At 48.2% G+C, this 115,343-nt stretch carries 95 protein-coding genes, 1 pseudogene and 1 riboswitch (2 of these 97 only partly in view); of the genes and pseudogenes, 65 read left to right on the forward strand and 31 right to left on the reverse strand.

Going from position 1 to position 115,343, the window contains the following annotated elements; translation table 11 throughout:
• Positions 1-458, forward strand: partial view of an ABC transporter permease gene (locus tag MKZ12_RS02495; protein WP_339258560.1) — the 3' portion only. Its footprint begins 277 nt before the window's first position; 458 of the gene's 735 nt are visible here — the last part of the coding sequence; its start codon lies off the left edge, out of view; it ends in the stop codon at positions 456-458.
• A gap of 95 nt (positions 459-553) precedes the next feature.
• Here MKZ12_RS02495 and MKZ12_RS02500 read toward each other — a convergent pair whose 3' ends face one another.
• Positions 554-1,114 carry a DapH/DapD/GlmU-related protein gene (locus MKZ12_RS02500; protein ID WP_339258562.1) on the reverse strand — a complete coding sequence of 187 codons (561 nt, stop codon included), beginning with the start codon at positions 1,112-1,114 and terminating at the stop codon, positions 554-556.
• Positions 1,115-1,454: 340 nt separating this feature from the next.
• Here MKZ12_RS02500 and MKZ12_RS02505 point away from each other — a divergent pair, with 340 nt between their 5' ends.
• Positions 1,455-4,163, forward strand: coding sequence for a PAS domain S-box protein (locus tag MKZ12_RS02505; RefSeq protein WP_339258564.1), 2,709 nt, complete (start codon positions 1,455-1,457; stop codon positions 4,161-4,163).
• A gap of 155 nt (positions 4,164-4,318) precedes the next feature.
• Here the strand turns inward: MKZ12_RS02505 and MKZ12_RS02510 are convergent, their stop codons facing one another.
• Positions 4,319-5,272 carry an L-lactate dehydrogenase gene (locus MKZ12_RS02510; RefSeq protein ID WP_339258566.1) on the reverse strand — a complete coding sequence of 318 codons (954 nt, stop codon included), beginning with the start codon at positions 5,270-5,272 and terminating at the stop codon, positions 4,319-4,321.
• Between the two features lie 542 nt (positions 5,273-5,814).
• On the opposite strand from MKZ12_RS02510, the gene MKZ12_RS02515 reads away from it, so the two are divergent.
• The 3 genes from MKZ12_RS02515 to MKZ12_RS02525 all read left to right on the forward strand — a co-directional run bounded on the left by MKZ12_RS02515 (position 5,815) and on the right by MKZ12_RS02525 (position 7,870).
• The gene (locus MKZ12_RS02515; RefSeq protein WP_339258568.1) at positions 5,815-6,501 is read left to right on the forward strand and encodes a hypothetical protein; all 687 of its coding nucleotides are present in this window, start codon (positions 5,815-5,817) and stop codon (positions 6,499-6,501) included.
• A gap of 137 nt (positions 6,502-6,638) precedes the next feature.
• A complete protein-coding gene (locus MKZ12_RS02520; protein WP_339258570.1) occupies positions 6,639-7,460 on the forward strand; it encodes a protein kinase in 822 nt (273 codons plus the stop codon).
• Between the two features lie 161 nt (positions 7,461-7,621).
• Positions 7,622-7,870, forward strand: coding sequence for a hypothetical protein (locus MKZ12_RS02525; RefSeq protein ID WP_339258572.1), 249 nt, complete (start codon positions 7,622-7,624; stop codon positions 7,868-7,870).
• Positions 7,871-8,187: 317 nt separating this feature from the next.
• Here the strand turns inward: MKZ12_RS02525 and MKZ12_RS02530 are convergent, their stop codons facing one another.
• Positions 8,188-8,397, reverse strand: coding sequence for a hypothetical protein (locus tag MKZ12_RS02530; protein ID WP_017690946.1), 210 nt, complete (start codon positions 8,395-8,397; stop codon positions 8,188-8,190).
• 206 nt (positions 8,398-8,603) lie between these two features.
• Between MKZ12_RS02530 and map the strand changes: the two genes are divergently transcribed.
• Together map and MKZ12_RS02540 are read left to right on the forward strand one after the other, a co-directional pair.
• A complete protein-coding gene (gene map / locus MKZ12_RS02535; RefSeq protein ID WP_339239281.1) occupies positions 8,604-9,350 on the forward strand; it encodes a type I methionyl aminopeptidase in 747 nt (248 codons plus the stop codon).
• A 174-nt stretch (positions 9,351-9,524) separates the two neighbouring features.
• Positions 9,525-10,538 (forward strand): NADP-dependent oxidoreductase, encoded by a 1,014-nt coding sequence (locus MKZ12_RS02540; RefSeq protein ID WP_339239282.1) that lies wholly within the window; start codon positions 9,525-9,527, stop codon positions 10,536-10,538.
• A 120-nt stretch (positions 10,539-10,658) separates the two neighbouring features.
• On the opposite strand, the gene MKZ12_RS02545 is transcribed toward MKZ12_RS02540, so the two are convergent.
• On the reverse strand, positions 10,659-11,144 hold the full coding sequence (locus MKZ12_RS02545) for a cytochrome c biogenesis protein CcdC (protein WP_338590424.1): 486 nt from the start codon (positions 11,142-11,144) through the stop codon (positions 10,659-10,661).
• A gap of 217 nt (positions 11,145-11,361) precedes the next feature.
• Here MKZ12_RS02545 and MKZ12_RS02550 point away from each other — a divergent pair, with 217 nt between their 5' ends.
• Genes MKZ12_RS02550 through MKZ12_RS02560 form a run of 3 tightly spaced genes read left to right on the forward strand, consistent with a single transcriptional unit; the run spans position 11,362 to position 15,123 of the window.
• Complete coding sequence (locus tag MKZ12_RS02550; protein WP_339258574.1) at positions 11,362-12,516, forward strand: HEAT repeat domain-containing protein; 1,155 nt, start codon at positions 11,362-11,364, stop codon at positions 12,514-12,516.
• The gene (locus MKZ12_RS02555) at positions 12,497-13,939 is read left to right on the forward strand and encodes a glycosyltransferase (protein ID WP_339258576.1); all 1,443 of its coding nucleotides are present in this window, start codon (positions 12,497-12,499) and stop codon (positions 13,937-13,939) included. The genes MKZ12_RS02550 and MKZ12_RS02555 overlap by 20 nt, the downstream gene beginning before the upstream one ends.
• 53 nt (positions 13,940-13,992) lie before the next feature.
• Complete coding sequence (locus MKZ12_RS02560) at positions 13,993-15,123, forward strand: hypothetical protein (RefSeq protein WP_339258578.1); 1,131 nt, start codon at positions 13,993-13,995, stop codon at positions 15,121-15,123.
• A gap of 816 nt (positions 15,124-15,939) precedes the next feature.
• On the opposite strand, the gene MKZ12_RS02565 is transcribed toward MKZ12_RS02560, so the two are convergent.
• The 3 genes and pseudogenes from MKZ12_RS02565 to MKZ12_RS02575 all read right to left on the reverse strand — a co-directional run bounded on the left by MKZ12_RS02565 (position 15,940) and on the right by MKZ12_RS02575 (position 17,240).
• Positions 15,940-16,332: a TetR-like C-terminal domain-containing protein gene (locus MKZ12_RS02565; RefSeq protein WP_339242889.1), complete on the reverse strand. Its 393-nt coding sequence runs from the start codon at positions 16,330-16,332 to the stop codon at positions 15,940-15,942.
• A 51-nt stretch (positions 16,333-16,383) separates the two neighbouring features.
• Positions 16,384-16,512 (reverse strand): annotated as a pseudogene (locus tag MKZ12_RS02570) (TetR family transcriptional regulator); the annotation flags it as partial.
• Positions 16,509-17,240 carry an MBL fold metallo-hydrolase gene (locus tag MKZ12_RS02575; RefSeq protein WP_339239287.1) on the reverse strand — a complete coding sequence of 244 codons (732 nt, stop codon included), beginning with the start codon at positions 17,238-17,240 and terminating at the stop codon, positions 16,509-16,511. The pseudogene MKZ12_RS02570 and the gene MKZ12_RS02575, both read right to left, overlap by 4 nt.
• 431 nt (positions 17,241-17,671) lie before the next feature.
• On the opposite strand from MKZ12_RS02575, the gene MKZ12_RS02580 reads away from it, so the two are divergent.
• The gene (locus MKZ12_RS02580; RefSeq protein ID WP_339258579.1) at positions 17,672-18,136 is read left to right on the forward strand and encodes an Rrf2 family transcriptional regulator; all 465 of its coding nucleotides are present in this window, start codon (positions 17,672-17,674) and stop codon (positions 18,134-18,136) included.
• 278 nt (positions 18,137-18,414) lie between these two features.
• Positions 18,415-19,041 carry a nitroreductase family protein gene (locus MKZ12_RS02585; RefSeq protein WP_339258580.1) on the forward strand — a complete coding sequence of 209 codons (627 nt, stop codon included), beginning with the start codon at positions 18,415-18,417 and terminating at the stop codon, positions 19,039-19,041.
• A 200-nt stretch (positions 19,042-19,241) separates the two neighbouring features.
• Here the strand turns inward: MKZ12_RS02585 and MKZ12_RS02590 are convergent, their stop codons facing one another.
• Both MKZ12_RS02590 and MKZ12_RS02595 read right to left on the reverse strand, forming a co-directional pair.
• Entirely contained in the window at positions 19,242-19,925 is a 684-nt protein-coding gene (locus MKZ12_RS02590; RefSeq protein WP_339258582.1) for an S-layer homology domain-containing protein, read from the reverse strand.
• Between the two features lie 158 nt (positions 19,926-20,083).
• Entirely contained in the window at positions 20,084-20,944 is an 861-nt protein-coding gene (locus MKZ12_RS02595) for an AraC family transcriptional regulator (RefSeq protein ID WP_339239291.1), read from the reverse strand.
• 235 nt (positions 20,945-21,179) lie between these two features.
• Here MKZ12_RS02595 and MKZ12_RS02600 point away from each other — a divergent pair, with 235 nt between their 5' ends.
• The 6 genes from MKZ12_RS02600 to MKZ12_RS02625 all read left to right on the forward strand — a co-directional run bounded on the left by MKZ12_RS02600 (position 21,180) and on the right by MKZ12_RS02625 (position 28,097).
• Positions 21,180-22,235 (forward strand): lactonase family protein, encoded by a 1,056-nt coding sequence (locus MKZ12_RS02600; protein WP_339239293.1) that lies wholly within the window; start codon positions 21,180-21,182, stop codon positions 22,233-22,235.
• Positions 22,236-22,421: 186 nt separating this feature from the next.
• Entirely contained in the window at positions 22,422-24,299 is a 1,878-nt protein-coding gene (locus tag MKZ12_RS02605; protein ID WP_339258584.1) for a rhamnogalacturonan lyase, read from the forward strand.
• A 433-nt stretch (positions 24,300-24,732) separates the two neighbouring features.
• Complete coding sequence (locus MKZ12_RS02610) at positions 24,733-25,812, forward strand: sulfate ABC transporter substrate-binding protein (protein WP_339258586.1); 1,080 nt, start codon at positions 24,733-24,735, stop codon at positions 25,810-25,812.
• An 87-nt stretch (positions 25,813-25,899) separates the two neighbouring features.
• Positions 25,900-26,736: a sulfate ABC transporter permease subunit CysT gene (cysT, locus tag MKZ12_RS02615; protein ID WP_339258588.1), complete on the forward strand. Its 837-nt coding sequence runs from the start codon at positions 25,900-25,902 to the stop codon at positions 26,734-26,736.
• A gap of 67 nt (positions 26,737-26,803) precedes the next feature.
• Entirely contained in the window at positions 26,804-27,679 is an 876-nt protein-coding gene (gene cysW / locus MKZ12_RS02620; protein ID WP_339239297.1) for a sulfate ABC transporter permease subunit CysW, read from the forward strand.
• Positions 27,680-27,857: 178 nt separating this feature from the next.
• Positions 27,858-28,097, forward strand: coding sequence for a YezD family protein (locus tag MKZ12_RS02625; protein ID WP_339258590.1), 240 nt, complete (start codon positions 27,858-27,860; stop codon positions 28,095-28,097).
• A 75-nt stretch (positions 28,098-28,172) separates the two neighbouring features.
• On the opposite strand, the gene MKZ12_RS02630 is transcribed toward MKZ12_RS02625, so the two are convergent.
• Both MKZ12_RS02630 and MKZ12_RS02635 read right to left on the reverse strand, forming a co-directional pair.
• Complete coding sequence (locus MKZ12_RS02630) at positions 28,173-29,708, reverse strand: extracellular solute-binding protein (RefSeq protein ID WP_339258591.1); 1,536 nt, start codon at positions 29,706-29,708, stop codon at positions 28,173-28,175.
• 325 nt (positions 29,709-30,033) lie between these two features.
• Complete coding sequence (locus MKZ12_RS02635; RefSeq protein WP_339258593.1) at positions 30,034-32,346, reverse strand: AraC family transcriptional regulator; 2,313 nt, start codon at positions 32,344-32,346, stop codon at positions 30,034-30,036.
• A gap of 363 nt (positions 32,347-32,709) precedes the next feature.
• Between MKZ12_RS02635 and MKZ12_RS02640 the strand changes: the two genes are divergently transcribed.
• Positions 32,710-35,421: an S-layer homology domain-containing protein gene (locus MKZ12_RS02640; protein WP_339258594.1), complete on the forward strand. Its 2,712-nt coding sequence runs from the start codon at positions 32,710-32,712 to the stop codon at positions 35,419-35,421.
• A 621-nt stretch (positions 35,422-36,042) separates the two neighbouring features.
• Here MKZ12_RS02640 and MKZ12_RS02645 read toward each other — a convergent pair.
• Positions 36,043-36,930, reverse strand: coding sequence for a hypothetical protein (locus tag MKZ12_RS02645; RefSeq protein WP_339258595.1), 888 nt, complete (start codon positions 36,928-36,930; stop codon positions 36,043-36,045).
• Between the two features lie 111 nt (positions 36,931-37,041).
• Between MKZ12_RS02645 and MKZ12_RS02650 the strand changes: the two genes are divergently transcribed.
• The 10 genes from MKZ12_RS02650 to MKZ12_RS02695 all read left to right on the forward strand — a co-directional run bounded on the left by MKZ12_RS02650 (position 37,042) and on the right by MKZ12_RS02695 (position 49,186).
• The gene (locus tag MKZ12_RS02650; RefSeq protein ID WP_339239304.1) at positions 37,042-37,455 is read left to right on the forward strand and encodes a GNAT family N-acetyltransferase; all 414 of its coding nucleotides are present in this window, start codon (positions 37,042-37,044) and stop codon (positions 37,453-37,455) included.
• A 155-nt stretch (positions 37,456-37,610) separates the two neighbouring features.
• Positions 37,611-37,988, forward strand: coding sequence for a hypothetical protein (locus MKZ12_RS02655; RefSeq protein ID WP_339239305.1), 378 nt, complete (start codon positions 37,611-37,613; stop codon positions 37,986-37,988).
• Positions 37,978-39,249 carry an MFS transporter gene (locus MKZ12_RS02660; RefSeq protein ID WP_339261290.1) on the forward strand — a complete coding sequence of 424 codons (1,272 nt, stop codon included), beginning with the start codon at positions 37,978-37,980 and terminating at the stop codon, positions 39,247-39,249. Before MKZ12_RS02655 ends, MKZ12_RS02660 begins: the two co-directional genes overlap by 11 nt.
• A gap of 185 nt (positions 39,250-39,434) precedes the next feature.
• Positions 39,435-39,572: a hypothetical protein gene (locus tag MKZ12_RS02665; protein WP_161799395.1), complete on the forward strand. Its 138-nt coding sequence runs from the start codon at positions 39,435-39,437 to the stop codon at positions 39,570-39,572.
• Between the two features lie 118 nt (positions 39,573-39,690).
• Positions 39,691-42,435: a lanthionine synthetase LanC family protein gene (locus MKZ12_RS02670; RefSeq protein WP_339258597.1), complete on the forward strand. Its 2,745-nt coding sequence runs from the start codon at positions 39,691-39,693 to the stop codon at positions 42,433-42,435.
• A complete protein-coding gene (locus MKZ12_RS02675; RefSeq protein WP_339258599.1) occupies positions 42,413-43,213 on the forward strand; it encodes a hypothetical protein in 801 nt (266 codons plus the stop codon). The genes MKZ12_RS02670 and MKZ12_RS02675 overlap by 23 nt, the downstream gene beginning before the upstream one ends.
• On the forward strand, positions 43,210-44,676 hold the full coding sequence (locus tag MKZ12_RS02680) for a hypothetical protein (protein WP_339258601.1): 1,467 nt from the start codon (positions 43,210-43,212) through the stop codon (positions 44,674-44,676). The genes MKZ12_RS02675 and MKZ12_RS02680 overlap by 4 nt, the downstream gene beginning before the upstream one ends.
• Positions 44,658-46,415, forward strand: a complete 1,758-nt coding sequence (locus MKZ12_RS02685; RefSeq protein ID WP_339258603.1) for a prolyl oligopeptidase family serine peptidase — start codon at positions 44,658-44,660, stop codon at positions 46,413-46,415. The genes MKZ12_RS02680 and MKZ12_RS02685 overlap by 19 nt, the downstream gene beginning before the upstream one ends.
• A gap of 262 nt (positions 46,416-46,677) precedes the next feature.
• Positions 46,678-47,310: an NAD(P)H-binding protein gene (locus tag MKZ12_RS02690; protein ID WP_339258604.1), complete on the forward strand. Its 633-nt coding sequence runs from the start codon at positions 46,678-46,680 to the stop codon at positions 47,308-47,310.
• A gap of 196 nt (positions 47,311-47,506) precedes the next feature.
• Positions 47,507-49,186: an NAD(P)H-hydrate dehydratase gene (locus MKZ12_RS02695; protein ID WP_339258606.1), complete on the forward strand. Its 1,680-nt coding sequence runs from the start codon at positions 47,507-47,509 to the stop codon at positions 49,184-49,186.
• Between the two features lie 1,136 nt (positions 49,187-50,322).
• Here the strand turns inward: MKZ12_RS02695 and MKZ12_RS02700 are convergent.
• The 6 genes from MKZ12_RS02700 to MKZ12_RS02725 form a co-directional block, all read right to left on the reverse strand.
• The gene (locus MKZ12_RS02700) at positions 50,323-51,975 is read right to left on the reverse strand and encodes a methyl-accepting chemotaxis protein (RefSeq protein WP_339258608.1); all 1,653 of its coding nucleotides are present in this window, start codon (positions 51,973-51,975) and stop codon (positions 50,323-50,325) included.
• A gap of 27 nt (positions 51,976-52,002) precedes the next feature.
• On the reverse strand, positions 52,003-52,851 hold the full coding sequence (locus MKZ12_RS02705) for a BMP family ABC transporter substrate-binding protein (RefSeq protein WP_339258610.1): 849 nt from the start codon (positions 52,849-52,851) through the stop codon (positions 52,003-52,005).
• A complete protein-coding gene (locus MKZ12_RS02710; RefSeq protein ID WP_339258611.1) occupies positions 52,790-53,014 on the reverse strand; it encodes a hypothetical protein in 225 nt (74 codons plus the stop codon). The genes MKZ12_RS02705 and MKZ12_RS02710 overlap by 62 nt, the downstream gene beginning before the upstream one ends.
• A gap of 331 nt (positions 53,015-53,345) precedes the next feature.
• Positions 53,346-54,956, reverse strand: a complete 1,611-nt coding sequence (locus MKZ12_RS02715) for a gamma-glutamyltransferase family protein (RefSeq protein WP_339258613.1) — start codon at positions 54,954-54,956, stop codon at positions 53,346-53,348.
• 43 nt (positions 54,957-54,999) lie between these two features.
• A complete protein-coding gene (locus MKZ12_RS02720; RefSeq protein ID WP_339258615.1) occupies positions 55,000-55,176 on the reverse strand; it encodes a hypothetical protein in 177 nt (58 codons plus the stop codon).
• 11 nt (positions 55,177-55,187) lie between these two features.
• Positions 55,188-56,087, reverse strand: a complete 900-nt coding sequence (locus tag MKZ12_RS02725; protein ID WP_339239316.1) for an SDR family oxidoreductase — start codon at positions 56,085-56,087, stop codon at positions 55,188-55,190.
• 155 nt (positions 56,088-56,242) lie between these two features.
• Here MKZ12_RS02725 and fosB point away from each other — a divergent pair, with 155 nt between their 5' ends.
• The gene (fosB, locus tag MKZ12_RS02730) at positions 56,243-56,662 is read left to right on the forward strand and encodes a metallothiol transferase FosB (RefSeq protein ID WP_124117873.1); all 420 of its coding nucleotides are present in this window, start codon (positions 56,243-56,245) and stop codon (positions 56,660-56,662) included.
• Positions 56,663-56,803: 141 nt separating this feature from the next.
• Complete coding sequence (locus MKZ12_RS02735) at positions 56,804-58,615, forward strand: S9 family peptidase (protein ID WP_339258617.1); 1,812 nt, start codon at positions 56,804-56,806, stop codon at positions 58,613-58,615.
• A 162-nt stretch (positions 58,616-58,777) separates the two neighbouring features.
• On the opposite strand, the gene MKZ12_RS02740 is transcribed toward MKZ12_RS02735, so the two are convergent.
• From MKZ12_RS02740 to MKZ12_RS02755, 4 genes are all read right to left on the reverse strand, one after another.
• On the reverse strand, positions 58,778-59,812 hold the full coding sequence (locus MKZ12_RS02740) for an aminoglycoside phosphotransferase family protein (protein ID WP_339258619.1): 1,035 nt from the start codon (positions 59,810-59,812) through the stop codon (positions 58,778-58,780).
• Between the two features lie 21 nt (positions 59,813-59,833).
• Entirely contained in the window at positions 59,834-60,808 is a 975-nt protein-coding gene (locus tag MKZ12_RS02745; RefSeq protein WP_339258621.1) for an SMI1/KNR4 family protein, read from the reverse strand.
• 165 nt (positions 60,809-60,973) lie between these two features.
• Positions 60,974-62,005, reverse strand: a complete 1,032-nt coding sequence (locus tag MKZ12_RS02750) for a ribonucleotide-diphosphate reductase subunit beta (protein ID WP_105601435.1) — start codon at positions 62,003-62,005, stop codon at positions 60,974-60,976.
• Between the two features lie 337 nt (positions 62,006-62,342).
• Positions 62,343-64,676, reverse strand: coding sequence for a ribonucleoside-diphosphate reductase subunit alpha (locus MKZ12_RS02755; RefSeq protein WP_339258623.1), 2,334 nt, complete (start codon positions 64,674-64,676; stop codon positions 62,343-62,345).
• 773 nt (positions 64,677-65,449) lie between these two features.
• Here MKZ12_RS02755 and MKZ12_RS02760 point away from each other — a divergent pair.
• The 7 genes from MKZ12_RS02760 (at position 65,450) to MKZ12_RS02790 (ending at position 71,361) form a co-directional block, all read left to right on the forward strand.
• Positions 65,450-65,776 carry an MTH1187 family thiamine-binding protein gene (locus MKZ12_RS02760; protein WP_017690882.1) on the forward strand — a complete coding sequence of 109 codons (327 nt, stop codon included), beginning with the start codon at positions 65,450-65,452 and terminating at the stop codon, positions 65,774-65,776.
• A gap of 430 nt (positions 65,777-66,206) precedes the next feature.
• Entirely contained in the window at positions 66,207-66,311 is a 105-nt protein-coding gene (locus MKZ12_RS02765; protein ID WP_017690880.1) for a hypothetical protein, read from the forward strand.
• Between the two features lie 43 nt (positions 66,312-66,354).
• Positions 66,355-66,462: a hypothetical protein gene (locus MKZ12_RS02770; RefSeq protein ID WP_017690879.1), complete on the forward strand. Its 108-nt coding sequence runs from the start codon at positions 66,355-66,357 to the stop codon at positions 66,460-66,462.
• Between the two features lie 265 nt (positions 66,463-66,727).
• Positions 66,728-67,039, forward strand: coding sequence for a hypothetical protein (locus MKZ12_RS02775; protein WP_017690878.1), 312 nt, complete (start codon positions 66,728-66,730; stop codon positions 67,037-67,039).
• Positions 67,040-68,022: 983 nt separating this feature from the next.
• The gene (locus tag MKZ12_RS02780) at positions 68,023-68,619 is read left to right on the forward strand and encodes a sigma-70 family RNA polymerase sigma factor (protein WP_339239322.1); all 597 of its coding nucleotides are present in this window, start codon (positions 68,023-68,025) and stop codon (positions 68,617-68,619) included.
• A 188-nt stretch (positions 68,620-68,807) separates the two neighbouring features.
• Positions 68,808-69,599 carry an anti-sigma factor gene (locus MKZ12_RS02785; protein WP_339261292.1) on the forward strand — a complete coding sequence of 264 codons (792 nt, stop codon included), beginning with the start codon at positions 68,808-68,810 and terminating at the stop codon, positions 69,597-69,599.
• A 250-nt stretch (positions 69,600-69,849) separates the two neighbouring features.
• The gene (locus MKZ12_RS02790; RefSeq protein ID WP_339239323.1) at positions 69,850-71,361 is read left to right on the forward strand and encodes an HD domain-containing phosphohydrolase; all 1,512 of its coding nucleotides are present in this window, start codon (positions 69,850-69,852) and stop codon (positions 71,359-71,361) included.
• A 4-nt stretch (positions 71,362-71,365) separates the two neighbouring features.
• Here MKZ12_RS02790 and MKZ12_RS02795 read toward each other — a convergent pair whose 3' ends face one another.
• Positions 71,366-72,019: a phosphatase PAP2 family protein gene (locus MKZ12_RS02795; RefSeq protein ID WP_339258625.1), complete on the reverse strand. Its 654-nt coding sequence runs from the start codon at positions 72,017-72,019 to the stop codon at positions 71,366-71,368.
• Between the two features lie 264 nt (positions 72,020-72,283).
• On the opposite strand from MKZ12_RS02795, the gene MKZ12_RS02800 reads away from it, so the two are divergent.
• The 4 genes from MKZ12_RS02800 (at position 72,284) to MKZ12_RS02815 (ending at position 76,326) form a co-directional block, all read left to right on the forward strand.
• Positions 72,284-73,699: an ATP-binding protein gene (locus MKZ12_RS02800; protein WP_339258626.1), complete on the forward strand. Its 1,416-nt coding sequence runs from the start codon at positions 72,284-72,286 to the stop codon at positions 73,697-73,699.
• A 208-nt stretch (positions 73,700-73,907) separates the two neighbouring features.
• The gene (locus tag MKZ12_RS02805; protein WP_339239326.1) at positions 73,908-75,065 is read left to right on the forward strand and encodes an MFS transporter; all 1,158 of its coding nucleotides are present in this window, start codon (positions 73,908-73,910) and stop codon (positions 75,063-75,065) included.
• An 82-nt stretch (positions 75,066-75,147) separates the two neighbouring features.
• The gene (locus tag MKZ12_RS02810) at positions 75,148-75,813 is read left to right on the forward strand and encodes an oxidoreductase (RefSeq protein ID WP_339261293.1); all 666 of its coding nucleotides are present in this window, start codon (positions 75,148-75,150) and stop codon (positions 75,811-75,813) included.
• Positions 75,814-75,951: 138 nt separating this feature from the next.
• Positions 75,952-76,326 (forward strand): RidA family protein, encoded by a 375-nt coding sequence (locus MKZ12_RS02815; protein ID WP_017690870.1) that lies wholly within the window; start codon positions 75,952-75,954, stop codon positions 76,324-76,326.
• A 107-nt stretch (positions 76,327-76,433) separates the two neighbouring features.
• Here MKZ12_RS02815 and MKZ12_RS02820 read toward each other — a convergent pair whose 3' ends face one another.
• Positions 76,434-77,192: a tryptophan-rich sensory protein gene (locus tag MKZ12_RS02820; protein WP_339239327.1), complete on the reverse strand. Its 759-nt coding sequence runs from the start codon at positions 77,190-77,192 to the stop codon at positions 76,434-76,436.
• A gap of 226 nt (positions 77,193-77,418) precedes the next feature.
• Here MKZ12_RS02820 and MKZ12_RS02825 point away from each other — a divergent pair, with 226 nt between their 5' ends.
• The gene (locus tag MKZ12_RS02825; RefSeq protein WP_339239328.1) at positions 77,419-78,384 is read left to right on the forward strand and encodes an arsenic resistance protein; all 966 of its coding nucleotides are present in this window, start codon (positions 77,419-77,421) and stop codon (positions 78,382-78,384) included.
• Between the two features lie 128 nt (positions 78,385-78,512).
• Here the strand turns inward: MKZ12_RS02825 and MKZ12_RS02830 are convergent, their stop codons facing one another.
• The gene (locus tag MKZ12_RS02830; RefSeq protein ID WP_339258628.1) at positions 78,513-80,141 is read right to left on the reverse strand and encodes a response regulator; all 1,629 of its coding nucleotides are present in this window, start codon (positions 80,139-80,141) and stop codon (positions 78,513-78,515) included.
• A gap of 5 nt (positions 80,142-80,146) precedes the next feature.
• On the reverse strand, positions 80,147-81,976 hold the full coding sequence (locus tag MKZ12_RS02835; protein WP_339258630.1) for a sensor histidine kinase: 1,830 nt from the start codon (positions 81,974-81,976) through the stop codon (positions 80,147-80,149).
• 144 nt (positions 81,977-82,120) lie between these two features.
• On the opposite strand from MKZ12_RS02835, the gene MKZ12_RS02840 reads away from it, so the two are divergent.
• From MKZ12_RS02840 to MKZ12_RS02910, 15 genes are all read left to right on the forward strand, one after another.
• Positions 82,121-83,002 carry a sugar ABC transporter permease gene (locus tag MKZ12_RS02840; protein ID WP_036607341.1) on the forward strand — a complete coding sequence of 294 codons (882 nt, stop codon included), beginning with the start codon at positions 82,121-82,123 and terminating at the stop codon, positions 83,000-83,002.
• Positions 83,002-83,838: a carbohydrate ABC transporter permease gene (locus MKZ12_RS02845; RefSeq protein WP_253429649.1), complete on the forward strand. Its 837-nt coding sequence runs from the start codon at positions 83,002-83,004 to the stop codon at positions 83,836-83,838. The genes MKZ12_RS02840 and MKZ12_RS02845 overlap by 1 nt, the downstream gene beginning before the upstream one ends.
• 1,187 nt (positions 83,839-85,025) lie before the next feature.
• Positions 85,026-86,324: an ABC transporter substrate-binding protein gene (locus tag MKZ12_RS02850; protein WP_339239333.1), complete on the forward strand. Its 1,299-nt coding sequence runs from the start codon at positions 85,026-85,028 to the stop codon at positions 86,322-86,324.
• Positions 86,325-86,640: 316 nt separating this feature from the next.
• Complete coding sequence (locus MKZ12_RS02855) at positions 86,641-87,864, forward strand: ATP-grasp domain-containing protein (RefSeq protein WP_339258632.1); 1,224 nt, start codon at positions 86,641-86,643, stop codon at positions 87,862-87,864.
• Positions 87,865-87,887: 23 nt separating this feature from the next.
• The gene (locus MKZ12_RS02860) at positions 87,888-88,940 is read left to right on the forward strand and encodes a YqcI/YcgG family protein (RefSeq protein ID WP_339239337.1); all 1,053 of its coding nucleotides are present in this window, start codon (positions 87,888-87,890) and stop codon (positions 88,938-88,940) included.
• Positions 88,937-90,205 (forward strand): ATP-grasp domain-containing protein, encoded by a 1,269-nt coding sequence (locus MKZ12_RS02865; RefSeq protein WP_339258634.1) that lies wholly within the window; start codon positions 88,937-88,939, stop codon positions 90,203-90,205. Before MKZ12_RS02860 ends, MKZ12_RS02865 begins: the two co-directional genes overlap by 4 nt.
• Positions 90,202-91,434 carry an MFS transporter gene (locus tag MKZ12_RS02870; RefSeq protein WP_339258636.1) on the forward strand — a complete coding sequence of 411 codons (1,233 nt, stop codon included), beginning with the start codon at positions 90,202-90,204 and terminating at the stop codon, positions 91,432-91,434. Before MKZ12_RS02865 ends, MKZ12_RS02870 begins: the two co-directional genes overlap by 4 nt.
• 335 nt (positions 91,435-91,769) lie before the next feature.
• On the forward strand, positions 91,770-92,336 hold the full coding sequence (locus MKZ12_RS02875; RefSeq protein WP_339258638.1) for a TetR/AcrR family transcriptional regulator: 567 nt from the start codon (positions 91,770-91,772) through the stop codon (positions 92,334-92,336).
• Positions 92,337-92,396: 60 nt separating this feature from the next.
• Positions 92,397-94,388: an alpha/beta fold hydrolase gene (locus MKZ12_RS02880; RefSeq protein WP_339258640.1), complete on the forward strand. Its 1,992-nt coding sequence runs from the start codon at positions 92,397-92,399 to the stop codon at positions 94,386-94,388.
• A gap of 95 nt (positions 94,389-94,483) precedes the next feature.
• Positions 94,484-95,431 carry an aminopeptidase gene (locus MKZ12_RS02885; protein ID WP_339258642.1) on the forward strand — a complete coding sequence of 316 codons (948 nt, stop codon included), beginning with the start codon at positions 94,484-94,486 and terminating at the stop codon, positions 95,429-95,431.
• A 613-nt stretch (positions 95,432-96,044) separates the two neighbouring features.
• Complete coding sequence (locus MKZ12_RS02890) at positions 96,045-96,467, forward strand: chemotaxis protein CheW (RefSeq protein WP_339239346.1); 423 nt, start codon at positions 96,045-96,047, stop codon at positions 96,465-96,467.
• 202 nt (positions 96,468-96,669) lie between these two features.
• A complete protein-coding gene (locus tag MKZ12_RS02895) occupies positions 96,670-99,873 on the forward strand; it encodes a DEAD/DEAH box helicase (RefSeq protein WP_339258644.1) in 3,204 nt (1,067 codons plus the stop codon).
• 46 nt (positions 99,874-99,919) lie between these two features.
• Positions 99,920-100,732 carry a hypothetical protein gene (locus MKZ12_RS02900; protein ID WP_339258646.1) on the forward strand — a complete coding sequence of 271 codons (813 nt, stop codon included), beginning with the start codon at positions 99,920-99,922 and terminating at the stop codon, positions 100,730-100,732.
• A gap of 283 nt (positions 100,733-101,015) precedes the next feature.
• Positions 101,016-101,990: a M15 family metallopeptidase gene (locus tag MKZ12_RS02905; RefSeq protein WP_339258647.1), complete on the forward strand. Its 975-nt coding sequence runs from the start codon at positions 101,016-101,018 to the stop codon at positions 101,988-101,990.
• Positions 101,991-102,255: 265 nt separating this feature from the next.
• Positions 102,256-102,657, forward strand: coding sequence for a RidA family protein (locus MKZ12_RS02910; protein ID WP_339239350.1), 402 nt, complete (start codon positions 102,256-102,258; stop codon positions 102,655-102,657).
• A 589-nt stretch (positions 102,658-103,246) separates the two neighbouring features.
• On the opposite strand, the gene MKZ12_RS02915 is transcribed toward MKZ12_RS02910, so the two are convergent.
• Positions 103,247-104,317, reverse strand: coding sequence for a copper amine oxidase N-terminal domain-containing protein (locus tag MKZ12_RS02915; RefSeq protein WP_339258649.1), 1,071 nt, complete (start codon positions 104,315-104,317; stop codon positions 103,247-103,249).
• Positions 104,318-104,566: 249 nt separating this feature from the next.
• Here MKZ12_RS02915 and MKZ12_RS02920 point away from each other — a divergent pair, with 249 nt between their 5' ends.
• Together MKZ12_RS02920 and MKZ12_RS02925 are read left to right on the forward strand one after the other, a co-directional pair.
• Entirely contained in the window at positions 104,567-105,043 is a 477-nt protein-coding gene (locus MKZ12_RS02920) for a GNAT family N-acetyltransferase (protein ID WP_339258650.1), read from the forward strand.
• A gap of 47 nt (positions 105,044-105,090) precedes the next feature.
• On the forward strand, positions 105,091-106,161 hold the full coding sequence (locus MKZ12_RS02925) for a Gfo/Idh/MocA family oxidoreductase (protein WP_339261295.1): 1,071 nt from the start codon (positions 105,091-105,093) through the stop codon (positions 106,159-106,161).
• 89 nt (positions 106,162-106,250) lie between these two features.
• Here the strand turns inward: MKZ12_RS02925 and MKZ12_RS02930 are convergent, their stop codons facing one another.
• Both MKZ12_RS02930 and MKZ12_RS02935 read right to left on the reverse strand, forming a co-directional pair.
• Positions 106,251-106,619 carry a hypothetical protein gene (locus tag MKZ12_RS02930; RefSeq protein WP_036613213.1) on the reverse strand — a complete coding sequence of 123 codons (369 nt, stop codon included), beginning with the start codon at positions 106,617-106,619 and terminating at the stop codon, positions 106,251-106,253.
• Positions 106,620-106,716: 97 nt separating this feature from the next.
• Positions 106,717-109,305: a UvrD-helicase domain-containing protein gene (locus MKZ12_RS02935; protein WP_339239353.1), complete on the reverse strand. Its 2,589-nt coding sequence runs from the start codon at positions 109,303-109,305 to the stop codon at positions 106,717-106,719.
• 567 nt (positions 109,306-109,872) lie between these two features.
• On the opposite strand from MKZ12_RS02935, the gene MKZ12_RS02940 reads away from it, so the two are divergent.
• Together MKZ12_RS02940 and MKZ12_RS02945 are read left to right on the forward strand one after the other, a co-directional pair.
• A complete protein-coding gene (locus MKZ12_RS02940) occupies positions 109,873-110,688 on the forward strand; it encodes a zinc ribbon domain-containing protein (protein WP_339258653.1) in 816 nt (271 codons plus the stop codon).
• Between the two features lie 68 nt (positions 110,689-110,756).
• Positions 110,757-111,563, forward strand: coding sequence for a helix-turn-helix domain-containing protein (locus MKZ12_RS02945; RefSeq protein ID WP_339258654.1), 807 nt, complete (start codon positions 110,757-110,759; stop codon positions 111,561-111,563).
• A gap of 274 nt (positions 111,564-111,837) precedes the next feature.
• Here MKZ12_RS02945 and MKZ12_RS02950 read toward each other — a convergent pair whose 3' ends face one another.
• A complete protein-coding gene (locus MKZ12_RS02950; protein ID WP_339258655.1) occupies positions 111,838-112,491 on the reverse strand; it encodes an NUDIX domain-containing protein in 654 nt (217 codons plus the stop codon).
• Between the two features lie 79 nt (positions 112,492-112,570).
• Between MKZ12_RS02950 and MKZ12_RS02955 the strand changes: the two genes are divergently transcribed.
• Positions 112,571-112,873 carry a hypothetical protein gene (locus MKZ12_RS02955; protein ID WP_017690846.1) on the forward strand — a complete coding sequence of 101 codons (303 nt, stop codon included), beginning with the start codon at positions 112,571-112,573 and terminating at the stop codon, positions 112,871-112,873.
• Positions 112,874-113,107: 234 nt separating this feature from the next.
• Here MKZ12_RS02955 and mscL read toward each other — a convergent pair whose 3' ends face one another.
• On the reverse strand, positions 113,108-113,602 hold the full coding sequence (gene mscL, locus MKZ12_RS02960; protein WP_339239358.1) for a large conductance mechanosensitive channel protein MscL: 495 nt from the start codon (positions 113,600-113,602) through the stop codon (positions 113,108-113,110).
• 272 nt (positions 113,603-113,874) lie between these two features.
• Positions 113,875-113,974: riboswitch (purine riboswitch) on the forward strand.
• A gap of 300 nt (positions 113,975-114,274) precedes the next feature.
• Between mscL and MKZ12_RS02965 the strand changes: the two genes are divergently transcribed.
• Both MKZ12_RS02965 and MKZ12_RS02970 read left to right on the forward strand, forming a co-directional pair.
• Entirely contained in the window at positions 114,275-114,862 is a 588-nt protein-coding gene (locus tag MKZ12_RS02965) for a xanthine phosphoribosyltransferase (protein ID WP_036613196.1), read from the forward strand.
• 1 nt (position 114,863) lies between these two features.
• Positions 114,864-115,343: the beginning of a nucleobase:cation symporter-2 family protein gene (locus MKZ12_RS02970; RefSeq protein ID WP_339258657.1), read on the forward strand. The gene runs 882 nt beyond the window's last position; only the first 480 of its 1,362 coding nucleotides appear in the window; the start codon lies at positions 114,864-114,866; the stop codon falls past the right edge of the window.

The following is a 115,343-nucleotide window of genomic DNA, read 5'->3' on the forward strand; positions in this document are numbered from 1 at the left end:
CACGTTCAGGTGTATACGCAGGCAAACTGACGATTGTACTTATGCTTCTGGCGGGTACACAAGTGTTGTTGCTGCTATCCATTCTGCTGGCAGGCACGATTCATGGCATTACGATGCAGATACCCTGGGGATTCCTGGTAGGCAAAATGCTGCTTGGGTTATTGGCTTGTGTACCTCTTGCCGCCTTGCAGATGTTCGTTTCTCTCGTGTGGAGTAGCTTTGCTGCACCGCTCGCATTGAATTTTGCACTGACTGTGCCCAATATCCTTATCGTCAACTCAGCGGCATATGGACCGTATTATCCTTGGGCGCAACCGATGATTCTGATGACACCCGTAGACGGCGGAGGTTTCGGAGCCTATAACGTGCCGCTGCTGACGCTGCTGTCAGTCGTTGGGGGCAGTGCTGTCATTTTCATAGGAATTGGCATGCTGTATTTTGCGAAGAAAGAAATCTGAATAATTGAATATATCCCTACTTATCCTATGGCCAATATCCTCTTTTAAGCAAAACATGCAACGTTCTATTGTATGTGAGCTTGAGGGGATTTTTTCTAATGTCTGACCCAACCGTCATGAATGGTCAGTTCCCGAATGATTTTGGCCGGCGCTCCGGCTACAAGTGTATTCTCGGGTACATCTTTGGTCACCGTGCTTCCAGCTGCCACGACGGCATTCCTGCCAATTGTCACGCCGGGCAGAATGAGCGCGCCTGTACCAATCCAGGCATTATCCTGAATGACAATTCGCTTGGCAGTCTGGCTCCCATCATCCAGTGAATCAATTCGGTGATAAGCACTGTCAAATATGCTTGTTCGAGGCCCGATCATGACGTTATTACCGATGGTCACCTCTACGTTGGCGGCGATCCCCACACCGGCATTAATCATGACGTCATCGCCAATCGTTAATCGCGCCCCTTTGACCACAGTTAGTTGGGTTCCCCAAGGTTTACCTATGATGTTAAGCCGCTTTCCCACCTGCAAATCACCATGTTTATTGAGATATACTTTTCCCCTGATCCGTGGCAGTAGGCCCATTGAGGGCTGAATTTTACTAAAAATGGTCAAGCCTCTTAATTTGCCATAGGAAATTTTAACTCTGTTGGGCAGCATGATTCATTCATCCTCACCTTCGTCAAAAACGTTTTTTAACGATTATAGCCTGTTTGATACAAAATGTATCGTTAATTTTATGTCGTGGCTTACTACCTTGTATAACTTACATGCGTTTGGAAACGCCTTCTAAGCAAAAATTAAAATTCCAAGTATTACATCACACAACATGTGAATTAAATCATAGATTGTAAGCAAAATGAGACGAGAATCTGGTAAAATAAAAAAAGCTGTTTCTAGGCAGGCTTACATGGTTATTCGAGGGTAGGCCCATTTCGGCAAGGGATAATATATCCCTGTTGTTAGATGAAGATATTGGCTGAGAAAAGAGGGGTAAGCCTTGGATATTAATAAAACGGAAACCCTGAAGCGCATTATTTCTGAGGGAAGTTCTTACCAATCACTGTTTTTTAACCACCCGGATGCCATTTATGTGATGGACATCCATGGAAATTATATTGATGCTAATCCCTCGGTGGAGCGGATGTCGGGGTATACACTGGATGGCTTGATTCGTATGAATCAGAATCAGCTCTGTCCTCCGGACAGTGCAAATTTACGCAATGAATATATTAAAGAGGTACTGGCTGGACGTTCAGTCAGTAATTCCATTACCTTTTATCATAAAGATGGTTCCCTGAAACAAGCAGAGATCACGTATGTGCCTATAACGGATGGAAACGAAGTTGTAGGAATCTATGGTATTGCCAAAGATGTTACCGATATCCTGAGAGTGCAACGTGAGCTTAAGGAGGCACAGGAGAAATATCAGGTGCTGGCTGACCATGCACAAGATCTGATTACGACTTGTGCTATAGATGGAGAGTTGTTATATGTCTCACCTTCTGTGCACACCTTGCTGGGTTATAAGCCGGAGGAAGTCACAGGAAAGTCCTTCAAGGATTATTGTTATCCGGGAGATTACCCGGACCCTATGGATCTTTCCAAGATCGGCAATGGCTGCAAGATGCGTGTGTTGCACAAGAAGGGACACTATATCTGGATGGAGACCTTGGCGAAGCCTGTGACCGAAGAGCGTGGCAAGAGTGTCCAGATTGTAAGCATCAGCAGGGATATTACCCAGCATAAGGATGCGGACAGACGTCTTCGGGAAAGTCGTCAGCGATACAGATCGCTGTTCGAACATAATCCGGCAGCTGTGTATTCATTGAATCTGGAAGGCAAGTATAGTGCTGTGAACAGCAAACTTGTGCAAATGCTGGATATTCCGCGTAATAAGCTGATTGGCAAATCTTTTCTATCCAATCTGGATAAATGTGAAGTGCAGTACGGCGAACACTATTTTGAAATGGTGAAGAAGGGTGAACCTCAGTATTATGAGACCCGAATCGTCAATTCCAGAGGTCGGAAGATTGAAGTATCCGTTACGAATGTGCCCATTATTGTGGATAAGGAAATGGTAGGCGTCTATGGTATCGTGTCCGATATTACCGAACGTAAGGAATACACGGAACGGATTCAGGAGCTAAGCAAGCAACATGAGCTGATCCTTAACACGGTGACAGAAGGAATATATGGTTTGGATGCGGATGGAGTCACCATGTTTATGAACCCTGCAGCAGCCTCCATGTTCGGTTATGAGGCGCAAGAGTTCATTGGCAAGAATTCACATCCGATCATCCATCACACTCGTGCAGATGGAAGTCATTTCCCAATAGAAGAGTGCCCGATCCACATGACCGTGCTGGATGGACAAAGTCGTTCAATCAAAGAAGATGTGTTCTGGCGTAAAGATGGCAGCAGCTTTCTGGTGCAGTACCAGGTGACGCCGATTATTGAACAGGGACAGATTCAGGGCGCGGTGGTTGTGTTTAATGACGTGACTGGCGAGCGTGAAATTGTACGTGCTAAAGAGACGGCTGAGCTGGCAGCTCAGGCCAAGTCGGAATTTCTGTCGATGGTCAGCCATGAGATCCGGACACCGATGAACGGGATTGTGGGGATGACCGAATTATTGATCGGTACCGATCTGTCGGAAGAACAGCGTGAATATGCCGAGATTATTCAGGATAGTGGTGATGCACTGCTGAACATCCTTAATGATATTTTGGACTTTAGTAAGCTGGAATCCGGGAAAATGGCCTTGGCTTATGAGCCGTTTGCATTACGTAAGATGCTGGAACAGGTTGCCGAACTGTTTAAACCCCGCGCAGATGAGAAACATCTGGAAATCAGATATCGTCTCAATCCAAGCATCCCTGAATTCATGGTTGGTGACGCCATACGTATCCGGCAGATTCTGGTGAACTTGGTTGGCAATGCGCTTAAGTTCACGGATCAGGGAAGCATTGATGTTACCGTGGATATTATCAAAGGCAGAAAGCCTGAAGATAGCGTGCTTGATTTTGCTGTGCAAGATACGGGAATTGGCATCCCGGCTGACAAGCTGGATCAGTTGTTCCAGTCCTTCTCTCAACTGCATCCGGTGATTAACCGTAAATATGGTGGTACGGGGCTGGGACTGGTCATCTCCAAGCGACTCGTGGAGATCATGGGAGGTAGTATTAGTGTCGAGAGTACAGAAGGGGAAGGCTCAACCTTCCGATTTGCTGTTCCTGCGGCAAGTGTAGATGCTTCAGCCGAACAGACAGCAAGTCAGTTCCATCATGATCGTACACGTCAGAGTGACAAGGTCGCCATGCGTATTCTGGTGGCAGAGGATCATCCAGTGAACCGCAAGATTTTGCGAGAATATCTGGAGAAGCTGGGGTACCAGGCAGATGTGTGTACCAACGGCGTAGAAGCAATTGATGCCATCTCTCAGAATGCTTATGATATTGTTCTGATGGATATTCATATGCCGGTGATGGATGGACTTAAGGCGACAGACCTGTTACACCGCCTGATTCCAAGGGATCGTATACCTCCAATCATTGCAGTTACAGGCAATGCCAAACGTGAGGATAAGGAAGCTTGTCTGGAGATTGGTATGCGTGATTTTATTAGCAAACCGGTCATGCTAAGTGAGTTGAAACGGGTGTTACAGCAATGGGGGCCAAGGGACGAACCCCAGCTTGCACCGAACTGAATAACGATCTGTTAACGATAACGATGTAGCTGTGAAAATAACAAACGCAAACACGCCAATCATACTCCTCAGATGGAGTGTGATTGGCGTGTTTGCGTTGACAGGCTTTTCAAGATGAGCCGAAGCATATCGAAGTAGAGCGGTACACGAATGAGTTATGCTAATGTGAGACGATTGATATTGCCGGATAGTATCTCACAGGAATTATTGAATTTTTGGCGTTCCGCCGCATCCAGATTCAATTCAATCACCTCTTGAATGCCATCTCCTCCGATGATTGCAGGAACACCGACGCAGACATTATGTTGATTGTACTCACCATCCAGAATAGCGGATACGGCGATGATCTTGTGTTCATCATTGAGGATTGAACGGGTAATGTGCGCGAGGGCATTGCCGATTCCGAATTGAGTAGAGCCTTTACGGGTAAAGATCTCCCAACCGGCATCCTTCGTTTTGCGGGCAATATCGTCCAGATCCAGATGTTTGAAGCGCTCCTTGTGCTGATCCAAAATGTGCATAATCGGTTTGCCACCAATGGTCACATGTGACCAGGCCACGAACTGGGATTCTCCATGCTCCCCGAGCGCATAACCATGCACACTGCGTGGATCGATGGAGAAGACTTCAGACAGCAGCGTTTTGAGTCGTGAAGAGTCAATGGACGTCCCTGTGCCGATAACATGCTCACGGGGAAGACCTGATAACTTCCATACCATATAAGTTACTATGTCAACCGGATTAGCAGCGACGACAAAAATCCCGTTAAATCCACTGTTCATGATGGGAACCACGATGTCTTTGGCGATGGACTCTGCTTCCTCCAAAATATCCAGCCGTGTCTGTCCTGGCTTCGGATTCGCCCCTGCGGTTAAGATAATCACATCCATATTGCCACAATCCGCGTACGTGCCCGCATATACTTTGGTTCGGTTATGTGTAAAGTCCATACAATGGGAGAAATCCAGTGCCTGTGCTACGGCACGGTCATACGTCCGGTCAACCATCATAATTTCTCTGCATATGGATTGATTGATCATGGAATACGCACAACTTGAACCGACAAGGCCCGCCCCGATCACCGCTACTTTACCTGATTTGCCTAACACTTCCGTTCAGCCCCCAATTAGATTGATATTTTCCGTTACTAACGCGTTCTATGTTAAGTATAGTCCTTTATTTTATGCCGGAATGCACTTCTACGTTACATAAGATAACACACGAAAAAGCAGTACAGCAATGATATCCGCTATCGCGGGAGCGTATTGGAGTAAGTGAGTTAACAAAATTGACATGAATAATTCATAATCATATGATTTGACGGCATTTGCACCTGTGTCATTCGACATGACAGCATTCATGCTCCTTGTCGGATTCGGGGTTATTTGTGCGGAATATATACCTGACAAAACTTCTTAGGAATCCGCAGAAACAGAACAAAACCGTCAAAGGGATCTGCCGAGAAGCCGACGAATACATACGGATAAGCAAAAGATTAACATACTTGATCCATGAGACAGGTTGCCCCGATCCGATGACGGTTCCAAAAAGGAACGCTGAAGCCGTAATGTTTTATCCGAGAGTCCATTCATAACTCACTAAAGATATTATGAAATGGATTCCCAAAAGACTTCATTCCGGGAGGGAATTAATGATGATTGAAGAAGCAGGAGCAACGACGGAAACGGCCAAGAGCCTGGGCATAGGTGCCAGTACTCTTCGTAAATATGCGGCGGCACTGGAAGAGCAGGGATACCGGTTCGAACGTTCCGCCAACAAATCCAGACTATTCAAGTCCGACGACATCGAGTGCATTGAACGCCTGATGACCGAACTCAGAGAGCATAATCTGCCCTTGGCTGATGCTGTGGTGACTGTATTGGCCCCAGAGGCACCTGTAGCTGTAGCGGAAATAGATGTACCTGTGGTGGGGATTGAAGGTCTTTCAGAGTCCGAATGTGCAGCGACAGTCATGCCATCAATATCTCCTGAGGGCCCGGAATCCATCGGCAATCTGAGATCCTATGAGGGTCTGGGACAACTGGTAAGTGAGGTAACATACGGTGCTGTAGAACAGCAGCAGGACGATCGGGTACAGCTGCTGCAACAGCGGGTTGATGAATTGGAGTTGACCCTTCAGCATCTGGCTGATACACATATGGCTCTTCAGGAACAGATGGAGAAACAACGCCTATGGATGAACGAAAAGCTGGAGGAAGAGCGAGATCGCGAACTCGTGACCAATCTGCGCAGTTTCCAGGGAAGAAAACGCAAACCCAAAGGAGTATCCCTGCGTATGTTGTTTGGATTCCTGCCCAAGAAGCATAAGGAAGCTTAAGCAACGGACTATGGCTCATCGTGATTTTGCATGATCGGCCTGATATAATAAGCTCCATACAACATGAAGACTGGCCATGGATCGCTCGGTATAGAAACAGACCGGGATGAGTTCGGATAGCTGGTGTGGGAGGATCTGTGGAGCTGCGACGAATTTGGCAAAGATTGCTCGGACTGTGGACAGACCGTCCTCGTCGGAAAGGGACGGCCCTTGCTGAGCGATATACAATACAGGAATTGCTGGGTATGGGGAGCTATGGGCTGACATACCTGTGTACAGATGAGCAGAACGGCAGGGAAGTGGCGTTGAAGGAGTCCAAGCCCAGCAAGGGAAGACTCGCTGCACATCTGCTGGAGCGGGAGGCGGACGTGATGAAACTTCTGCATCATCCGGCGATTCCCGATCTATTGGATGTGTTCACATTCGGGAGACGAAGTTATATCGTTACCGAGTATATTCGTGGCCAGACGCTGGAAGATTGCATATTTGAGCAAGGTCTTCGATATACGGAGCGGGAATGTCTGGAATTAGCTGGTCAACTACTGGCGCCAGTGGCTCATGTGCATGAGCAGGGATATATTCATGGAGATGTGCGGATTCCCAATGTTATTTTACGTGAAGGGAAGGTGCATCTAATTGACTTTGGCCTGGCGAGACGCTTGGGGGAGCCGTTGTTGCCTGAGCTAAAGCGACGTATGCGTGAAGTCCCTGAGCCTGAAGATGAACTCGCTACACCGGATCATGACTTGCAGGATATCGGCCACTTTCTTCTCTTTATGCTGTATTCGGCTTACGAGCCAGAGAAGGGTCGTGAACCTGCCAGCTGGCAGGAGGAACTTAAGCTTACGCCGGAATTGCACCAGATGCTGGAGCGGCTCCTGGGACTTCGCCCGGGTTATGAAGGCGGAGCAATGGAGTTACGGGCAGAGATGGAACGTGTGTTGATGAAGGTAAGATGAATAAGTTCTATAGGCGGACCTATATTGGTTATTCGTGACCTCTTCGTATGATATCTGTAGGGGTCTTTTTCCTTTTTACTGATACATGCATAACGTATCAAAACAGTGGGTTGAATGATATAATGAATAACAATTATACGTTGAAGGAGGCGATTCATCATATGCTTAAAAAACTGGAAGGCGATCATGCCGAATTATTTAAAACGTGGTTTCATAGCAAAAAAGACACCATAGTGGATATCGAAGGGAAGCATTATTTAATCAAGCCGCTGGAAAACGTCGTTCAGGAAGAAATAGAAAGTGATCACGAACTCAAAACTTTAATTTTACATGCCAAGAAGGATATCTCTTCGGGTAGGGTCTACTCCACAGATGATATAATTGACGCAATTGAAAAAGGGAATTTATAGATGTTGATCCAGTGGACACCTTCAGCAAGACAGGCTCTCGCTCAAATCGGCAGTGTTCGTTTCACTCAGGAAGAAACAAAGCTCTATTTAAAGTGTATTACTCGTTCTCGGTGGATAAGCGAATTTGCTTCATTGAGGCATTAAGACATCAAAATCAGCAAAATTGATACATACATATAAAGAAACAATAAAGGGGTGTTCTGTTAGCCGTGTGTATGGCTAGCGAACACCCCTTTATTTTTGTTACATCATTGATATATGGACCTGTCCACTGAGCAGGCTGATGATTACTTTTTAGTAGCAGGAGTAAAGGCCGCTTAGCTGGAGCTGTATTTTCTGCTTTTGTAATACCCGGAGCCACTGCGGCTGTCCCTATATTTCACATCCGAAGAAGAATAGCGCTTGTAGGAACGCTTGCCGGAGGAACTGCTGTGACGTTTATATGAGCGTCTGTCCGAAGAACTGTAACGTTTGCGGTGAGATGAAGATTTGGAATCGATAAGTTTACCGATGATTTTTTTGAACATGAGCTTTCACCCTTTCGACTTCAACTGTTTTAACCATATACGTGGCCAGATCCGAAGGGGTTTCGAGTTTTTCATGGATAATTGTATTCATTGGACAGGAGCTTGGCGTATAATAGGATGTTGCTGTTGCACGACATTTTTTATTTTGCGCGTTTAGCGTTACAATAGAGGACAGGATAAGATTTTAACGGACAGGAGTAGTTGTTATGATTACGTTGAAGACCAAAGAGCAGATTGAATATATGAAAAAAGCCGGAGAAATTCTCGCCGCGTGCCATAGAGAAATTGCAAAGATGATTCGTCCGGGCATTACGACACAGGAGATCGACCAGTTTGCAGAGGCTTTTATGAAGAAAAATGGCGCTACGCCGGAACAAAAGGGATATAACGGATACCAATATGCGACATGTGCGTCGGTTAATGATGTGATCTGTCACGGGTTTCCGGGAAAATATGCACTGAAAGACGGCGATATCGTTACAATCGACATGGTGGTTAATCTGAATGGCTGGCTCGCCGATTCGGCTTGGTCATATGCTGTAGGTGAAGTAACCCCAGAAGCGCAACATCTGCTGGATGTAACCAAAAAGTCACTGTACAAAGGTATTGAATTGGCCGTGGTGGGTAACCGGATCGGCGATATCTCCCATGCCATTCAAGTCTATGCAGAGGGTGAAGGTCTGTCGGTTGTACGCGAGTTTATTGGACACGGCATTGGTGAGAAGATGCATGAGGAACCACAAGTCCCTCACTATGGTCCGCCACATCGGGGTCCGCGCCTGAAGGAAGGTATGGTTATTACGATTGAACCGATGTTGAACATTGGTACGTATCGCAGCAAGCTGGATTCGGATGGATGGACTGCACGTACTATGGATGGAAGTCTGTCTGCCCAGTATGAACATACGATTGCAATCACAGCAGACGGTCCTGTGATTTTGACAGCACAATAATAGCTAAAAGCAGCTACAATGTGACGATATTTGCATATTTCAAGGCGGCCCACGTTTGTGATCCGCCTGTTTCGGTTTAAACTAATAAGAAGTGATAACACAGAGCCAGTGGTGAGGGATCTCAGCTGACAAGGGTTAACCTTGCGTCCACTTGGCAACAAGGAGGTAATTTTGGTGTCTGTAAATAAACAGATCGTACTTGCGTCTCGTCCCGAAGGTGCCCCATCCAGAGAAAATTTCAAATTTATTGATGCACCTCTTCCTGAACCGGAAGCTGGGCAAGTCCTGGTACGTACATTATATTTGTCGGTCGATCCGTACATGCGGGGCCGCATGAAAGATACAAAATCCTATGCTGCACCGTACGCGTTGAATGAAGTGATTAAGGGTGGAGCCATTGGGCAGGTTGTGGAATCTTCGGAACCTAATCTGCGCAAAGGAGATCTCGTATCCGGCATGTGGGGCTGGCAACAATACGCCGCAGTGAATACAACGGATCTGTCGCTGATTGATACCGAAGAGGCACCAATCACGGCATACCTGGGCGCACTGGGCCTGACGGGTCTGACAGCTTATTTTGGCATGGAAGACATCGGCAAGCCGAAGGACGGCGAAACGGTTGTTGTATCGGGAGCAGCCGGAGCGGTAGGCATGATCGCAGGTCAGATTGGTAAAATCGTAGGAGCACGCGTAGTCGGTATTGCAGGCTCTGATGAGAAATGCGTCTATTTGAAAGAAAAACTGGGCTTCGACGTGGTATTGAACTACAAGAAAGAGCCGGATATGTCAGCGGCCATTGAACGGGCTTGCCCGGATGGCGTGGACGTCTACTTCGACAATGTGGGCGGCGACATCTCGGATGCAGTCTTGCGCCACATTAATCGGAATGCACGTATTCCGTTATGCGGTCAGATCTCGTCTTATAATCTGGAGAAACCGGATATCGGGATGCGTCCACAGACGTTGCTCTTAACCAATACAGCATTAATGAAAGGGTTCCTGTTGGGTGACTACACCAAATCCTTCAAGGAAGGCCGCGCCAAGTTGGCGAAATGGATCAAGGAAGGTCATCTCCAGTATGAAGAAAACATTGTGGACGGGTTTGAACAGACGCCGGAAGCATTCATGGGCCTATTCTCTGGAGATAATCTGGGCAAGCAGCTGGTTAAGGTTGCAGATCCAGAATAGATATCGCATGGTTTTACAATTTAATAAGTAGATGAAAACGAAAAGACACGTTCTGCACACCGATGGTGTATCAGAACGTGTCTTTTTTCTGTAGATCTGTGTGTGGGCTGCTTATGATGACTAGTGTTCGGCAACCAGCACTTCTTTGTAGTGTTTGTACATATATACACGCCAGCGTACAATCATGCCGAAGGCCAATAGGAAGAATAGTCCGCCTGTTTGCGGAATGCTTACATATCGCTGAATGACTTCATGCAGAATTAAGCGTACGGCCAGCAATCCAAGCAGAATGAAAGCAAAGCTGCGGGAGCGCGTGGCGAAAATCTCTTCACCTACTCGTTCAAACCGTGTACTGCGAATGAGGGGATAGGAGAAAAGGAACCAGCCCACCAGAAATGCAATGAATGCCCAGAGTAAAGGAATATGTGTCTCCGGTACAACAAACATAAGAAATCCTGTGCTCATGCCGAGCGGGGGAATAAGGATTTTGCGAATGGTCACCGGTCTGTGACTGGCTTTCATGCGGATGAAGATGGCAAGCAGTGCCATGACGAGCATGCCCACGGTTGCTCCAATTTGCAGGTAGTACGGACTGATTTGAGCCACGTAGAACTCCCTCTTTCTGGAATGATATATTATCCGTAGATCCGGAACCCAGTACGAATTGCCGGAATTTTCAGTTCCTATTATATCACAAACGCATATAGCCGATAGAAAGCTTAGTGTATCATATACCCGATATGTATTCACAGGGTTTATTTGAAAATTTTGTATTATTGTGCCCGTTGTAAGGCCGTTTATTCGATTAAGGGGAAATCATACAATGATTGGACAACAATGGATGTATACTAAGCTCATCGGTTCACATCATACGGGATGGCTTGCAGGTAATACAGATTGGCTGGTACATGTGGTTAGCCTCATATGTGCAAGTGTACTGATTCTTTTGCTGGTTATCTATAGTTATATTTTATGGTTGAAGTATAACAGCAAACGCAGGGAAAAAGTTAAGACAACACTGAGGCAGGAATTACTTGCAGAAGGTTCATATCTACAGCAATATCTGAACAACGGAGAAATCGGTGTAGATGTATTGAATATGACTGGAGATCAACAGATCGTTTTGCAGCAGTTGTTATTGGAAAGGCTCGCTCAAGGTCCGGTAGAGCAGGAGATTCTGCGAATTCGTCTATTATCCTGGCACGTCTTCGGAAGTTCATACCGGTCCGTTCTGAAGACGGGAAAGTGGAGTGAACGGGTCAACACGTTGTTATATATTGAACAGTTTCATATGGTGGAGCTTCTGCCGAGGTTAGAGGATATGCTCCGTGTTACCTCCTGCACACCGCTTGAACGCTTCATCATTTTGCGCATATATGCCAGAACCGGTTATTTCCGAATTGTGAAGGAATTGATGCGTGAGCAATGTGTATGGTCCAATTCGCAGGTTCTGCAGATTCTGCTGCTGCTTACCGATTCGTCCTGGACTCGTCTGAAGGATCATTTCAAGAATGTACCTTATCAGGTCCAGTCCAATATCGTCCATGCCATTCGTATTCGGGATGACCAGACGGAGAGTGCTTTTATTTTGCTGGAGAAGCTCATTCTTGAAGAGGATGCACTGCTGCGTACCCTTGCTTATCAGGCATTGGCTCAAGTGGGCAGATGCCGTGAAGATATGCTGAAGGGTCTATTGCTGGTATGGAACGAAGCTGGCGAGGAAAGACAACGTTCTGAAAGACTAACAGTGACCCGGCTTATGGGCGATATTCATGCGGATGCTTTTATTCCTCGCCTGAAGGTGATGATGGGTGATCCTTCTTTTCAGATCAGACAGGAGGCGGCGAATTCCCTCGCCCGTTACGACCAGGGACTTGAAGAACTCCGGGATACAGCTGTAAACCATCCGGATAGGTATGCAAGGCAGATAGCGGAAGAAACGCTGGAAAGGATGCAGTATGGACGAAAGATGGATTGAGATGCTGCGGAGTTTTGTTTTGGCATGTTACGAGGGGATATTTGTCTATCTGGTGCTAGCGATTGTGATGTGCGGTGTTCTGGTAGTTGCTGCCGCTCGCACAATGATCCTGAGAAGGGATCTGGACCCGCTGCAATATCATGAGATGTTGGACGAAGAATTGGCTCCGGCGGTATCTCTGCTTGTTCCGACGCGGAATAGCGAGGATACGATCGTGCAGCGAATTAACGGTCTATTGGAGATTCAATATGCACGCTATGAAGTTATTATCATTAATGACGGATCAGAGGATGGAATAATGCCGCGGTTAATGGAAACCTATGATCTGATGCCCATTCGGAGTAAAGTTCATTACTCGGGACTCGGTCAGGAGACGGCTCAGATTAAAGGTGTCTACCAATCCAGGCTGCATCATCGTTTGATTGTGATCGACAAGGCGTATGGAGGACGAATGGACTCCTTGAATGCAGGTCTGAATATCTCGCAATATCCTTATATCGCCTCTGTTGGACCCCGGACATTTCTGGAACGGGATGCACTGGTGAAGATTATGAAACCCGTTATGGATGCTCTACCAGGAGAAGAGGTCGTTGCTTGTAGTGGACGAGTAGATCTTATGGTTCCTAGAAATACGGCTCATGCGGAATTGACGGATAATAGCACAACACCGACGGGCAGTACGTTGTATGTGATGCAAAGCATTGAATACGTGCGTGCTTTTTTAATTGGCGGTGTGGGACTCGTTCGTTACAATATTAATGTGCTTTTATTTACGGCTCAAGTATTCGGTGTATTCAAAAAGAACCGGGTGATGGAAGTCGGTGGTTATAGGCGCGGTGATCAGGCCGGTCACATGGAACTTGTGATGCGGTTGCAAAAACATATGAAGCGAATTCGGGAACGGGGTCGTATTATATACATTCCCGATCCGATCTGCAGGGTAGAAGTACCGGGTACATGGCGTCAGCTGCGCAGACAGCGAACCCGCTGGTATATGCAGCTTGCGAGCAGTCTATGGGCCCAGCGGAGCATGATTTTTAATCCAGCCTTCGGCTGGATGGGGATGGTATCCATCCCGTATTTTATTCTGATCGAATTGCTGGGACCTGTGATGGAACTGGGAGCGTTATTGCTGTTCATCTCAGGCATAGGACTTCAGTTGGTAGATATCAACCTGTGCATCATTATTGCTCTACTGCTGATGCTCTACGGTTCACTGTTTTCCGCAGGTATGGTCATGTTCGAAATATGGTGTTCACGCAAAGCGTACACGTCCAGAGAGGTGACGCGTCTGCTAGTATACGCTTGTTCGGAGACGTTCTGGTTCAGACCGCTGAACAATATATTTCGTATGATTGGCATCTTGCATGCTATGGGATTGAGGAAGGCAGAGGAGAAGGAGATCAGGAATGGATTGGGGTAATCTAACGGTAACTTGGGCCATACCTTGGAACAAAGCAAGGAGGAAGATGCTTCATGAAAAAAAGTTACAGGCCAGCCACGATGTGGACGCTGGCTTGTTTTACAGTGGTATCGGTGGTGCTGGTTGTCCCCTGGATTATGTGGCAATCTCAGGCCCCTGTCCCGCTGAACATCATGATTATTGACAAAAGCAGACCAGACTCGTCCTATCAGGGGCATAAGGGATTAGTCTGGCTTCTGAATCAGCAGAAGATTGTACAGCACACAGGGGAATACTACTCATACGAAGAGGATTATTACGGCTATGATATTCAGAACGGGCTTCCCCGGATGAAGCAACTGCTGCCAGATGAGGTCACTGATACGGATCTGATCTATCTGACGGCGAACCGGAGTAGTCTGTCTGCACAGAAGAAGGGACGAAAACAAGACGGAATCTATGAAGGACTAACGATATATGATACGCAGAAGATTCGCGAGGCTGCGTATAAAGGGGTAACGATTGTTGCCGAATACAGTGCAATGGCGAATACGGCTTCGAAGATGACGAGAGAGCAGCTGTATCCCATCTTGGGGGTGAACAGCAGTGGATGGCAAGGGAAATCGGTATCTAATCTGCAAAGCATGGAAGAAGTCCCTCAGTGGGTTCAGGCGAGTTATGAGCAGCGAGAGAAGAAAAAATGGCCTTATTCCGGAGCCGGTATTCTGCTAGTTGGTGCAGATGGGCAGGTCATCGTGCTGGAGAAAGGCACGGACGTAAAGACAGGAGATGTACAGGTTGCATTTACACAGGAAGGCAGAGATTGGAGTGGCATAAGCCAGGACATTCAATACAGTGGCTGGTTTGATATCATTTTGCCGCAACAACAGGATTCCATATTGGCTTGGTATAAGACTGATCTGACGGAGACAGGCGAGCAGAAGCTGGCGAGTGCAGGAATACCTGCGGAATTTGCTGCACTTGTGCGCTACGACGACTATAATCGATCGTATTACATGGCAGGGTCATTCGGAGAGATGAAGCATTATTCCTTCTGGCGCCGAATACGGGGATGGGAGGTCGTACGGTCCAAGCTTACGCCAGATCAGAAAGATATTCCTGACATGTTCTACTGGAAGGTGTATGTGCCCGTGATGAAGCATATTTTAGAGGAAGTGCAGGATGGACGGCAGCAATGGCCATAGGATGGTTGTAAAGAAAAACGTTCGGATGGGGAACAGACGGCGAAAGGCCGTTCTACCCGACTGAGGAACGGGAGATGTACATATTAGAGAAGGTGCGTAGATGTAAGGCGTAAAAGTGTAGTTGAGTGCCAAGGCGGATTAAGCAAGGGTCAGTTTGCGAAGTGAAATGGGACTGGGAAACTTACATTTATTTCAGCCGCTCATTGCCATGACTCAGTAATGAAACTTGTTGCGGGCTTGGTAAAAAGAATCATCCCACTGCGAGCGGCGTGAGCTATAGCAGGAATGGTATTAAAACAGTGGTACTACTGTGTGCATTATGATCAGAAGTACCCGTACGTAGCACGACCTAACGAACTCAGCACATCTTACTTCGGCCCAATGGGGTACATTGGCAGATGTAACGAATTACAGACACGTTAAATGACTGGATATGCTCATTTTTTACTGTTCAACTGCCCGTTTCCTGCGAAATAAGACGTGTGGAGTTCGTTAGTTTTTGTTAATTACTCTAATCGTCGTTATAGAGTGTGCTCGGTTCGTTAGATTTCAGTTACAGGGCTAGTCAGAGGAACCAATCAAGGTATCTCGCAACCAAAACGCTCTTTTTCTTTGGTATCAACAGAAATGGTAAATAACGCAATGCGATGAAAGTCGAGTTCAAAGTGGGTGTTCCTGTGTTGAAAGTACTTAGCGTAATTGGCGTAACTATAACATTATGATTGTCGAATTCATGGGGGTACCCGTAGTACACAGCAATGCAAAAAGGACTGCAGCGGATCTGCAGTCCTTTTTCATGATGATATGCTTGCCTTGTTAGTCCTGATGAAGATGCCGGAGTCCATGTAGGAAGGCAGATACGGTCAGACGCAGACTTTCGTCTGGATCAAAATTCATGCCGAAGCCGCCTTGTGCCTCAATGGAGGCAAATCCATGGCAGAGGCTCCGCAAACCACGAACAGCGTGCAAGGCTTCTGCTTCGGTTAGCGGGTAGGGCTGCAAGCTGTGCAGCAGCAGCTCCAGTGTGGCTGTGCTGGCCGCGGCGAGCTGTGGCTCCTCGCGGTCCGGAGCATGAAATGAGGCTTCGTAGAGCCCAGGGTGCTCGCGAACGAAGCCAATGTATGCCGCAGCGATGGCCTGGATGGCATCGTCGCCTGTGCGGTCAGCCGTAGCCGTGGTTAATGCTCGGCTGAGCTGTTGTACGGACATCAGCGCCATTTCCTGGCGAAGCCCGGGAAGTCCGCTGATGTGGTTGTAGAGCGATGGCGAGCGCACATCCAGACGCTGGGCGAGTGCGGCCAGTGTCAGCGCCTGAAAGCCGTCGCTGTCAGCAAGCTGGGCGGCGGCGCTGAGCAGAGCGCCGCGATCCAGCCCTTGCCGGGGGCTCATAATTGCCCCCCGGCAAGACCGAACCGCTGCTGAGCATCAGCGGTTGCCGCGCGCATGGCGGCCGCGGGCTGGCGCAGCATCCGTCCGTGGCCTACAGCCAGTACGGACGGTTCCAGCTCCGCCAGGCGCTTCGCGCTGGCCAGAGCCGCTTCGCGGTTCCACGTCGCCAGCGCGGGGAACGGGAAGAGCGGGCGCATGCGGCCGGATACAGCAAGGCCGCCTTGCAGCTGGTACGCGTCGCCAGCAATAAGCACACGGCTGCGCGTATCCATGAAGGACATATGCCCTGGCGTATGTCCTGGTGAGGCAATGGCCGCCAGCGAACCAATCTGGTCACCATCATCCAGCAAGTGGTCTGGCTGGGTGCGTACTGCTTTGGGCTTGGGCACGCCGCCGCGTACCGGGGTTTGAGACTCACCGGGAAGAAGGGAAGTATCTCCCTCCAATAGCCGAACATCCCGTCTGGAGATGTAGACCTCGGCTTGGGGTAGTGCTTCTTTGAGAAGATCCAATGCACCAATATGATCGCTATGAGCATGGGTCAGAATGATCCTGGTAATGGGCTTACCAAGGGACTGGGCAGTTGCCAAAATGCCCTTAAGACTGAATGGTATTCCGGCATCAATCAGGGTTAATCCATCTTCTTCTTCAACCAGGTATACGTTCACAGGGAAGAGTCTTGGAAAAAACGTAATTTGAACGACATCAAATTCTCGGGTAATGCGCATCGAGGAATCCTCCTTAAAACTAATGATATTAGTATAATAACTAATGACATTAGTTTTGGCAATAGCCGGAGTTTACTTTGTTCCATAAAATATTTTTTTAAATAATGAGCCACTTTACAAAAAAAGCGTTTTCAAAATGAAGATTACCGATTATAATAATCACGTAAGCCCTTTCATATGTCTATCTTATTGGAGCCCTTCGCCTAGCGAAAGGCTCACTTTTTTTGTTCTTTTTGGATTAAAACGCAGATGAGAACTTGATCCTAGCTTAATGGTGTGGATGAGCTGTAAGTATTGGTATAACAGGAAAAATCATATGTGATCCCCATCCTGGGTGAAAGTTGACAAACATAACTGTTATTCATATAATGACAGTTATACTTACCTTGGGTGAAGTTCATCGGTGTTGTAAGCCGGGAAGGGAGTAAGTAATGAACAGCGAATTTACCATAGCGGTGCATTGTCTTGTTTTTCTGTCGATGAGAGATGAGTGTATGGCCAATAGTGAAGATTTGTCCCAAAGTGTGGGTACACACCCGGCCAGAGTCCGCAAGGTACTTAGTGTTCTGCGTAAGCATGGTTACCTGACGACTAAGGAAGGTGCTCATGGTGGGTACTTGCTAAGCCGTGCAAGTGAAGAGATCAAGCTTGGCGAATTGTACAGACTGGTAGCTGGCGGTTCACTCGGTCCAAGCTGGTGTTCAGGGGAGTCCGGTTCATCGTGCGTCGTATCTTCCAATATGCAGGATGTGATGGGGAACATTTATAACGGAGGCGAAGAGGCGCTCTGCGCTTATTTTGACCGTATTTCCATCCAGGATGTGAAAGAACGTATAGGTCGTGGCGATGCATGCGAGTTAACGCTAGATGGATTGTCTGCAAAAGAGAAGTCCTGACAGATTCCATAATCAAAGGTCTTTCGAGATATGGCTTTGGTTTAGTCAGGCATGGTGGTAAGGTTCATATGGTCGACTGGTTATGGTATGGGCTTATGCTCCGGTGAAAGATCCATCGATGGTTTTAAAGCGATTCCGGGCATAACGTGAACACAGATGAGGAGAGAGCGTCTGCGCTGATGTTATTTTCGGAAGGCAATACTCGGTAGAGTAGACTTCAAGATCCTTTGCGAAAGTAGAAGAAAAACACAAAAAATAGATTCTGGGGAGTGGAACACATGTCAGGCATTGAAAAAAATGAAACACTTCGCGTCATTAGCGAACGCCATGCTGTCAAAAAGTACGAAAAAGGGTTTGTATTGCCTGAAGCTGATCTCAATGCGATTTTGACAGCAGCTGCGGAAGCACCATCTTCATGGAACCTGCAACACTGGAGATTCCTCGTCATTGAATCCGAAGCAGACAAAGCGAAATTGCTGCCAGTTGCTTACGGTCAAAGTCAGATCGTGGAAAGCTCAGTTACCATTGCTGTTCTCGGAGATTTGGAAGCGAACCGTAACACTGTAATCTACGATCATGCTGTTGAAGCAGGCGCACTGACTGCTGAGGTTCGTGACGCATTGGTTGGACAGATCAACGGTGCTTACCAAAGCCCGCAAATCGCTCGCGATGAAGCGATCCGTAATGCATCCTTTGCTTCCCAAAATATCATGCTTGCTGCACGCTCCCTGGGTTACGATACTTGTCCAATCGGTGGATATAATCCACAAAAACTGATTGAAACCTTCAACATTCCTGCACGGTTTGTGCCAACGTTGCTGATCACTGTAGGTAAAGCAGCGCAGCCAGCTCGCCCGTCAGGACGTTTACCGTTGTCTGAGGTTGTTGTTAAAGGTTCTTTCTAGGTTAGAACTTTCTAAGTTATAAAGCTACAATCTGATGATTGCATCAGTGATATACGTATAATACAAACAGCCGCGCTTTCCTGCTGAGGGAAGGTGCGGCTGTTTGGCATATGGGGGCTGTATGGAAAAGTCCACTCACGGTGACTCCACTTGAGCGGATTCACCACTCAAGTGAATTCGTGGTTTCCACCATGAAATGATTACTTTTCAGGTATTTCCGGGATTTGCGGTGCATGGAACGATTCCATGTATTCAATTGCGTTATACATCATCACTGCTGCTTCGGCACGAGTAATCGTTTGTTTCGGTTTGAAGTTGCCGTCGGCATCCAGTTCATTAATTTTGAGAACGATTGAACGCTGAATGGCGCCTTGATACGCAGGGGTAAGTTCCTTTTCATCGGTAATGTCCACAGGTTTGATATTAATCATCGGCAGACCGCCTTTGGCCTCGATGCCTTGCATCAGGAACAGGGTGAATTGTTCACGAGTGAGTGGTTTGGACGGATCGATATCCTGTGACATCTGAATGCCATTATATTGGGCGCGGATAAATGCATCACTATACCACACGCCATCTTTTACAGCAGAGAAGTAGTCACTGGGTACCGGCATTTTGATAAACCGAATCGTATCCAGATTCAGATTCAGTCCGTCCGCAATCAGTTGAATGCCCTGGGCGTTATTTAACTCCAGTTCAGGTTTGAACAAGCTGTCGCTCACACCTTTGATGAATCCATCCTGATGGAGAGATTCGATTTTGTCTGCTCCTGTGATACCTTGAATATCCGTGAATTGGGCCTGCGCAGCGTTGATCGGGCCTGCACTTAGAGACAGCGTGAGCAGAGCTCCCGCAGTTAATGTAGCTAGTATATTTTTTTTCATAATAGGTTCGCCTCACTTTTCCAGGGATGATCCCTTTATATAAAAGTTATTTGCCCCTATAGACGACCCTACTGTTCAAAAGGTTGCTGAAATTTTCCAATGGAGTAGATAACCATTCCAAAAGATTTTAGTTGAAGAACTTGTGAAGCATACGGCATCTATCCTTTGGATTTATTTCGATAATCCGTGGGTGAACGTCCCATCATTTTGCTGAACAGACGGGAGAAGTAGTAAGGGTCCTTGAATCCAAGCTCGGAACTGATCTGCTTCACAGTCCAATCGGTAAAATCCAGATAGCGGCAGGAATGCTGGATCTTGAGCCGCAGGAAATAATCGATGGGTGAATGCCCGGTCGCTTGCTTGAACAACTGTGAGTAATGAGGGACAGACAGCCGGGCATGTGCCGCCAGTTCCTTGAGGGTGATTCCGTTCTCCAGGTGCTCCAGCATGTATTGAACGGATTGTTCTGCCGCACGTTTGCTGCTCACAATCCCACCATCTGTTCCTGTCGTCTCCGGTCCATAAGCGAGCATACCAAGCATATAACCGATAATCTGGGAGGCATATGTCATCGTCTGCATGGAGTAACCCGTCTCTAGCGCGCCGTAACATTCATGGAACAGCTCGAGCCATTTTTGGGCCTTGGTCGGTGGCATCGTAGTAATATGATGGGTTAGCAATGGTTCTATGTAGGTTAAAGCGTGTTCCCCGCGCAGATGAATCCAGAAGATACTCCATGGTTCAGCTACGTTGGCACCATACACATGAGGAATATGTGCAGGCAATACGACAAGGTTTCCCGGGCGGACATCATATGTCTTGCTGCCCTCCATCGTATACCAACCTGTGCCTTGGGCACAGTACATCAGAATGTGTGATTCACAACCATCGGGACGGTCACGGTAATGATGTTCCGCTTCGTGAAAGTAACCGATATCGGTAACGTATAATCCGGACGTGGCCGGATAAGCTGCGGTTTCTTGCAGCAGTGAGTCTGGAAGCACCATGAGTTTTTGCATACGAAATCCGTCAGATTTACGCTGTAGGGGTGGTCTGTTGTTAGGTCTCATACTTTGTATTATGGTGAGCGGGGGTAAGGGAGTCAATGACAGATATGAGAGCGCTGAGCGGAGTTATTCTGAATATAGAAAGCCACGTTACAGGAAGTGAAGCAGTTGCCCGTGAATTGGGTAAGTACATCATAGTGGGAAGAATAAGACCAGAGAATATATAGGATAAGGGAGAGATTGAGATATGGAACCAGTCACAACTCAGGAAACACTTTTCTATACAGGTACGTATGCGTCAGCGGAAGAACCAGGAATATTTCTATGTGCGTTGAATGCGGATACAGGAGAGATGCGAATCGTCAATCACATGGATGGTGTGAATAATCCGTCTTATCTGGCGCTATGCCCGGATGGCAACTGTCTGTATGTGGCGAGTGAGACGGACGAGGGAGAGGTGTTGGTGTATCGCAGAGATGCGGCAACGAGTGAACTGCACCTGATGGATCGAAAGCAGACCCGTGGAGCTTCTCCATGTTATGTGTCTGTCTCGAAGGATGGTCAGTGGGTGTTCTCATCCAACTATAGCAGCGGCAGTGTCAATGTATTTCCGGTAGGCGATCAGGGGACGCTTGGTGAGATGAGTGCATGGGTGGAGCACACGGGAAGTGGAATCAACGAAGATCGCCAGGAAGGGCCGCATGCACACTCCATTCAGCCAGATCCGTCCGGACAGTATGCTGTCGTATGTGACCTCGGTCTGGATCAGATCATTGTGTATCGGTTGGAAGAAGGACGTCTGGTAACCCATCGTGAGATGGATCAGCCACCAGGCGCAGGGCCAAGGCATCTTGTGTTCCATCCCAACTCGAAGTGGGCATATGTCATCAATGAATTAAACAACACGGTTACGGCATTCCTATACGATGAGCGCAGAGGGGAATTCACTACGGTGCAGCACATATCCACACTTCCAGAAGGGCATAAAGGCGAGGGTACCGCTGCGGACATCCGTGTATCTCCATGTGGACGTTTCCTGTATGCATCCAATCGGGGAGATGACAGCATCGTACTCTACCATATTGACCAAGAGAGCGGTGAGCTGGAAGCCGTAGAGTGGACGTCCACGATTGGGCAGACACCGCGTAACTTCAATATTTTGCCGGGTGGGATTCTGGTCGTGGCGAATCAGGATAGCAATAATCTCGTAGGTTTCCAGATCAGCGAAGAAGACGGACGTTTGACACATAACGGGTTCAAGCTGGAACTGCCTCGTCCGGTATGTGTTGCGCCTGTGGTATAAGTTGTAATTATATAAGTCGAAGGAGAAATCCTTCGGCTTTTTTATATGCCATCCATTGAATTACTAAATTAGACCTATAGATGGAATTATATGTTTAATTTAAAATAAATATATTAAAGCGCTTACACAGAAAATGGCGCTACAAGGGCAGCGGGCTTACCACTACAATTGGGGAGGCAATTGTTTATGGGAAAAGGATCATCGTTGTGGAAGCGCACATTACGTACAGCCGGAGTATCCCTGCTGAGTTCCGCGTTACTGGTCACTTCGCTAGGCCTTGGCAACACGCCAGTAACACATGCAGCGGGTGCAAGACAGATGGAATATCTCGATCGCGGTGTGGTGGCTGTGAAGACGGGGACAGGTGTTTTTGTCAGTTGGCGGCTTCTGGGTACGGAAGGTTCGAATGTATCGTTTAACGTCTATCGGGACGGAACCAAGGTGAACGCTACACCCATAACGAACAGCACGAACCTTCAGGATGCAAGCGGGACAAGCAGTTCCAAATACACAGTTCGCGCAGTAGTCAGTGGAACGGAGCAGGCTACTTCAGCGGCAGCAAGCGTATGGGGCAACAACTATCTATCTGTACCGCTGAGTGTACCCGCTGGTGGGACAACACCTGATGGAGTAGCCTACACTTACAGTGCTAACGATGCTAGTGCAGGTGACCTGGATGGTGATGGTGAGTATGAATTGATCGTGAAGTGGGACCCCTCCAACTCCAAGGATAACTCTCAGAGCGGTTATACCGGAGAAGTGTTTATCGATGCCTACAAATTAAACGGAACACGCCTCTGGCGAATTGGTTTGGGCAAAAATATCCGTGCCGGCGCTCATTACACCCAGTTCATGGTGTACGATCTCGACGGTGATGGCAAAGCCGAAGTTGCGATGAAAACAGCCGATGGCACCAGGGATGGCACTGGCGTGGTCATCGGGGATGCCAGCAAGGATTACCGCAATTCCAGCGGTTATGTATTATCTGGCCCCGAATTCCTGACGGTTTTCAATGGGCAGACTGGCAAAGCGCTCTCCACGGTGAATTACGAACCGGCGCGTGGCAATGTATCCGACTGGGGAGACAACTATGGCAACCGGGTGGACCGGTTCCTTGCTGCCATTGCTTATCTGGATGGGGAGCGCCCAAGCCTGGTCATGGCCCGTGGATACTACACCCGCACAGTACTGGTCGCGTATAACTGGCGGAATGGACAGCTGACCAAACAGTGGACATTTGATTCCAATACCTCGGGCAATTCGGGTTATGCCGGACAGGGCAATCACAATCTGAGTGTGGCGGACGTAGATGGAGATGGGAAAGACGAGATTGTCTATGGCGCCATGGCGGTGGATGATAACGGCAAAGGCTTATATACGACAGGGCTTCATCATGGCGATGCCATGCATCTGAGTGACTTGGACCCTGACCGCCCTGGACTTGAGGTGTTTCAGGTCCATGAGACACCGTCCAATGCCGGAGTGGAATTCCGTGATGCGGGTACAGGCCAATTAATCTGGGGAGTCAAAACAACGAAGGATATTGGACGCGGCATGGCAGCAGATATTGATCCAAGATATAAAGGTGCCGAAGTGTGGGCAGACGGCAGCCTGTACACAGCCAAAGGGCAGAAACTCGGGACAACCCTGCCTTCCTCCACGAATTTTGGGATCTGGTGGGATGGCGACCTGCTCCGTGAACTGTTGGACAGCAACCGAATCGACAAGTGGAATTATACCAACAGCACAACGATGAACCTGCTCACCGCATCCGGCGTTTCTTCCAACAACGGAACCAAGTCTACACCGAATCTGCAGGCCGATCTCTTCGGGGACTGGAGAGAGGAAGTCGTGTGGCGGACCAATGACAGCTCAGCACTGCGGATCTATACCACAACAGCAGTTACCGACAAACGCATCTACACGCTGATGCATGATCCGGTGTACCGTCTTGGCGTCGCTTGGCAAAATGTAGCCTATAATCAGCCGCCGCACACCGGCTTTTATCTGGGCGAAGGCATGAACCCACCACCGGTACCGAATATCCGGTATGCGGGCAGATGAGGAATGGACAAGGTGTGGCTGACCAACTCCGCACATGTTTATCGTAAACAGCGAAGCATGGGATTCGCTGAAGGGAACAACGGCCGATGGTTCGTTGTTCCTCTTTTTTTTGCCAATGGTGCAGAAATCCGGTAAAAATCGGAAAAAACGTTTGACAGGTATATAGACTGCCTTTATTATACGTATATAACTTACTAAACAGGTAGGAATAATAAAACATGCAACCTGAACAGAATAACGTTCTCACCGTATAGACGGAGGAACACCGCAGCGCATCCTTTCCGGATGAAAGCATACACGGCCCAGGGCCGGCATGACTTTATGGGGAGAAGTGCGCGGGGGTTCCTCCGTCTTCTTGTTTTTTACGGGGCGTTCGATCCTGTTCAGCCGGCCTGAGGTAGTCATGCAGATTGATATCGGGGGAGTGTTTTTGATGAAAAAGAGAATTCACAAGGGTATTCTGGTTGGTCTGGCACTGGTGTTAACAGGGGTACTGGCAGCATGTGGGTCGGATAGCGGCGGGTCCAGTGCAGCAGGAACATCGGGGGGAGCGGAAGGTGGCAAGGAAGGGACTAAGCCTATCGAACTGCTGAATGTTTCCTACGATCCAACACGGGAACTCTATGAGCAATATAACAAAGCGTTTGCGGCGCATTGGTTGAAAGAGAAGGGCCAGGAAGTGACGATCAAGCAATCCCACGGGGGATCGGGCAAACAGAGTCGTTCGGTTATCGACGGACTGGATGCAGACGTGGTGACACTGGCATTGGGATACGATATTGATGCGATTGAAGATAAAGGTCTGATTAACGAAGGCTGGCAGGACAAATACGAGCATAACAGCTCTCCGTATACCTCTACGATTGTATTCCTTGTACGTAAAGGCAATCCCAAAGGCATCAAGGACTGGGATGATCTGATCAAAGGGGATACCCAAGTCATCACCCCGAATCCCAAAACGTCCGGCGGGGCACGCTGGAATTATCTGGCGGCATGGGGGTATGCCCTTAAGCACAATAACAATGATGAAGAGAAAGCGAAGGAATTCGTTGGTGAATTGTTCAAACATGCGCCTGTGCTGGATTCGGGTGCTCGCGGATCTACGACAACGTTTGTTGAACGTGGCATTGGGGATGTGCTACTTGCCTGGGAGAATGAAGCTTTCCTATCGGTAAAAGAGCTGGGTCCGGACAAATTCGATATTGTCGTGCCTTCGGTTAGTATCTTAGCAGAACCCCCGGTTGCGATTGTGGACAAAAATGCAGACAAAAAAGGAAGCCGCGACGTGGCGGATGCCTACCTGAAATATTTGTACAGTGAAGAAGGACAGACGATTGCCGCTGAAAATTATTACCGCCCAACGCTGGACAGCGTGGAGGAAAAATTCAAAGATCAGTTCCCGGCGCTTGAACTGTTCACATTGAAAGATGTATTCGGTACATGGCGGGATACTCAGGCCAAACATTTCAATGATGGTGGTATCTTCGACCAGATCTATGTTCCAGGCAGCTAAGATTGCTCTGTTCATAGAAGACCCGATCAATCGCGCTGTAAGCGGCCAACCAGCCTTACCGGCTGAAGGCAGAGAGGATGAACGTACATGAGCAAGGTGATGTTGGCGAGGAGACGCACATTGCCGGGATTCGGATTAACGATGGGTTACAGTGTGCTCTACCTGAGCCTGGTTGTACTTATTCCATTGGCGGCGCTGTTGTTTAACTCAACAGGGCTGACATGGGCAACCATGATTGAGGTTGCGACCAATCCCAGGGTGCTGGCTTCCTTCCAGGTCAGCTTCCTAACCGCAGGTACAGCGGCCCTGATCGATCTCGTGCTGGGGCTGCTCCTGGCATGGGTGCTTGTTCGGTATGAATTCCCGGGCAAAAGGCTATTCGATGCGGTTATTGATCTGCCTTTTGCCTTGCCAACGGCGGTAGCGGGGGTAGCCCTCACGGCGATCTATGCCGGCAATGGCTGGATTGGACAATTTGTAGAGCCTTTGGGTATTAAGCTCGCATACTCCCAGGCTGGGATTACGCTGGCGCTGATGTTTATCGGCATTCCGTTCGTGGTTCGTACGGTGCAACCGGTATTGGAGGAGCTGGAGGCGGAGGTGGAAGAAGCGGCTGCCACACTGGGCGCAGGAAGATGGCGGATATTCCGTACGATTCTGCTGCCGGATCTGATTCCGCCACTATTGACCGGGTTCGCTCTGGCATTTGCCCGGGGCATTGGTGAATACGGCTCCGTTGTATTTATCTCAGGTAATATGCCGATGAAAACAGAGATTGCGCCCTTGCTGATCATGGCCAAGCTGGAGCAGTTCGATTATGCAGGCGCTACAGCGGTAGCTTTGCTGCTGCTTCTGGTTTCTTTCATCCTGCTGCTGATCATTAATTCTTTGCAACGTTGGAGTCGGAAGGCGGGCAAGGCATGACGATGGAGCATGATGGAATAAGGATATTTAAAGACGTCACTTACCCATACCAAAGGAGGTGCAGCATATGGCGGGTTCCGTTCCACTGAGTCCTGTTCCACCCGTTAAGACTGGCCGTGGAACGAACCGTGCAACAACGGAAGCTCCATGGGTCAAATGGTTATTGATCGGACTTGCAAGTCTGGTGTTATTGTGGCTGCTTATTCTGCCGCTGGTGATCGTGCTCATGGAGGCCCTGAAACAGGGTTGGGGTGTATACATTGCCGCTCTTACCGAGCCGGATGCCATGTCTGCACTGAAACTCACGTTACTGGTTGCGGCGATTACGGTGCCGCTGAATACGATATTTGGTGTGGCTGCTGCCTGGGTCATTACCAAGTTCCAGTTCAAAGGCAAGGGACTCATGATCACCCTGATTGATCTTCCCTTTTCGATCTCACCTGTGGTGGGCGGCTTGATCTTTGTATTGGTCTTTGGTTCGAATGGGTGGTTTGGGCCATGGCTGTCCGAACATGATATCAAAATCATTTTTGCGCTGCCAGGCATTGTCATTGCAACACTGTTTATTACCTTCCCCTTTGTAGCCAGGGAGTTAATTCCACTAATGGAGGACCAAGGAACCCGGGAAGAGGAAGCAGCGGTTACGCTGGGTGCTTCCGGGTGGCGAATCTTCTGGAGTGTAACCTTGCCCAACATCAAATGGGGGCTGCTGTACGGTATTATTCTGTGTAATGCCCGTGCCATGGGTGAGTTCGGAGCGGTATCTGTGGTGTCCGGACATATCCGCGGAGAGACCAATACGCTGCCGCTACATGTGGAGATTTTGTATAACGAATATCAATTCTCAGCTTCGTTTGCCGTAGCGTCACTGCTCCTGATTCTGGCTCTCGCCACGTTGTTGCTCAAGAGCTGGCTTGGTCACAAAGCGGTTTCGGAAAAGTGATACAAAGCGGATCAATTTCATATTATGGGAAGAAGAAAATACAGATTGACAGCTACTGGAAGCCCTGCTAATGTATAAACCAAGTATATAGGTTGGATAAGAATGATTTATAAATCAGTTGCATGACAACGGACTAAGGAATATGGCGGGCAGTAGCCCGAGAAGAGGAGGCGGCTCTATGGCTAAGCCGTTAAAAGTGGATGAGGTATGGTTGGACCGAATTGCCGGACAGCTGAATGACATGGAGTTTGGTTCTTTACACATCGTGGTGCACGAAGGTCAGATTGTGCAGATGGAGCGAACCGAACGCAAGCGTTTTGAGAACACATCCTCAGGCAGCACCTCCAAATCCGGAAGCACGGCACGAAGCAGTTCAGCCCGTTCACTGCGCGGATCGAATGCGAGTGCGAAGGGATAGAGAGTGACGTTGCGTCAGGGAAGCAAGGATGGTAGTGTAGTGGATTTTTGATGTGACGCTTCCAATACGTCCTACCTATTGCGTGCGACTTGTTCCCTTATGCTCCTTATACCAATGATTCGCTTCAAGCAGTACCTGTTGCCCACCTGCATCCTTAAATTCTTCCACAAAAGTATCGAAATACCCCACAGGCTGATCGCCGGTGATGATAGAGATATACGCTCTGTCTCTCATGCGAATCAACTCCGATGAATATTGAATCAGGGCAGGGGTTGCAACCTCCAGGCGATTATAGATACCATTCTCTGTCAACCCTGCAGATGCAGCCCACTGTTCACGTTTGTCCGAGGGGGCACCTGGAACCATCATGCCAATACTTGAGCCGATCATATTCGTATAATTCTCCATTCGGTTGTATGGGCGAAGCAAATGGAACGATTTTGAATCTTCAGCGCTCCAATCCCAGTGCTTTCCTGGAAGGCCATACTCCATTTTGATCTGCTCGACCGGATCGGGGTTGGCACTTACATAATCGAGTATCTCCAAGATTTTCTCCAGTTTTCCCGGCTCGTTTGCAGCCTCAGCGCCTATAGCAATAAAATTCATCAGCAGATTATTCCCTTTGGAACCGCTATGTCCATCAGGACCTATAACCGGAGAACCGAATACAATCTTGGCGGCTGCATTCTTCTGTAGTAGTTCACTGACATTGAAGGAGGGTTTCACCGGAGTTTCCTCGCCATTTTCATTGAGGACACTGTAATCTCCCTCTTGATTCCAATGATAGTAATTTCCCATCGAGGTCATCCCGATTTTACCATTAATAAAAGCATGGGACAGATGTTTATAGCCGCCTTTATTCTCTCCCGTGATAAACTCAGGATCAATAATTCCATCCCGATACCATTTCTGTATATACTCCAAGGCTTGTTTCATCTCAGGCTCCAAAGCGCCGATCACGAGTTGGTTGTTTTTTTCATTAAAATAAAGCTGCTCGGTAAAAACAGATTGTCCAAAGGCGCCAAACACGACATTTAAGCCCTCTCTGGATAGCCCATACGTATCCTGTTTGCCATTACCGTCCGGATCATCTTTAGCAAAAGCATACATGACCGCTTCGAATTCATCTAATGTTTTCGGAACGTCCAGACCCAGCCTTTTAAGCCAGTCCTCCCGGTATACGACAGGAGTCCGATAGATGTTGGTCTGATTGATGACCGGAATTCCATAGATGCTGCCATTTATTTTTCCGTACTCCAAATAACGTGAGTCATAATCACGAATTCGCTGTACAATATTTGGCGCATATTGTTCAAGTGCTTCAGGAGGAATCTCCGCTAACACGCCTTGCATTTGATACTTAAGCAGATCATGTGGTTGCCTGATTCGGAACAGATCCGGTATTTTTCCCTGAGCCAGCTCCAGGTCCAGCAGTTCCTCGTACCGCTTGTTCTCAAGGTTCCACACCTCCAGATCGATATCAAACCGATCCTCAATATAGGCAATCATCTCCGCGTCCTCAGGAACAGGGATATTCTGATGCATGGTCCAGGATATCGTATACTGTGGTACTGTATTCTTCTCAGCGCTTGCTAGATTTTCCTGCTGCACTTGTGCTGTTTCTCTCCCTAGAAAGGTACACCCACTCATCAATCCTATAAGAATAGATGTAGCAATCAATAGACATAACTTTCTTAAAAGGTTTATGTTCATAGCAGCTCCTTTCCTAATTTTAAATTCTATATAGGTTCAATCAAATAATATTTACACGGACACTCCGATGACAGAACAACCTTCCGATCGCTGTTATTCCCAGATTTCTTTTGATCCCTCTTCTAAAGGGGTGAAATCCGGGAATAAAGGCGAACGCTTCGCTTCTTCAGGTTCTTTCTGTCCTCTCCGTTTTTGTGTAAATGTTAAATTCAACCTATATAGATTACTGCTCCATTAGACTGCGCATGAAGTTTTTTGGCGTACAGCCGTGAATTTCTTTGAACTTCTTAATGAAATAGGCAGGAGTGCGGTAACCGACCGTACTTGCGACCTGCTCAACCGTAATTTCACGCTGTGTCATGAGTTCCCGGGCGCGTTCCATTCGCTGATTCGTAACATATTCGGAATAGACAATCCCGGTTTCTTCTTTGAAGAGTTTACTGAGATATTTAGGGCTGATGAATACTTGCTCTGAGACATGATCCAGCGTGAGATCGCCCGACAAGTGCTCGTGAATATAGGCTTTGACCGCCGATATGGTATCCACACTCCGTACCTCGCTTCGTTTCTCCATGTGCATCACAAATTCAGTCACGAGATGGATCATCCATTCCGAATAGCGATTGATATTGTAGAACAATGAAAATTGCTTGTACAAATTCAATGAACTCGCCTCGGCAGGTTGCAGGCGCATCTGTTGAATACATTCAGCGTATATAGATACCGTTTTTAATAAGATGATACGACTGTATTCGGCTGAATAGGAGCCTTCCTTTATTGCCACTACCAATTCCTGAATGGCCTGGACCGAACCTTGCATATCCCGAGTCTGCAATTTTTTCTCGAAATTAATGAGATATGATTCCGGAATCTCCAGACCGCTGGCTTCCCTGTTCAGCAGATCAAGATCCTGAATGGCAGACTGATCGGGAAAGAAGTAGGCGTATCGAATCAAGGCATTCGCCTGATGATAGCTTGTGTGAATCTTCGTGAAGTGCTCTACCCAGCCGCCTAACGAAAGTACAAATTCAAGACCAAATCTGCTTCTTGCCTCCGTGTGAATAAAGTTAATAATGTGATCAGAGAGAGGTTCCTCGGATTGATTGGTACAGATGATTACACCGATTTTGTGATCCTGCAATTCCTCTGCGAGCAGCTTTGTTTCTTCCATGTCTGCCATCTCAAGTTGCTGAATCATCGTGTACAACGTATGCTGCAACTGTCGTGGCTGTAGATCTTTCCACTTCTCATTGACGGGGTCAATGACGATGCAGCGGAAGCGGGAGTAATCCATTGAAATATGCACAGATTGCAGTTGCTCTGTCAGCTCTTCCGGTGTAAATCGGTTATTCAACATGTTCAGCATGATACTATGCTTAATCATCTTATGATTGGCCTGCAAGGTTTCTTCAAGACTATCAACTTTATTGGACAGACTGTTAAACGTTGTATCGATGAACCGGTATTCGTCCTGCTTGAGGCTGGTTGGGCTATCCATCCGGCTCCTGATGTTATTCAGGATTTGTTTTAGTGGACTATAGTTGGCCCTGGTGAAAATGGACGACATCGCGATCCCAACCGCTACAGCCAATAAGCCTAGAAGAACTGAAATTTCCTTCAAGCTATCCAGCTTATAGTAGAAGCTCTCATTAGGCGTGGTCGTATAGATTCGCCATGCATTTCCTTTAAATTGATCTTGCGTAACGACAGAAGAGTCATGGTTAAATACAGGCGCGAAGTTCTCATCTGAAGAATGAAGAGAGAGCAGTGACTGAGTCAGATTCTCTTCCGTAGCACTGCCTATTAACGTTTTGTCTGCGGCAGAGATGACAGTTCCATCCTGATCGATGATTAATGTATTCGCATAATCAGCAGGGAGCATATTTTTAATGATCTGACTGATTGCTGACTCTTTGATATCAATCGCAATCATGACCTTGCTGTCTTTTCCAGAAGATTGAAACGGGTAACTGTGGACATAGGAAATGATAGGGCTCATGTTGCTCTGTCCCCGCGATTCGATATATGCATCCTGAGGAACCATGCGAGTCTGCATCCATAAGGAGCTTTCTTCGGTTTCTTTCATCGCAGCAATCCATTCCGTCGTATGATCCGCACTTGAAGGCGTGTCCTCATAGAGCATCAGCCCATATATAGATGAGACAACGAAGTGGTTCTTAGCATCGTACACATGAATAGCTTCAATGAGATCGGAATAATTTTGCACCATATTTATGAGGGACTGTTCGATGTCCAAAATTTTGCTGTGGTTTCCTTTTAAGCTATCCAAATTAATATTTGCAGCGTTACCGAGTACCAGGGACAGGTAGACCTGATTCACCTTCTGGATTACTGAGCTCTCAATAGTATTAACCGTGCTTTTCAGCGACAATTGATTATTGATTCGGATCTCTTTGCTGTATTGATGGGAGAAGAAGAGATAGAAAATGGAGCCGAAAAGAAGCGCAATGACAAGAACGACAGTGAGGTAGGAAAGAACCATCTTGGATCTCACAGACTGAAATGGCTTACGCACCCTTTTTCCCCCTTCAATTCCTCATATCTGAACAACTTCATCATTATATAGCAGGCCGAGGACAAGAAATCATGTTGACCGAAATTTAACAAACGTCTTGCTCATATTTTACACCAATTTAATAAAGCGTTTACATAAAAAGATATCTTAATTAACGAAACTAGTATTTCCTCTGTTTTTTGGGGGTGGAAATCATCGGAACGTACGATTTTGATATAAAACGGAATATGTTCTATAGATGCGAAATGCTCCCTAATGCTACATTAACGGCAGATCAGACATCTGGATAGAGACTTTCGTCCTCATATGCTGACGCAGAAGTGAAAATGAATTTACGATTAGGGGAGCGTGTATTAGTAAGCCATGAGAAAACCACTTAAAAAGTCACTGGCACTACTTCTAATGTTGTCTATGGTAGGTCCGACGTTTGCAGAGAAGAGTTTTGCAGCCGATCAGAAGATTCAGTTCTCCGATATTAAGGGACACTGGGCGGAAGCAAATATTCAAGCATGGGGCGATGAAGGATTAATTCGGGGCTACCTGGATCGTTCATTCAAACCGAACACGTATATTACCAGAGCAGAATTTATGAATTTGGTAAATGGAGCGTTTGGATATTCCGGACAAGCTGAAGTTACCTTTAACGATGTGTCGGAGAGTGCGTGGTATTACGAAGCAGTTTCGATCGCAAATGCGAATGGATATATAGATGGATATGCGGATGGCACCATGAAGCCGCAAGATCCGATTACACGTCAGGAAGCAGCTAAAGTCATTGCTGGTATTCTAAATTTGGAGTCGAATGAAACAGCAGCAAATGTATTTAGCGATTCATCTTCTATTGCGGCGTGGAGTAAGGGGGCTGTAGGTGGAACTGCTGCAGCGAAAATTATTGCCGGATATGCAGATGGAAGCTTCAAGCCGCTTGATTCCATTACTCGTGCCGAAGCCGTGTCAGCACTCGTTAAGGCGGTAGAAGCAGATGCGACTACGGCTGCCAAACCAGCTAAGCCAAAAGGAACGGCAGCCGTACTGAATGTTAATCCTCCAGCAGATGAAGCCCGGTTGTCCGCCGTGAAGGACGGAGCCAATGCTGGAGACGACACCTTGAAAAATATTGCGGAAACCAATCCGTTTATTGATATTTTGGACGGTTTTGATCAAGTATGGTCCATGAATCAAGCAGATTGGAGAGACGGAACAGCGGCAACCAAAATTGGGGCTGACGGGAAGAATGCAAAGTATGGAGATGGACCGTCCCCCTATTATGACGGCTTTAAGAATGATCCAACCGTACCCGTCGCTGATCAGAAAACATATGCAAATGAAGAGATCCGAAACAAAGCGACTTGGGAAGCCAATATCAGATATGTAGAGAAGGTCACACAAAACCGCACGGATGAGGAGGCTTTGGCAGCCTATTATGATGATCAAAGGGATAAGATCTATAGTGTGATGGAGGGCTTTGGTCCGTTGGCTAACACGTATGTAGATATCATCAAGCCAAAGACAAACGTTGAACGAACGGTGGACGATATGAATAAGGTGTTGACCGAAGAAACGGTGGAAGATGAAAGCCAAGGTATTGGAGATTGGGATGCAAAAACGGAGCTTTCAGACCTGGTTAATTTGGTTGATCTGGTTCGATTCAAAATTCCTGCCTCATCTAATCCCTCTAAATATTTCTACTCTTCCCCAAGACCGTGGAGAATGAATTCCAATGGAGAAGTGAAAGAAGTTGTCGATAGCAAAGGGCTGCCTGTATGGGAAACCATGGGCGAAGGTGAGAAAAAAGAAGTACCTCTGGCTTCAGGCGGCACCAAATCAACCGGAGAAAAACATTACCAGCAATACGAAACTAACGTTAAGCTTATTCCTGCCTTAACTTATGTCAAACGAATTGCTGAGGATGGAAGAGGAAAAGATGGCGGATTCCCGAGCGGACATACCAGTGCAGCTTACTTATCCGTATTTCCTTTGGCATACGCTACGCCAGAACGATTCGCTGAATTGTTAACGAGAGCAGCTCAGTTGGGCGAGAATCGAGTCATAACGGGCATGCACTCACCGCTTGATGTTATAGGCGGAAGAATACAATCCACAGCCATGGCGGCATATGCACTTAATAAGGCTGAGAACAAAGATGTGTTAGCGAAAGGCTATGAGAATGCAGGAGAAGTATTTGGAGCTGCAGCCAAGGAAAAAAATATGAGTCTGTATGAGTATGCACACACCGTAACCGAAGATTACACGTTCAAGAGTGCTTACGATGAACACAAATGGGAAGATCATGATGCCAATAAAGCCTTCTATAGAGAGAAGATGACATATGGTCTACCACAAACAGGAACCAAAGGTTTGGCTCCCGTTGTACCGCAAGGAGCAGAAGCGCTGTTGGAAACACGTCAACCGTATTTAACAGATGAGCAGCGCAGACAAGTATTGTATACAACATCCATTGACTCTGGATATCCTGTACTGGATGAATCCAAGGGCTGGGGTAGAATTGATCTGGTCACGGCTGCGGATGGATACGGTGCATTCTTAAACAATGTAACTGTGGATATGGATGCTTCCAAAGGACGGTTTAATGCAGAAGACTGGTGGAGAAATGATATCACCGGCAGTGGAATGCTCACGAAAAAGGGAACAGGAACACTTACACTAACAGGAAAAAACAGCTACACAGGCGGAACCTTACTGCAAGCAGGAACACTGGTAGCTGAATCTGCAACGGCTTTTGGTACAGGTGATCTGTATGTAGAGAACGGAACAGTTATTGTGAATGTGGATGGAGCATTAAACTTGAATAGAAACTTCACCATGGATAAGGGCACGCTAGAATTGGTTGTCGCTGATGGCAACAGTCAACTGAATGTCGGCAGAAAGCTCTATATTGATGGAGGAAGCCTGAATCTGGACTTGTCCAACTATAAGATTGAAGGCTCCAAAGATATTACGTTAATCACTGCGAATGGAATTACAGGTGAATTCGACAGTGTAACGGCAGATGGTTATAACGTTACGGTCACCTATGAAAAAGGTCGTATCATTGCACATGTTGCAGCCAAATAAGTGAAGGAATTAAAGTAATGATCCATTATATAAAATGAACCAAAGCATGTTAGACATGCCACTTCGATGACAGAATAAGCTTCCGATCATTCTTCACAAGACAAAATTAGTAATATAAAAAAGGGCTGAAGCTACAATGTAGTTTCAGCCCTTTTTGCGTATAGTCTTGCATGACTTAGAGTGTGTCTCCCAACCTACTGACAGCCGAGGTGTGCATGAAACGAGCCCAGCGTAAGGAACGTGCTGCATACTGCGTAATGCATGTATGAGCAAGCGATCAGAACGTCGCAAAGGGGAACATCCTGTTTTCTCCACTAATACAAATTCTCGTCTCGTACGGGAGGGAACCAATGTTGTTCGCTCATTCGCGCTTGGAACAGGGCATGAGCATGGAGTGAGTGAGTGCTAACGAATTTTAGGCATCTTATTCAAGGATTTGAAGCGCCCACAGAAATCTAAGGAATCTGAGACACGTTATATTGGGATGTACCGCTTATTATAGCGTTTTTGTCGATAGATTTTGAGGAATAACGTGTCTGATGTTCCTTACAATGTTCAAAAAGGACGTAGAGGTCAACTAAGACTTCCTGAGTTCCTTAGAAAATCGGCTGAATGCGTTAGTTATTCGTCGGTATTGGGAACTGATTTATGACGTGTATTCACTTCCATCTCCGTAGAGGTTTGCTTCGTTGGTTCCAGCTCCGTATGCCCTGCATAAGGGCGATCACTGCGAGAGCGTGTCCCATTCAACGCGAAACCCGATGTGAATATAATCAACTGTAATCCCAAGGCATAGGGCGCAGCAACAATTCCAATCAGGTGGAGTAAGGAGCATAGCGCGATCACCAAGGAGAGCAATTTGAATACTGTACGTGGCTTATCCCGACGTGGGCTGGCCCAGAGCAGGTAACCATATATGATGGTGATCATTAGGGAAACTGCGCGAATCCATGGCAATATGCTCTCCCATGAGTCTACAGGCACATCCAACATCCGTTGACCTAATACCAGATCTGTAACCAGAAACCCTGTAGCCGCTAATGCGGCTGGTTCGGCTACCGGCCGAAGGATGGTCCAGACCGCTGTGCCCCAATGATCTGCATGTGTATCCCGGCTGAGTTCATCTGATAATACGGTGCATTCTCGTTCCAGTGCTCTGTGCATAAGGCCGAGTTTGGCAGGGTCATGTTCCTTGATACAGTCACGAATCTGATCCTGTAGTTGAGGGGATAGGTAAGATGCGGCTTTGCAGGCTAACATTGCTGTGATCAGATCGTTATGTTCGGGTTCCGATGGTTCATAATTCCGATTTTCCTGGATGGTAAGTTGTCCCAAGAGGGCTGTACTTATGTATAATGTATCTCGTATCCTTCGCATTCGCCTTTCGTGGCTGCGGCGAACTTCAGTGGCAGACCACATGTATATCCCCAGAAGCACAGCCATGACGCCAAGCAGCACAGCCACAGTGCCTGGGCGCGATGTTAGATCTTCAATCCAACGTTGAAACACACTTGTTCCTCCTTTGCAGCAACTTCATGTATCATGAAACACGCTTCACGTAAGCTTTCTCTCACTATTACACAGGAAGTAGATGAATTCAAGCAGAAAGGGGCACAATTCATGGATCATGTGAATATTGAACACACACCACCCGCAGCTGGGGAGTATCTTTCTCTGCGACAGATTGCCGGCCTTAGTCCGATGAGCAGGGAAGGGGCGGAGATTGGACTACCGAATAGCCTGTTTGCCGTATGTCTGCGTGAAGAGGATATGCTGGTAGGTATGGGGCGAGTGATTGGAGATGGAGGTTGCTTTTTTCAGGTCGTCGATATTGCTGTACACCCGGATCTTCAGGGAATGGGTTATGGAAAACTGATCATGAGCGAGATCATGAATTATCTGCGTGATGTTGTGCCTGCTCGAGGTTTGGTCAGTTTGCTGGCGGATGTTCCTGCGGATCGCCTATATGCTCAGTTTGGATTTGAGTATACTAGTCCGAAATCGGAGGGTATGTGGTGGAGACAGGGAGAGTAGCGAACTAATTAAATAACCTATTCAGCGAACCTTTGGATATCCAAAGGTTTTTTGCTTTACAACCATTTATTTACAAGTATAATGTAAATTATAACCAATTTACGATTTACAAATTACAATATACAGATTCCTTATTAAGAATGGAGGAAATGAATATGTACAATGATCAGAAAGCTCAGTTTAACCAGATGGTGGAACGATCTGTGGAGCAGGCGAACAAAAACCTTTCGGGAACCAAGGGGGTCGTTTCCGTTCGATTAAGTCAGGAAGAGATTGATATTATTGATCAGCTTGTATTTCTTGAGTTAGCCAAAAACCGTTCTGACGCAACTGCGATGCTGATTAGGGAAGGCATACGAACACATCAGACCTTATTAAACGAGATACGCGAGTATACGGCCGAACTGGAACGGGTAAAAGCCAAGATACAACAAACCATTCGAGATTCCGGTTTAGTAGCGCGTCTGCATCGTAATAGTGATGATGAATCTGTTACGTACGATGGAGAGGTGCGTGAAAAAGATGAAAAGTGAGATTCGCGGCGACAGCTATCGAGCGGTTTTACGCCTTCCTTCTTTTGTAGTGCTTCTTGTCGGCAGATTGATTTCCGGGGCAGGACAGATTTTATTTTCTATGGCGACGATGTGGTATATCCTGCAATTAACGGAGTCGGCACTCGCTGCTGCACTGATTCCGATGCTGCCTTATCTGATCTATGCATTTCTAGGCATCCCCCTGGCTACGATCAGCGATCGCCTGCCGAAGAAACAACTTTTGATCTGGACAGATATACTGCGCGCAGGTATAGCCTGTCTTTTGGCTCTTTTGTTCATGACAGGTTCCATGCTTCCTTGGCATATTTACGCAGCCAATCTGCTCATTGCCATCCTTGGATTTTTGTTTAATCCCGCTACCCAGACAGTCATCCCCGCAATTTTGCCAGAACCTACAAAACAATTAGCTCCAGCCAATGCATTACTGAACTCTTCCTCCAAAACGATTGAATTGCTTGGATACGCCATGGGGGGGATATTGATTGCGCTCATCTCCGTTCAGTCCATCTTGTTTATCTATGCAGTTACGTTTCTGTTATCCGCCATATCCATTTTCTTTATCCGCATCCCTGTAACCAAAGTCGTGAAACAAAAAGGAGTCTCAGGTTTTGTCAAAGATAGCATGCAGGGAATTACCTTCCTGTTTTCCCGTAAAATTTTGGCCTGCTGCATTATCTTTGGAGCCATTATCAATTTTGCGGGTGCACCACTGCACATTTTCACGCCGATTTTTGCCAATATGGTGCTGCAAGCCGGACCACAAGGCTACGGTCTTCTTCAGTCAGCCTTTGCCGCTGGAAGTATTGCAGGCTCTCTGCTCAGTGGCAAATATGCCAAAAGACTCTCGCTCGCTCACTGGTTTTTGATTAGTTATCTTATCTCAGGTACAAGTTTGCTGCTCATGCCGATGTTTCCTAACCTGTATATCGCTATTGCGTGTTCATTTTTGTTGATGCTGGGACTTGCTCTTGTGAACGTACCTTTGGTTACATCGATTCTTTTATCCACACCGGAAGAAAAAAGAGGACGTGTCATGAACAGCATGGGTGTTTTGATGAGTGGTGTTAGTAATCCGCTTGGTTTGTTACTGGGAGGATGGTTCATTGAAACGTACAACCCTTCATGGGTGTATATGGGGATTGGTACATTTGTTATTTGTATGGGCATGGCGAGCCTGTTTGTTCGACCATTCCGTGAAGAACGGAGCAAGCGTACGAGGCAACAAACGACCTCTATGTAGTACGGAATCTGATGTCATACTGCACCTCTTTTTAGTCCGAGGAAACAAGTAATTTGACATAGTCAGGCGAATAAATGGATTCAATGAATAATTTATGTAAAATAATTCAATTAAAAAGAAGGAAATTCAAAATTTATGTAGAATTTGGTTTATAAGAGGGGGAGACAAATGGGAGGTAATTTATCATGGAAAACAAGGAAATTTTATCTGTACAGGATTTGATGGCACTAGAGGTTGAAGAGGATAACAACATGTTTGAGGAAACAAGCTTGTGTACAGTGTGCAGCTGGACTAGCTCACAAACAATCGTTGTCGAGAGCTAGGAACTTCTTTACACGCTCTATTCACTGAATCATTTGAAAGATAAGTCTTTGGTTTTCGCGCATTACTAAAATAATTGTACCTCCCCCTCTTACTTTATCCAAAAAGGAGTGATTCTCATTGAAATTCGCAAGCGTAACCCCCAAGAAGGACGCCTTTGAGAACGCTTTGGAACATATAATCCGGGAACTTCCCCAATCCATCCAATGGTCGAATGACGGCCATTGGATTTGTTTTAGACCGAAGGAATTAAGGCTTCCCGCGCAGGGATGGAAAATCCATATATCGGTTATTCCTGTGGAAGGAGCTGAATTGCTGCGCCGTATTGCACCTGTTCTCACAGAAAATGAAGTGCAATGGAAAGTAGTGAGCAGTGGGCTAAAACTGATTGAAACATCTAACGGTTCCATACCTCTCCCTCAGACTGGGAAATGTGTCACCATCTACGCACGAGACGAAGAACAGTTCTTGAAGTTACTTGAATTAATGCATTCATGTACAGGTGATCTGGAAGGACCAGCTATTCCGACAGATCGGGCATACCTTGGTAGCCAGTGTGTATTTTACCGTTATGGTGCATTCACGGATCGTTTCTACTATGACCGTTACTCGGGTGCAAAAGTATATGCTATCCAGAATCCAGAAGGTGAGCTGGAGGAGGATCGAAGAACGCCTGGCAGATATAAGCCGGATTGGGTGAATGAACCCGAGGAATTGCTGCGGATTCAGGACATGGAGACAAATCAGGTGACTTCTCGTCATGCCGATTCCAATAACAATGAGTTTGGTATACGAAACATTCGTGTAAGGCGTGTACTCAAGAAATCCGGCAAGGGCGGAGTATTTCTTATCTCTGGCACATCGTATGAACAGGCTGTCATGAAAGAAGCAGTCTACCGTATGCGTGTAGACGGTGGTGGGCGGTCTGCGCATGACTATCTGGATAATGAATATCGGGTGCTTGATCTGATGAAGGATACGGGGGTTACCCCACGACCGTTTGATCTGTTTAGTACTGAAAATAACCGCTTCCTGATCCTGGAGTATTTTGAAAGTATCAGCTTGCGTGAATATATCCATCGCAGACATGTAGCTGTAGATTACAACCGGGCGGATATGCATCGGATGGGTATACATATTCTGGATATGGTACAGCAATGTCACGATAAAGGGATTGTGATCAATGATCTGACGCCCAACAATATTGTTGTGCTGACGGACGGAAGTGTACGCCTGATTGATCTTGAACTGGCTTATGTTAGAAGTGATGAGACCCATGCCGATCCATTGACTGGTCATACTCCGGGTTATGTGCCACGTGGGCGTGAGCACAGCAGGCGCTCCAGTTATGCGGATGATCTGTATGCACTGGGAGCCGTCTTTTATTACATGGCTTCATCCATCGACCCCTATCTGAAATATCGGCAATCTCATCTGGAAGCTGCACAAGCTTATCTGGATCATCAAAGTAATACACAACTTCGTGGCTTGGGAAGTCTGGGTATTGAGATCATGTCTGGCGGATATGTGAAGTTATCAGACATTCGTGAAACGTTGGTTGCATTACTGGAGCAGCAAGAGGTCCGTTCAGGAGGAAGCAGGGATGTAATAGAGAAGGATGAATGCAATATGGAGCCAGAAGAAGTGCTCCGTCAGGCGGAGCGTATGGTAAACACATTGTATACTTCTCTTGATTTCAATAGTCCCCATCAACTGTTCCCGGAAAACAGCATGAGCAAGATGTTTCACCCGGCGAATTTTAACTTTGGCTGGACAGGGATGATTTTTGGTTTTAATCAGCTTGGTCAGATTACAGAGAACAGACAATACCATCAATATGCGTATGAAGTGTTGGAATGGATTTTGACGAATCACCCTTACGTTCCAGATGAGACACCTGTAGCATTATACTTTGGATATGGCGCCGTACCCTGGGCAATGGCAGAGACGGCTGAACGAATAAATGATCCATCGCTGCTTCAACGTGCAGAGGATTTGGCATTGGAAATCACCCTACATGATCCGGTGCAGACCAATATTAGTCATGGAGCTGCGGGTTTGGGACTGATGCTGCTTGAAATATACCGTATTGGAGGCCGCCCTGAACTTCTGACAAGAGCAGAGGAACTGGGTGTCTATATTTTGGAACAAGAAGAGCAGACAGACGAATCATTGAGTTTGTGGAAAGTAAAAGATAAATCGGACAAAAAAGGTCATCATTCCCTTGGATTCTCTCATGGCATTGCAGGCATCGGGTATTATCTACTCGCCTTGGCAGAGCGTACAGGGAAGGAAGCGTACTATTCTGCTGTGAAGCGAATTGTACATACACTTGATCGTACAAGTCATGGAGGGCAGAATGGCGTGAGTCTGTGGCCCGCATCGCCGGAAAAACCGGATACACTCTGGGTGCACTGGTGTAATGGATCGGCGGGCATTGGTCGATTCCTAATGGCAGCGGCTGATATTTTGCAAGATCCCCTCTGTACCAGACTGGGACTTCAAGCAGCAGATGCAGTGGCACAGTCAACGGTATTTGCTTCTTTTGGGCAGTGTCACGGAATTGCAGGTAACGGAGATTTTCTGCTCTTGGCCAATCGCAGGTTCCCAGGCAGGTATGAAACCAAACTAGCGGAATACACACAGAGCTTACATGTATTGCGCAGTGAGCAACGGGAGGACATATGGATGTGGCCTTTGGAGGACATGGAGTCCTTCTCCCCGGATTATATGACAGGTTATATGGGGATCTATACATTCCTGCTACGCCGGTTTTATCCGTCTGTTGCATCCGAACCACTGGTTTATTCAGGTTTTGATTATGACAGGGAGGGAAAAGTGTATGATGCTAACATCCATGTCTGAACTTCTGCCGCAATGTCAGCATGAATCGCGAAAGACGGGTGATCGCTATTATGCCGTTGAACCTGATAATGAGGATATCCTGTCTTCGCTCATGGTAATTGATCAGGGAGAAGGGCAGTATACACTGGATTTATGGAGTGAAACGCATTCCAATTCTTATTGGGAAGTTCGAATGTCATCCGTTTTGGAAAAAATGACATGGTCCTCTCTCTATGCAACCACGCCTGCTTCATTTCCGTGGGAGAAGCTTGGATACCGGGCAGATGTTCTGGCCCATCGATACCGGTTTTTCGGCAAGCTGAAGGACGTTCCTGTGCCGGCTATGCCTAATGAAGACGCGGTTTGGATGTCTGCGGAGGGGCAGGCGGAATCTCTGGCACACTTGCTCCAGGACAGTGATCCTACCTGTCCAAGTTGGGAAGCTGCTCACCAAGCTATCCGAGATATTGATGAGGGGGTGTACGGCAAGTTGCTGAAGGGTTCCGGCCTTGTGGAACTGGAGGGAAGGAAGATCGGGGGCTGCCTGTTAAGCGATGAGTTCGGCAGTATACTCCTTGCTCATATCTTCACGATACCTGAAGCGAAACGTCAAGGTTGGGCCCGTTGGCTTGCTGCCTATGGCTTCCATCGGTGCAGTTCAGATCCGGATCAGCGGATTAAAGCCTCACTGGATGCAAACAACCGGGGCAGTTATCAATTGATGAAGGCACTGAATTTACAACATGTGCCTGGACTTATACATGTATGCCGGATCACGAAAGTGAGTGAGCTTTCATGATGCCTGTCCCCCTGGAAAGTACGGATTATCACGATCTGAGAAGTAAATGGTTTCGTGTGAGTCATGAACTCGGGTTGTTTGTCGTTGAGGGAACAGCGGATGCAGTGAAGCAGGAAATTCACAAATTGACAACGCATTGGCAAGATGAAGCTATCCGAATCGCGGTTGATGATCCGTATGCTACTCTCCCGCTGATCTATCAATTAAATCCGGTTAAACCCATAGATGACCTTGTAGCATGTAAAAATGCGTTATTGAGATTCCAAAGATCAGGGTGGACACCTGGCAATAGGAAATGGGTTCTGGTTGAAGTATCTTCCTACCTCCACCCTGCGGATCTGGGAGCCATCCACTATATCCTGTATCGACAGAAATTAAGGGGAGTAAGTGTCGTACTTTTTTTTCATCGATATCCAACCATAGCGAGCAATCCTGAGGACATAGCCAAACTTCCGGTATCCCTTGTCAGGGATACACCTGATCAGACCCGACGTTTGTTAGAGGAACATTTACAGACGGTAAGCAAAGATAAAGGGAAGAAGAAAGAGGCCGCATTGGCGCTCTATAACAGGCTGGCCTGGATTTTGTTGTCCAAATCGGATAATCCGGCCCGTTACATGTCCTGTTTTCAATTCTTTGAACATAATTCGTTATTTCAACGGTTATCAGTGACACAGCAGGCAGTGCTCTGGTTTGAGCTGGGGCAGCTGTTGACCAAAAACGGGAAGCATTATGCCGAAGCACGACACTGTTATTCGAAAGCTCGGGAGATCCTTGCCCATGAAGAACTAACGGAAACGTATCGTACCGGGAAATGGGCTGCGCTTGATAATGGTGAAGCATTAATTGAGATGCAGGAGGGCAATGTAGAACTTGCAATTATGTTGGAGCGTCAGGCGGGACAGCGTATACGACAGCTTCCTGAGGGACCTGATCAGCGAGTTTTTCAGATTCAGACACTACTCAATATTGCGGGGTTGCAGCTCCGGGCGGGGCACTATGCAGAGGCAGGTAAGACGTTGCTGGCTGCGGAGAAGCGATGTGTTGATACGTACGCAGATTGGCTGGGGCATGTGCTGCAATTAAAAATGGTATTACATCAACAGCTTGGTGAGCAGGAGCAGGAATATGAACTGTTGATTCAAGTGTTACGTATGAAGACAAACACGGTTCATTCCAAACTGCTTGGTCGTGCGGTGGAAATCGCCGGGGCGCTCATTACTCAAGGGTTAGAGGAACAGGCATCCCGGGTGTACCGTCTGTTGATGAAGGGGCTACCGGTTGCCAGTCTGCCACAGATCAGGTTGATTCGGGAAACGTTAGGCAGATTGGGGACAGTTACACCTATAGATGCATACACGCAAGATCAGTATATCAATCAACTGGAATTACAGTTGGAGGGATGGGGGCAGTTAAAGCACTGGAATGAGAGGAGGAAATCGGGTTGGGCGATCCATTCCTGACACGGATGAGTGTGAATAAGGAACGCACTAGTATGCTTTTGGGCTATGATGACAATACATGCGAATGGTGCAGTATTGATGATACAGGCCGCATTGATGGCAGGCAGAGCCTTTCTGAACACGGGACAGCATCAGAGCAGCACACGCAGCATATGCAGTTCATTGGCAAGAATCAGGTTCTGGTGATTACACAGGACAAGGCGGGGAAATGGCTACATATATACGAGAATGAGGAGCATGCAATTCTGGTTCAGAGCCGATATGTGAAGTTTCCATTTCCTGTGATGCAAGCTGCTCGGCAAGAGGACCAATTACTGCTGCTGTTTTCCATTAGACATCGGTCAGGCTCTGTTCGTATAGGTCTTTATGATCCGGACAAGGATGAAGCGAGATGGGTTACTCCTGATCTGCATCAGCCGCAATTTGTATTCTGGTCGGCAACCACACGAGAGGTTGGCGTAAACGTTGGTGGATTCGGAAGAGTGTATTCGTATTCCGAAGACATCCTTCCATCATCCGAAATACCCTATACGGAGTATGCCTACCCTGTGATGGATAAGCAGGGTGACCTCGTAGCAGTATCCATTCCTGTGGAACATGGTTTTCAGCCCGGGTGGATCAGGCAAGGAGAGGGTACGGTACACGTATGTTCTAGGGATAACGAACCCTTCTCTGAACTGATCAGAATGCAACTCGATCCAGATCAACCGCTCGTGCTCTGTGAAGGGATAACCTCTGGCAGATGGCAATATGTTCAATATACATTGGACAGAGAGAAGAGATTTGAGCTACATGATTATCCGGGAATCCTGACACAGGCTGTGCTCAGCAGGGACAGGCAGGGATTGATCGGAAAATATGAATCTATCGTCCGCCCTCCAGCGCCGGGATTATACCGATTTTCAGAGCAAATCAGTACGATTACCCCTTTTCCGGTTGAGAGAGATGAGAGAATTGACAGCCATCCTGATGAGGAAGCAGATGTAATCTATGGAAGGATTCGTTATGGACAGGACGTGATTCCGTATATGGACATGCACCCGGAGGGTGCTGAACAGGTGGTTATCTATCTTCATGGGGGGCCTCATAATTGCCTGTTTGACAGTTTTAGTCCGGTCATCAGAGGATTATATCAGGCAGGAGTGAGGGTCATCGGGTTGAACTATCCCGGCAGCTCAGGGTTTGGCACGGATTACAAGATGCTCATTCAGAACGACTGGGGCGGCGTGGATGCAGATGTCATCCAGTTCATGCGGGAGCAGATGTTATCTTCCTATTCAAACGTCTCTCTCTATGGCGTGAGCTATGGGGCTTATCTGGCATTGCTGGTAGCAGGTAAAAGTCCGGCGCTATGGAGTAATGTGGTTGCCTGTGCACCTTTCACGGATCTGGAAGGACTATACAACGGTGGCGGAGCGAAGCTGAGATCATTCTTGCAAACGGAAATTGGTGAGCTGTTGCATGATCCATCTGCTCTGCGGGATCGAAGTCCAATAGCTTATATATCCGGGCTCAGTAAGGTGGATATTCAATTTATTCATGGGCAGGAGGATCAATTGTGCCCTGTAGAGCAGACGGAAAGATTGTATCGGGACATTATGGAAAACAAGCGGTTGTCTGGAGCTGAAGGCAGGATTGAGCTTCATATTGTACAGGATATGGCACATGAGGCTTATTCGGAGCGAATCTGGGCGCAGAAGGCTGTTGATTTTCTAACCTACAGTAGAGTCTCTACGTAAGATAAATACGTGATGTTGAAGCCGCAAATGCGGCTTTTTTGGCGATGGTTAAGGTAATGATAGGGAACGGAAAAGTGGTGGGTGAAGTGTTATCCGTGGCCTGGTGCATAGTATCAGAGGTTAAATGAATAACATTAACGTTTACAAGATGTCACATCCGGTTTAAGATGGCGTGAGCCGTTTAAGGTATATAACAATGGGATTAAGTATTAAAATAACGGTAAGTTGTTGAGATAATATCTATAGAAAAGAGGGAATTGATATGAAAGTAGCCATTTTTGGAGCAACCGGCGCGATTGGCAAGACGATACTGTGGGAGCTAATGGATCGTGGACATGAAGTGACAGCAGTGGTGCGTGATCCATCCAAAATTGAGATGAAGCATGAGCGTTTGCGTGTAGAACAGGGAGATCTGCTTAACCCGGATCAGGTGGCTGATTTTGCAGCGGGTCAGGAAGCGGTTGTGAGTGCATATGGGCCGAAATTCGGTGGAGAAGAAGAGATGCTGGAAGTGACACGTTCGTTGATCGAGGGTGTGCGCCGGGCAAAAGCAGGACGTTTGGTAGTGGTTGGTGGAGCGGGAAGTTTGCTCACGGATTCCGGTGATATGCTGATGGATACGCCGGGATTCCCGGAAGAAGTCAAACCGCTTGCGAAAGCACATGCAGATGCATATGAACTGATTGAAGCATCGGGTATTCATTGGACCTACATGAGCCCTGCTGCGACAATCACAACAGGACGTCGGACAGGTCAGTTCCGAGTAGGGATGAACCGTGTGATCACGGATGATATCGGGGAAAGCTCGATTTCCGTTGGTGATTTTGCAGCAGCTTTGGTAGACGAACTGGACGATCCGCAGTTTATTCAGGCGCGGTTTACGGTGGGGTATTAAGCGTAGACAAATAGTCTGGGGCTGAATCTTAAGATTTCGTAAACGGGATCGTTAAAGCTTCCGATGAGGCGTGGAGTGCATCACGGTAACTGGATGAGGGAAAGGGCAAGATATCCGGACACATACAGGATGCAGGTTTCAGGTGCGATATTGTTGCTTTTAGGTATGAGATAAGCTTGCACGGGAGGGATGAGCGTTGTTTATCGTGACTGCTGAACAGATGAGAGCTGTGGACGAGCATACGATTCATCAGCTTGGTATTCCAGCAGCCAGTCTGATGGAGAATGCGGGCCGCGCTATAGCCGAGGAAGTAATCAAGCTGTGCCGGGAAGGGCAGGAAGCAGGCTGGCTTGCGAATTCAGGGCAGCTTGGTTATAGCAGTAAAGGTGATGCGAGGCGGGCACACACAGGGCCCGGCGATCGGCAAGGTTATGGTGGCGACATCATCGCCGATCCGGCGCTGGTGATGGAGCGCCCGGGAGATCAGCAGTGGTACATGCTGATCGGCAAGGGCAATAATGGCGGCGATGGCCTGGTGGCCGCGCGCCATTTGGTTGAAGCAGGGCTTGGCGTGACATTGGTCTACGCCGATGCCCCTGAGGCACTGCGGGGCGAAGCCGCAGTGCAACGGGATGCCGCCGCGAAGCTTGGCATCCCTGCTCTTGTCCACGGGCGCGAAGCCGTGGACTTCAGCCGGTGCACAGGCATCGTGGATGCGCTGCTGGGCACCGGCTCGCGGGGAGCGCCGCGGGGAGCTTACGCGGCGCTGGTTAAGGCGGCGAACGACAGCGGCAAGCCGATCGTGTCCGCCGATGTGCCAAGCGGGCTGGACGCCGATACCGGAGAGGTGTACGAGCCCTGCATTCAAGCCCGGGTGACCGTATGCCTCGCGCTGCTCAAGCGCGGGCTGGTGCAGTACCCGGGCGCTTCTGCCGCGGGGCGCATTGTGGTGCGCGCCATCGGCATTCCCGCGCGGCTTGCGCCAGAGCATGGCCCCTCGGTCCGTCTGCTGACGGACGAGGTGCTGCGCGGTGCGCTGCGCGTGGACACAGGCCGCCTCCGGGCACCGGACGGCCATAAGGGCACCTACGGCCACGTATTGCTGGCCGCAGGAAGTCTGCCGATGAGTGGCGCAGGCCTGCTCTCGGCCAAGGCCGCGCTGCGCGCAGGCTGCGGGCTCGCCACATGGGCGCTGCCCGCGGCACTGCTGCCGCATGTCATCGGCACCGTGCCCGAGCTTATGCTTGCTGCCGCCGCCGATGGCGACAGCGGCGAATGGAACGCGTCTTCCGCCTCCGCTGTGCTGCGTCTCGCGGAGAGCCGCGACGTGCTTGCGACCGGCCCGGGCCTTGGCCGCTTCAAGGGCGACACAGACTGGCTTCGCCGTCTGTGGCAACATACGGACCGTCCGCTGGTCATTGACGCGGACGCCCTCAACATGCTGGCAGACGCGGGCCCACATGGGCCTCGCGACTGGGGCAAGCGAAGTGCGGCGACAATCCTGACGCCGCACCCTGGCGAGATGGGTCGACTGTTGGGTATGTCGACCCAAGAGGTGCAGCGTGACCGCATTGGACACGCTGCCCAGTACGCCCGCGAGCAGGGCGTGACCCTTGTGCTCAAGGGAGCACGAACGGTCATCGCAACGCCATCTGGCGAGGCGTACATCAACACCACCGGGCACGCCGGCATGGCGACTGGCGGTGCCGGGGACGTATTGACCGGCATCATCGCCGGTCTGCTTGCCCAAGGGCTCAGCGCGGAGCAAGCCGCCGCGTTTGGCGTATATCTCCACGGACAGGCCGCCGAACGAGCAGCACTGCTGCGCGGTGACTCATCGTCCCTGCTGGCGGGAGACATCATCGACGCACTCTGAGGATGGGGCAGGTGCGGGGCAAGATCGCGATTGGATAACTAACTGTCTATGACGCGTCATTTCCAAACCACAAGTGACCCGACGAGCCAGTGTTCCAGCATACTAAAAGTAGACGAGTGCATATTGCTCACTGTCCATTGTTGAGTACCATGTACTCAGTATTCAATGCACACTCTTGATGGTCACTTCTCAATGCCCAATGCTCATGCATCAATTCTCAAATGCTCAACACCCTACACCCAACATCAATGCCCAGGGTCATAACGAACCTGAGACACCTTATACCACGGTTTTACATCGAGGAGCAAAGCTAACGAACCCTATCCACGTTATTTCTGTGTATTTCAGAGAAAACACTCGAAAAACCGGGCTAAATCAGGAAATAGAGTGCCTGAGATTCGTTAGATTTTATAATCCCCAATTAATCGCTCAATAAGGCTTGCTCGGTTCGTTACACTTTTGGATCTGAAACGTTGATGTCTTGTTATCTATATAAGTTGTTGAACTAACAGATCATGTACACTGGACATTCCGAGGACAGAACAACCTTCCGATCGCTGTTAACCCCATTAACCCCAGAATTTTAGGATTTCTTTTATAAAGGGGGAAATCCGGGATAGCGTATCAGCTTTTTTTCAGAAAGCTCCAAGGGTAGCGTATCCTTCCGAAGCAGCTTTCTTTCAGAGGTTCTAAGCGTAGCATACGTTTCCGAGCTAGTTTTCTTACAGAAAACTTGTAGCTACGCTTCTTATTATCTTTCTGTCCTCTCGGTTTAGTGGAAATGTTTAGTGCAATTTATATACTTTCTTATCGCCAAAACGAAAAAAATCTCAGATGAAACAACGATTAGCTACTAAAAAGGGGAGCCCTGTCATAATTCATGACGGAGGCTCCCCTTTATTGGTTTGTATGTTCACGCTGCATGATCCAGGCCCACCTAAACCTACCTATAACCTACCTATAGCGCACCTATAATCAGCATCTAACAGCATACAAACTACATCCAACCTACATCTGACCTGCATCCAACCTACCTTTTCACCCTTGTCATGAAGCAGGGCACTGCATGCTGGGATGCACGCAGCCCAAATTCTTCGGCCAACTTGCTTACAGCCCGAATTATCCCCACATCCTGCCTACAGCCGGAATCGAAGCAGTTCCTGATGCATCTCCGCACTGATATCACGCAGTGACTTCACCTTGACGCTTGCATCAGCGAAGGAACGTTGTTGTTCCGACGTGGAGGCGGTGATCTCTTCACTGCTGGCCGCCGACTGCTCCGTGATGGCGCTGATATTTTCAATGGCCTGTTGCACCTGTGTACTGAGTTCATTGGAGTGCTGCATGTCCTCAGCAAGCTGGTGGATACCCGTACTAATGCGCTCCACACTTTCACGAATGGCAGAGAAGGATTCACGAGTCTGGCTGGTGGCTTGTTCCTGTTCACCGAATAGCTGCATGCTCTGTGCAACAGAGTTCTTCACCTTGTCCATGGAGGTCGTGATTTCGCCCACGGCGGCATAGATATGCTTAACCGATTGCGCAGATTGTTCGGCGAGTTTGTTCACCTCGCCCGCAACAACAGCGAATCCGCGTCCGGCTTCTCCAGCGCGAGCAGCCTCTATGGAGGCATTCAACGAGAGCATGGTCGTTTGTTTGGCAATCTCCGATACATACGCAGTCATCTTAGTTATTCGAACTGCGCTTTCTTCCAGTTCCCGCACCGTTTGTTCCACCTCGGACATCGCCAGACGATTCACTTCGGCCAGTCGGAGTTGCTCCGCTACAGCCTTATTGCCTTCCTCAACGGTAGTTAATACTTCGCGACCATCGATTACCGATTGGGAGGTGGCCTCCAGATTACTATTGAAGGTAGACTGCATTTTGTCCACAACCATCACCGTTTCACTCAGATCCTCGGCAATCTTTTGACTACCAATCGAGAGTTCCTCCGTGGTGCGGGATACTTGCTGCACGATCGCTTGGGCCGTATCGTTGCCGCGGTCAATATCTTGCGCCATCAGATCGACACGATGACCAGCTGCGCCAATCGATTGAATAATGCCACGGATATTATGGGTCATGATACCGAAGGAGCGACTCAGATCATCGAGTTCATCTTTGCCCCGAGCTTCCGGTAATTGTCCGGTCAGGTCACCGTTCGCAATTTGTCCCGCGGCGTCTTTGAGTGTACGAATACGCCGGGCGATCTGCCGTGACGTATACATGTTGAACAACATTACGGCGACAAGCAATACGATGGCTCCACCAAGAGCGACTTGCCACGTTTGCTGAATGTCACGCTCCAAATCAACGGTATATTGATCATAACGATCCCGAGTCATCTCATCTAACGAATAGATATCATTCTGTATGCCGCGAACCCGAGTGCTGTAACGTTTCGCTTCCGCACTGTTCATCTCGGTCATTGCTTCGGTAGCTCCCTGGTTCAGAGCTTCTAATTTTGTCTGGATGGACTGAATGAGTTGCAATTGCTGATCCGTTTCCAGTAATCCGTCCGTAAGCTCCTGAATCATCGTTTGACCTTCATCCAGCAAGCGGAGTACTGCGTCCTGATTTCCCGCTGTCATGGAGAACGAATAGACATCCAGCGCCTGCTGGGTCTGAATCTGATTGGCATTCAGTTCACTAACCTTGAGCATGGCTGGTACCAGATTTTGATTTTTGGCATTCATACCGAGCAGTTGCATGATGATATAAGCGACCAGCGCAAGGCATAGAAGTAGTGAAATTAGAGCATTAAGTATTAGTTTTCCCTGTAGTTTCATGGGCGTACCTCCTTGTATCCGATGGGGTTATTGATCAAGCGTAATTTTGATTTGACCGGAAGAGATCTTGGCTTTCAGATCTTCGAAGGTTTTCTGTTGTTCATCACTGAGCGTGATATTATGTAGAGCAGTCAGACCCACGGCGTTCTCCGCCAGCCCCTCCACGAGTTCCTTTTGAGGGAAGGTATGGTTGTTTTGAATAAACGTGTTCACGGCATTATAGATGGAGACATCCACATTTTTCAGCATGGACGTCAGAATCGCTTTTTCCGCTAAAAAGAATTGATCGGTATCTACACCGATGGCGTATTTCCCTAATTTCTGAATCTCCGTCAGTGCACCAACACCTGTGAGACCGGCAGCCACATAGATCACGTCAGCGCCTTTGTCCTGAATCATCTGTGCAGCCAGTTGTTCACCCAGACCGGCATTACCAAAGTCCCCTGCGTAGACGGCATCTACGGTTGCATCCGGCTTGACAGCCAGAACACCTTGCTTAAAACCTTGCTCGAAATCACGAAGGAGCGGGATCTCCATCCCACCAAGGAAACCAACATGATTTTCGGTTGTAGCCATAGCTGCAATCACACCTGCCAGATAACTTCCTTCTTCCGCCCGGAAGGAGATGGAGGCAATGTTAGGCAATTCGGACTGACTATCAATCACGAGGAACTGCTGGTCAGGATATTTGGCTGCAACTTTCTCCATATCTGCTTGGATCGTATCACTCAGGCCGATAATCAGATCGAACTTGGCTTCCGCAAACTCTTCAAATGCAGCTTCGGCAGTTAATTTATCGCCCGGTTCACGATAGTCAAAGACAAACAATGCTTTTCTCGTCTCTGGCCTGAACCAGCCCATTAAAAGCAGCATCATTGAAAGAACGGTCACCCAGACCTACTTCCGTAAGCACGATCCCGACCTTTGTTCTTGTGTCTGTTGCCGTTGTTGTATTATTAGCTGAACATGCCCCCAGGATCAGTACCGTCAGAATCATCATTATGGTGAGACCTGCACGTCTGTTCTTGTTTGTTTTCATGTGTGGTACCCTCATTTCTATAGTCACTTTTTGCTGATTTCCCTCTATCTATATCGGACAGAGAGGCATTGTGATTTATGGTATGTAGTGAAAATTTACGTAAATATAAAAATATTTCATGAATTATACATTAGTTTTACATTTCTTTGGTTAAAAGGGGGCTTGAATAACTACAGCCTGTTGTTTACTGATGTTAAAAACTCTAAAAAGACAAAAAAGACACAACAGAGATCACATGAATCATCTCTATTGTGTCTTTGAAATGAACTAGCGGATATGAGAAGCAGGTCGTGATATCCACATTTGTCTTTATAAATGAAATGGCATGAGCTTACCAAGCCGCAATGGAGCCATCCGCTCGCGTTTCCGTACCGCCGCATAATACGCCATTGTCCAGATTGCGCCAGATAATCTGACCGCGTCCAAATTGGGATGGATCAAGTGCCACTTGGATATCATGTCCCTTGCGGGCGAGTGCCTGTGCAATGTGCTGCGGGAAACCTGGTTCCACGAGAATCGTTTTGCCCTTCGTCCACTGCCAGCGTGGAGAATCCAGGGCAGCTTGTGGGTTCAGATGATAATCGATTGTATTCATGACCACCTGTACATGACCCTGTGGTTGCATGAAACCACCCATGACACCGAATGGCCCGACCGCTTCGTTGCCACGGGTGAGGAACCCCGGAATGATTGTATGATATGTGCGTTTGCCAGGCTCCAGAGCGTTTGCATGATTCGGGTCCAGTGAGAAGTTGTGTCCACGATTTTGCAGGGAAATGCCTGTCCCCGGCACAACAAGTCCAGACCCGAAGCCCATATAGTTACTCTGGATAAAGGAAACCATGTTGCCTTCACCGTCCGCTGTAGCCAGATAGACCGTTCCACTTGCTCGTGGATCACCTGCCTCGGGTGCACGTGCAGTATCACCAATGAGTTTGCGCCGTTCTTCCGCATATGCCTCAGATAGCAGTTCCTCGACCGATACGCCCATTTTGCGTTCTTCCGTAATGTATTTCTCCCCATCGGCAAATGCCAGTTTCATGGCTTCGAGCTGCTGATGATATGCCAGAACAGATTCTTTCTCGTCGAATTCGTAACCTTTCAGCAGATTAAGTGCCGCCAGAGCGATCAAGCCTTGTCCATTCGGCGGAATCTCCCATACATCATATCCACGATAGGAGACGGAGATCGGATCAACCCACTCCGGCTGAAAAGCTTTCAGATCCTCACGAGTCAGATAACCCCCGTGCTCCGCCATAAAGGAATGAATGCGTTCGGCCAGTTCTCCTTCGTAAAAGTCTCGCGCTTCGCTCTCGCCAATCTGGCGCAAAGTCGCCGCATGATCCGGCGAGCGCCACATCTCTCCAGCTGCGGGAACACGCCCGCCTGGAGCAAATGTCTCAAACCACGCCCGCCCTGCCTTCGCATCACCCTGGCGTGCATAGATCTCGGCTGCCCTTGCCCAGTGGCGGGCCAGCCCAGGCGCAAGCGGATAACCTTCCTCCGCGTAGCGGATGGCTGGTTCCAGCGCTTCCGCCAGCGTGAGCCGCCCGAAACGGCGGCTCAGCTCAGCCCAACCCGCCGGTGCGCCAGGCACCGTCACCGGCACAACCCCAAGCTTCGGCATCTCCGTATGGCCTGCCGCTTGAAGCGCCTCAATGGATATGCCCTGAGGCGCAGGGCCGCTGGCATTCAGGCCATGCAGTTTGCCCTCGGTCCAGACGAGGGCAAAAGCGTCGCCTCCAATGCCATTGGAGGTGGGCTCCAGCACGGTGAGTGCTGCCGCAGTTGCAATGGCGGCATCGATGGCGTTGCCGCCTTTTTTCAATACATCCAGACCGGCTTGTGCAGCCAGTGGCTGTGACGTAGCGACCATGCCTTGCTTCGCATACACGGGCACGCGGTACGAGGGGTACGGTTGGTAGAGTGGATCAAAGTTCATCAGGTTGTTCAGCTCCTTGTCACAAGATGTCAGGTTCCGGTCTTCACCGGATCATACTCCTAACCCTCTTCGCAACCGGACAACCGATATCCTGCCACACCTGCCAAATCCAACCTGACATCAGCAGCACATGTTCAAAAATACGGTCCATCCCGATCTGGCTAATCATCTGTACGTTTCTACCAAGTGGAGTGACATCGGTTAACGATATCACCCACATTCCACACTAGCCTATGTCGTCACCATATCGCCGCCATTGACATGAATGCATTCACCTGTGACGTAGGATGAATCACGGGAGGCGAGATAGACGTAAGCTGCCGCCAGTTCATATGGCTGACCAGCCCGACCCATAGGTGTCTCCGTTCCAAATACCTGCACATCCTCCGCGGAGAAGCTGGCAGGAATAAGAGGTGTCCAGATGGGACCAGGTGCAACAGAATTTACGCGGATTCCCTGTGCTGCAAGGGATTGGGAAAGTACACGAGTGAGCGACACAACAGCTCCTTTGGTGGATGAATAATCGATCAACTGGACGTTACCTTTGTATGCTGTAATGGAAGCCGTATTAATGATGGAGGCACCTCTGCACAGATGGGGTAGAGCGGCCTGGATCAGAAAGAAATAAGCGAACACGTTCGTCTGAAAGGTATGGTATAGCTGCTCTTCCGTAATATCGACAATGCTTGGTTGCACATATTGCACGCCATGGTTGTTGACCAGAATATCGATCTTTCCATAGGTCTCCATCGTTGTGCGAATGACAGCCTCACAGTTTTTCTTTAGGCGGAGATCGATCTCGATTAATAGGCAGCGCTGTCCCAGCTCTTCGATCCGTTCACGCGTCCTTTCCGCATCTGTCCGTTCATATAGATAAGCGATGACGATATCCGCACCTTCCTTGGCAAAAGCGATGGCTGCTGCCCGGCCAATTCCGCTATCACCACCCGTAATAATGGCAACCTTGCCTTCGAGTTTGCAGCTGCCGATATAAGCGGGATCTTCACTAATCGGTTCAGGTACCATCAGGGTTTCCAGACCGGGTTGCTGGTCCTGATGCTGGGGTGGAAATGCCAGCTTTTGCTCCTTGCAAACCGTTTTCTCACCATAAAAAGGATAGACAGGATTCATTCGCTTTACATCCTCCTCGAACGTTCATTGATACGGATAACCTATGCATTCGCCCAGAAGGATGTGCGAGAGGAGCAGGCACAGCGGTTGTTTTTTGCGCAAAATATACCATAATAAGGATAGATCCTTAAATCGATGGAGGTGTCAGGAGCCACATGAATATTCAAGGAATTAATCATTTGTGCTTTTCCGTATCCAATCTGGAACGGTCCATTACCTTTTATGAGCAGGCTCTCGGTGCCCGAATTCAAGTGAAAGGACGCAAACTGGCTTATTTCGAGTTGGCCGGTCTGTGGATCGCCCTGAATCAGGAGGATGTTATTCGCAATTATACGGAACGAACCTATACTCATATTGCTTTTACTGTCAAAGAAGAAGAGTTCGACGAATCTGTGCAGCAACTTCGAGCAGCCGGGGCGGACATTCTACCTGGAAGGCCAAGAGATCCGCGGGATGCTGCTTCTGTATATTTTACCGATCCGGATGGACATCTGTTCGAATTGCATACAGGCACGATGAAGCAAAGGTTGGATTATTACCGTGAAGATAAGGCTCATATGACCTTTTATCCATGATTTTCATGTGAAAATAAAGAAAATTCGAGATTTTAACTCACATATCTATTGTCTAAACATTGGCATTACCTATAATATGGACAAATGGTACCTTAATTTACCAATGTTAAATTCATTGGTTCAATTCCAAGGAGGTTTGTCATGATTCAGTTCCCTAAACCGGATGTTGAGCAATATTTTCAGACGTACCGCATTTCGCATTTTGCCGTATCGGCAGACGAGAAACGTTTGTTCATGGACAGCAATCTGAACGGTCAGCCGAATATTTGGGCAATGGATTTGCCTGGAGGGTATCCGTATCCTTTAACGTACTTGAATCAGAGCAGTCAATTTATCAAAGCAGACCCGCAAGGACGGCATCTTCTTACCGCGTTTGATCGGGATGGAGATGAGAACTATCATCTGTATGCACTTCCACCCGAGGGTGGGGTTCCATTGCCTGTGGTTCCGGCGGAACCGAATGATCGCTGTTATTTCTCAGAGTTGTCCGAGGATGGACAACGTCTCTATTATGTCACCAGCGCGGGTAATCCGAACTATCTGAATTCACGGCGCATCGATCTGGAGACAGGTGAAGACGAACTGTTATACAGTGGAGAAGAGGTTACGAGCAGCCTGGTTGCCGTAAGTCCTGACGAGAAGAGTTATGTCATTCTTAAAATGTACTCAAATACGTATCAGACGGCGCATCTGTATCGTAACGATGAAGAAATGGTAATTTTGCCATCCTCAGAACGTCATAGTCAGGTATCCGATCTGATTTTTGCAGATGACAGTCGCCTTCTGTTCATTACCAATGATGACTCGGCATATTCCTATGTGGCTGAATATCGCATCGATACCCGTGAATTCCGTCTAGTGTGCAAAATCGAAGGGGAAGATGTGGAGTTTATCCGCTGGCATCAGGCTTCCGAGACCTTATATTTCTGGACACTTACAGGGCCGGAGAATCGTATGTACGTATTAGGCAAAAATGCCGATGAGCCTCGGCGCGTAGATATGCCGCTGGATACGATAGAGCAGGTGAACGTGACGAAGGCTGGCAATGTGTATATCCTCGGACGTGGAGCAATCCAGCCGCATAATATTTATCGCAAAATGGCAGGTGCTGATTCATGGGAGTCGCTGACGGCCAATCGGGTAACGGGACTTGACCCAAGTGATCTCGTGTACCCTGACGTTATTCGTTATAACTCCTATGACGGACTGGAGATTGAAGCTCTCTTGTTCAAAGCAAAGCCAGAGCAGGCCAATGGATACACTGTATTTTGGCCTCATGGTGGGCCGCAAGCCTCCGAAGCGAAGTTTTTTCGGCCGATGTTCCAGATGATGCTCGCGCAGGGCTATCATATCTTTGCACCGAATTTCCGGGGCAGTACCGGATATGGTGCGGAGTTCGTCAAATTGGTTGAACGAGATTGGGGCGAAGGGCCAAGACTGGACTGTGTTGCCGGGATCAACTGGCTGTTTGATCAGGGAATTACCTCGCCAGAGCGGTTGTTTGTGGTAGGTGGAAGTTATGGGGGATACATGACCCTGTTATTGGCAGGACGCCATCCGGAGCTGTTCCGGGCTGCGGTTGATATTTTTGGGCCAAGTAACCTGTTCACATTCCTGGAATCCGTACCGGAAGACTGGAAGCCGATGATGGATAACTGGCTGGGTGATCCTGTCCGTGACCGCGAACGTTTAACGAAGGATTCACCGATTACGTATCTCGATCAGATGGTTAACCCAATGCTGGTCATTCAGGGGGCCAATGATCCAAGGGTCGTGAAGGCCGAGTCCGATCAGATCGTGGCTGCGCTCCAGTCGAAGGGACTTGATGTGGAATACATCGTTCTGGACGATGAGGGCCATGGTTTCTCCAGAAAGGCAAACGAGATTCTCGTGTATCGCCGGATGCTGGAGTTTTTGCAGAAACATCAGGAGTCACCCGTCGCACAGGCTTAAGTTGAAGATTCCATCATTGACTGAGATATAGTGAGATGACCAAAACCGCCAGAGATCATTCTTGATCTTTGGCGGTTCTATCCGTGCGTCCAGATGTTGGTCGACATATATGATACATACGTTAGTTTGGAAGGCCGCTATCCTTGAGCGACCTGTCCAAATCTACTCATCCAGCAATGCAAGAATTGAATCGATGGACTGCTCCGCCCACTTTGCAAAAGGCAGGTCGGCTGCCCACGTCACTTGTCCTGTCGCTTTGGCTTCCCCCCACCACAAGATACGTTGATAGAGCAGATGCATGCTGAGACGTGTGCGGAAGTGTTCGCATTTCTCCTCATCTGCTGCACAGACCAGGTCCCGGTAGCAGCGAAGGAATTGTGCGGCCAGCTCTGGTTGCCCCTCACGAACATACCTGGTGGATATTTTGGTTAGGTCAGCTGTGCCGTCTCCGAAATAGGCCGTTGTAAAATCAAACAGACCACTAATCTGCCAACCTGAACGGTCGTCCACATGCTGAATCAGAATATTCTCGACCTTGAAGTCTCCCATGACAAAACTCGGAACAGCTTTGGAACGAAATGCCGGTTCAGCATTCTTGAATTGCTCGTCCACCCACTGAACATCGTCATCCGTAATCACCGAGTATTGCTCCGCATCATGTAACCAGTGGCGAATGGTTCCGTACAACCAGTCCAGATAATCGCCTGCAAAGGAAACAATCTGCTGCGCTACAGGATCATATTCCCCGGCGTCAGGCACCTTCCAGCGGTGCAGCTCAGCCAAAGTATGGGCAAGCATACAGGCGATCTCTTCCTGATCCTGCTGTGACAGTGAAGCCTGGAATGCTGGATCATACAGGTGATTTCCGGGCAGGCGCGGCATGATGGCATAACTCCAGCCTAGAAGTTCGGTATCTTCCTGTAATAAATAGGGGTCAGGGACAGGAATGGACGTATGTTTCGCCAGTTGTTCTACAAAGAACTTTTCTTCCTGTAACTGTCCTGCATATAGAGGATTGCCTTTCAGAATATACTCTCCACGGGAAGTTCGAATGAGCAAGGTCTGCCCCATAACCCCTTTATCCGTTCGTTGATAGTCTTCAAGGGTTCCCAGTTCAAGTTCATTCAGCGCGTCCTGCAATGAAATGGCAGCCACTTCGCTAAGTTGATTGGAACCAAAATAGATACGGGTTGTCATATGGCCGGACCCTCCTGAAGTTTAGTCCTCATTCTCTTCGTCAGACAGGTCATACCAATCCTCATCGACCAATCCACGGATGAAAGCTTCAAAATTCGGCGCAAGATATGTAATCTCATAATCATGTTCCTGATCCACATGAACGACACAGGGTTCGCCCTCAGGACCACAGAAGCGATAATCCAACATAACGACATCATGGCCAGCGGATGGACAATCACAGATCACAATCCCCAGGTCAGGGTATCCCCAATCCTCGATCATGAACCGACTCCCAAACTCTCCTCCAAGGGAATACATCTTGTCCCGGCCGATCCCCAAAATACTTGAAATCTCAATATGATCCACAGCCCAGGAGGTTGCTTCTTCGGTTGGGAACACCGTTCGTGTAGGGATTCCACCATTTTGGGTATGCATAAGCTGAATATAGGAGGCAGGGAGCTTGTAACCAAATTCGTGTTCAAGCGATACAATCATGTCTTCGTCAAAGGGGGCCGACACATGGTTATCCCGTGCATAATCACTCTGCTTCCAGAATGTCACTGGGTCGTACGTTCCTGAAGCAGCACGAAGATGGTTCAACGTGCCACGCTGCTCCCATGCTGTCACTTGCTCTTCATGGCGTTGTCGATCCCGTCGCATCTTCTCGGTAAAAGGTCGAATCTGACTTAGAAATTCAAGGGTTGATTCATCATGTGGCTGAAGTTCGTTAGCTCTCTCAAACGCCAATAGTGCTTGTTCATAGTCGGCGATATAACAGTACGCGTACCCTAAGCGATATTGCCAGAGCGGATCGTTTACCCCTTGTTCCTCGACAGACATTAGTTGTTGAATGGCTTCGCAGTAACGTGCGTCATTGTTATAGGCTCTGGCGAGTTGACCAATCAGATCATAATCCCGTTCTGAGACGGGGATACGCTCGATACGTTCAATAATGAGACTGAATTGGTCCTGCTCATGCCACAAGTTGATTTGTTCCAGCAGTTCTCTTTCCATGAATAGGCCTCATTTCGTTGGGAGGGATGTGAGTCTTTTACAAACTATCTTACAGGGTTAAGAGGCAAAAAAACACTCCCGCATGCAGATAGCCATGAAGGCATTCTATCAAAGGGAGTGCTTTAATGTGTGCTTATTTATATCGGGATACTTGATCAGAAGATTTTACAAATCGTCAAATCCGTTATCGTCACCAACTTTACCGTAGTTACGGGATTTGGCTTCGAAGAAGTCGGTTTTGGTTGCATTCAGTGCTTCATCGGAGAATGGTTTGATCCAAGGCATGCAGTTTACATCCACACCTTCATATGCTTTTTCCATACCCATCAGACGCAGACGTTTGTTGGCGATGTACTTGATGTAATCTTCCAGCTCGTTCAGGTCAATGCCGCGTACGTTGCTGAGCGTGTAATGTGCCCAGTTGGTTTCGAGCTCAACCGCACGATTAATGGTTGTGTATACATATTCCATGTTTTCAGGTGTGTTCAGTTCAGGGAAGTCCACCAGCAACTGTTTGTACACTTCAGCAAAGAAGTAACAGTGTTGATTTTCATCTCGCTGGATATAGGAAATCATCTGGCTGGTTGCCATCATTTTCTGGTCACGGGCCAGGTTGTAGAAGAAGGCAAATGTACTATAGAAGAAGATTCCTTCGAGTACCAGATCGGCCACCATGGCTTGGAAGAACGTCTGTGGAGACGGCTCGTCCCGGAAGTTCTGATAGATATCAGCGATGAAACGGTTGCGGTCGAGCAGCACCGGATCATGTTTCCAGTATTCAAAAATTTCCTTTTGCTCCCGATCAGATACGATGGAAGAGAGGACGTAGGAATACGATTGGTTATGAACAACTTCCTGCTGTCCAATAATGGCCGAGATCGCTTCGAGTGAAGAATCGGTAAAGTAACGTTTTACGTCACCCACAAACATCGTCTGCATGGAATCAAGTACCGCGAGCAGGGAGATGTTGATTTTGAATGTACGTTGTTCTTCCTCATCCAGTTGAGCAAACTGGGAAGCATCTTTGGACATGGGAATCTCGTCTGCAATCCAGTGGTTGAGCAGCAGTACTTTGTACAATTTGTACATATGTGGCATGCGAATGTCGTTCCAGTTCAGGATACCGGAGCATTCACCTTCAATAATACGGGTGGATTGGTTAGGGGCTTCGGTGTTAAAAATTTTCTGTACTTGCATCGTCCGTTCACTCCTTGAATGAATTTACACTGCATAACTACGATGACAGAACAACCTTCCGATCACTGTTATCCCCTGATTTTATTGATTCCCTCTTTTAAAGGGAAAATCCGGTGATAAAGGCGAACGCTCCGCTTCTTCAGCTTTGTTCTGTCCTCTTCGTTATCGTGTAATCATTAATTCTTTTATATATAATGTGGCATCTATATCAACATCTTGCGATGCTGTGATCGTGTTTTAGGCAAAAAAGAACCAGGGCAACGCCATTTTGCAATCAAAACAGGATGCCCTGGTGGTCATCGTGAATCTAGTCAATCTGCTCTATCAAGGATAAAACTTAGCTTGCGCAAGAATCGCATTCTTCAATGGTTAATGCCCGGCTACGAACGTAATACGTCGATTTCATGCCGGCTCTCCAGGCGTGCAAGTGCAGTTCCAGGAATTCCGTTGCTTTGATATCCGGACGAACATACAGGTTGAAGCTCTGTCCCTGATCGACGTGGCGTTGACGAGCAGCAGCCATATTAATGGAAGCATGTTGATCGACCATGAATGCTGTTTTGTAGTACCAGATCGTTTTTTCGGACAGATCAGGTGCCGGATTGGCAATCTTGTATGTCGTTTTCTCTTCATAGGACAACAGTTCGTAAAGTGGATCAATGCTGGCTGTTGAACCTGCAATGATGGACGTTGAACCATTTGGTGCAATGGCGAACATCCAAGCGTTACGGACACCGTTTTGCTGAACCTCTGCTTGCAGTTCTTTCCATTGTTCTGTTGTAACGAATTCGCCCACGCGCTCACCAGTTGTGTATTCCCGTTGGTCGAAGTATTTGCCTGTTTGCCAATCGGAACCTTGGAATTTCGGATAATGTCCTTTTTCCTTTGAAAGTTCCATGCTGGCTTTCACAAGCAGATAGTTAATTTTTTCATAGAGATTATCGTTATATGTGACGGCTTCTTCCGATTCCCAACGAATGCCTTCAAGAGCAAGCAGATGATGAAGTCCGAAGGTTCCCAGACCAACCGCACGGTATTGACTGTTGGTGTATTGGGCTTGCAGCACTTCAATGTTGTTGATATCGATAACGTTGTCCAGCATACGAACCTGAATCGGTACCAGACGTTCCAATACATCATGAGGTACAGCACGTGCCAAGTGAATCGAGTTCAGGTTGCAGACTACGAAATCGCCAGGTACTTTGGAAATCACGATGCGGGTTTGTCCATCCTTGGTTACGAGCTCTTCCTTTTCAACTACAGTCGCAGATTGGTTCTGCATGATTTCGGTACAAAGGTTGGAAGAGTATACCATGCCGTGTGCACTGTTCGGGTTCGAACGGTTAACGGTATCCCGGTAGAACATGTACGGCGTACCTGTTTCCAGTTGGGATTTCATCACACGTTTCATGATATCAATCGCCTGAACCGTGATACGGGACAACAGCGGGTGGTTGACCGCTTCCTCATATTTCTCGCGGAACGCGCCTGCGCCTACAGTTTCATCATAGAAATCTTCCAGTCCGAGTGCACGACCGTTCTCATCTTTCCAGCCCATCACTTTTTTCGTTTCGTGCGGGCAGAACAGACTCCACTCACCGCGGCTGGCTACTCGCTCCATGAACAGGTCAGGCAGACAGATGCCGTGGAATACGTCATGTGCACGCATCCGTTCGTCACCGTTGTTCAGCTTCAGATCAAGGAAGGCCAGAATGTCTTTGTGGAAGACGTCCAGATATACGGCAATGGCACCTTTACGTGTACCAAGCTGGTCTACGCTGACCGCTGTATTATTCAGTTGGCGAATCCAAGGGATTACACCGGAACTTGTGTTTTTGTGTCCACGGATATCCGATCCACGAGCTCTGACTTTACCAAGGTAAACGCCGATGCCGCCACCCATTTTGCTCAGACGGGCTACATCTGTATTGGAATCGAAGATACCTTCAAGTGAGTCGTCCACAGTATCAATGAAGCAGCTAGAGAGCTGTCCAGCCACTTTTTTGCCCGCATTGGACATCGTAGGTGTAGCTGCTGTCATATACATGTTGCTCATCGCCCAGTAAGCTTCCTTGACGAGTTCCATACGTTTCTCAGCAGGCTCCTGATGCATCAGGTACATCGCAATAACCATATAACGCTCTTGAGGCAACTCCATTACTTTTCCGTCAAAATCGTGAGCAAGGTAACGTTCTGCCAGTGTGAGCAAGCCGATATAATCGAAGAGCAGATCGTTGCGATAGTCAATGCACTCCGCAAGTTCATCAATCTGTTCTTTGGTGTAACATTCCAGCAATTCTTCACGGTAGATGCCTTTTTTCACGAGATCTACAAGAAGAGGATGGAATGCCCCATAAGGCTCGTCCGGGTAAGACTTGTATCTGCGGTTGGTAGCCGCTTTTTTGTACAGGGAAGTGAGCAGGGAGCGTGCCGCTGCAAATTTCCAGTTAGGCTCCTCTTTGGTTACCAGTTCCAGTGCGCTCATCATAAAAGCGTTGCTGATCTCGTCTCCGGTAACTTCATCACGGCGGAGTTTGCTGTTTACCCCGCGTACCAGACGTTCCTTGTCGAGCATGTCCAGTCCTTCCAGGATACGGTCGGCATACACCGAGATACGCATATCATCAAAGGCAAGCTGGCGGTTGTTCGGCTTGGTCACAACTTGTGGCATGAATATTCCTCGCTTTCGCATGTTTAAGAGATAAATTGGAGAAATTCTTTATATAAAGAATTGAGTGTCTTTCTTACGGTGAGAAAAAGAAATAGGGTTACGTTTTGCGGACTGAAACGGCGGCGACAAATCATCTCTTAGATCGCTCAACTTGAGCGCACAAAGCAGCACAATGCAGAACATGCTCATATAAAAAGCATTCTCCCGCCTCGCGGCTGAAAATGCCCATGGATGCTCTGGCTTCCTTGCTGTCTTGAAGGTTCAAGTATCGACAGAGAAGGGTGCTTATGTAAGCTTTTGTCTATATGCAGATGTGCCTGTAGTTTGAGGATACCGGATGCAGTCCAAACAGCCCCGTTAACCTCCATGTCAACTCTGTTTCGAGAAAGCGATTTACACCTACAGGGACGTGCCTTTGGAGGTGATTTCATCCTGTTTTTCGCGAGAATGCAGAAGGTGACTATTAGAAGCGGAGAAATCTAGCGTTACTACATTTTGTAGCTGTCAACATACTGTAACCCAACATATTGTGTTTGTAAAGTGGGCAGAACCAGTAAAACGTAATTCCGAGTATACCATTTAAGCGAGGAATCCGCAAAGGAAAAGGACTGGAAGATTTGAAGATTTATCAAAAAAAATTTTTGAACATTTTGAATGACGTGTTCACGTCAGTTTGAATTGTAACGCATTCAACTGGTAGAATAAAAGGAGTCAAATTTCGACTAAAATAAGCGGCAGCGGTTGTTCACGGGGCCCAGAGGAGGCGGAGCAAAATGGCAATAGCAGAAGTGACTGTCATTCCAATCGGAACGGGTACAACGAGTCTAAGCAGTTATGTGGCGGACATGCAAAAGGTATTGGAACATCAGCGGGGCATTACATATCAGTTGACTTCCATGAGCACCATTATTGAGGGACCGCTTAATGAGATCTTTACAGCAATTGCGGCTCTGCATGAAGCACCGTTTCTGTCAGGTGCCCAGCGTGTGTCCACATCCGTCAAAATTGACGACCGTCGTGACAAACCGGATGCCTCAAGTATACAGAAGTTACAATCGGTACAGGACAAACTGACGTCACTTCAGGCAAGACCCAATTAATTCCTAATATATATGGTTGGTTGTTAGTTATGTAAATACGCCACATCCTTTAATCGAATGTCCAAAAGACCAGTCTCTTCAAGAGCTGGCCTTTTTGTATGCTCATTTAACAGTTTAATCGGCAACTACCAATGAAGCTCCAATCAAAGTGGCGTTGATGTACCCACCGCTAATTCGTATGAAATCTTCATCGTAATTCGTAACATTTTTATTCAAATGTTTGGTGTACATACATACGGTTGATATACCCGTGAGATTTATTTATGACTTAAACGTGTTTGAACATAACTGACAGACCTTGAGAACTAATCCTGTATGTATGTTCAGAGAATAATCTGTGAAAAGAACAGCCCATTTTCGACCTGAGCCCGGTCCCATGTGTGATTGGTGCATATAGTGAACTGTACCTCAAATCAAAGGAGGGGTTTACATGAGTGGAGTAGTAGGTGGATACGGCGGCGCATGGACATCGACTGGCGCGATCTTGGTTCTCTTTATCTTGTTGGTCATTATTTCTAAAGCATTCCTGATCTAATAACCGGCTTGGACCCTAATATATTCGTAAAGGAGGGTTCTGCATGAGCAATGTAGTTGAAGGCGTAGGCTATGGCGGCTGGACATCAACCGGAGCAATCCTGGTTCTGTTCATTCTTCTCGTAATCATTACTAAATCATTCTGGGTATAATATGGCGAGCTCTGCCGGGCAACCGGTGGGGTTTTTTTCTAGAGGACAAGCATGGTGGAGAGCCAGGGAGAGGAGATAGCTTATGGTGAACGGAAGAATTGAATGGGATTTATGAAAGTGCAAGGACGGATTATTCTTGCGAAAAAAGAGATGGTTACTTAACGGCTAAACGCCCATTTTGTCGGAAGTAGGGCGATAGCCCGGTCCAGAGGTAGGCTGAATACATAGCTTAGGGGTGTAGGCAAATGTTAAGGAGGAATGAACAATGAGCGAAGTAAAACCGAATTCACCGAACGGACAGGGGCATGTATACGGACATATGGGAGGTTATGAGCATATGCAAGGATACCAATACACAGGTCATGAAATGCATGGGTATGGATATGGTTGTGGAACAATGCCAATGGGATATGGCTATGGATACGGACACCATGCCAATCAGGCTCCAATGATGCACGGTTATCAACAGGGTTGCGGCGTATCCTATGGGCATGGCGGCGGAAGCTGGGGTTCTATGGGTACGATCCTTGTACTGTTCATACTGCTGGTTATTATCTCCAAAACGATGTTCATCTAATTGGTTGCGAATGCAAGGAGACTTTCGCTGATCGTGGATCGTTAAGATAGGCGCTGACTCAAGTAGCAGATAAAAAAACCTGAGTTCAATGATGGGGCATAAGGGCATAACGTATCTATGAGTCAGAACGGGACAGCGTAGGATCTCATCCTGCGGTGTCCCTTTTTTACTTTGTGAATCGTTCTTTAACGAACTCCACAGGCTCTATTCCATGAATTTCTGACGTTTTAAGAGTTTAACGAATCGTAGACGTCTAATGAGCTGAATTTGGGCACATTTGGAGCCTATACTCATGAAGTGACATGGATTAACGTTGCTGGGATTTGTTAGATTTTACATACCGTAGAAATCCTCAATATAAGGTGTGCAGGATTCGTTAGCGTCTGGTGAGCCCGATAGGCGGAAGGAGAGACTGTTCAACTGAGGGAACGGGGTCTGACAGTGTGTAGACGGTGCTTGAAATGTGTATGTAGACATGGATAAACACCCGGAACCCAATTCCGGGTGCTTTGTGTATGTTTTCAATCTTCTCAAGAATAAGTGATATCCAAAACAACAAAAGCCCTACCTCTCTTTTGTCCTTGCGGCTCCGATGACCGCGCCAGTGTGAATGGGAACATCTTGTGAAACTCTGTACTACCGGGTTATTGTGATGCAGGTTCTTCAATCTTCATAGGTTGATTGTGCTTAATTCGCTGCGGTCGCAGCATGAAGAAAATATTCCGGGGTTTAAAGAAGACAGAAATCATATGAGGTTGTTTAATACAACTCTTATACTATACCACAGGTTGTAATTTATTGCAATAAAAAGGAAAGTACGAACAGAAAAACATGTTTTTCGGGTAGTCCTTCAAGACAATAGCTGAAATATTCGTTTGAAAATAAACAGAATTTTTTCAAACTATTTCTCAATTGAGGTAATCCTCTTCAAAAGATTCTGCGTAGGTTATAATAAGAGGGAAGAAACAGAAAGGGGCCCTCGCATGACTGAATCGATGGAGGACAGCAGGTTAATGCGACAGATTGCGGAACGTGATTCCTCCGCACTGGAGCTTTTATATGACCGTTATGAGCGAGCGGTGTATTCTTTTGCCTATCGGATCGTTGGCGATCCTATGACGGCCGAAGAGACCGTTCAGGAACTTTTTATGCGGGTCTGGAATAATGCTGAACGATACGATGCCTCACAGGGGAAGCTGACCACATGGATGTTTGCGATTACGCGCAACATAGCAGTGGACATGCTGAGGCGGAGATCGAAAGGGGCAGCGGCTACTTCAGTTGAACACGAGACACTGGCGGCCTATGCCGATGAGCATACGAATACGGAAGAAGAAGTGCAGCGTAAATGGGAAGGCACTCGGATTAAAGAGGCGTTGTCCCAACTGAATGGTGATCAGCAGCAAGTTATAGAATCGATTTATTATGCGGGATTAACCCAGCAGGAAGTATCCAGCCGATTCGGGATTCCGCTGGGTACAGTAAAGAGCCGTGTCAGGCTTGCCATGCGACAGCTCCAAAAGTTGCTGGCTGATGCTGAATTGCATCCGGACGCGGGAAGGGAGGGCATACATCCATGATAGAGCGACATGAGGAGTGGTCTGATCTGGCACCGATGTATGTGCTGGGCGGACTGGAAGCAGAGGAAGTGGCAGCGTTTGAAGCCCATATGGCAACTTGCGAAACTTGTCGCCAGGAGGTGAGGGAATTGCAGGAAGTGACTGGCTTCCTGCCACTTGCGGCGGAACCTGTAGCACCGCCGCCAGGCATGCGAGCACGCGTGCTGGGCAACGTGCTCGGACATGTGCAGGAGAGCGCCGAGGCGAAGCCGGCCGCTGCTCCTGCAGAACCTGAAGCACCCGTGGTGCTTCAGGAGGATCTTGCGCCGCAGCACGAACGTGCGGCGCAGCCCGGGCCAGGCCTGCCGCCGGTAACGGCGGTGCCTGCGGCCCGGGGAGAAGAGGCTGCCCAGGCACAGCCATGGCAGCCTCAAGGGCGCGCGCGTGCGCGCAGCAGCCGCGCCTGGCGCGTGGCCAGCGCCGGCCTTGCGGCAGCGGCGCTGGTGCTTGGCGTGTACGCGGCGCAGCTGCAGAGCCAGATCGACTCGCTGACGCAGCAAGCGGCGGGCTCGTCGGCTACACAAGAGCAATTGGTGCAGGTACAGGCGCAGAATGCGCAGCTGCAAGAGCAGCTGGCATCAGCGCTGGAACCTGCACAGGGCATGCAGACTGGCGAGGCAGTGAAGCTGAATCCTGCAACGCAGGATATTGTAGCTCAGGGTCTCGCAACCATCGTAATTGACAGCAAAGGCACTCACTTGGTTGTGCAGGCTGAGAACCTGCCGAATCTGGAAGGCAATGAGGCATTTCAGGTGTGGTTGATCAAGGGAGATACGCCTCAGAATGCGGGGACGTTCCTTAGTCGTGATGGGACGGGTGCGGTATACTACACATTGGATTCGGCCAACGACTATGACACGGTTGCGATCACGCTAGAACCGGATGCCATGGGGGATGAACCAAGGGGTACGATGATTCTGGCTGCCAAGATCAAAGGATAAATATAGGATATATCACCAAAGGCTGCTCCGGTTGTGGAGCAGCCTTTTTTGTGTTTTACAGATTACCACCAGAAGACGGGACAGGGCCAAATTTTTTGAAACGATTCGACAGTGGAGATCTTGGTATCCATCCATTGAATTTTATTAATTTTTTTTGGCGGTGCAACCGATAAACAAATAGAAGGAAATACCCTAATTTTCCCGCATATCAAGGGAGAACGGGTTTGCACATAGAGAGTGAGGGGTTCAGTTGGAAGCATACCGTTCATTTATCTTTCGCCTGATACGCAATTATCTGATCGGTTCACTGGCAGCTGTTTTTGTTGTTGGTACAGTGGTTATGGTATCTACATTACAAATACCCGATATTCAATTTGTTCGACTCATCGGCATTGTACTGATTTCAATCTTGTTCATGCTGGTTGCAGAGTTAATTACGCTGTGGGTGCAGCTTGGACCCATAAGACAATTTTTCACTTCCGAGCATCACGAGCGAGACGAATTGAACCATATGTACGAGAAAATTCATCGTTTCCCGGGGCAGACCATATATCGAATTATGGGTCCGCACATGCTTGGTTTTTCGATTCCGGCAGCGGGATTAACCATATGGATGATATCCACGGGGTGGCTTGAGTTCCCGTACGTGTACATAGTAGTGGCTGCCGCATGTGCATTTTTGATTGCCATCATGCATGCGCTCATTGAGTATTACCTGACGGTGAGGGCGATAAGACCCTTGTTACTTGAGGTCCGTCATCGAGGCAAAATCCAATACGGGATGGAGCCTTCACTGGGAGGACGTATCCTGGTATCGATCCAGCGTAAATTTCAGCTAAGTACATCACTCATCGGATTGTTCCCGTTATTTTTATTTTTCCTCGCTACCTCAATCCGGCTTCAGTATATGGACAGAGAATTTGCGAGAGAGTACATTCTGTGGGGGATTGTCATCGTTGTTCTTGGTGCTGGGTTTGCACTGGTGGGCAGCTGGCTGTTGATTCGGGATGTTCGTGATCCGGTTGCTGAATTGACACAGGAGATGAATCGAATTCAGGAGGGAGACCTCGGCAGAAGAGCTCCTGATCTGTATGCGGATGAATTTTCTGCACTGATCTCCGGCTTTAATATGATGATTAATCGGCTTGAGATGAGGCAGGAACGCAACCGGCAGTTGTTGCAAAGTTATTTTTCGATGCTGGCGGCGGCTTTGGACGCTCGAGATAAGTACACCGCAGGGCATTCCATGCGGGTGGCCGAGTATTCACTGATGATTGGCAAGCTGAGCGGAATGAATGAGGAACAGGCGGATTTATTGTACAAATCAGCTCTACTCCATGATATCGGGAAAATCGGCATACCGGACGAGGTACTGCTGAAGGATGGAAAACTGAGCGATGAAGAATTCGCGATTATTCGCACACATCCCGTGCAGGGAGAGAGCATTCTGTTACAGATAGAGCCTATTGATGCCATGGCGGACTTTCTGCCGGGTGTACGGTCTCACCATGAGAGATATGATGGCAAAGGATACCCGGATGGGATGGCTGGTGAAGATATTCCCCTTTTTGGCCGCATCATAGCAGTAGCGGATGCTTTTGATGCCATGACGTCGGATCGACCTTATCGGAATGGGATGAGTCACGAGAAAGCGCTAACGATTTTGGAAGAAGGAAAAGGGACCCAATGGGACCCCTATTTTGCAGGTTTGTTTATTGATGAATGGAGACGACAACAGCATCTTCAGAAACCATCGAAGTGAGGGATCAGTTGATCCCCTCTGTCCACTTCGATTCTTTTCTGCGTCTCCGGTGTAGAGCGAGGCCGGTTATGATGGTGAGAACACATTCGCCGAGTATGATGGCACCCAAGGCGTCATAGATCACATGTTGTTTGATCATAAGCGTGGATACGATAATGGTCGCTGCTCCTGCAGCCACCAACAGCTTAATGGGTTTGCGAATGCTTGGAACCGAGAGAACGGCACGCATAACCAGATAAGAGTGCAGAGAATGAATACTTGGAAAACAATTAAACGGGCGGTCCTGGCTGTAGAGCCATCCGAGAACAGATACGCCCAGGCCTGTACCCGTCAGTTCCGGGCGCGGTACCATGGTCTGAAAGTTGAAGTAGATGAGATAACAGATCCAGACACAGATATTCATGGATAACAAGACGCGATAATACGTCAGACGATCCTTGGCACACAGGTAGGCGAGCACACCGAATACAAATGGGTACCAACCCAAATATGGAATGGACATGGCGGGTACATAGGGAATGATCTGGTCAAGCGAGGAATTAAGTATTACGAACCCGCGTTCCGGACTATTAAGAATATCATAGAATAGCCCCATGACAGCCAATGACAACATCAAACTTAATGACAGCCAATAGGATTTACTTTTTAACAATTGCACAACAGCGTTCTCCTTTCATTCATGTTCCGACGAACATGCCCCTAGCAAATATCTATTTCTTTAGTTCAATCTATATAGTAGTTCAAATTTGAACAACAATATATTTTACTACGTTCCGCACACAAATTGAATCCTGATTTGTGTATTTTTGTGTACTTTTTTGACGAAGAAGGAATGCAGTAATTTCAATGGACATGATATGATAGAAACACATACGGACGATGGTAACAAGGCCAGTAAAGTCGGGACAACAGGAGTGAGTAAATGCAATTTTTGAAAATGTTCGTATTGAATATGGGGATGCTTATAACGATTGCCTATCTTGCCAGTGTGTTCTATAAATATATCGTCATACGTGCTTCTTCCCGAATGAAACAGATCGGTTCAGTGCTTGTCCTTGTTTTTGCAGGCTGGATCAGTACGGTTTTTGGATTTCAACTCACGGATGAAGTGGTATTTGACCTTCGTTATGTTCCTATAATTGTTGCCGTTCTAACGTACAGACAACCCTATAGTGTAATTATTGTGGGTGTAGGGATAGGTTTATCCAGGTTAACGTTTGGTATCACGGATGCTACGGTGGCAGCGGTAATTAATATGACTTTACTCGGTGTAATATGTGCGGGTTTAAATATATGGATGAGACGCAGCGATTTCAGACTGATCACAAAAGGCATCCTTGTTGTAATTATCGTCAATGTGGTCAATAGTGTGGGCATCGCTATCTTTGGCGTCATCCCGGCTACATATTTTTTCTCTCATATTATGCCTTACACGCTTCCGGCAGGTATTTTGTTAAGCCTTATGTTTGCGTTTATATTACGTGATTTTCAGAATGAACAGAACCGGATTTTGCTTATCCAAAGTACGAACCGGCTATTATCTGTGCAAAAGGAAGAGCTACAGAAAGCCCAGATTGTACTGGAGGATCGAGCGAAACAATTGATGATCGCCTCACAGTACAAATCCGAATTTCTCGCCAATATGTCACATGAGTTGCGTACACCATTGAACAGTGTTATTAACTTTGCCCAGATGATCAGCGAGAACGCGGACACGATGGACCCCGAGGATATTGTACGTTTCGCCACCATGATCGACCAATCCGGACAGGAACTGCTCACACTCATTAACGATATTTTGGATCTGTCCAAAGTGGAAGCGGGGCGACTGGATATAGTACTGGAGGATATCAGTGTGGCACAACTTACCGAAGATGCCATGAGCCACTTCCAACTGGTTGCCGAGAAAAAGGGTATTCAGTTGCAGATGGATAAGAAACCGGGACTGCCCGACACACTCTGGTCTGATCCCCAGCGGGTTCAACAGATTTTGCGGAATCTGATGTCGAATGCCATCAAGTTCACTCACCGAGGGAAGGTCACGCTGACTGTAAGTACCAAGCAGATGAAGAATGCAGGTATTCAGAATGGGTGGCTCGTTTTCTCCGTTCAGGATACCGGCATTGGTATTTCTGAGGACAAGCATCATTCCATATTTGAAGCATTTCAGCAGGCTGACGGGTCGATTAGTCGGAAATTTGGTGGTACCGGACTTGGTCTCTCGATCAGTCGGGATCTGGCGAGATTACTGGGAGGTTCGATTGAACTTGAGAGCGTTGAAGGCAAGGGAAGCACCTTCCATCTCTATCTTCCGTTGAACCGTGAAAAAATGAGTTGACAACCTCCGCGCCGTGAGTAGAATTTGGGATGACAACTAGCATCGACCGGCTTTTGAGACCCGGTCTAAGGAGTGTATCCCCATACAGAAGACGGTCAACGTTAACCCTCCCCCGTCAGCAAGCAAACCACGGCGCAAGGGTTCGACACAACGCACAAATTTATCAATTGCAACATGGGAGGGTGTACCGGCAATTATTTTACAGACATTGCTGGGAGGCCCGTTCTTAACCGGGTTTCTGCTATACCTTGGGGCCGGGTCGAGACATATCGGTTTTGTGCTCGCCATTACGACCTTCGTAAACATTGCCCAGATCGGAGCAGCTTACTGGATGCAACGTATTCGCAGTCGCAAACGTATGCTGCTTTTATTTGTGGGCACACATCGTATCTTATGGAGTGCGACGGGACTGATCCCGTTTATCTTCCCCAAAGAGTGGTGGGTAAGCGTATATATTGGTGTGTATACGGTTGCTTTTATATCGAATACGATCGGCGGCATGATCTGGACTTCACTGATTGGCGACATCGTACCTGCCAAGGTGAGAGGGCGTTACTTCGGAATTCGAAATACGATTCTGAATGCTCTTGGAAGCGTATGCTTATTCGCAGGTGGTATTGTATTGGACCGTTACCCCGGAGAAATAGGCTTTCTGATCCTGTTTATTCCGGTTTGGATCTGCGCTATTGCCAATACAGTCATTTATTTCTTTTATCCGGATGTACCATTCGAGCGTTCTACCGAAAAGGTTTTCTGGCGGATGTTTATCAAGCCGTTCCAGGATCGTTCATTCCTGAAAGCAACGCTGTTTCTGGCTGTCTGGTTATTGATCCAGACCTTGATTGTTCCGCTTTATTCCTATGTTATGCTTGATCTATTAAACATTAATTATCAGACCGTATCCCTGATCACAGTGGTCCAGACGCTGGTTATGATGGCAGGTTTCTATGTCTGGGGCAATCTGAATGCCAGGTTTAGCAACAAAACCCTCCTATTTTGGACATTACCGGTCATTGCACTCTCCTGTCTGTCGTGGGGATTAATGTCGTTTATGCCCGTATTGATTGCACTATTTCTATCTCATATCTTTCTTGGGATCGGGGTGGGTGGATTCAATCAGTTGGCATTTAACTTTACGATCGGAGACACCCCCAAAAGTGAAAGACCGATGTTTGTCGCCGTGTATTCGGCTCTGACGGGAGTGACTTCATTTCTTGGGCCGCTGCTCGGTGGCTGGTTGTATGAAAAGATGGAGAACTGGTCCGACGCGCTGGCCTGGATCTCAGCCTATGGATTTCAGGTGGGGGTTGGTGTAGTCATGCTCATTCTTACGTTTACCCTTGGACGTCGCGTACTGTTAAAATAGTAATGAACTATATACACTGGTATGAATTCAAAAAAGATGGCGAAGTGGAGGGATGTATTTGAATCGTCTCGAACGGAAAGCCATGGTGATTGGAGCCACGGGACTTGTAGGCGAATTGCTGGTTCATCATCTGCTGGAGCACTCGGCATACAGTCAGGTTCGCGTTCTGGTTAGACGTCCGCTTGAGCTGCAACATCCCAAATTGGAACAGCATGTGGTGAATTGGGAACAGTTGGAGAGCCAAGGCGAATTATTCGATGGAATCGATGATCTGTACTGCTGTTTGGGTACAACGATCAAAAAAGCAGGCAGTCAGGAAAATTTCCGTCAGGTGGATTATCATTACCCTGTTCGTGCGGCTATGCTTGCGAAGCAACATGGGGTACCCCAGATGCTGGTGATCTCCTCCATGGGCGCGAGTGCAGGTTCCCGGGTCTTTTACAGTCGGACCAAAGGGGAGATGGAGGATGCATTGTCTGATATCGGTTTTCAATCTTTGCATATCTTCCGTCCTTCCTTAATTCTGGGAGATCGAAATGAGAAGCGGTTAGGTGAACAGATGGCTGCTCATGCCATGAAGTTGCTGGATCGCTGGATGAAAGGCAGAGCAGACCAATACCGGGCAGTCCACGCCGCAACCATTGCACAGGCCATGACGAATATTGCACTGGTGCAAGCGATTGGAAATCATGTATACCCGAATGATGTCATTCATGTTCTTGGCGTGGACGGGGATAAGAACCTTTGAATGAATTGTTTACTTCATAGTGGCCAGTGAGGAGCGTTTCTCGCTGGAGGTAGATCGTGGTATAATAGGCAACAAAAATGAGTTCGAACCCTGACTCCTTGCGGTAGCAGGATAACGAACATGAAGGAGAACTCGTCCATGAAAAAACCAATCTCTACCGATCAGGCGCCAGGCGCCATTGGTCCATACAGTCAAGCCGTTGATGCAGGCGATTTCATCTACACGTCCGGACAGCTTGGCCTGAATCCCCAAACGGGAGAATTCGGTGCAGATGTACAGGAGCAGACACGTCTGTCCCTGAGCAATGTGAAGGCTATTCTTGAAGCAGCAGGCACAAGCATGGATAAAATCGTGAAAACGACGGTGTTCCTGAAGGACATGAATGACTTTGTTCCTGTGAATGAAGTGTACAGCACGTTCTTTGAACAGCCATATCCTGCACGCAGTGCAGTGGAAGTGGCACGTTTGCCAAAAGACGCACTAGTGGAGATTGAAGTTATTGCCCTGAAATAGGACAGTCCTCATTCACGCCGGTATATATAAAAAGCCGATTTCAGGTCGAATGAAAATGACCAGAATCGGCTTTTTGCTTTATGTTTTTGCGTTAGAATGGCAGTCGCTCAATCGCGATCCTGATTACGGGCGAAGAACAGCCATATCGCGTAGATTGCCAGTACGATCGCAATGATGATTGCCGTATAATATACGGAAGTGACATCCTTTTGTTTAAGGGCGATGGCGATGTACGCCCACGTGAATACCAGTGGATATACACTATCCCGATAACGGAAGCTAACGAGTACAGCCAGCACCATTCCCACAATGAGCATAATGATCGTCCAGGTCGGTTCGCTGAGACCAAAACCATCCCAGCCGATTTTATATAACAGCACAGCAGTATTGATGATCGTAGCCACGCTAACCCATCCCAGATAGATGCTGAATGGCAGCTTCACAAGCCAGATCTCAGCAGTGGTCGGAACAGTAATGGTACGTGTTTTTACATACAACACGATCAGAGACAACAGAAGCAGTACAATAATCAGTAAAGCGAGACCGATCTGCAAGTTTTGAAAAGCGAAAATCCAGGCTACGTTAAAGGCACAGCTTGCCAGGAACCAATACCCGAGACGAGTGATGGAGTTCCTTTTCCACGAAGCAGGCACGAACTGATAGATCACAAAGCCTGCAAGCAGCAAGTAGATCAAACCCCATATAGCAAAGGCATAGCCAGAAGGTGTGAGTAGCACAGGGTACATATCCGATACTTCCTTGTTGGTTCTGCCCCCGATCGGCAGAGCGTTGGAAAGATAGTTCACGATAATTACAGCGATAAAACCAATCGCGTTTAACCACTTGTACGGATTGTTACGTGACATGGTGTTTCCTCCTTGGTTTGACGAATGAATGAACCACGGGTCAGTCTACAATGAATATACCCAGTTCTTGCACATTCTAATAACAGCCGCAAAAAATTCACAAGTTGATCTTACGGATCCTTGTGCTCTGACGTTATGCTGGAACGGCACTCTGTCCCAATGTACGCGAAACGGAGCAGAAATATGTCCATGCTCAGGATGTCCCATTTAGAAGTGGAGGAAGAGAATGCTTACACGAGAAACGATGGAGAGACAGCAAACCTGGTTCTATGTCATTGCACTATTATTAGGAGCAGTGATAGGGCTGAGTTTACCGGCATGGGGGAATGTTTTACACTACACTGTGTCCCCTGTACTTGCTGTTCTGTTATATAGCATGTTTGTACAGATTCCTTTTTTACAGTTAAAAGAGTCCTGGTCGAATCTTCGATTCATGGGCGCGTTACTGGCGGCTAATTTTATCGTTGTACCTGTAGTCGTATGGTTGCTTACACTGGCCTTTCCGCAATCACCAGGCGTTCTGATCGGAGTGTATCTGGTACTGTTAACCCCCTGTATTGATTACGTCATTGTGTTCACACAGCTCGGCAGGGGCAATGAGAAACTGATGCTGGCCGCAACCCCCCTTTTATTTGTTATACAAATGATCCTGTTGCCGTTTTACTTATGGGTTTTGATGGGTGCTGAGGTGGCGCAGGTCATGCAGATAGGGCCGTTCGTGGAGGCTTTTCTGTTCCTGATTGTTATTCCGCTGTTGCTCGCTGTCGTTACACAGGTTCTCTCCAGAGGTAAAGTGAGCGGTGAGCGGGTCATGAATGCGACGGCGTGGCTGCCGGTTCCGATGATGGCACTCGCGCTGATCGTGGTTGTCGCTTCCCAGATCGGTAAAGTCTACAATGATATGGCGATCATCGTGAATGTGATCCCGATCTATGTTGCTTTTCTAATCATTATGCCTTGGATATCTCGGCTTATTGCTACTTGGTTTGGATTGAATCCAGGCGCAGGACGAGCGTTGATATTCAGTTCAGCTACACGGAATTCGCTGGTCGTTCTGCCACTGGCCCTGGCACTCCCGCCGGAATGGGCAACCATGGCTGCTGCTGTTATTGTTACACAGACGATGGTGGAGCTTGCAGGGGAGTTAATCTACATTCGTCTTGTCCCCGCGGTGATCTTACGGGATCGGTGAGCAGAAAGAGCGAAACCGTCGTTATGAAATAAGTGATTCTCTGTTAAAAGTAAAATACAAAAGAGTACTCCCGACTGGTCATAGGGGAGTACTCTTTTTAACTCAAATAAATTTTGAACCGGTACCCGTTAAGTACCGGCCTCCAATAATGTTTTACGATATTCCGCTGGCGTGATGCCCTCCATTTTTTTGAACACTTTGCTGAAATACTTTTCATCCTGGAATCCAACCATCTCCGCAATTTTGGCGACTCGCAGGGAGGGGTTTTGCAGTAGCAGCTTCGCGTTATTGATTCGCAATTTGCCGAGATATTCCGACCAGTTCAGGCCAAATTGCTGTTTGAATTTTCGGGAAATATACTCCCGGCTCAGATAGAAACGCGCGGCAATCTGCTGCAAGGACAGGTCCTCCTGATAATGGGCGTCCATATATCGTGCAATCTCACTCATGGGATCAGGATTGGCGTGGTGATGTGCGGTGAGCGCTTTTCCTGCGGCAAGCAGTCGTTGCTCCAACAAGGAACGAAGCAGGGGATAGGATAACAACCCTTCAGCGTCAAATGGTAACTCGGCAAAGGGAATAGATTGTTCCTCCGTCACTTCTTCCTCTTTGAATGACGAACCTGCCGTATCATCAAGCCAGCGGCTCAGCATCCATTCCAGCTCATCGATCCATTGCTGGATCTGCTCGGCACTGACAACCTCAAGATCAGTAATTGGGTCAAGCCATTCGGCAACCGCAGCAGATACACTGGAAGCCCGCAAGCTCATGGCTGCCATCCGCATAGGTTCTTCATAGGCGGTCAAGCGCCTGATTTTATTCCCATTGGATGATTCCAGGGAAGCATGAATTCGCTGTTTGGTATGCACAGCATTGCGTCGCCACAGCCTTGAACTTGCCTCCATATAGGCTGCTGAGATGCCGCCAGGATATGAGTCACAGGTGGAGATGCCGAAATGAAGCTGGCGCTGAATCGTCTGCTCCAATCCATGATTGACCTTGTCCAGAATAGGCTGCAATGAAGTGGGGGGACCCCAATGCAGCAGAACGATCTCATCGGGCTGATCCAACTGGCGAAACATGACGCCTTCGTCTGGGGTGGATAACATCTCAGCGCAGATATTGAGCACCGAGAACACAAGCAGGTCGGGTTGACTGCGATACTTTGCCAGACAACCTGCATCCAGATGGGACAGGCTGGTGACAGCGACGCTACAGACAGGGATTATACCCGGGAGATACAACTCATCCTGCAATCGCTGCAGATGAGAGGGGCCATTGCCTCTTCCGACGGCAAGTTCGGTTAACAGACGATCCTGATAGTGGGGGCGCATTCGATTAACGACAATGGATTGTTTGGTGGATTGCAACCGAACAGCATCCTCCTCTTCCCAAGCTGTAACGGCCTTCAATAGAGATGCATTCAGCTCATCTGCTTCCACAGGTTTTAGCAGGTAGTCCATACCACCGTGCCTGATGGCATGCCTCACGAGTTCAAAATCATCATATCCGCTAATAACCAGCACCTTGCTGTGTGGGGTATGAACGGATATCCATTCGAGCAACGCCATACCGTCCTTGCCTGGCATACGCATGTCACTGAGAATGATTTGAGGTTGATGTGCCGTGATGGAGGCAATGGCTTCATCCCCGTCTGCCGCTTCAATTATTGTATCAATACCAAAGTCTTTCCAATGACCAAGCAACCTTATGGCATCGCGGACATGTTTTTCATCATCTACAAGCAGTGCCTTCATGTTGTTCACTCTCCCGCGTATAGTATAACCCTGATCTTCACACCATTGGGTTCCCGATTGCTGACCTCAAGTCTGGCTGAGTGACCGGGATGTGAGTTCAATTGAAGTCTGCGCATCACATTTCGTAGACCAATGGACTCTGACTCATCGGATTCTTGCGTGGCTAACCCGGTTGATATGTGATTTGGATGGAGCCATCCCCGAATCTCCAGTAATTTATCTTCTGGTATGGAGGGTCCGTTATTATTCAGTTCGATTTCAATCCAATGATCATTGATCCGACGGCTGGATAGAGAGATGTGACCTTTACCTGGCTGAATATCTGCCCCATGTTTAAAATAGTTCTCAATTAAAGGTTGTAACGTCATTCTCGGCATTTCGACAGACAGGGTATCTTCGGCAAAATCCAAATCCACCTCAAGGCGGTCACCGAACCGCTCCTGCTGAAGTTCCAGATATAACCGGGCATGCTCTGCTTCCTCGCGTAAGGTCACGCCGGTCTGATCCCGCATGCTGTAGCGCAGCATTTTGGATAGGGAGGAAAGTAGTGTATACGCCCGTTGTCCTTGCTGTTGAAGGGCAAGTGTACCGATGGATTGCAATGTATTATACAGAAAATGCGGATGAATTTGCGCTTGCAACGCTTTGAGTTGATTCGTCTTATTGGCAATTTCAAGCCGATATTCCCGCAAAATAAGATTATTTACTGTATCCATCATATCCCGGAAATGACGAGCAAGCACCCCGAATTCATCTCGGCTGGATAGGTGGATATCCACATGCAGACGCCCGGCTTGGATCTGGTTCATATACCGCATGAGCTGCTTGAGCGGACCGGTGATTCGGATGGAGATGAACAAGGTTGCGACAATGACCAATACAAGTGCTGCGATGGCAATCATTGCGTTATTCCACGTGAGTGTGGTCGCTCTGGCGTATAACGTCTCATTCGGAATCTGTTTGACGATGGTCCAGTCCGCGTACGTGCTGCCAAGCTGCTGGTACACATACATGGAACGATCCTGTTCAAAATGTCCTGCGACATTCTGGGCTGTACCCGCGTTATTTCGTGCGATATTCAGCTCACTAGCTGTTTCCTCTCGCAGTGAATCGGTATGATTGACCTCGGAACGTCCCTGGTAGATGATCTGATTCTGACCGTCCACAACATAGATCTGTTCCTTAGCCGGATCATACAGTCTGCCGCAGATGGCTGCAATGGTATTCATATTCAGATCAATGGCGAGAACACCCAGACGCTCGGTGGACGGAATATCCTTGATTACCCGATGCAAGGTAATGACTGTTCTTGCAGGATCATCAGGGGAGGCGGCCTTGAATCCGTACGTGTGACTCATATGTGCCGATTCCACCCAAATGTCCGGGCTGTCACCGCCTGTTTTTCCATGAAGCGATCCGGAATAGGCCTGTTTGCGTTCCTCCCGCTTCGGAAAGGGATTCGTAATTAAGGTGGATTGATTGGCAGCAAAAGAGTGCAAATACAGCTGAAAAACATCCGGCACAGCCGCACGGATGGTCTGCAAAGTAGTGTACACTTCAGCCACTGCACGATAATCACCAGGAATCTTCGCCAAGTTACGCAGGAAGTTTGGGTCGTTATACACAGCAAGCGACGCTCTGGCCACGTTATCCACATAGTTATTGAGATTCGTGGACGCTTGGTAGATCAGGCGTTTGTTCTCTTCAACAGCCTGTTCCCGCAGGGCAGTTTTGGTCTGGATAAATGTCATGCTGATCGACGCAAGCAGCGGAAGCGTGGTAGCGATGAGCATAAAGGCAATCAATTTGGTGCGTATACTGTAGTATTTGGACATCGGTCCACCCCTTCTGGTTGCAGGTTAAAGATAGGACAATATTTTACCCCCAACTGTTCACGAGGGTCGGTGTTTCCCTCAGCGATATTGGAGTTTAATAGAGAAAGAGACCAATTTCATCCATCTATAGAAGGGGAGAACGATATGAAGCATCGCAAATCTTCACAGCTGTTACAGCAGCTCGTGTTCGTGGGTCCCTCCATCGTGTTTTTTATTCTCATCATCGTGGTCCCTTTCCTGCTTGGCATGGTGTACTCCTTCACGGATTGGAACGGGGTATCCGAGAACATTAATTGGGTAGGGTTCGATAACTTCGTACATGTTTTTGCGAATGATCCCAAGTTCCAAACGGCGTTTTGGTTTACGGTGCGCTTCACCGTGGTTGGTGTGGTACTAACCAATGTAATTGGCTTTTTCCTGGCCTATTTCCTGACCAAACCGCTCAAGACGAGAAACATTCTGCGTACGATCTTTTTCATGCCTAACGTGATCGGTGGGTTGTTGCTCGGCTTTATCTGGCAGTTCATATTTGTGAAAGGGTTTTCAGCAGTAGGCGATGTAACAGGCTGGTCCTTCTTCAACCTTCCTTGGCTGGGAGACGAACCAACCGCCTTCTGGGGAATCGTGATTGTGTTTGTATGGCAGACCGCAGGATATCTGATGGTTATCTACATCTCATCTCTGACGAATGTATCCCCTGATCTGCTGGAAGCTGCCGAGATTGATGGCGCAAGTCGCTGGCAGGTACTGCGGAGCATCATTCTTCCGCTCATTATGCCAGGTGTAACAATCTGTCTGTTCCTGGCGATCTCCTGGTCGTTCAAAATGTTCGATCTCAATCTGTCGCTGACCAAAGGTGGACCATTCGGATCAACAGAGTCGGTTGCACTCAATATTTACAATGAAGCCTTTGTGAACAACAGATATGGCATCGGAACGGCCAAAGCACTCGTGTTCTTCGTAATCGTTGCCATCATCACCATGATTCAGGTACGTCTGACGAAGAGCAAGGAGGTAGAAGCCTAATGGAGACGACGAAAAATTACCGCTTCAGTACCATTCTAACCGAGATTATCATGGTACTCATTGGACTTTTATTCCTGGTTCCGTTTTACTTCCTGTTTGTGAACTCGGTTAAAACCTTCGGTGACCTGCTCACTAATTCGGCTGCATGGCCGGAGGTATTCCAATGGGGCAACTATGCGAACGCCTGGGAGAAAATTAACTTCCCGTCTGCGCTGATGAACTCGCTCATCGTTACCGTAGTCAGCAATCTGTTGCTAGTGCTGATCAGTTCCATGGCCGCGTACCGAATGGTTCGCAGCGATACCCGGTTCAACCGGATTTTGTTCGGCATGTTCATTGCCGCCATGGTGATTCCGTTCCAGTCTATCATGATTCCACTTGTTACGGTAACCAGTAATCTCGGGCTAATCGATAGCCTTGGGGGACTTATCATCTGTTATCTCGGTTTCGGGGCACCGATGTCTGTCTTCCTGTTCCACGGATTCGTGAAATCCGTCCCACTGGAGATTGAGGAAGCGGCTCGGGTGGATGGAAGTTCTGCCTACGGGGTGTTCTTCCGAATCGTATTTCCACTAATGAAACCGATGTATGTAACCGTCATCATTCTGAACACACTCTGGATCTGGAATGATTATCTACTCCCGTCCCTGATCCTGCAAAGCTCCAACCTGCGTACGATCCCGATCGCGACTTTTGCACTCTTCGGGCAATATACGAAGCAATGGGATCTGGCCTTGCCGGCCCTTGTGCTGGGCATCATGCCGATTATCATCTTTTTCCTGCTGATGCAGAAGTATATCATTCAGGGGATTACCGCTGGATCAGTTAAAGGGTGAGTGCGAGGGCAGGGTCGCCGGCGGGCTCAAGTTGCGCTTTCGGTCGCTGTTGCTCCTCGGTGGCCAGAATGTATTAGGGCAAGGAAGCCACCGAGTTTCAAAGGCGAACGCTCCGCTCCTGCAACGCATTCTTGATCCCTTTGCTCCCACCTCGCATGGAGGTGTGCAAAGGGAAGTCATGCCCGCATAGCTTGGGCATGACTTCTGGGGAAGAGAGTAATAAAGAAAAGAGCTCCTTCAAGAGATGACCAAGAAAGAAAAGATTTAAAGACCATATTGGTAAGACAGAGAAGGAGCGAGGGCAGGGTCGCCGGCGGGCTCAAGTTGCGCTTTCGGTCGCTGTTGCTCCTCGGTGGCCAGAATGTATTAGGGCAAGGAAGCCACCGAGGTTCAAAGGCGAACGCTCCGCTCCTGCAACGCATTCTTGATCCCTTCGCTCCCACCTCGCATGGAGGTGTGCAAAGGGAAGTCATGCCCGCTTAGCTTGGGCATGACTTCTGGGGAAGAGAGTAATAAAGAAAAGAGCTCCTTCAAGAGATGACCAAGAAAGAAAAGATTTAAAGACCATATTGGTAAGACAGAGAAGGAGCGAGGGCAGGGTCGCCGGCGGGCTCAAGTTGCGCTTTCGGTCGCTGTTGCTCCTCGGTGGCCAGAATGTATTAGGGCAAGGAAGCCACCGAGGTTCAAAGGCGAACGCTCCGCTCCTGCAACGCATTCTTGATCCCTTTGCTCCCACCTCGCATGGAGGTGTGCAAAGGGAAGTCATGCCCGCATAGCTTGGGCATGATTTCTGGGGAAGAGAGCAATAAAGAGAAATGACCAAGAAAGAAGCGTGTATAGCCAGGAACTTTTTGTACAGAGTGATGGTATGCTCCTTTTTCAAAGCGCTAACGAATCCACCGCATCTTAATAGGTGGATAATCAAGGAATACAAACTTTAACGAATCTCAGGAACGTTATTCAGGTGAAAAACGGCGTCAGAGCCTTAAAATTCGACCAAATCGACGAAATAACGTCGCTGTGATTCGTTAGAATGTGAGCCTGTGCAAATAGGTGCGAATAACGTGCGCTCGGTTCGTTAGAATGAAAACACGCTTCAGGGGAAGGTTATTCTGTCATCGGAGTGCCAGTGTAAATATGCATTAGTGGAACTGTTATACTGAAACTACTATAGGGAGAGTGTATGTATGAAAAGAATGACGAAGTTGACGTTGCTTATGCTGATTGCTTTTTCGGTAATGCTCGCGGGATGTGGCAATGGGGACAAGAGTGGCAGTCCGGTCAACACGGATGCTCAAGGTGGTAGCGAAGCTGCTGCCGGGGACAAAACTATTAAAATCTTCCAATTCAAAGTTGAGATTGCGGAAGCGCTTAATCGTCTCAAAGCGGAGTACGAATCCTCACATCCAGGCGTTAAACTGGACATTCAAACCGTAGGTGGTGGTAGTGATTACGGTGCTGCATTGAAAGCCAAGTTTGCCGCAGGCGAACAACCGGACATTTTCAACGTAGGTGGATATCGTGAACTGGATACATGGCTTGAATATCTGGAAGATCTGTCTGGAGAATCATGGGCCAAAGATGCGCTCGAAGTAGCTAAAGAGCCAATGACCAAAGACGGCAAGCTCTATGGACAGCCGCTCGCGCTGGAAGGTTATGGTTTCATTTATAACAAAGACCTCTTCCAAAAAGCGGGTATTACCGAAATTCCAACGACACTGGAACAGTTGGATCAAGCTGCACAGAAACTTCAAGCCGCAGGCATTACCCCGTTCTCGAACGGATATCAGGAGTGGTGGGTGCTGGGCAATCATAACGTAAACGTGGCATTTGCCAATCAGGCAGATCCGGTGAAATTCATCCAGGGATTGAACGAAAGCACGGAGAAAATCCCTGGCAATCAGGTGTTCAACGACTGGATTAACTTGCTCGACTTAACGCTGAAATATAGCAATAAAAACCCGCTGACAACCGACTACAATACGCAAGTTACGTTGTTTGCGAGTGGAGAAGCCGCGATGATGCAGCAAGGGAACTGGACTCAAGTACAGATCGATGGAATTGATCCCGATCTGAATCTGGGTATCCTGCCAATGCCAATTAACAATGAACCCAATGACAAATTGTTTGTCGGCGTACCGAACTACTGGGTGGTAAATAAGAATTCCCAAGTGAAACCGGAAGCAAAAGAATTCCTGGAGTGGCTCGTAACTTCGGACATCGGGAAACAATACATGACGAAAGAATTCAAGTTCATTCCGGCGTTCAGTTCCATCACGGCATCCGAGGAAGATCTGGGTGACCTCGCCACAGAGATCATGAAGTATAGCCAGGAAAATAAAACCCTCAGCTGGAACTTCAACCGTTTCCCTGAAGGCGTTCCACAAGAGTATGGCAGCACGATTCAGGCTTACGTTGCAGGCAAATCGGATAAAGCCGGATTGCTTGATGCATTACAACAGAACTGGGATAGTCTGAAAAAATAACAGGTCCCATCCACTCGATTAATAAATGTGGGAATAAGAAAAAACATAAAAAAGGTGACTCCGGATGAATTGGAGTCACCTTTTTTGATGTGAAAATTCCCAGTTAAAAAGTGCAAATATGAAGTAACAGATTGACTAATACAGATGGTGGAGGTGTTTGTATGATGTCTACAACCTGTTGTTAGTACACGGCGTGGCAACAAATAGCCGAATTTTAAATATTTGTAATTTTTAGATTGACAGTTCCATGTTATATCCATATTATAGAAAAATATAACAGATAGTTAAGAATTTTGAATTGGAGGTGAAGTTCTTTATGAGAGATATTGTATTTCTGTGTGACAAGCGAATGAACACCAAAACGGGGTTTCTCGAAGCGTTGTCCAACATATCGGATACAACCAACATTTTGTTAGTAGAGAAGGGATATGAACAATTTTATTCTTTACCAGAAGGGTTGTTCAGTGCTGTGTTCGAAGTGGAGGATATTACTCGGATTGATCAGGTGGAAGAGGTTTTTGAGCGCATTTTGGATGAATATGATGTGGAGCGCGTCATTGCCCCGACCGAAAATGTGGTAGAGACCGGTGGGTATCTCAGATCACGTTTTGGCATACCTGGTATTCAAAAGAATCAGGCCGAGACGGTTCGGAACAAATGGATCATGAAGGAAACATTGCGGCAGGCGGGAATCCACACGTCACAGACGCGTATTGCGTCCAATGCAGTACAGATCAGAAAGATTGTCGCAGGCATTGGTTTTCCCATCATTATCAAACCGATTAGCGGCTGGGCGACGATCATGACGTACAAGCTCAATAATCAAGAGGAGCTTGAGAAGTATATCAGCCAATCCTGGAATCGGGAATCAGTGCTCATTGAGGAATTCATTACGGGTAGGGAGTTCCATATTGATTCGATCGTTTCAGAAGGTGAGCTTGTATTTTCCTCCGTCTCTGAATATTTGTTTAATTGTCTTGAGATTGTCCAGAATGATCGCCCTTCCGGCACGATCTGTTATCCCGCTAACACACATTATGAATATGTGGAACGGATGCAGTCGTTCAATGAAGAGATCATACGGACACTCGGAATACGTAACAGTGTGTTCCATGCAGAGGTATTCCTTCTGCCGAATTGGGAGATCTGCTTTGGAGAGATTGGAGCACGCATTGGAGGCATTGTCATCATTCCGCCTATGGTGTTGAATTCCCATCAGGTGAACTTGTTTGATGCAGCCATTCAAACAGAACTTGGAATATATGAAGCTCCAGCCTTGGTTAATACAGGCAAGTACACAGGTGCGGTTAACTTCCCATCTGCTGTAGGCAAGATCGAAAGTATCTCATCCGCAGAAGATTTCAAATCGATGGAAGGACTCATTGATATTCGAATTAACTATACATCGGGTCAGTCCATTTCAGGTGGTCGAGATACGATGTCCCGATCCGGATATGCCATTGTGGAAGGTCCAGATATCGAATTCGTTAGAAAACAACTTCTAGAACTACATGACAAGTTTGTCCTGGTTCACCAATAAAACCATTCTAGGAGGGCTTTGGGTTGTTGCTAGATAACGCTGATGTGAAGAGACTGGGTAGTCATGATTGGAGAAAGCAGGAATTTGAGCATTTTGAGAAGGACATGACTGGTGATAATCCACGGTTTCCCTGCATATTTGGTTCCATGGGACTTAACCGTAATGAGCTACGTTTCTCCTTTTTTGATGATGTGAATGACCATTCCATAGAAGAACTGGGAAAGGCATTGAGAGAATACGTGGAACAGGCAAGGAGCTTTGGAAACTACACCTCCATGGTCACGTTCTTTAATATTGATAAGGATCTATCCATCGATGAATATCAGCATACATTTTGGTCCATCCTGACCCGGCTGCACACCATTGACTTGAAAGAATGGCCAGAGTTCATACCGAATGAAGAGAAGGATCCCTTGTGGGAATTTTGCTTTCATGGGGAACCCATTTTTGTCGTTTGTAACACACCAGCACATGAGGTCAGAAGGAGCAGACGTGCCAATACATACATGATTACCTTTCAACCCCGATGGGTCTTTGATTCGATTGGCTTGGGAACACCAAAAGGAGATAAATCCAAGGATTTGGTGCGAAGCTTGCTTCGGCAATACGATGCAATTGATCCATTCCCTCATCTAGGGATCTATGGGGATCCGAATAATCGAGAGTGGCTGCAATATTTTATTCCAGATACCAACGAAGTTTCCGCTACAGCGCAATGCCCATTTCATCATATGAGGAGGAATACTATGAGTTCAGTTCAATATATCAAAGGGTCTGACGTAACACTTGAAGAAGCTGTAATGCAATTGCTGCCTGTAACCGGTTCGGTAGAGGTACAAAGAGATACACCATTCAGGGAGCACAAATCCCATACCCATCCTACAGACGAAACACTTTTGATTATAAATGGAGATATTACCTTCTTCACTGAAGAAGGAGAACTGCATTGCACGCCTGGTGACCGCATTCTGCTTCCGGCTAATACGGTGCATTCCTCCAAAGCCGGGGAGAATGGAACGTTGTACATTATCGCTTTGGAGTTTGTGGAGCAGCCGAAAGAAGAGGTTCTGGCATGACTCGTTCCTCCGTTGGTTTGCTTATGAGAAAAGGTTTTTCCCTGCACGGGGATCATATTGAAGCCCTGGGGAGAATTTTCGAAGAGGTCCATTTATGGACCTCTGTTTCTGGATATGAACAAGATCCGCGCTTTCGGTCTGTTCAGCATATTCCCAAGTACGAGAATGTGGAAGAAATGATCTTGCAGGCTAGACAATTAGGCGTTCCGTTTTTCATTACCTGGCAGGAAACGGATATTGTACTGAATGCGAGACTGAATGAAGGGCTGGGAAGACAGGATATTCCTGTCCAAGCGGCCGAAATTGCCAGAGACAAGTCCAGACAGCGTCAGTTCTTGAAACAGGAGGACGTGGCCTGTCCTGAATTTTATGCTGTAAATACGTTGGATGAGGCTGTTTCAGCGGCGGCAAGTGTAGGCTATCCGGTTATTATTAAACCCACATTGGCCGCATCCAGCAGCCATGTTGCGCTCGTTCATTCGTATCCCGAATTGAAGGAGGCCTTCGATAGTATCTCGCAACTTGCCATTTCGCAATCGGGGCTATATTTTGACGAGGAATGTCCTGCAATAGCGCTGATTGAAGAGTTCCTGCCCGGGGAAGAGATTACGCTGGATGGCGTAGTTGTGAATGGACGGTTTTATCTGGGGGGAGTCCATAACAAGCTCAGAATGCCAGGTCCTTACTTTGAAGAGGACGAATATACGCTACCTTTTCAGGGAGAATCCAATGTGGAACAAGAACTTTGCGAGATGGCTCAGCAAATATGCACAGGTCTGAAACTTGTAAATGGGCTGTTTAACGTTGAAGCCAGGCAGAACGCCAACGATGAGTATAAAGTGGTGGAGTTCAGCTGCCGTATCAGTGGTGGGCATGTCTATCGTAATATTCGCGATGTGTACGGCACAGATCTGGTGACCGCCCATGCTTGTGGTCTTCAGGGGGAGGAGAAGTTGGCTGCCCATTTTGCGAAAAGAACGGCTCCCAAGTGCGCAACCTGTATCAAGTTTGTGTACCGTGATGGCAAGGTGTTGAATAATGCCAGCGGTGAGGCAGCAGACGATGTGAGGTACCGGGCGTATTATCCGGTTGCTGCCAAAGGTAGAGTGGTCCATTCTGCTCCGAAGGGATTCGATATTACAGGTCTGCTGTCTGTACGTACCAAATATCAGGGTCCTGAGGACATCGAATCGGTAAAACAAGCCGCAAGATTGCTGGAACAAAAGCTGGATTTGCAAGTTGCTGAGGTGAGACAGCTTCAATGATACAGACTATTTTATTCATCCTCTTCCTGTCCATTACCTTATGTGGAGATACCATTCTAAACATTACCCTGATCTGGTCGGTACTGGAGCAGGGTGGGTCGATTACTCATCTGAGTATTATTATTACGATCATGAGTTTGGTACCTATCTTATTGCAAAAGTATAGCTTTTTCCTCAAAACTGCACTTAAAGAACGACCCTTGCTGATTTTCAGCTTAGCACGCATCCTGGGTATTGTGTTTCTGCTTGTGTTTTTAATTCAATTTGCCGGCAATACCAATGTGTATGGCTTATATCTGATTGGTGGCGTATTCTCCGTGATTCTGTTTTTGACCAATCAGAGCCTGGAAATCTACATGTCCCAGATGGTGTTGGATGGGAAAATCAAATCACACAAGGCCTCGCATGACTTGCAGACTGCAATTCAGATTGGTGCATTTGGAGGAAGTGCGGTAACTGGAGTTTTACTCAGTATAGGCGGGTTGCCAATGATCTCAACGGTACTGATGGTGACGCTGGCTGTGGGTATGATGGCTCCATGGCTCATTCCGATTCTGTCCCGATCCGGTCAGGCGGAGCAGAACGTACAGAAAGAAAAAACCGAGGCTCCGCAGATTACGTACTCCGACGCTGTGCGAAAAAAAGTACTGAACATGACCATATTGGCGGTAGTTGTATTAACCGTGCAATTGGGAGCAATCAATTTTATCGTACCGATTTTGTTCCATGATATCTACAATTGGGATTCATCCCGTTACGGGGCTATCGGAGCAGCGATGGGGCTTGGTGCCTTTCTTGCAACGCTGATTCGTAAGTGGGAACACCGAATTCCAATGTATCTATTTATACTGATCGGCGTTATCGATATCATCGTTGGCACGGTACAGGTGTTTGCGGTGTCGTTAATCTGTGGATTCATGCTTGGGTTTGTGTTTAACCGGACTCGTATTATGCAAAGATCTGTCATGTTTGATAACTTGCGCAGCCGTGAAGAGACCATGAAGTGGTCAGGAAGATCAACGTTCGCCACTCAATTCACAAGATCTGTTGTCCCGCTGGTTCTGGCACTACCGCTGTCCGTTATGGGGCAGGAGAACACAGGCATGCTGTTAGGAGCAATCGGTGTTACGGTGACGATAATCCTGTTTGTCGCTATCCGACTGGAGAACAGATTGCCACTTCAAGGCACCGAGTCGATTATTGCCGGGGACAGTAAACCTTCGATTTGAAGGAGGTAATCCGTTGTTCAAGATTGGGTATAAAGTGTATGGAGGGTCAGCCAGATACGTTCTGGTTGGCCTTTTTTGGTGGTTCAACCGGAAGAGATGTGGATAACCCAAAGCAGTTAACGATCTCATGACGTATTTAACACAGAGTTAATACCATATGTGGATATCCTGTGTGTATAACACTCTAAATGTGGACAAGTATGGATTAGTTTGAGCGGAAGAAGATCTTTTGTTAACAGAAATACTTGTTTTCAACAAACTAGTACTGTATAGTTCTAAATATGACAAATCAAAAAATAAACACGGGACCTGCGAAATCCAAGAGTTCCAATCCGGTGAACCGGACCAAGGCAGTTGAAGTGGCTGCACAATTATTTCTGCGTCAGGGATACAGCTATGTCAGCATGGATGAGGTCGTGCGAGTGAGTGGGGTATCCAAGTCTAATATCTATTACCACTTTAAAAACAAGGAGGAACTGCTTCAGGCCGTGGTACAATACTGGATTGCCCAGTATGAGTCGGAGCTGTATCTGCTGCTCAGTCAGCGTGAGCGAGGAGTGGAAGAGCGCATCTACTATTTTATGGCAATGCTGTCGGCAGGTATTGAGGGCCGAAATTACGAAGGGAGCTGCCCTTTTGTCACGTTATATATGCAGACACCTGACAGTGCACCCCAAGTGAAGGAGAGCATATCCAGATTCTTTCGTGAGCTTAGACCGATGGTGGAGAAGCTGTTTCAGCAAGGTTTGGATCGCGGAGAATTTCGCAAGGGAATTGAACCGGGACCGGCTGCGTTGTTATTTATTGCAGCATTGGAAGGTTCACTGATCCTTGCGGGAACTGCGCGTGATGTAGGGATTATAGAACAATCAGCACGTACGTTTTGTCAGATGCTTCGGTAAACGAAGCTCTTTTTTTGAATAAAACTAGTACTATATAGTACTAAAAGGAGCGATAACGGAATGGACGTACATAAGATCCAAGTATCCACTAAAGATAACTTAGCTTCAAATTCAACAAAAATTCATCAGGTATTGAGCGCGTCTGATATGGAACCAACAATTATTTTCATGACAGGCAGCACCGGTTTTATCGGCAAAGAAACGGTCAAACAACTCGCGCAGGGAGACGCACAATTGCTCTTGCTGGTTCGATCAGAACAGCGTGCCAGAACGGTGTTGAAGGCTTATGGAGTGAAGGATTTCACCAGAATCATCTTTATTACTGGTGATTTATCCATCTCGGGTCTTGGACTTGCCGCAGTGGACCGGGAACGTGTTGTTGAAGCGAATGTAATCATTCATGCCGGGGGAACGATGGACGTTACCCTAGAACGAAAGGTAGCTGAGCAGATATTCATGAACGGGGCGAGAGAAGTGGCCCAGCTTGCACAAGAAATTCACGGTACCCGAGGACTGAGACACTTTATCCACGTGGTTGGTTTCATGAGTCCCTATGGACAGCGGAACGAACAGGGAGGTTATCTTCAGGTCGACCATGTGGGTGATCAGGAAAGTGCATATGAAGAGATGAAATTTCATGCCGATCTTCTTATTCGTGAACATGCGGAAGAGTATAACTATCCCTTATCCGTTGTGAATCCGAGTACTGTGGTTGGACCGCGCCCGACTGGGGAAACGGAGCAAACGGGTGGGATTGGGCTGCTCATTCAGGCGATTCAAAAGCGACTTATGCCCGTAGTGCCGGGAGGTTCATCCTATTGGTTACCCCTGGTGGAGAATGATATTGTTGCACGAACGCTTGTTTTTCTATCCAAGGAAGCAGACCCGGCAGGTGGAACCTATCCACTATTGGCACGCAAGGAAGACAGTCCCAATATGAAGGAACTACTACATCTTCTGGCACATGAATTGGATGTACCCAAACCCAAAGGAGCTGTACCACTGCCTTGGATTCAATGGGCAATGAAATCAGGGGGCACTCGCCTCACTGGTGTTCCAGCGGAGTCGGTTGCTTTTATTACCAACAGGTCATTCCCGGTCGAGGAGACGGAGGCGCTGTTCACACGTATGGGGCAATCCTGGCCGGACATCAGGGAACAGCTTCCGTTGGTTACAGCAGATCTGGACTACCGTCTTCGGTATACCCCGTTACCTGAGGATGTTCCGGCAGATTATATCCGGTCACGGAGTGGGAATATGGCTATGATCGGTTGGGAGGGTGAAGGAGAGCCGTGGATTATTGTGCATGGTCTGCTTCAATCTGCCGATGAGATGTTGCCTTTGGGAGAACAGCTTTGGAAAGAGACAGGTAACCCGGTTTGGTTAATGGATCTGGCAGGATTCGGACGATCCCCTGTACATCAGGTAGATGAAGCGTTTGAAGGTCAGGTGGGTACACTACTCAAGGCGCTTGATGAGTTCGAGGGTCCTGTGAAGCTGGTGGGTCATTCGATAGGCGCAGCTATCGTGGCTGCCGCACAGTTGCGTAGTGGGCGGACAGACATTCGACTGGGATTGCTTCAGCCAGTTGCCAATAATTCGAATCCGAATGTGCTAAGATGGATTTCCCGTTTGCCAAGAGGTGTGATGCGGTCTTTGCTTCGTCTTCGATCGGAGAAGAGTTGGGAGCGAATGTTCAGTGTATATATCAGTGGGGAAGACAAAAAGGGTATGGACCATATGATGGCCAAAAGGATACGCTCCAGTCTCCAATCCCCCCGAATTGCGGGGGCAAATGCAGATTTGTTGCGGTGGATCCACTCCGGCAAGCGGGGAAGAGTCAGTTCATTTTCCTGGATGAAAGAGTGGGCTGATGATCACACCAACCATACTTTAGTCGTATGGGGCAAGGAAGATCGGGAATATCACTATCCACAGGATATGAACTCACAGGTCAAACGCATAGATGTGCCCTACGGACATTACTTTCCGACATTTCAGTATAAGGAGACAGCTGCAATCCTCGCCGAATGGGCCGATACCTTGAAGTGAGCTCAGATTTGGCCATGCAGGAATCTCTGGTCGATTGTCGAAAGGGGTCAAGTCGAGTTGTGAAGAGCTGAAACCTAGACAGGAGAGATGAATATATGAGCAAGCAACGTGTAGAAACCAGTAAAAAGGTGCTAACAGAGTGTCTGGGATTACGCAGTGGAGAAAATCTGGTGGTTGTCGCAGACGATATGAAACGGGATTTGGCCGAATCCATCTATGAGGCAGGAAAAGCACTTGGCGCGGAGTCGGTCCTGCTAATTATGGAGGAACGCAGCAGATCCGGAGAAGAGCCGCCTGCACCGATTTCAGAGGCCATGATTCGGGCAGATGTAGCGGTGTGTGTAACTCGATATTCATTAACGCATACCCAGGCACGCAAACAAGCCGCTGCTTCAGGGACTCGAGTGGCAACGATGCCCGGCATGACTGAGGATATGTTCATGAATGGAGCCATTACAGCTGAGTATTCGCAAGTGAAGGCGTTGACCGAGAAGGTGACGGCTCTGTTAACCGCAGGTCGCCATGTGCGAATAGAGAAGCAGGGTCATAGTCTTTCCTTTTCTATAGAGAATCGTAACGGTGTACCAAGTACAGGCATGTATTTGAACCCCGGTGAATCGGGTAACTTGCCTTCAGGAGAAGCTTATATTGCTCCCGTTGAGGGCAAGGGCGAGGGTAGTATTGTTGTAGATGGTTCCGTTGCTGGAATTGGGGCACTCCGCGAACCGATGTTATTAACCGTCAAGGAAGGGCGATTGGTGTCAGCTGAAGGACCAGACGGGGCTCAATTACTGGACACCCTTGGAGATGGCGATGGTCGCTTTCTCGGCGAATTCGGCATTGGTACCAATAACAAGGCACGAATCACGGGTGTAGTGCTGGAAGATGAGAAGGTGTATGGCACGATCCATGTCGCCTTTGGAAGCAATAACACATTCGGTGGAACGATTGCGGCGGGTGTACATATTGATGCTGTTGTGCAAAAGCCTGACGTGTACATCGATGACAAGCTGATCATGCGGCAGGGTGAATTGGTGGAATAACTGAATAACTGCGTATCTGTACTGAAGGGATTTGAGCATGTCCACAACGTGTCCACAGTAATGGATAAACTGGAGTGGAAATTCAGATTTTACGTCAGATTTACAAACAAATACACAACATGTCCACATTAAAATAATGAATATCCACATGAAACGCTAAACATATCCACAGCATGTGTGCAATATGTGCACAACTTATCCACAAAACAGGTATAACTCCTGTTTTCATTCGATAAAACAGTCGTTTTGAAGTGAAAAAACAAGTTATCCACAGGAATATCGTGTTTTTGTTCCAAGTATTTGAAAACATAGAAACAGATCCATAATATATGGGGATAAAAAAGGCCAAAGATCAGCTTAATGCCGACTCTTTGGTTTTTTTTGAATATAAAATAATAAATCGAATGTCAGGTTACTTACGCTCAATTTTGAAACGACGGATTTCCACCCTCTCATCAAAACTGTAATACAACGCCTGTTGAAGTTGGCAAAATTGATCTGAAGCCTAAACATTTGATCAAAAATAACCGATACACCAAAGTAACATCTAATGAGACGAAAGTAGTCTGATTATACGGAATGAGAGGGTATGGGGATAACTATGGATGAGGGAATGCAATATATTAATTTTTCGGTAGGAGACCAGATCTTTGCCCTACGCATTGATGAAGTTCATGAGATCATCAGAATGGTGCAGGTGACTACGGTCCCGTTTGGAAGTCCGGAGATCAGAGGTTTTGCTTCGCTGTACGGTAAGGTAGTTTCAGTAGTGAGTCTTCGTGTATTGTTAGGCATGCCGGACCAGGAGGATACCTCTTCTACACGTATTATTGTGGTGCCTTACAAAGGAGGATTCGTACCTCTGATCGTCGATATGGTTGATTCTGTTGTAAGTTACGATCGTTTCGAAGAACCTGCTGAGGAGCACCGCCGTTTCATGCTTGGCGTTTTTGACAAAATCGGGTTCTGTGCAGATCATCGTGCAGGCATTTTGAACCTGGATGTATTGCTGGGCAGCTTGATCAGATCATCGTAAGATAATGATCCGTAATTCTTTCAATACTCAGTATTATCCTTGGATTGACCCAAATGTTCCTCATCCGCTTTTCGGGAGAAGGGACATTTTTTTATGCCGATAACGATTGAAATAACCACTTTTTGTGGGCAAAGGTTTTTAAATCCGGTCATTTTCGTATATGATGGAGAGTAACAATGCGAAGGGATGACGGGAGACTTTAATGATGCAATCGCTGTATGGAGTATGGCTTGGTGACGTATTTTTTTGTTTTTCCGGTGAAACATCGGAACCGCGTGTGGATGCATGGAGCCACGTGGTAAGACGGTTGAATTTTGGCGACGGGGGTCGTCTGTTTCAGCCTGCCGCTCTGCGTCTCGCGGAGCTGCGCTGGCCGAATCCGCTGAGGAACACGGCTGAAGCCAAGAACACGAAGCGCCGTCAACTGTTGGGGCGCACATTGGAAGGGTTGGCCGTCTCGCCTAAGGATGCTTTTAGATTGCTGCTGCAATGGGATGACCGTTTGTTTAATGCAGCCGGAATTCAGGTTGGAGAAGAGATGCGTTACTGGATCAAAGCGGCGCAGTTCACACAGGAGCTGCTGTTGCGGGGAGCCATTGCTCCATCAGCTGAATTCGCAGCAAAGACCGGAGCACGGCGACGGACCGGGCAAGAGACATTGACAGGTGTATGGCGGCCGCGCTTGCAGTCTGAGGATGATATTGAACGCTTCCGTGATCTGGCTGAAGCGATGCCTCCAATTGGGCTTTCTGCTCCTGGAGCTTATGCTTCATTGGAACCGGAAACGCGTGAAGAAGCAGGAGCTGCGGTATTATTTTCATTCATGAGTGGCATGATTCATGCTGTAGTAACAAGTGAACTGGAGGGCATGGACAGTGAAATGTCCCGTTACCGCACGCCATATCGACGCGGCTCTTCGCCAGTAGCCGAACTTTGGTGGAACAGTCTGATCTCGATGTTCCGTCCAGTGACGGTGCAAGGGCCAACGGATGATATGACAGCATTTATTCACACGCTGCAAGAAGTTGGTGGAACGTCGATGCCGATCGTCGGCGCAGAAGAGATGGCGCCTGCTGAAGGCCAATTGAAGCTGGCGCTCCGTCTGGAGCCTCCACTTGGCGAACATGAAACCATATGGGGAGTCAGCTTTTGGGTGGACAGTGAGCAGGAACCAAGCCTGAGGCTGCCTGCGCGGACCATCTGGGCCCATCCGGAGCGAGATCTGGACCGGGGGAAAGTGTTATATACCTCGGCGGCAGAGCAGTTATTGATGGCGCTCGGTCAAGCAGCAGAATTGGCACCTGAACTGGAGACGGCGCTGCTTACTGCTCGTCCGGAGGGAATTAAGCTGGAACAGCAGGGTTTCTTTGAATTTCTAACGCATGCGGTTCCGCGTTTGCAGAAGGCTGGCATAACCGTTCTCATGCCTTCAAAGTGGAGTCGTGCCGGAAAACGCCGTGCAGGACTTCGTTTGCAGATGTTGAATCGGGGAACAGAGCGGTTGCCTGGAGCCACATCGGCACTGGGCATGGAACAATTGGTTGCATTCAAAGCAGAGCCCATGCTGGATGGCAAGCCCGTAACCGCAGAGGAGCTGGCAGCTTTGGCTGAATCCACAGTTCCCTACGTCATGTTCCGCGGTGAGTGGATTGAAGTGGATACAAAAGAGATTCGCCAAGTCCTGCGTTATATGAAAAAAGAAGAAGAACAATATATGCCTCTCTCCGAATGGCTGCATCTGGCTGCGGATGAAGGGGAGGATTCCGCGTGGAAGGGCCTTTCCGTCTTTGGCGCCGAATCCGATGGGATGCTTGCTTTTCTGCTCGATGGGCAGGTGCTTCGCAGCATTGAACCTCGTCAGGTTCCGGCAGAGTTGCATGGTGAACTAAGACCTTACCAGGAAAGAGGTTTCCAATGGTTATCCGCGATGCGTGATCTGGGCTTTGGCGTATGCCTTGCGGATGATATGGGACTTGGGAAGACCATTCAGGTCATTACCTGTCTGCTGGATCGCAAACACGAAGAACGCCAGGCGGCTGCAGAGGAAGCACGTGAGTATGAAATGCTGGATGGATCCGATGATTCTTTCCCGGCGGATCAGCTTGCGAATGAGCAGCCTGATCATTTGCCTGCACTTATTGTGTGTCCTACCTCGTTGCTTGGAAACTGGCAGCGTGAACTGAAGCGGTTTGCCCCGGATCTGTCGCTATATATTCATCATGGGGGACAACGGTTGCACGGGAATGAGTTTCAGGCTGAAGCACAGACGCATGACATTGTACTGACGACCTATCATCTGGCAGGCAGAGATGGCCCGGATCTGGCTTCATTGCACTGGTCCACCATTGTGCTGGATGAGGCACAATATATTAAGAACTACCGTACCAAACAAGCGCAAAGCGTGATGCGCCTGTCTACACTTCATCGTATTGCGATGACGGGAACGCCTGTAGAGAACCGATTGAGCGAACTTTGGTCGATTTTCCAGTTTCTCAATCCGGGATATCTGGGCACAGCTTCATCGTTCCGCCAGCGGTATACGGGACTGGGGCCATCCGAAGAAAATGCAGCCTCCTTGCGTGAACTCCATCGACTGGTATCTCCATTCATGCTGCGCAGGCTGAAAAGTGATCCGGATATTCGCAAGGATCTGCCAGAGAAGCTTGAACTGAAATCCTACTGTTCTCTGACGCCGGAGCAGACAGTGCTGTACCAGCGTGTGGTGGATGATCTGATGGGTGGTCTGGACGGCAGAAATGGCATTGCACGGAAGGGGATTGTACTGTCCTCCCTGACCAAGCTCAAGCAGATCTGTGATCATCCGGTGCTGGCGGACAGCAATCGGAAAGATCATGGCAAGGCAGAGGCATCCGGTAAGATGGAACGATTGCTTGAACTGCTGGACGCCATCCGTGATAACGGGGAATCGGCCCTGATATTCACTCAGTATGTTGCTATGGGAGATCTGTTGGTGTCGAGGTTGAAACAGCGATATGAGGAAGAACCGTATTTCCTGCATGGTGGGGTGTCGAAGGCGCAAAGGGATGAGATGGTGGAGACCTTCCAAAAAGGAGAGGGTCCGTCCATGTTTGTCCTGTCTCTTCGTGCCGGAGGTGTAGGTCTGAATCTGACACGGGCGAGTCATGTCGTTCACTATGACCGGTGGTGGAATCCTGCGGTTGAAAATCAGGCGACGGACCGTGTATTCCGAATCGGGCAGAATCGCAACGTGCAAGTGCATAAGCTGATCTGTCAGGGAACACTGGAGGAACGGATTGATGAGCTGATTGAGAGCAAGAAGGCACTTTCCGAACAGGTTGTTGGTTCAGGTGAGAATTGGCTGACCGAGATGTCGGATGATGAGCTGCGTGGCCTGATATCTCTTCAGGGTGAGACGTGGCTGTGACCTTGATCATTCAGGGGAATATAGATGTTGAGAAAGGGGGATTGTTGTGAGCGAAAAATGGAAGATCGAGCTGCATATGTCCCCCGGTGGATGGACAGCAGAAGTAAATACAGCAGCGGACGCGGCGGGGCAGGAAGCGCACGGTTCCGCTGAGGCAGGGGAGACTGGAACAGCCGTTGCCGGCGTGTTCACGGTCACGGGAACGCCTGCGCAACTGAGCGAAGCCGAGCGCGAGGCTGTGCTAACTCAGCTGCGCAAGCGCCCGCTGACGCTGTACGCCCTGCTGCGCGGCGGCCCGGCGCCCGAGGAGCTTGCCGGGCTGCTGCCGGCTGCGCAAGCGCACGAGGGCTCGCCAGGCGCAGCCACGGCCAGCGCGTCCGTGGCGTGCACCTGCGGCCGCCCGAGCTGCGCGCATGCCGCGGCCGCTGAGCGCGCCGTAGCCGCGCGCCTCGCGGCCGAGCCGCTGCTGCAGCTGGCGCACGCCGGCTTGCCGCGCGAAGCGCTGCTCGCCGGCGTGCTGGGGGCATGGGCGGAGGAACTCGCCCATGATCCCGGCGCCACCGGCCGCGCAGCGGAAACGGCTGGCCGCCCGCAAGTGCGGGGCGGCGAAGGCGGCGCGGCCGTCGGCGAGTGGATCGCCGAGGCTGCCGCGGACGGTGCCATGCACCAGCCAGGGCCAGGCTTTGGCGCCGTTGAGGTGCGCCTCACGCAGCCGGGCAAGCCGCCGGCCTTGCAGGAGCTAACGGCGCTGCTGCAGGGCTTGCCGGCCACCGCAGGGCTGGATTTGATCCGCGAGCGTGTAGCTGCGCGGATGTGGCAGGCTGTCCAGAAGAAGACGGACAGCCCGGCAACCAAATGATACACCCATCAGAGCGGGGGAGATCTCAGATCACCTCTGCTTGTTTGTATTGCAGCATGTTGCATGATCCATGATCCAATTCATTTCATTTTCGCGGGAATGTTTCTCTAAAAGTCCAAAAAACGATCATACAGGCTGTACAACCCGTATATGTTCATGAAGATCTCTTCTAAAGGAGGTCTTTACCGGTGGAGCTTCGCAGTTAATTAAGGTATACTTTCGCAGGGAACACTGCACGCAGACAACTAGACAACATTTATATTATTGCGATAGGAGTTTTTACATGAAATCACATACAGGAAGACAGCGCCGCATGGTGGTTATGCTGTCCTCATTGATGATATGCGGAGCATTGCTTGCGGCGTGCCAGAACGGTTCAGGCACAGAGGAGAGCCAGAATCCGAATGGAACAGGTAACACACAACAGGAGTCTGACGGCACAACCGTTCATTTTACGGAGGATAAGGGATCTGATGGTGACAACGCTGGCGGGGATGATACATCATCTGCTGGCAACAGCGGTGAAGGCACGGATGGCGAGTCCGGGAATGCATCGACTGGCGAAGAGCAGGGTTCTTCAGACGATGGTAACGGCGCGACAGCGGAAGATCCATTGATGGAGAAACGTAGCATCAGCGCACTGCAAACAACAATTGACGCAGAAGCTGTGGTGACCAATGCCACATCTATGACGGTCATTGTGAACAAACAACGCAGTCTGCCTGAAGGGTACGAGCCGGACGATCTGGTGGAACCCAATGTCCCGTTCTCCTTCGACGAACCTCACGAGAAGCGGCATATGCGCAAGGAAGCGGCGGAGGCACTGGAGAAGTTGTTTGCAGGTGCAAAAGCGGATGGCATTGAGCTTCGTGCGGTGTCTGGTTATCGTTCATATCAACGTCAAGTGTCCATCTACAACAACAATGTCAAAACCAAAGGTCAGGAATACACGGATCGTGTAAGCTCTGTTCCAGGCCGAAGCGAGCATCAGACGGGTCTTGCCATTGATGTATCCAGTCCGAGTGTGGGCAATGTGCTGGAAGAGGTATTCGGCACATCGAAGGAAGGCCAGTGGCTCGCTGAACACGCTGCAGAATATGGATACGTCATCCGTTATTTGCAAGGTGAAGAAGATATAACCGGTTACGTCTATGAGCCTTGGCATATCCGGTACATCGGTACCGATTTGGCACCAGATGTGGCGAAAAGTGGGTTAACCCTGGAAGAATACTTCGATGAGGCGAATATCAAGTTGTAATCTGGATTGCATAAACGCTAATTTTCCTGAAATCCCCTGAATGACTGCTCTTGATCTAAACAATGAGCAGTCATTTAGGGGATTTTTTCCGTGTAAAAAATGATGTTGACTGACCAACCTGTCATGAGGCAGGGCACCGCGTGCTGAAGCTGCACTAAGATAGAATTAAAATCTATTCTATTGTCTGAGATGATGGCGGACTGATATAATTCATGTTTAATCAGATGAGATACATACAACCAAAGCAAAGCGAGGGACGAGAAAAATGAGTAGACAGCAGGTATTTACCGGTTCCCCATGGGAACCGTTGGTGGGATATTGCCGTGCCATCCGTGTAGGGAACCGAATCGAAGTGGCGGGTACAACTGCGATGCAAGATGGTGTAGTCGTTGGAGCAGGTGATCCGTATGCACAGACGAGGTTCGTTTTGCAGACGATTGAGAATGCACTGAAAGAGTTGGGGGCTGACATGTCGCATGTCGTTAGAACGCGAATGTTTGTGACCGATATCTCCAGGTGGGAGGAAGTTGGCAAGGCCCACGGTGAATATTTTGGACAGATTCAGCCTGTAGCCACCATGGTTGAAGTTAGCGCACTCATTGATCCCTTGTTGATGGTTGAGATTGAAGTGGAAGCGATTGTTGAAGATGAAGTCCAAGGTGGTTGATCTGGCGATCTCGCTTATCGTGAAGATTTTCTAAGGAACTCAGCAAGTCTTATTTGGCCCCCAGGTCTTCTTCTGAAAATGTAAGGAACATCAGGCACGTTATTTTCCGAATTAGCCTGACAAAAACGCTGTAAACAACTGTTTATTCACACATAGCGTGGCTGAGATTCCTTAGGTTTTTACAGGTACTTCAATTCCTTGAATAAGACGTCTCAGATTCGTCAGCGCTAATTCTGCTTGCTCTTACATTCCTATGCAGAGCATGTCTTTTTCAGGCGCATGTCGTATACAGCGTACGTTGCAAGTGCCTGCTCTGGACAAGTTCAGGTGTGCTTCGCTTTGAAGCGAGTTTGAAAATACGCTCCAAAAACCCAAAAACCTAAACCCAAACCCAAACCCAAACCCAAAAACCCAAAAAAATAACCTTACCCATGCCTGTCGGAAGACAAGCGGATAAGGTTATTTTTATTGACTTCGCAGCTGCTGGACATTATGATGCGACGCCCTCCTGACACCAAGCCAAGATATGCATGCCGTTAGCAACATAGAACATATGCCTCAACTCAACCAGTCTCGTTTATTAATCGATTTATTTCGCTTCCAGTTGTGCTGCTGGTGTTTCAACAACCACTTTCCATGCCGTTCCGATTGGAGGCAGACTGCGTGTTAGCATAGGGCTGTAGTACCCAATCACTTTAGTTCCTTTAGTCAGTTCTTCAGCTTTCACCGTCTCACCTTCGTGGTTCACGAGCAGCGTATCTTTAGCGATATTCAGCACGACATGGTCAGGAGCCGTCTCGGTTAAACGTGAACCTGTGATCTCAATCTGTGAGATAAGACCTTCTGCATTTCTTACATCTTCAATTGTACCCGCTGTACCCAGTACCTCTTTAGGTTGTGCCTCAGATGCTGTAGCCGCATCCAGTACAGTGACTTTATAGGTCGGGGTTTGTGGTGGCAGACTGCGGGTAGTGATCATGGAATGCTCAGCTTCCACGTTCATGCCGATGGCCAGATCAGTCAGTGCAATCTCTTTCCCCTCAACGGAGATGAATTTCGTCTCATCGCTCAGATTGAGCACGATGCCATCCAACCCTGCACCGCCAATCTGGATGGACTTATATTTATCCTGGTTCGAGATTCTGGTAATCACACCACGCTCAGTGATCGTCTTCACGTCCTCTTCACTAGAGATCGTCACCTGATTTCCTGTTGTGTTCACTTGTCCATGCAGTACCTTTTCTGCAAAAGAAGCCGGTACATACAACGTGCCGCCTGTGATTTCGGGTGCTGTACCCAGTGTGAGCAGCATTTTATTTACGGAATATTGATCTTTGCCTGTGATTACCTGTGTCCAGAGAACACCTCGCGTCAGCTCCGCGGTTTTATTTTCTTTATGCCATTTCAGTTCAATACCCAGTGCTTCGGTAAGATCACGCAGTGGAATCATGGCTACTTTGCCATCCTTGTTCCAGTAACCATCGGAAATGGATGCACCATTCACGGATACGTTTACTGCACCAGCTGTGTTACTATCTGCTGAAATGGATGTTTGATGGACTGGTTGTGTGTTGTCCAGGGTTGCTGCATAAGCGGCTCCACCACCCAATGCCATGGATAGGGCCATCAGCGCACTTACTTTTTTCATGTTGTTATTCATCAATATTCATCCCTTCTAATCTTTGTAATGTCGCGGTAAAATCTTCCTTAGAGCCACGCTTCAAGTTAATAGACGGGACAGATCGTCTCAGTGTTGCAGTTGGCATGCAATGAATCTAAGCGGTATGTTAGTTTGAATTTGAAATATCGCTTGTATTGCAGGTTATCGGCAGCAGGATCAGGTTAATTTCAGGTAGGTGGCCAAACCGTTGTCCTATTTCACATTCAAGTACGAGGAGGAACCGATTAGATGAGTGATATGTTAGTAGCGCTCTATCGTTTACCGGAGCAAGAGAGTGGACTGAGAAAGCTGCAGGAATCCTCCATTGTGATTAGAAGAGCCATTGCCCCAGAGAAACAGCTTGTACTGGATTGGGTGAGGTCACATTTTAGCCAAGCTTGGGTGGATGAATGTGAGGTCGCTTTTGCACGTCAGCCCGTGTCCTGTTACATCGCCGTTGAGCATGGGAAAATGATCGGATTTGCCTGTTACGAAGCGACATGTCGCAACTTCTTTGGACCTACAGGCGTGAGCCAGGATGCACGGGGCAAAGGTGTAGGCACAGCCCTGTTACTGGCCTGTATGCATGCGATGAAGGCGGACGGTTATGGTTATGCCATTATCGGATCAGCAGGACCTGTGGATTTCTATGCCCGAACATTGGGTGCTGTGAAGATCGAAAATTCAACCCCGGGTATTTACGAAGGCATGCTGCGGGCAGACTAGACGATAGTGATGTTGTGGAAGTTGTGGAAAAGGAAGGGAGGACGATGATGAGCACGAAACAAATGCTGCACATTGGAATGATCGGTACAGGATCCATCTCGGATCTTCATATGAGGTGTTACGCCAAAAATGAGGATGCTGTCATCTATGCCATCTGTGATCTGAACGAAGAGCGGGCCAAGGCTGCTGCACAGAAGTATGATGCTCAATCCGTGTACACCGATTATCGGGAGATGCTGGAGGACCCGCATGTGGATGCTGTCAGTATCTGTACCTGGAATAATACACATGCAGAATTCGCCATTGCTGCACTGGAGGCAGGCAAGCACGTACTGTTGGAGAAACCGGTCGCAACCAATGTGGAAGATGCACTGCGGATTGAAGAAGCGGTGAAGAAGAGCGGACGTACGTTTATCGTTGGATTTGTGCGGCGGTATGACAACAATATGCAGATGATGCGCAGATTCATAGATGCCGGAGAGTTTGGTGAATTGTATTATGCCAAAGCTTCCATTCTGCGTCGTCACGGTAATCCAGGCGGTTGGTTCGCTGACAAAAGCCGTTCCGGCGGAGGCCCCCTGATTGATCTGGGCGTACATATCATTGACCAGTGTTGGTATTTGATGGGCAAGCCCAAGCCTGTTTCCGTCAGTGGTAATACGTATCGGAAGCTGGGCAATCGTGCCCATATCGAACATCTTTCTTTTTACAAAGCAGCCGACTACAGCGCAGCTGTGAATGACGTGGAAGATATGGCGAATGCACTCATTCGGTTTGAAAATGGGGCTTCGCTGGCGGTGGATGTAAGCTTCACCCTGCATGCACGCGGAGATGAATCTTCCGTGAAATTATACGGTGAGCGTGGTGGGTTTGAATTGGAGCCGGAGACAATCATCGTCACGGAGAAAAATAATACCATCCTGAATATTGAACCCCAGACGGACAATACGGGTCTCCATATTCATAGTGCATTTCAGAACCAGATCGACCACTTTGTGGATTGTTGCCTGAACGGTACAGAGCCGATCAGTCCAATTGCGGATGGGGTGGCTTCCACACGTATGTTGTGCGGAATCTACGAATCTGCTGAGAAAGGCCAAGAGATTCGTCTGGATTGAGTCCAGTGTAAGGGACGGTTATTCTTCGTAATATTAAAAAGCATGCGTCTTCCGCGTGATCTGCGGTTGCGCATGCTTTTTCGCATCAATCATTTATTCAGTGGTGAATTCTCGTATCCAGGGTCATCATAATCCGTATCCTGCAGCCTTGGAAGCACGTTCATGCTCTCAATGGCCTGCCGGGAATCAGGCGTGCCATGGTCATACAGAAACGTATACAGCAGAGTCATGCCATCCGAAAATTGCTCTGTTGCCTCATCGTGGTCTGCCGATTTGTAGGGTACGGGAGCCCGTTGCAATGTGTAGGCATCGTCATCCTCCAGCACCTTCATCAGATCTTTCAATCGGCCCAACTGTTCATCATCCACCAACACCTCAAAGGGTGTAGATTCGTTCTTTGTTTGTTCAATCAAGTTATGAGTTACCGATACATACAGATGTTGTTTGCCGTCCTGCATAATCCAACCCCCATTCTGAAATGGAAAAAAGACGCTTCTACTGTTAATAAACAGCAAAAAGCGCCCTGAAACGAGCTATAACTGTATCCCGTATCGTTTATTTCCCAAATCTCCCCGTTACGGGAACCTGGCGGGTACCGGCCTCCATTGATCCTGAACACAGGGGACAGGCGGGTGGACCGGATGATGCCTTCTTGTTTGTTTTGGCAGAAGGCACAGCCGGTTTCTGTCTTAGCCACGCTTTACAGGTGGATGAACTGCATTTCCAGACCGCAACGGTCTCCGTGCGCTCAGCATTACCCGAGGCTGAACCTGAACTGTGGGACTGTATACGGGAGGAACTCGCAGCTGTTGGACTGATACCTGTGGTACTGAACGCCTTATGATTGCGAATTTCCCCACTACCACGCCGTTCTCCAAGGCGATCCTCATCCCGTTCATTGTGGACCTCGAAGTCACGACGGTCGCTGTGGTTGATGGCACGGCGTTGTGCTACATCCCGACCTTCGGAACGGCCACCCGATCCCGAGCGGGCATATGATCCATTGCCTTTGCCATATGAAGTCGGGCTGCTGGTCCGACTCTCCTCACGAGGTTTGCGTTTATCCGGAACTTCCATGCCGAAGGCTTCAAGCAGGAAGCGGGACACATCCGCTGGCTTTCCGTGATGAGATGCGGGTGAAGTGACATACAAGTACTGCTTGGCCCTTGTGATGGCAACATAGGCAAGCCTGCGTTCTTCCTCCAACGCCATGTCCAGCTCGGCGTCTGTCTGCTGCACAGCAAGCGCAGCCTTTTGATCTTCGGGGATATCCTGTCGCAGTGCTGTACTGTGAGGCACAATTCCCTCACTGGCTCCGATCCAGTACACACAAGGGAACTCCAGTCCTTTGGCCCGGTGAATGGTCATCAACTGTACTGCGTCACTGTCCTGTGCGCGGCGTAGAGATTCCATCTCCCGGTGTCTGCGGGATAACTCATCCGCGAACTGGATGAACTCTTCCACCGTTTCGAATTTTTTAACGGCAGCTTCGAATTCATCCAGAGTTTCCAGCATCGTTTCCTTATAATGGGTGAAGATGCTGGGATCACCACTTTCCATATACTTGTCGTAGAACTGCCTGCGCATTTCCTGAATGGCGATGATTGGCTTTAGTTTGTGCAGTGATTTGATCAGCTTGATGCGCTCTTTGACCTGTTCCTGCTGGAATGGTTTCAGCTTGTCCCATTTCACCAGATGGATGAGTGGATATTTCTTCGCCTGTTGTTGTTCGCAGCGCTGTATCCATTCCAGGCCAGCATCCCTTGAAACGTAGAGCGGTCCCAGCGCACTGGGAAGAGCATCCATGGCTCGTGGATCAAGAGACAGACGTAGATGATCCATCAGGGGCCTGATGAGAGACTGGTCGTAGAACACCGGGGAGGCACCATGCTGTACAAAAGGCACATCTTTCAACACAAGCTGCTCGAATACAGCCCGGCTGCTGCTTGCAGTCCGGTGAAGAATCGCAATATCACGATAGGTGTGCTGCCCTTCTTCAACCTGTTGGCAGAGCTGATTCACGACCCACGCCGCTTCTTCCTCCGCATTGGATGGTGTGGCAAAACGCGGCGCATCTCCGCGGTTTCCGGCGGCACGCAGCCGTTTGTCACGTCTGCGTTTATTACGGGCGACCAATTCGCTTCCGAGTCCAAGAATGCGTGCATCACTGCGATAATTGATATCCAGCGTCACAATGCGTGCACCGGGGTATACTTTATCGAATTCCAAAATCGATTCCTGGCGTGCGCCATTAAAGGTATAGATCGTCTGGTCATCATCTCCTACAACCATCAGGTTGCGGTGGGCGGAAGCCAGTTTTTGCACAATCTCATATTGCAGATGGTTGGTATCCTGGAACTCATCCACCATAATGTACTGAAAACGTTTCTGAAGCGGCCCCAGGACAGCCGGGTCACGAAGCAGAGCGGCAGCGCGCAGTAAAATATCGTCAAAGTCCATTTTGCCCCGCTCCTGCTTCCAGGCTTCGTAACCAAGCAGAACACGCTTGGCATCGCGTTCCTCCTGCGATTTTTCAGGCAGGTCAGTTGTTTCCGATCCTTGCATCTTCCACGCGGACAGCATCGCCAGCAAACTTTCAGGCTGGAAGGCTTCACTCATGCCATTTTGGCGTAAAAGCATCTTGAGCACCGTATGTTGGGCCCGTGACTCGCCAAAAATCTCTTCCTGCACGCCATAATGACGCAGTAATGTCAGCGCAAAAGAGTGGAAGGTGCGAGCCTGCACGGCTCTCGCAGCTGCCGGACGTATACCTGGCAATGCGGCGATCCGGTCTTTCATCTCGGTGGCGGCTTTGTTGGTGAACGTCACCAGCAGGATACTGCCCGCATGTACACCGCTGACCTCTATGAGGTAGCCGGCTCTTGCAGCGAGTACAGTCGTTTTGCCACAACCGGCTCCGGCAAGCGTCAGAATAGGTCCTCTGCCGTGACGGACTGCCGAGATTTGTGGTGCATTTAGCTTAATGCCAGCCTCTTCCAGAGAACGAAAGTAAAAGGCATCTTGTTGATCATTGCCCACGAGTTGCCGACTGGTCTCCAGCGGAGCAGACGGGGACTGGGGCAGGGATGCCGCCGGGGTAACCCCGAGCGGACGGGGGTAGAACGTTGAGTTCGGACTTAACATGTTTCATCCACCTCTGTATGCATTCAGGGATAGGACTATCCCGGCTAAAAGTAAACCATTTGCCCTTTTCACAATCGCATTGTAAATTGGTATGATAGAGTTAGTTGCCTAATCAGGCGGTTAAGTAGGGCCAAAGCTTCATTATACCCGAACGTATGGTCTTGACGAAAGCCCCCGATTTCATCCAGTATCGGTATTAAACGGGCACCTGCACGAGATTACGCAACTTTTTGGCATGATATCGTATAAGTTATATGCCTGAGCATTTTGCATGAAGGATGTAATATGCTAATTTACCACAAGTATGTGTTCAAAAAGTCTGGTTTTCAGTACCGAGAAGATGGAATGAAGCTAGAAATGGAGTAGCGGAGCGTAGGGAAAACTACGTGAGCAACTACAATGTTTCCGAAGGAAACATACTTCGTAAGCATATTCTTATTCGGCTGAATGCCATATTCGATGCTGATGATGCCGCTGGCATCCTTCGTAATCAAAGCGGACTTTTTGAATAACCTCTAAAAATTTAAATGATAATATTGGTTTTGACGGGACAGAGGAGGAATGGTCATGAAACTGCTTCAACGCATCAAAGACGGAGCGAACAAAGCAACAGAGCGTGCCCAGCACGCCGTTGAGATTGGGAAATTGAACAACCAGATTGTGGGCTTGCAACAGGAACAGGAAGTCCATTTTACAGATATGGGTCGCATCTTCTATGAGGGTTATCGGGCACAGGATATGACGCGTGCAGAAAAAGAGATGGTGGAACTGTCGCGACTCTGCGACGAATTGCAGGACGAGATTGATGGCCTGCGCAACAAGATTGCAGAGTTGAAGAATGAACGGTTGTGCGAATGTGGACATGTCGCTTCCCTGGACGCCAACTTCTGCCCTAAATGTGGACGCAAGTTGGGTGAACTCAAGACAGCAGCACCTACAGCAGGAAGTGCAGGCGTTGCAGGAGCAACCACAGCTGCGAGACAAGAGGCAGCTGTGGCACAGAACCAAACTCCGGAGCCGGACTTCTACGATGCGCCAGCCGAATTGGAACTGGAGGAAGACGAGCCGTATCACACGGTCATTCCGTCCATAGCCGATCTGGAGACGGAATCCGAATATAACAGTACGGAATTTACGCAGGAAGAAAAGGAAGCGTTCGATGCAGAGTGGGAACGTCGCAGAGATGAAGAGATGCAACGGGAACGTGAGCGTCAGCAAGAACTGGACGAACGCATCCGCTACTGGAAGGAAAATAACCCAATCGTGAACAAGGTGGACGTACAGACCGAGGTTTCACGCGAAATGGTGAACTGTCAGATTTGTGCAGCCGAGCTGCCCAAAGGTTCGAAATGGTGCCCGCGTTGCGGAGCCGAACAGATCTGATGCAGTAGAAGCACTGCCGCATCAATGTGAGGCAGTGCGGGTTGCTGACAGCATGGGGGGACGGGAATATGGACCAACTGCTGCATCATTTGCGTCATCTCGGATTTACCGAGATGGAATCTAAAATTATGGTGGAACTCGCCCGCCAGGGATCAGCTTCAGGATATGAGGTTGCGAAGCGGCTGGGCGTGTCCCGTTCCAATGTATATGCGACCCTGCAACGGCTGGAACAACGTGGTTTCCTGCGGTGCAGTCCGGGGGAGCCTGCGAAGTATAGTGTGCTGAAGCCTGAGGAGATGACACGTATGATCTCCGATCAGATGCGTACCTCTCTGGATTATGTCCAGAGCAGCATGCCCAAGAGTGAACCGGAGAAGCCTGTCTTCTATAACATTGAGGGTGACAAAAATGTGTTTGAGAATCTGAGCCGTGAATTGGCTGAGGCTCAGCATGAGATTGTTGTCGACGTCTGGCGTGAAGAGGCAGAGCTGTTACGTAATGATTTACAGCAAGCTGAAGCTCGCGGTGTACGGCTGTTATGGTCGTGTGATGGTGGTGAAGGCATGCTGGATCAGCCTGTCCCTTGGCCGGGGTTGCCTTTGTATGGAGCGGGTAACGGTCGGAAATTCTCTCTGGTTATAGACCGCCGCTGGTGCATGCTGGGCATGCGCGGGGAATCATGCGCTACGCAGGCAGTGGTGACGGAGCATCCGGTAATGACCGGGTTGCTGCTGAATCATTTTGCTCAAGAACTGGTATTGTACGAGCTGGAACAGGATATGGGTGAGGAACTGGAGTCCCGCTATGGACACCGGTACGAAGAACTCTCAGCACGGTACTGGTCTTCGCCTTCAGGAGAGGGCGGGAAGAGCTAGGCAGATCATTAATGAATTCACTCCCGATGGAGTGAACATCTAGCACAAAGGTACCTTTCCTGATCTTGATGAAACAATACTTGCGTACATAAAGCAGGCGCTGCCCGAGAGGCAGACGCCTGTTTATGCTGGTTTGAGGTATGACAGTGATGTTCGTCACAGCATCTGTTTCCAGTCAGGTCAATAGTAAAGGTATGAAGTGATGCTATTTTTGAGAAAATGAAGCTATGAACATTCGATTGAACTGGATTGGGTTGAACCGGATTGTACATGATCAATCTTTGGGCACGTGATACAGTGCCTCCAGCACGTCCGTATAATAAGCAGTGCCATGAGGTACAAATTCCGTTGCCCGAATCTCACGAACGATACGCTCCGGTTGATAAGCTGCATGATCGCTTGACGGCTGAGTCTGAACTCCGGTAGCTTGAATGACGTCGATTTCACAGCGGAACAGAGCGAGTAGATCATCCAGCGGCACCTCATACAGGCTATCCACCTCGCTGGGCTGCAGAACGTAGGCTTCAATCGGCTGGTTCAGACATAATCCATAGACCGCACTGAATTCCCGATCTACGAATGGAACACCACGGACTTCTCCTTGGAGCTGCTGTGTAGCCGTGAATAGATAGGTCAGTGCATTGAAAGATACATCTACACCCAATTCTTCCTCCAGCTCACGACTGGCGTCTTGCAGTTGTTCACCTGCGGTGAGATGGCCTGCTGCTGTAATGTCGTAACATCCAGGGAAGGTATCCTTAACATCACGCCGCCGCTGAAAAAGAACCTGACGTTGTTCGCCTTCGTCACGCACAATCCAGCAGTGGAATGAACGGTGCCAATATCCTTTGGCATGGACCTCGCTACGTGGCGCTGTACCGATCCAATGTTGCTGATCATCATAAATGTCGAAACGTTCTGGGCTCATGAAACGTATCTCCTTATATAGCAGTTTTTAAAGTTCAAAATTTCACAAAGTATTTTTTAAACGAAAGGGGAACGATCGTATGGAATGCATTGTACACTTTCAGGTGATTTATCCGCAACCTCAGGAGCGTAAAAGCCTTCGAGGACTTATATTTGTAGGGCAAGGTCAGGAACCGGCTAATAGTCAGTTAAGCAGCATGTTTAAGGATATGGGATTCAATGTACGTTTGGAAGATGAGGCTCAATTGTTGTTCAAGCCAGTGGATGCTTCGGCAAACTTTGAATATATTCGCGTGACAGAACTGGACACCGGAGAAGAAGTTTACAAGGAAGATAAGGATCTGAAGTCGATTCTGGAGCATTTGCTGCCACGCCGTTTCTAGTTCATAAAGATGGGGCGAATGAAATTCAACGGGGCAGTAAATGTAATACATGTATGTAAGGCATAAAAGAAGGCCCCACCTTTACGGTGGAACCTTCAAGCTACGCCATATCGTATTAAGTCTTTGTGCTTAGCTTTTCATACATATACCCTAACAAGTCGGGAAGTTGTTCTCGGCATTCGCATCAGGATTTATCAGGAAGCCACATCGGTGTACGATTTAACCCAATTGTAATTACGCTGTTGCGCCGCTTCCTTCTGGTTCCAGCTCTGAAGTACAGTGTGAGCAGCGGGTAGCCGCGGCTGGGATTTCAGATAGGCAATACTTGCAAGCCTTGGTCGTTTTTTGCGGCTCGGGCTTTTTGTGTTCCTTGCTTTTGAGGTAGTTGATACCCTTCACAAGCATGAAGATACAGAACGCAACGATAAGAAAATCAATCATGACGTTGATGAACTGACCATAAGCAATTACGGTAGCCCCAGCTTCGTTAGCTTGAGCAAGTGTGGTGATGTCCTGTCCATTTGCTGTTTTCATATCTCGATCCAGGTTGATGATTTTCTGACTGAAGTCGATTCCACCCAGCAGTTTTCCAACCGGAGGCATGATGATATCATTCACAAGCGATGTGACGATTTTACCAAAAGCAGCCCCAATAATCACACCGACCGCCAGATCGATGACGTTGCCGCGGACGGCAAACTCCTTGAATTCTTTAAGTACGCCTTTCATGTCTGCATATCTCCTTTGATCATTTCAATTCATAATGTAGGCCGCGATTCCATCCATTCTCCGTTCGGATCCGCGCTTCCGTTCTCATATTGTACATAAAAAATGGATTCCTATCACCCCCTGTTTGCAAATTAAGACAAGTTTCCGCAACTTCCATGAAAATACTTCTTTATTTCATGCCGCCGATTCGGTATACTTCTAACATTGTCAGTTATGTATAGCCTTTTACATTCAGGTTCGCGATCATACATTGTAACGAATCATGGAGCCAAAAAATTAAATATGCCGTTACTCGTATATGTGCAGGAATAGGCCTGCATGTCTCTACCCGATCACCGGAATGATCGGACTACGGGAAAGATGTTGCAATGTTTTGTATGGTTGGCATGAGATCATTCTCAGACAGTTTCACTGAAGAGCAGGTTCAAGTAGCTTTTATCTGTTTCTGGATAGACTGTATGGAGTTTGACGTCTCAGGAGTGAACTTCGGCTCTAATGTCCTTCCAGTACATTTGCAGCATCCATACGGCTTGTCCATATACGTACAAGTCCGTCTTTTCCCGTCTCCGGTTATTCCGCAGCGTGTGAAAAGGCGGGCTTTTTGCTTTTTACCATGAGATCGAAGAGGCATGTGGGTTTCTGTGCGGAGGGCATTCAGGGGGAAGAATTGCAATGCAATTGTTAAAAGACAAGGTAAGACAGGAAGGTATTGTCCTGTCCGAGCAAGTACTCAAAGTGGATTCATTTCTGAACCACCAGATGGACCCGGTTCTGATGAAGGAAGTGGGCAAGGAATTCATTCGTCGTTTTGAAGGCGAAAATATCACACGTGTGCTAACGATTGAATCGTCAGGGATTGCGCCAGGCATCATGACCGCGTTGGAGCTGAACGTACCACTTATTTTTGCACGGAAGCAGAAGTCGCTCACACTGACGGAAGACATTCTGGTGGAGAAGGTCTACTCCTTCACGAAGCAAGAAACGAATGAAATTACCGTTGCCAAGAAATTCATGAAGCCTGGGGATCGCGTATTGATCATTGACGATTTTCTGGCAAACGGTGAAGCAGCATTTGGGCTGGCTCGCATTGTGGAGCAGGTTGGAGCAGAAGTGGTTGGCATCGGTATTGTTATTGAAAAAGCATTCCAACCGGGAGGTCGCTTGCTGAAAGAAGCAGGATACCGTGTGGAATCACTGGTTCGCATCGGGGCTTTGTCAGATGGACAGGTTACATTTGCGGACGAGGAGGGCACGAACTAATATGGCACGCGAACGTATTTTTCAGCGGCATCGGCATCCAATCAAAACGTTCTCACTCGGACTTCAACATGTGCTTGCCATGTATGCAGGAGCCGTTGTCGTTCCACTGATCGTTAGTAACGCACTGGGCTTTACACAGGAACAGTTAACCTATCTCATTGCCATTGATTTGCTCGCCTGTGGTGTGGCTACACTGCTTCAGGTATGGGGAAATAAATATTTCGGTGTAGGACTGCCTGTCATGCTCGGTTGTGCATTCCAAGCCGTGTCTCCAATGATTCTCATTGGGATGAATAGTGGGGTATCTGCCATCTACGGGGCAATTATTGCTTCCGGATTGTTTGTATTGATCTTCTCTGGTCTCTTTGGGAAGCTGATCAGGCTTTTCCCTCCTGTCGTGACAGGTTCTGTTGTGACCATAATTGGTCTGACGCTGATCCCGGTTGCTTTCCATGATCTGGGTGGCGGTCAGGGCCAACCG

This window comes from Paenibacillus sp. FSL R5-0713 (assembly GCF_037973325.1).
Lineage (GTDB): Bacteria > Bacillota > Bacilli > Paenibacillales > Paenibacillaceae > Paenibacillus.

Coding starts and splice junctions, on each gene's coding strand:
- MKZ12_RS02500 (WP_339258562.1), bottom strand. CDS start 1,114: ATGCTGCCCAACAGAGTTAAAATTTCCTATGGCAAATTAAGAGGCTTG.
- MKZ12_RS02515 (WP_339258568.1), top strand. CDS start 5,815: ATGATGATTGAAGAAGCAGGAGCAACGACGGAAACGGCCAAGAGCCTG.
- MKZ12_RS02525 (WP_339258572.1), top strand. CDS start 7,622: ATGCTTAAAAAACTGGAAGGCGATCATGCCGAATTATTTAAAACGTGG.
- MKZ12_RS02530 (WP_017690946.1), bottom strand. CDS start 8,397: ATGTTCAAAAAAATCATCGGTAAACTTATCGATTCCAAATCTTCATCT.
- map (WP_339239281.1), top strand. CDS start 8,604: ATGATTACGTTGAAGACCAAAGAGCAGATTGAATATATGAAAAAAGCC.
- MKZ12_RS02550 (WP_339258574.1), top strand. CDS start 11,362: ATGATTGGACAACAATGGATGTATACTAAGCTCATCGGTTCACATCAT.
- MKZ12_RS02555 (WP_339258576.1), top strand. CDS start 12,497: ATGGACGAAAGATGGATTGAGATGCTGCGGAGTTTTGTTTTGGCATGT.
- MKZ12_RS02560 (WP_339258578.1), top strand. CDS start 13,993: ATGAAAAAAAGTTACAGGCCAGCCACGATGTGGACGCTGGCTTGTTTT.
- MKZ12_RS02565 (WP_339242889.1), bottom strand. CDS start 16,332: ATGTCCGTACAACAGCTCAGCCGAGCATTAACCACGGCTACGGCTGAC.
- MKZ12_RS02575 (WP_339239287.1), bottom strand. CDS start 17,240: ATGCGCATTACCCGAGAATTTGATGTCGTTCAAATTACGTTTTTTCCA.
- MKZ12_RS02580 (WP_339258579.1), top strand. CDS start 17,672: ATGAACAGCGAATTTACCATAGCGGTGCATTGTCTTGTTTTTCTGTCG.
- MKZ12_RS02585 (WP_339258580.1), top strand. CDS start 18,415: ATGTCAGGCATTGAAAAAAATGAAACACTTCGCGTCATTAGCGAACGC.
- MKZ12_RS02590 (WP_339258582.1), bottom strand. CDS start 19,925: ATGAAAAAAAATATACTAGCTACATTAACTGCGGGAGCTCTGCTCACG.
- MKZ12_RS02595 (WP_339239291.1), bottom strand. CDS start 20,944: ATGCAAAAACTCATGGTGCTTCCAGACTCACTGCTGCAAGAAACCGCA.
- MKZ12_RS02600 (WP_339239293.1), top strand. CDS start 21,180: ATGGAACCAGTCACAACTCAGGAAACACTTTTCTATACAGGTACGTAT.
- MKZ12_RS02605 (WP_339258584.1), top strand. CDS start 22,422: ATGGGAAAAGGATCATCGTTGTGGAAGCGCACATTACGTACAGCCGGA.
- MKZ12_RS02610 (WP_339258586.1), top strand. CDS start 24,733: ATGAAAAAGAGAATTCACAAGGGTATTCTGGTTGGTCTGGCACTGGTG.
- cysT (WP_339258588.1), top strand. CDS start 25,900: ATGAGCAAGGTGATGTTGGCGAGGAGACGCACATTGCCGGGATTCGGA.
- cysW (WP_339239297.1), top strand. CDS start 26,804: ATGGCGGGTTCCGTTCCACTGAGTCCTGTTCCACCCGTTAAGACTGGC.
- MKZ12_RS02625 (WP_339258590.1), top strand. CDS start 27,858: ATGGCTAAGCCGTTAAAAGTGGATGAGGTATGGTTGGACCGAATTGCC.
- MKZ12_RS02640 (WP_339258594.1), top strand. CDS start 32,710: ATGAGAAAACCACTTAAAAAGTCACTGGCACTACTTCTAATGTTGTCT.
- MKZ12_RS02650 (WP_339239304.1), top strand. CDS start 37,042: ATGGATCATGTGAATATTGAACACACACCACCCGCAGCTGGGGAGTAT.
- MKZ12_RS02655 (WP_339239305.1), top strand. CDS start 37,611: ATGTACAATGATCAGAAAGCTCAGTTTAACCAGATGGTGGAACGATCT.
- MKZ12_RS02660 (WP_339261290.1), top strand. CDS start 37,978: ATGAAAAGTGAGATTCGCGGCGACAGCTATCGAGCGGTTTTACGCCTT.
- MKZ12_RS02665 (WP_161799395.1), top strand. CDS start 39,435: ATGGAAAACAAGGAAATTTTATCTGTACAGGATTTGATGGCACTAGAG.
- MKZ12_RS02675 (WP_339258599.1), top strand. CDS start 42,413: ATGATGCTAACATCCATGTCTGAACTTCTGCCGCAATGTCAGCATGAA.
- MKZ12_RS02680 (WP_339258601.1), top strand. CDS start 43,210: ATGATGCCTGTCCCCCTGGAAAGTACGGATTATCACGATCTGAGAAGT.
- MKZ12_RS02690 (WP_339258604.1), top strand. CDS start 46,678: ATGAAAGTAGCCATTTTTGGAGCAACCGGCGCGATTGGCAAGACGATA.
- MKZ12_RS02700 (WP_339258608.1), bottom strand. CDS start 51,975: ATGAAACTACAGGGAAAACTAATACTTAATGCTCTAATTTCACTACTT.
- MKZ12_RS02705 (WP_339258610.1), bottom strand. CDS start 52,851: ATGATGCTGCTTTTAATGGGCTGGTTCAGGCCAGAGACGAGAAAAGCA.
- MKZ12_RS02710 (WP_339258611.1), bottom strand. CDS start 53,014: ATGAAAACAAACAAGAACAGACGTGCAGGTCTCACCATAATGATGATT.
- MKZ12_RS02715 (WP_339258613.1), bottom strand. CDS start 54,956: ATGAACTTTGATCCACTCTACCAACCGTACCCCTCGTACCGCGTGCCC.
- MKZ12_RS02720 (WP_339258615.1), bottom strand. CDS start 55,176: ATGTGGGTGATATCGTTAACCGATGTCACTCCACTTGGTAGAAACGTA.
- MKZ12_RS02725 (WP_339239316.1), bottom strand. CDS start 56,087: ATGAATCCTGTCTATCCTTTTTATGGTGAGAAAACGGTTTGCAAGGAG.
- fosB (WP_124117873.1), top strand. CDS start 56,243: ATGAATATTCAAGGAATTAATCATTTGTGCTTTTCCGTATCCAATCTG.
- MKZ12_RS02735 (WP_339258617.1), top strand. CDS start 56,804: ATGATTCAGTTCCCTAAACCGGATGTTGAGCAATATTTTCAGACGTAC.
- MKZ12_RS02740 (WP_339258619.1), bottom strand. CDS start 59,812: ATGACAACCCGTATCTATTTTGGTTCCAATCAACTTAGCGAAGTGGCT.
- MKZ12_RS02745 (WP_339258621.1), bottom strand. CDS start 60,808: ATGGAAAGAGAACTGCTGGAACAAATCAACTTGTGGCATGAGCAGGAC.
- MKZ12_RS02750 (WP_105601435.1), bottom strand. CDS start 62,005: ATGCAAGTACAGAAAATTTTTAACACCGAAGCCCCTAACCAATCCACC.
- MKZ12_RS02755 (WP_339258623.1), bottom strand. CDS start 64,676: ATGCCACAAGTTGTGACCAAGCCGAACAACCGCCAGCTTGCCTTTGAT.
- MKZ12_RS02760 (WP_017690882.1), top strand. CDS start 65,450: ATGGCAATAGCAGAAGTGACTGTCATTCCAATCGGAACGGGTACAACG.
- MKZ12_RS02765 (WP_017690880.1), top strand. CDS start 66,207: ATGAGTGGAGTAGTAGGTGGATACGGCGGCGCATGGACATCGACTGGC.
- MKZ12_RS02770 (WP_017690879.1), top strand. CDS start 66,355: ATGAGCAATGTAGTTGAAGGCGTAGGCTATGGCGGCTGGACATCAACC.
- MKZ12_RS02775 (WP_017690878.1), top strand. CDS start 66,728: ATGAGCGAAGTAAAACCGAATTCACCGAACGGACAGGGGCATGTATAC.
- MKZ12_RS02780 (WP_339239322.1), top strand. CDS start 68,023: ATGACTGAATCGATGGAGGACAGCAGGTTAATGCGACAGATTGCGGAA.
- MKZ12_RS02785 (WP_339261292.1), top strand. CDS start 68,808: ATGCGAGCACGCGTGCTGGGCAACGTGCTCGGACATGTGCAGGAGAGC.
- MKZ12_RS02800 (WP_339258626.1), top strand. CDS start 72,284: ATGCAATTTTTGAAAATGTTCGTATTGAATATGGGGATGCTTATAACG.
- MKZ12_RS02810 (WP_339261293.1), top strand. CDS start 75,148: ATGGTGATTGGAGCCACGGGACTTGTAGGCGAATTGCTGGTTCATCAT.
- MKZ12_RS02815 (WP_017690870.1), top strand. CDS start 75,952: ATGAAAAAACCAATCTCTACCGATCAGGCGCCAGGCGCCATTGGTCCA.
- MKZ12_RS02820 (WP_339239327.1), bottom strand. CDS start 77,192: ATGTCACGTAACAATCCGTACAAGTGGTTAAACGCGATTGGTTTTATC.
- MKZ12_RS02825 (WP_339239328.1), top strand. CDS start 77,419: ATGCTTACACGAGAAACGATGGAGAGACAGCAAACCTGGTTCTATGTC.
- MKZ12_RS02830 (WP_339258628.1), bottom strand. CDS start 80,141: ATGAAGGCACTGCTTGTAGATGATGAAAAACATGTCCGCGATGCCATA.
- MKZ12_RS02835 (WP_339258630.1), bottom strand. CDS start 81,976: ATGTCCAAATACTACAGTATACGCACCAAATTGATTGCCTTTATGCTC.
- MKZ12_RS02840 (WP_036607341.1), top strand. CDS start 82,121: ATGAAGCATCGCAAATCTTCACAGCTGTTACAGCAGCTCGTGTTCGTG.
- MKZ12_RS02845 (WP_253429649.1), top strand. CDS start 83,002: ATGGAGACGACGAAAAATTACCGCTTCAGTACCATTCTAACCGAGATT.
- MKZ12_RS02850 (WP_339239333.1), top strand. CDS start 85,026: ATGAAAAGAATGACGAAGTTGACGTTGCTTATGCTGATTGCTTTTTCG.
- MKZ12_RS02855 (WP_339258632.1), top strand. CDS start 86,641: ATGAGAGATATTGTATTTCTGTGTGACAAGCGAATGAACACCAAAACG.
- MKZ12_RS02865 (WP_339258634.1), top strand. CDS start 88,937: ATGACTCGTTCCTCCGTTGGTTTGCTTATGAGAAAAGGTTTTTCCCTG.
- MKZ12_RS02870 (WP_339258636.1), top strand. CDS start 90,202: ATGATACAGACTATTTTATTCATCCTCTTCCTGTCCATTACCTTATGT.
- MKZ12_RS02880 (WP_339258640.1), top strand. CDS start 92,397: ATGGACGTACATAAGATCCAAGTATCCACTAAAGATAACTTAGCTTCA.
- MKZ12_RS02885 (WP_339258642.1), top strand. CDS start 94,484: ATGAGCAAGCAACGTGTAGAAACCAGTAAAAAGGTGCTAACAGAGTGT.
- MKZ12_RS02890 (WP_339239346.1), top strand. CDS start 96,045: ATGCAATATATTAATTTTTCGGTAGGAGACCAGATCTTTGCCCTACGC.
- MKZ12_RS02895 (WP_339258644.1), top strand. CDS start 96,670: ATGATGCAATCGCTGTATGGAGTATGGCTTGGTGACGTATTTTTTTGT.
- MKZ12_RS02905 (WP_339258647.1), top strand. CDS start 101,016: ATGAAATCACATACAGGAAGACAGCGCCGCATGGTGGTTATGCTGTCC.
- MKZ12_RS02910 (WP_339239350.1), top strand. CDS start 102,256: ATGAGTAGACAGCAGGTATTTACCGGTTCCCCATGGGAACCGTTGGTG.
- MKZ12_RS02915 (WP_339258649.1), bottom strand. CDS start 104,317: ATGAATAACAACATGAAAAAAGTAAGTGCGCTGATGGCCCTATCCATG.
- MKZ12_RS02920 (WP_339258650.1), top strand. CDS start 104,567: ATGAGTGATATGTTAGTAGCGCTCTATCGTTTACCGGAGCAAGAGAGT.
- MKZ12_RS02925 (WP_339261295.1), top strand. CDS start 105,091: ATGAGCACGAAACAAATGCTGCACATTGGAATGATCGGTACAGGATCC.
- MKZ12_RS02930 (WP_036613213.1), bottom strand. CDS start 106,619: ATGCAGGACGGCAAACAACATCTGTATGTATCGGTAACTCATAACTTG.
- MKZ12_RS02935 (WP_339239353.1), bottom strand. CDS start 109,305: ATGTTAAGTCCGAACTCAACGTTCTACCCCCGTCCGCTCGGGGTTACC.
- MKZ12_RS02940 (WP_339258653.1), top strand. CDS start 109,873: ATGAAACTGCTTCAACGCATCAAAGACGGAGCGAACAAAGCAACAGAG.
- MKZ12_RS02945 (WP_339258654.1), top strand. CDS start 110,757: ATGGACCAACTGCTGCATCATTTGCGTCATCTCGGATTTACCGAGATG.
- MKZ12_RS02950 (WP_339258655.1), bottom strand. CDS start 112,491: ATGAGCCCAGAACGTTTCGACATTTATGATGATCAGCAACATTGGATC.
- MKZ12_RS02955 (WP_017690846.1), top strand. CDS start 112,571: ATGGAATGCATTGTACACTTTCAGGTGATTTATCCGCAACCTCAGGAG.
- mscL (WP_339239358.1), bottom strand. CDS start 113,602: ATGAAAGGCGTACTTAAAGAATTCAAGGAGTTTGCCGTCCGCGGCAAC.
- MKZ12_RS02965 (WP_036613196.1), top strand. CDS start 114,275: ATGCAATTGTTAAAAGACAAGGTAAGACAGGAAGGTATTGTCCTGTCC.